Genomic DNA, 111,105 nt, shown 5'->3' with positions numbered 1-111,105 from the left:
ATAGCGGCAGATGCCGCTATGCGCATTCTGTTACAGCGATTTTTTCAAACGTCGAACCGCTTCCTTCAGCTGTTCATCCGTTGGCGTGACAAACGACATACGCAGCGTCGCGCGATCCGGCTCGTTGCAGTAGAAGAACTCACCCGACACGAACACCACCCCGTTGCTCAGGGTTGTTTCCAGCCATTTCGTCGTATTCATACCGTTGTTCATTTTCGCCCACAGGAACATGCCGCCTTTCGGCTTGTGGAACGTCATCACATCGCCCAGCTCCGCCTCCAGTTCGCCGGCAAAGGTCTGGTACTTCTGGCGATAGGCCTCGCGGATCGTCTGAATCTGTCCCGCCAGACGACCGGTTTTCAGGTACTCGTACGTCATCAGCTGCGACAGCGTGCTGGTGTGCAGATCGGTGGTTTGCTTGAGGTTCACCACCGCGCGCTTCAGCCACTCCGGCACCAGCACCCAGCCCACGCGGGTACCCGGGGCAAGGATTTTCGAGAAGGTCGAGGTGTACACCACGTTATCTTCATTGCCGATATCTTTCGCATGGGCAATCAGCGGGCGGAACACGTCGTCGGTGTAATTAATTTCGCTGTAGGGATCGTCTTCGATAATCACAAAATCATAGCGCTTCGATAATTCAACCAGCTGCTTGCGCCGCGCTTCGGAGAGCGTCACCCCGCCAGGGTTACCGAAGGTGGGCACGATATAAACCGCTTTGATGGCTTTCTTTGCCACCAGGGCCTCAAGTTCGTCGACCTTCATACCGTCGCCGTCGGTACCAACGGATTCAAAATTCGCCTGCGCCAGGCCAAATACCTGCAGCGCGGCGAGATAGGTTGGACGCTCGACGACAACGGTATCGCCTGGGTTAATTAACGCACGCGCCAGCACGTCAAGAGACTGCTGTGAGCCGGACGTAATGACCACGTCATCGGCTTTACAGGCAATGCCGCGCCCCTCGCAGATGCGCTGAATTTCTTCGCGCAGCCCCGGTACGCCTTCCGTCAGGCCATACTGGAACGCCTCGCCAAAATGCTGGGATAACACAGCATCCGCGGCGATTTTCAGCCCTTCGCGATCGAACAGATCGGGATTGGGAATACCGCCACCGAGCGAAATCACGCCCGCCATTTTGCTATGCTTTAATAATTCACGGATGGCAGAGGATTGCAGGCCCTGCGCGCTGCTGGCGAGTTTGTTTGCAGACATGCTTTGATTACCTTCTTTTTTTATATTGTGCCCAATCTTAGCAGAATATGAGCAATAAATTCCGTTAGCTTCGGAAGGGGACGCAAATCCTGACGCCACAGTAAATGCACCGGCCTCGGCGCGGGCGTAAACGGCTCCATCACCCGAACCAGCCTGCCGCTTGCCAGCTCCTCCGCCACCAGCACCTCCGGTTGCAGCAGCAGCCCCGCCCCGGCGCGCGCCGCCATGCGTAAGCCGTAGCCGTCGTTGCACCTTAAGACGGCATCGCGCTTCCAGCGCACCTCCCCTTCCACGCCCGGCAGCCGCCATTCATTGCGCGCGGTCCATACCGTGTGGGAAAGGCAGAGATGATCCACCAGATCGGCAGGCGTTTGCGGCGTACCGTGACGCGCCAGATAGTCCGGCGACGCGCAAATCACCATGCTGTAGGGGCACAGGTATTTCGCCACCAGATCGTCATTGCGAATGTCCCCAATGCGAATGGCCAGATCGACCCCCTCCTCCACCAGATCCACCATCCGGTTGGTGAGATCCAGCTCGATGCGCACCGCCGGGTAACGCTGCAGAAACGAGGCGGTCAGGGGCGCGATAACGCAGCCGCCAAACGACGTGGGTGCCGTAACGCGCAGGGTTCCGGCAGGCGTGGCGCGCAGCCGCTCCACGGCGCTTTCGGCAGCCGAGACCTGCTCCAGCACCCGCCTTGCCTCTTCAAAATAGACGCGCCCGGCATCCGTCAGGCTCTGGCGGCGGGTATTTCGCTCCAGCAGCCGCGTGCCGAGCTGCGCTTCCAGCTGCGCAATGTACTTCCCGACCATCACCGCCGACATCTCCAGCCGTGCCGCCGCGCCGGTGAAGCTGCCGCTTTCCACCACCGCGATAAACGTCTCCATGCCGCGAAGCTTATCCATATTCCAAACCTCTGGTTAGCAATCATCTAACTTTAGCCCAGTTTATCTGACTTTTTCTTTAGTAAAGAATGAAGGCTCACACCTAAAAGGAGTCTGCTATGAAAATCGTCATTATTGGAGCCAGCGGTACCGTCGGTCGTGCCGTAACGGAAGCGTTAAGCCTTCGCCACGAGACGATCCGCGTGGGCCGCACGCAGGGCGAGCATCAGGTGGATATCACCTCTCAGGAGAGCGTGCAGGCGCTGTTCGACAGGATCGGCCAGGTGGACGCCATCGTCTCCGCCAGCGGAGGGGTGCACTTCGGCCCGCTCGCGACCATGAAGGGCAGCGATTTCAGTCAGGGATTGCAGGATAAGCTGCTGGGGCAGGTTCGCCTGGCGCTGACCGGACAGCACTATCTGAACGAGGGCGGCTCGATCACGCTGATTAGCGGGATTGTGTCGGACGAGCCGATTGCCCAGGGGGTCAATGCCGCCACGGTAAACGCTGCGCTGGAAGGGTTTGTGCGCGCCGCCGCCTGCGAACTGCCGCGCGGGATCCGCATCAACCTGATAAGCCCGACGGTGCTGACCGAATCCGCCGAAGCGTATGACGGATTCTTCCCGGGCTTTGAAAGCATCCCCGCCGCGAGCGTGGCGCAGGCCTACCGCCGCAGCGTGGAAGGGGTGCAGACCGGGCGGGTGTATAAGGTGGGTTACTGAGCCTTACGGGCGGAGATCAGCACCAGCATCGGACGTTCAGCCTCTTCAGCCAGCGCGGGCCAGGCCTCAATTTGCGCCTGCGTTGGCCCCCACTCGTTGACTTCGCCTATCGTTAATCCCGCCTTAATCAGCGCGTTAAGCGTGGTGCCCAGCGTGCGGTGATACTTGATAACCCCGTCTGCAAGCCAGTTGCTGACGCGCCGGCCCTCGTCCTTATAGTGGTTCACGCCCCAGAAGCGCTCGCCGCTGTCGTCGGTCAGCCAGCCCTGACGGGTGGCGCAGGTATAAATCGGGTGCTCCATGGAGAAGACCAGGCTGCCGCCGGGCTTGAGCGCGCCCTGAACCTTAGCAAAGAGGGTGTCCAGCTCCGGCAGATAGTGCAGCGCCAGAGAGCTATAGACCAGATCGAAGCTGTTTTCGTTGAGCGTCAGCGATTCCAGATCGCTACGCTGATAAACAATCCCGCCATCGTGGGTCAGCCCGGCAGCGCGGGCGAGCATCTTTTCGGAGATATCAACGCCGGTTACCGCAGAAGCACCCAGCTCACGCGCCGCGCGGCAGAACCAGCCGTAGCCACAGCCGAGATCGATGACCGATTTGCCGTGTAAATCCGGCAGCATGTTTTTCAGCGCGGGCCACTCCGGCGCGCCGTCCAGACCCTGCACCGAGCGCGGCAGCTGAGCATAGCCTTCGAAAAATGCCGGATTGTCGTAAATGTTCTGTGCCATGACGGACTCCTTTATCGCAACTGGGGCGAGGGTAAAACACCCCTCACCCGTTGACAACGTATCCGTCTGATAAATCAAAGCCTGCGTCGGATTTTCTCCACCATAGCGGTGGTTGAGATCCCGTAGCGGTCGTGCAGGGTTGGCAGCGCCCCCGCATCAAGGAACGCGTCCGGCAGTGCGACGGTATCGAAATCCACGTTCACGCGGTTGCGCATTAACAGCGACGCGACGGCCTCACACAGCCCGCCAACGCTGCTGTGGTTTTCCGCCACTATCACCAGCCGTCCCGGCTTCGCGGCCTGCGCCAGAATGGTCTCCTCATCCAGCGGCTTAATCGTGGGCGAGTGCAGTACCGCCACGCTGACGTTATCCTTACGCAGCTGCTTCGCCGCCTCCAGCGCGCGCATGGTCATCAGCCCTGAGGCGATGATCAGGACATCGCTCCCCTCTTCCAGCAGCGCGGCTTTACCTATTTTAAACTGGTAGTCGTACCGATCCAGCACCACCGGCACCTTACCGCGCAGCAGGCGCATATAGACCGGGCCATCGTGCGCCGCCATCGCCGGCACCGCCTGCTCGGTGTCTATCGCGTCACAGGGATCGAGAATCGTCATCCCCGGAATACCGCGCATAATCGCAATATCTTCCGTTGCCTGATGGCTCGGGCCGTAGCCGGTGGTCAGCCCCGGCAGCGCCGCGCAGATCTTCACGTTGAGGTGCTCTTCGGCAATCACCTGATGGATAAAGTCGTAGGCGCGGCGGGTGGCGAAGACGGCGTAGGTGGTGGCGAAAGGAATAAAGCCCTCTTTCGCCATGCCGCCCGCCGCCCCCATCAGCAGCTGCTCTGCCATACCCATCTGGAAGAATCGATTTGGGTAGGCCTGGGCAAAGATATGCAGATCGGTGTACTTCGACAGATCCGCCGTCATGCCGACCACCTCCGGGCACTGTTCCGCCAGCTTTACCAGCGCGTGGCCAAACGGCGCGGCGCGCGTCTCCTGGCCTTCTTCCGCGATAGAGGCAATCATGGCCGACGTGGTTAAACGCGGTTTTTTCTCCGTAGTCTGGCTCATTACAGCACTCCTTCAGGTTTGTTGGCATCCAGCACGGCGAGTGCCTTTTGCCACTCGTCAGCTTCCACGCGAATAAAATGGTTCTTGTCACGCTGTTCGAGGAACGGCACGCCCTTGCCCATCAGGGTGTCGCACAAAATGACGCGCGGCTGGTTCTCCGGATAGCGCTTAGCGTTATCGAAGGCCGCAACCAGCGCAGGAACGTCGTTGCCGTTTACCCGCTGCACGTACCAGCCGAACGAGGTCCATTTATCCTCCAGCGGCTCAAAGCCGAGGATCGCGTGCGAATTGCCGTCGGCCTGCTGGCGGTTAATGTCCACCAGCACGATCAGGTTCGACAGGCCATGGTGCGCCGCCGACATCGCCGCTTCCCAGGTTGATCCTTCATCAAGCTCACCGTCCGACATGGAGTTAACGACCCATGCCGCGCTCTGCCTGTGCTTCAGCCCCAGCGCCATGCCGACGCCGATGCTTAGCCCCTGCCCCAGCGAACCGCCAGAGATCTCCATGCCCGGCGTGTAGGTCGCCATGCCGGACATCGGCAGGCGGCTGTCGTCCGAACCGTAGGTTTCGAGTTCCTCTTCCGGAATAATTCCCGCTTCGATCAGCGCGGCATAACAGGCAATAGCGTAGTGGCCATGGGAGAGCAGAAAGCGGTCACGATCCTCCCACTCCGGCTCGTCCGGCCTGAGGTTCATACCGTGGGCAAACGCGGTGGCCAGCACGTCGGCATAGCCCAGCGCCTGCCCGATGTAGCCCTGACCCTGCACTTCGCCCATGCGCAGCGCGTAGCGGCGAATGCGCCAGGCCGCCGCGGCAACCTGCTGAACTGTGGTATCCGTCATCATCGTGTCTCCTTAATGGATCAGCATGCCGCCGTTCACGTCGAGCGTGATGCCGGTGGAGTAAGACGAGAGTTCGCTGCCGAGGAAGAGCGCGGCGCGGGCAATATCCTGCGCGTCGCCGAGGCGGTTAAGCGGAATGCCCGCCAGGATGGACGTTTTCATCTCATCGCTCAGCTTGCCTGCGGTGATGTCCGTCTGGATAAGTCCGGGCGTGATGCAGTTTACGCGCACGTTATCCGGCCCCAGCTCGCGGGCCATCGCTTTCGCCAGGCCCAGCACCCCCGCTTTCGCGGCGCTGTAGTGGGGGCCGCCAAAGATGCCGCCGCCGCGCTGGGCGGACACCGAAGAAATGCAGACAATGCTGCCCGACTTCTGCGCGCGCATGGTGGGGATCACCGCCTGGGACATCAGCAGCGTGCCGCGCAGGCTGACGTCCAACACCGCGTCGTAATTCTCGCGTTTAATATCCATCAGCTTAATCGGCTGAGTAATACCGGCGTTATTCACCAGAATATCGATGCGCCCGTATTTTCCCAGCACCTGCTCAATGGCGGCATTGACCTGTAATTCATTGCTGACGTTCGCCGCAAGGCCCAGATGCTCTTCACCCAGATTCGCCGCCGCTGCCCGACTGGCCTCAGCATCTAAATCGATAATCACTACCTTCGCACCCTGCCCGGCATATAATTTAGCCGTGGCAAAACCCAAACCGCGTACGGAAGCCGCGCCGGTAATGACGGCGACTTTATCTTTCAGTAGCATATATTTACTCCATTCTGACAAGAGGGATTTAATTGCTTATTTCGGCTCTTCCAGCAGCATAATCATAATTAAGCCAATGGCCGCGCAAATACCGAAATAAATAAACACAGAATTAAAGCTGCCTGTTTTATCCAGCAGATAACCTGCCAGCATCGGGGAAACAAATCCGCCGAGATTACCGCCGCTATTGATAATAGACGCGGCAATCGGATAGGTTTTACCGTCCGCGACGGCCATGCCGTAGGCCGTAAAAGCAGGCCAGCCGATATTCAGACAGAGGCCCACAAAAAATAGCCCGACGCAAACCGCAACGGTGCTTTGCGGAATATTCAGCATAATGACCATCATTAAAACGGTGCTGATGGCGGTAAACATCATGGTCGGCTTACGCCGGCGACCGAGCAGTTTGTCGGATACGTAACCGCCAAAAATCGCCCCGATAAAGCCGCCGATGCACGGCATGCTGGCGACCAGCCCCATGCTCATAAACGTAAAACCTTTCTCTTTCACCAGATAGAGCGGGATCCACGTCAGCAGGCCGTAGAGCACGCTCACCATCATGAAATAGGCCAGACAGTCGCCGAGTATATTCTTCGAGGTAAACAGGCCTTTTACCGTGCTCACCGGGGCTAATTCCCGCACGCGAATCAGGCGATCGAGACGCGCAAACCTCGGTGAAATCACGATATTTTCCCGTCTGGCGTCTGTCGTCCCCTGCCCGGCGGTAATGGTCTCCAGCTCCGCTTTAGACACGAATGCGCTCTCGGACGGCCTGGTGCGCACCAGCAGATACCAGACCACGGCAATGACCAGGCCGGGGATCGCGAAGGAGAAAAAGACCCAGCGCCAGCCCCAGGTCATGGCGATCCACACCGCCAGCGGCGGCACGAGGATGGGCGCGAACATGGTGGCCGCGATGTAGACGCCGGTGGCGGTGGCCTTCTCCTTTGGTGGAAACCAGTTATTGATGGTGGAGGCCAGCCCGACGGGGCACGGCCCCTCCGTTAACCCCAGCCCCAGACGAATAAACTTCAGCCCAAGAACCGAGGTTGCCGTGCCCATCAGCCAGGTAAACGCCGAGAAGCCGAATATCGACAGCGCCACCATGCCGCGAATACCCTTTTTGGCGATAAAAAAGCCCGCCGGAATTTGGCTCAGGGCGTATCCCAAAAAGAACATGCTGGCGATGGCACCGGCTTCGAAATTATTAATATGAAATTCATCAATGATAAACGGCAGGACCGCACCAATATTTGTTCGGTCGGCATAGTTAATGGCATAAACAATAAAAATTAATGCCAGCACAACGAAACGGTAATTGGTTTTTTTAGCATTTATGTAGGGGACAGCTTGTTCTATACGAGACATAACTTACCTCATTATTCGAACAACGTGAGTCGTTTTAGTTTTGCGTTCAACGTCAATATATCGGCTCATGAATGAAACACCATTCAATAAACCTCATTTATTGCTGAGATAAATTTGATTCGCGATACAGCTCAAAAAAATAACATCGGCATAAAATTGCCCGCACGTCTTCTCAATGTTATGTTTTTTATCATTAAACATGACAGGAGCAGGCTATGCCCGCGCAGGATCGCCAGACGTTATCGTTGCCCTCGCTCAGAAATTTGCAGGCGTTCATTGCCGTTGCAAACGCATTGAGCATTCATCAGGCGGCGGAGCAGCTCAACGTCACCCCGTCTGCGGTCAGCCATCAGATCGCGTCGCTGGAGTCGTGGATGGGCAAGAAATTGTTCATCCGCAGCGGCAAAGGGGTTCAGCTCACCCCGACGGGAGAAAAATATCTGCGGGAGGTCTCGGCGGCGATGAGCGCCATCGGGCGCGCCACCGACCGGATCGTCAAAGAGAAAGATAACGCCGTGCTTCGCGTGCACTCCTCCCCCACCTTCGGGCTGTCATGGCTGTTGCGCCGCCTGGGCAAGTTCCGCGCCGAATATCCCGATATCACCATCAATCTCACCTGCTCCTATGAAAACCTGCAGTTCGCCAGAGACAATATCGACATTGATATCCGCCACGGCATTCCTGACTGGGATGCTTACCGGGTGATGACCATTAAAAACGACACGCTGGTGGTGCTGGCCTCGCCGGACTACGCGGAGAAACATCCCCTCAGTACGCCCGCCGATCTGCTGCAGCAGTCGCTCATCTCGTCCACCAGTACCTTGGTAAACTGGGAAAAATGGTTTGCCTGGCACAATATCGACAGTCCCTGGCTCAGCTTCAGCCTGAGCTTCGACCGCTCCTATATGAGCTTTGAAGCGGCGCGCATGGGGCTGGGGTTTATTCTGGAGAGCAAAATGATGGCAACCGATCACCTGAAGGATGGCTCGCTGGTGCAGGTGCTGCCGGACGAGATGGGGATCGCCATTAATGCACACCATCTGGTGATGCCGCACATGCATGAACGCGCGTGGAAGATCCAGCAGTTTGTCGAGTGGATTGACCGGGAGCTGCGGCTGTCGGGGTATCACCTGTAGGTCGGGTGGCGGCTTCGCCTTACCCGACCTGCAAAGTGCGGCCTGATGCCCTCACCCCACCCCTCTCCCACAGGGAGAGGGAGAAATGCACGTCAACCCACAACGCCCCAGACAAGGTTGCCCTTATGGAACGTCGCGGTACGCGGTGAAATACGCGCCACGGCCTCGGCGGAACAGGAGGCATCCACCAGCACAAAGCTGGCGTCGTCCTGCGCTTTAGGCCATACGCGCTCGCCTTTATCGTTCAGCGGCAGGACGTCGCCGGTAGCAATACCGAGCGCGCGGGAAAGCGTCTGCTCGTTCGGGCGAACGTAGAGCTGGGCGTACAGATTGGCTTTCTCCAGCATGTCCCCCAGGCCGTACGGCGACCAGTGGTCAATCACGCTGTCGGTGCCGGTCATGACAAACACGCCCTTATCGCGCAGCTGCTTCAGCGGCATGTGCAGGGTGCCAATCGGCACGGTGGAGGCGATAGTCACCTGCTGCGCCGCCATGCGGGTGGCGATCTCATCCACCTGCTGCTCGTTGAGCGTCGCCAGCGCGAAGGCGTGGCTGATGGTCAGCTTGCCCTTCAGTTCCGGCGTTTTCTCCACGGTTTCCACCATGTAATTTACCGCCGCCACGCCCGCCGGGCTGGTTTCGTGCAGGTGAATATCCACCCCTTTGTCGTAGTCCAGCGCAATCTGGAACATCAGGTCGAGGGATTTCTCCATCGCGCCGTCGACGTTCGTCGGATCGAGCCCGCCCACGTAGTGCGCTCCGGCCTGCATCGCGTCGCGCATCAGCTTTTCAGAGTTTGACAGCAGCAGGCCGTGCTGCGGAAACGCCACGATCTCGCAGTCAAACCCGGGCCTGCGGCGCGCCAGCACCGCCTGCAAATTTTCCAGGTTCTTCAGGCCGGAAACCGGCTCAATGTTGCAGTGGCTGCGGGCGACGGTTGAACCTTTCGACTGGATCAGGTCGATAAGCGCCTCCGCACGCTCCTGCGTGTAGGGCTGTAGCTCCGGGAGCAGCTTTTGCTCAAGGCGGATCATGTCCTGAATGGTGGTGCCCGCCGGGCGGTTAAGCGACCGCCACGGGCCGCCGTAGAAGGTTTTATCCAGATGGATGTGCATATCGCGCATCGCCGGGAGCATCAGCTTGCCGCCCGCGTCATAGTGCGGCAGCGCGGCGTCCGCGTGACCGTTGTTATCGCGCAGGGCGACAATTTTTCCGTCCTTAATCTCCAGCGTTTTCAGCTCGGTGCGGGTGCTCGTCGCCACGCCGCCGTCGACGTTAAACCCGGCCTCCAGCAGCACGTTGTCCAGGTAGTAATGTTTCGCGGTGATGTTCATCGGTTTGCCGGTCTCGCAGGCTGGTTTTGCGGAGTCGGCAGCATACGCGACGGAGCCGGTCGCGCCAAACAGCGCGCAGGCGGTGACCATTTTGCCGCTCTGGCTGATAAACTCGCGGCGGCTTTTGTTTTCACTCATCTTATCTTCCTTCGTTAACGATATGGGTACCGGTTTCCCCGCGCAGCGCGGCGGGCAGGCGGTCCGGCGAGGTGATAATCACGCGCCTGCCGCCGTGGTGTAAAAATTCCAGCGAGGCGACGATTTTGGGCAGCATGCTGCCCGCCGGGAAGTGGCCCTCTTCTTTGTAACGCGTCATCTGCGCCACGCTCACCGCGTCCAGCGCCTGCTGGTTCGGCTTGCCGAAGTTGATGCACACTTTTTCAACCCCGGTAGTAATCACCAGCACGTCGGCGCGGATCTCCCGTGCCAGCAGCGCGGTGGAGAGATCTTTATCAATCACCGCGTCAACGCTCCGGTAGTCGCCCTGTTCGCCACGCACCACGGGAATGCCCCCACCGCCCGCGCCGATCACCACAAAGCCTTTTTGCGTGAGGGCCTTGATGGCATCGGCTTCGACAATGCGCAGCGGCTGGGGCGAGGCCACCACGCGGCGATAGCCACGGCCGGAATCCTCGACGAAGCGCCAGTCCGGATGCGCCTGCTGCAGTTCATCGCGCTGCGCCTCGCTGAAGAACGCGCCGATCGGCTTTGTCGGGTGCGTGAAGCCAGGATCGTTTTTGTCCACCTCCACCTGCGTGACGACCGTGACCGCTTTTTGCTCCCCGCGCGCCGCCAGGCGGTTGTTGAGCGCCTGCTGGATCAGGTAGCCAATACCGCCCTGGGTGTCCGCGACGCAGTTCGCCAGCGGGGTCAGCGGCAGCCCTTCCCGCTCGTGGGCGATCTCGGCGCGGCGCAGATCCAGCCCCACCTGCGGGCCGTTGCCGTGGGTGAGCACGATGTCATAGTCCGAGGCCAGCATCTCAAGCACCGACTCTGCCACCGCCTTGACCGCCTGCGCCTGATGTTCAACCGACTGGCTGGCGTTGTCTTTGATAATGCTGTTGCCGCCAATGGCGACGACCATAAGCTCTTTCATACGTTTTCCTTCACCATGGTGCGGTATGTTCCCCTCACCCTAACCCTCTCCCCTTTGGGGAGAGGGCAGGGGTGAGGGGCATTGTTTTAGGATTCAGAAACCGGTGCCGCAGCGCTCGCCGCTTCCCGGCTGTCGAGAAAATGCTTCACCACAAACATGCCGCCCATCATCAGGTAGGCCGTGACGAACATCAGCGAGCTGCCCTGCGCAAAGCCCACCACCGGCGCGTGGATCACGCCAAACAGCGCCAGCAGCGCCCCGCCGGCGGCGGCAACGGCCCCGCGCAGCGGTTTGTTGATAATGGCGAAGATGGCGATACAGCCCCAGAGCATGCTGGCGAGCGGCGCGCCGTTGCCGAGATGCATCAGCCCCTCGTAGTAGATCCCTTTGCTGTGCAGCACGTCGGTGCCGATTTTCGCCGCGCTGGTGCCCGCCGCGCCCATCACGCTGTTCATCATGGTCAGCGCCCAGTTGGCGATCCACGGGAACAGGCAGATGAAGATGACCGGAACCTCCACTTTGGGCGTTTCCCGCACCACCTGGTTGGCGGTGACGACGCCGATAAACACCAGAATCGGCACGATGGCGGTCATCGGAATGATGGCGAGCATAAACGCCCCCAGCCCGAACAGCGGCACGATGAACATGGTCACGCCGGAGGCCAGCGTGTAGCCGATGCTGGCCCCCATCGCTTTCCAGCCGGGATGGCCGACGTAGACCGTGACCGGGAACGGGTTGCCCATCAGGCAGCCGAGCATGGAAGCCAGGCCGTTTGCCAGCATCACCTTGCGGGTCGGGTACTCATCCCCCGCCGCGTGGGCGCTTTCAATGTTCTCAAGGTCAAAGATATAGTTCGCCAGCCCCAGCGGTACGGCGGACGCCAGGTACGGCAGCGCGTGCGGCAGGCCCTGCATAAAGCTGTCCACGTGGACTTCCGGCGGGTTAAAGCCGAAGGATGACATGGACGCTTTAATGGCATCTGGGCTTTGCAGGCCGGAGATCCATGCTAATGCCGTACCGGCAATCAGCAGCAGCAGGCCGGTAGGGATGCGGGCAAAGATTGGCTTTTTACCGAACCAGTTAATGAAGATCAGCAGCAGCACGATGAACGATACGGTGGGCGCCTCGAACGCCTGAAGCATCGGGTTCATCGCCAGCAGCAGCAGGCCAAGCCCGGACAGGCACGACAGCAGCACCGTGCGCGGGATCATCCTGCGGATGGTTTCCCCCAGGAACGAACCGCCCGCGAGGATCATCGCCTCCACGAAGCACCACACCAGGCCTATCTGGATAGCAAAATCCGCATCACCGGTTTGCTGGTAGACGGGCATCAGAACCAGAAAGGTCACGGTAAAAATCGAGGGTGCGCTCGGGCCGGACGGCAGCGCGGTGACGTCCGTTCGTCCGGTGGCGCGCGCCATCTGCAGGCCAAACCACGCGTAGCACACGCTCGCCACCAGCACCGCCAGCCCGAAGGCCGGCGCGATGCGTCCATAAACAATCTCCTTCGGGATGCCGACGACAAAAATGAGCAACCCCATCATGGTCAGCAAATTGGTCAGGTTGTTGGTCATCAACCCGAAATATGCCGCCCAGTCACCTCTTTTCCACTCCAGCTTCATGTTTTTCATGGATGCATGCCTTATAAAAAGTAGCGATCGCGGAAGGTCAACAGCGCCTTTTCAAAACAGCTAAACGGCGGATGCACTATGCCCGCCCCAATCATGCCGATCCCGGCGTCCCTGTGGGCAATGGCGGTGTTGATCACCGGCAGAATGCCGCTCCCCGCCACTCTGGTGATGTCGATGGCGGTCGGAATGCCCATAAACGACAGCAGCGGAATGGTGACGTTCGGGTTTTCACCGAGGGTGATTTCGCGCATCTGGCGGGAGAAGTCGATGGCTTCCTCCACCGTGCCGCCCACCAGCGCAACGATCGCCGGCGCCGTCGCCATCGCGAAGCCGCCGATGCCGTAGGTTTCGGTGATGGCGCTGTCGCCGATGTCCAGACCGGAGTCTTCCGGCCTGTAGCCTGCGAACATGGGCCCAATCACCTGCTGCGCCGGGCCGGTGAACCACTGTCCCGGCAGGCCGGAAACGCGCAGGCCGAACTCGTAGCCGTTGCGCGCCATGGTGGTGACGACGGTGCTGTACTCGATGCCGTGGGCGGCATCCAGCGCGGCCTTACACATCGCCATCCACGTCGGGCCGGAGAAGTAGTCGCTGCTGGCGACAAACTCAAACACCTCGCGCTGCTGCGCCACCGGATAGCCCGCCTGGATCAGCCCCGGCGTCAGCGCCTGGATCAGCAGCGTGGTGCCCGCGTTGTTGCGGTTGTGGCATTCGTCACCCATGTGCAGCGCCTGCGCCAGCATCAGGCGCAGGTCGATTTCGCCGATAATCTTCATCGCGTCGCGCAGCATCGGCCCGAGCACGTCGCGCATCCAGTTCAGACGGTCGATAACGCTCTGGTCGTTGGCGCCCATGCGCAGGATCTTCGCCATCTGCTCGCTGAGGTTGGTGAACGCCCGGTTGCCGTAGGTTTTGTTCTCAACGATGTGCATAAACATCGACGCGGAGGTGACGCCCGCCATGGAGCCCACGCAGTCGTGCTCGTGGCACGGCGAGAAGGTGATGTCGCCTGAAGCCGCCAGCCTTGCGGCGTCCTCCAGATCCGTCGCCAGCCCTTCGAACACCAGCGCGCCGGTAACCGCGCCCTTCATTGCGCCGCACATGTTTTCCCAGGCGACGGGCGGACCGGCGTGTAGGATGGTGGTGCGGGTCATCCCAGGCACAACGTTAATCGCCTGGTCGAAGCCCACCAGCACCGGATGAGACTGGATGATGCGCTCAAGCGCGACCCCGTTAGCGGCGGCAATTTTTTCCGCCAGCGGTTTCTCTGCCAGCTGGTCGAGCGCCCCGACGACCTGCATGTTGCCCTGCCCCGGCGGCGTCCAGTCGAGCTGCGTCACGGGAACGTGCTGCTTTTTGAGATCGTCGCTGAACATTGCAATACCCACGTTAATCACGTTCAGCGGCTGGTTAAATAAGGTCGTCATTATGCTTTCTCCCCTTTGCAGACAAATTCGCGAGCCAGTAATCCGGTATTGGTGCTGCTGCTGGCCCAGATCACGCCGGCATCGGTCAGCATCTGGCACTGCTGCGCCAGCGACTGGGGATCCTGGTCGGTCCCCAGGACGTAGCCGAGGATCGCCAGCGGACGGTTATCGGCCTGTGCGATCGCCTGCGCCTCTTTGATGGCGTCGAGCATTACCCCCACCGGATCCTCATGTGCGCCAAAGCCGAGCACGAAGTCCATCACGATGACGCCCACCTGCGGGTCGCGCGCCTCCTGCAGCAGGCGGCTGATGCGGTTGGTCGGGTCGATCATCGGGTGCGGTTTGCCGTTGGTGAAGTCGTCGTCACCAAAGTCGAGGAAGGTGTGGGCCTGGCTGACGCTGATGTCCTTCAGGCGCCTGGCCGGATCGGGCTGGATGTTGCTCCAGACGTCGTCGAATTTCGCAAGCGCCGCGAACATCGCTTCGTCGCACAGGGTGCCGCCGCAGAACAGGCCGCGAATGTACTTCTGCTGCGGCGTCAGGCGGGCGCGCACCTCTTCAACCAGCGGCCAGTTGAGCGGATGCAGGTCAAGGGACTCTTTTTTGATGCCGGTGAGCAGCACGGCCTTCAGGGCCGCCTCTTTGGTGCCGCGCGCAAACTGCAGGCCGTCTTCGTCGGCGGGCGGTTCGCTGCGCCCGAGGAAGCACACAACCACAGGCTTGCGGCAGGCGCGCGCGCGGGCCAGCACTTTTTCAGCCACCGCCGGAGCTGGCGGCTTGGAGATCAGGGCAATCACTCGCGTGCCCTCGTCCGCCTCCAGCATATCGATGGCGTCGAGCATCATCAGGCCGCCGATCTTCTCGCTGAGGTCGCGCCCGCCGGTGCCGATCAGCTGCGATACGCCGCCGCCGAACTCGTGGATGCGCACGCTCAGCTCCTGGCTGCCGGTGCCCGAGGCGCCGACAATCCCAATCGGCCCGCGGCGCACCGCGTTGGCGAAGCACAGCCCCGCCCCGTTGATAATGGCGGTGCCGCAGTCCGGCCCCATCATCAACAGCCCCTTCTCATGCGCGAGCTGCTTCAGCGCCAGCTCGTCGTCGAGCGAGACGTTATCGGAAAACAGCATCACGTTAAGATCGTTGTCCAGCGCCTGGCGCGCCTCGCGGGCGGCGAAGGTGCCGTTCACTGAAATGACCGCGAGGTTTGCGTCAGGACGGTGGGTTTTGGCGCTGGCCACCGTGGCGTAGCGTGCCTCATGCGAGCCGCCGGACGCTTTGCGGGTAAACAGGGCTTCTATTTCAGCCAGCGTTTCGTCATTCGCCGCCTCACCCTTAATGACGATCATCAGGTCGCCGTTTTTCGCGTCCGCTAATTCCGGCGTTAACAGCCCGAGATTTTTTAATACGCCTTTGTTCATTTCCGTCGCCATGGCCACAAATGCCTGCTCGACGCCCGGCAATTTATTGGCTTTGGTGGAAACCGACATTAAGGAAACCGAATCGAAATACGTATTCTTTTTTATAACGATTTTGGTTGGCATTATTTTCACCTGTTTGAGGATAAAAGGGGGCCGCCGTCGCGCAAAATGCGCGTCGGTTAAAATGCGTTTGTGATGAATGGCCAGCCGGAAAGGGCTGGCCGAGTGCGTTATGCGCCCGCCGCCAGCAGCAGTTCGGCTATCGCATCGAAGCCTTTTTCCCGCGCCAGTTCGAGCGGGGTTTTACCGTATTTATCGGTCATGTGCGGGTTCGCGCCGTGATCCAGCAGCAGCTTCACAATCTCCTGCTGCTTCGCGCCGCCGTCGTTTAGCACAATGGCCTCCAGCAGCGGCGTCCAGCCCACAAAATTGGTGTGGTTGACGTTGATGTCGGTTTTTTCCAACAGCTCACGCACGATTTCAACATGCCCTTTTTCACTGGCAGGCGTAATGCCCACGCCGCCGAAGCGCGTCAGGCGGTCGAGATCCGGATTCGCCGGAAGGACAATGCGCAGCAGGGTTAAATCATTGGTCAGGCAGCTAATCAGGAAGGGGTTAAAACAGGTCTGGTCCTGTTTATCAATATCCGCGCCGGCGGCAATTAAAAACTCCACACAGGCGTAATGCTTTTTAAGGCTGGCAATAATAATGGCGGTTCTTTTCTGGCGGCTGGTGGCGTTAATATCCACGCCATTATCCAGGCAGGCTTTTAGCGCGTCGATATTGCCCTCTTCTGCCGCCAGCAGAAATTCCGTCACCAGTGCGTTTGCAGACATATTCTGACTCCCAATGTTAACCTCTGATGACCTGAGAATAGCAACAGCCTGTTCATAAAAGAATCCGCTTAAAAATGATTCATCGACACGCAATTCATTGTTGAGGTAGATTCAACAGTCCGGCCAAAACGTGCGTCTGTGCAACCTTTTTCTTATGGTTTGCCGCTTTTTAGCGCCGCAGGCTGCAATATCCTTATGGCTAAAAAAGCCTTACATGGCGCGGCCCTGCGCAAATAGTCAGAACTGTGACCGGCTTCAAATGTGATGTAACGGCGTTGTTAAAATATGTTCAAAACTGATGGTAACCGGGAGCCGTAATATGAATTCCATCTTTACCGAAGAGAATCTGCTGGCCTTCACCACCGCGGCTCGTTTTGGCAGCTTTAGCAAAGCCGCCGCCGAGCTTGGCGTGACGACGTCCGCCATCAGTTACACCATTAAACGCATGGAGACCGGGCTGGACGTGGTGCTGTTTGTACGCAACACGCGCAGCATTGAGCTGACAGAATCCGGCTTTTACTTTTACCGTAAGGCCACCGACCTGCTGAATGACTTCCACGCCATCAAGCGCGGGATTGATACCATTTCACAGGGCATTGAGGCGAGAGTGCGCATCTGCATTAATCAGCTTTTGTATACGCCGCGCCATACCGCGAGGCTGCTTCAGGTGCTGAAAAAACAGTTCCCCACCTGCCAGATCACGGTGACGACCGAGGTGTATAACGGCGTCTGGGATTCGATCATTAATAATCAGGCCAATATCGCCATTGGCGCGCCGGATACGCTGCTTGACGGCGGCGGCATCGATTACACCGAGATTGGGGCGATCCGCTGGGTATTTGCCATCGCCCCGACGCATCCGCTGGCCTTCGCCCCGGAGCCGATTTCCGAAAGCCAGCTGCGCCTGTATCCCAACATCATGGTTGAGGATACCGCGCATACCATCAACAAGAAGGTCGGCTGGCTGCTTCACGGGCAGGAGGCAATTCTCGTGCCGGACTTCAACACCAAATGCCAGTGTCAGATCCTGGGGGAAGGGATTGGATTTTTACCGGAGTATATGACGCGTGAGGCGGTGGAAGACGGCCTGCTGGTAACGCGGCGGATTAATAACCCTCGCCAGGATTCCCGCATGCTGCTCGCCACGCAGCATGCGGCGACCGGGCAGGTCACGCGCTGGATCAAACAGCAGTTTGGCCCGGAGGGCGTGCTGACCAGGATCTACGGTGACCTACTCTGGCGTACTTAGCTTTTGGTCTGAACCCAGAACGCGTGGATAAGACCCGGGAAGTAACCCAGAATGGTCAGAAGGATGTTCAGGATAAACGCCCAGCCCAGTCCCTTGCCAAGCAGTACGCCCAGCGGCGGGAGAATAATCGTAAAAACAACACGCCAAAAACCCATAAAGACTCCGTGCAAGCTAACCAATTGAAAATTATAAAAGACACTTCTCTAAGCGTAGCCAGTTTACCCGTCATCGCCATCTTCTTATTACCCTTTTACCCTCTTTTACGCTTTTGACACTGGCTTAACGGACGCCATTAGTTTAGCATTTACTTAATTAAGCAAATACTAAACAACCATGACCGAACTCGAACAACTTCAGGCCAGCGCCGGACAGGCCGCCACGCTACTGAAAGCCATGAGCAACCCGCGCAGGCTGCTGATCCTGTGCACGCTCTGCGGCGCGCCCGGAACCAGCGCGGGCGATCTGGCTCGCGCAACGGGGCTAAGCCCCTCCGCCACCTCTCAGCATCTGGCGCGCATGCGTGAAGAGGGGCTTATCGACAGCACCCGTGAAGCCCAGCGCATCCTGTATTCCATCAAAAACGATGCGGTGCACCAGCTGATAAGCACCCTGAAATCCCTCTATTGTCCGTAAGGAGCTGATATGTCTCTTCCTCTTATTTCGCCGCAGCAGGCAAACGCGCTTATCGCTGAGGGCGCAAGGCTGATTGATATTCGCGACGCCGACGAATATGCCCGCGAGCATATTCCGGCTGCGCGCTCTTTACCGCTGGACTCCCTGTCCGGCAGGCTAAACGCCGCGCCTGGTGAAACGGTAATCTTCCACTGTCAGTCCGGGGCCCGAACGGCTAACCATGCCGCACGGCTTGCGCAGGCGGCGTCGCCCGCTCAGGCCTTCGTGGTTGAGGGGGGTATTCAGGGCTGGAAACAGGCCGGTCTGCTGACCGTTGAAGACAAAACCCAGCCGCTGCCGCTGATGCGTCAGGTGCAGATCGCCGCCGGGCTGCTGATCCTCTGCGGCGTGGTGCTGGGATATGGCATCTCCAGCCTCTTCTTCCTGCTGAGCGGTTTCGTGGGTGCCGGGCTGCTGTTCGCCGGCGTAACGGGCTTCTGCGGCATGGCGCGGCTGCTGAAGGTGATGCCGTGGAACCGTGGTACCTCGTAAGCAGTACCCGACAGATTAGACTGTACCCCGCTTCGGACGTGGGCTATGGTGAAGATCGTTATAACGATGAGGAGGTGCTATGTTTTCTGTCGGCGATTATGTCCAACCGCGTCAGGGTGGTCCGAAACTGAAGGTGCTCGAGGTAAATGGCGAAAGCATTGTGGCCGTGCAGGCCAGCAACGAACAGGGCGAGAAATATAACCTGAAAGCGGCAGACGTTGTTCTGTACACCGAAGAGGGTGACTTTGGCGTCTGCTAGGTCGATAGCCGGGCGGAATATACCGCCCGGATGATACTCAGATCAGGAAATCGTCCAGCGTTTTTCCGTTTGCCAGCGCGTTTGCAATTGGCTTCGGCGTACGCCCCTGACCGGTCCACGTTTTCTCTTCACCGTTAGCGTCAATAAAACGATATTTCGCCGCACGCGCTTTACGTTTTTTAGCCGGTTGACCCGCGTGAGCCAGCTCACCGCCCAGCAGATCGCTCGGAGAAATACCATCAGCTTTCATCAGTTCCAGCAGAGCATTAATTTTATCCTGCTGTTCAGCGCGTTGACGCTCTAATTCAGCCTGCTCGCTGCGTTTTTCTTCAGTGACAATCCGGAATTTTTCCAGCACTTCTTCCAGAACATCCAGGGATAATTCACGCGCCAGCGCCCGGAGGGTGCGGATATTATTAAGATTCTGTAACGTTAAAGCCATAATAATGAGAAACCTTTCTTCGTGTGTATAACATAAATCAGGCAACAGAATAATTGATTTTTGCGCTGATATCTACCCACCCGCGCGTTTTGACATTATTGTAAATGGATTTAAATATCCGGTTAATATAATCCCGAAATATCTGCCCTTTTATTGCGGAATATACCGTTCTCCCTCTGACCGACAGGCCCTGTTTAAACCCGCCTGCAAATTAGCCCATTCGCCACCGTGGCATAGGTTTTTTTACGCTGCCTTAACCATCGTAACTTTCTGTTTTATAAACACAAACAAGCGCAAGGGAAAGAAAATAACGAAGCGCGCAAAAAACAGGCATCTTTAGAGAATTTTGTGGACAAAGCGCCACGAAATAAAGATAAATCACTACTTGTTAGTTAAAAGCCAGAGAGATACGCTATACACTCAAAACAAACCAACCTAAAGCACTAATCGCCGCGGGTAAAATGCCACTTTTTTGTTCTGTTCGAGGAGTTCAGACATGTTCTCACCGCAGTCTCGCCTGCGCCATGCGGTAGCGGATACTTTCGCGATGGTAGTCTACTGTTCCGTCGTGAACATGCTGATTGAAATTTTCCTGTCGGGAATGTCCTTTGAGCAGTCTCTCTCGTCGCGCCTGGTCGCCATCCCGGTAAATATCATGATTGCCTGGCCGTACGGTTTATATCGCGACGCGGTTATGCGTTTCGCCCGGCGTATTAGCCCGGCTGGCTGGATAAAAAACCTGGCCGACGTGCTGGCTTACGTAACGTTCCAGTCCCCGGTGTACGTGGTTATTTTGCTGACGGTAGGCGCAGACTGGCATCAAATCGCCGCCGCGGTGAGTTCAAATATCGTGGTTTCAATGCTGATGGGTGCGGTGTACGGCTACTTTCTTGACTACTGCCGCCGCCTGTTTAAGGTCAGCCCCTACAGCCAGGCGAAAGCGTAAGGTGAGGCGACTGGCTCATGCCAGTCGCAAAATTACTGTACGTCGCCAAACAGTCCTTTCAGGAACCGCTCCAGCGCCATACGCGAGCTGAAACCGTGCGGAATACCATAATGCTCATGCGTCTCGCCGCCTAAATAGAGCGGAAATTGCTGATAATGATCGCAGGTTTTAATATCCGAGGCAGGCTCAGCAAATGACAGGCTTCTGTCTTTCAGTGTCGGGTGAATAATGAGAGCGGTACGCCCCATTCGTGCTTCACGGTTAACGTAAACATAATTCTCGCCACGGCGATATCCGTACGCTTTTGATGTTACCTCATCCATGGTGAAACCTTCTTTTTCAAGAACGCGCGCCACTTCATCGGGTCGTAAATACATATCTCTTCCTCGTTATCATTCCTGCCCGGCAACCTTACAGTATTCAGCATTAGCAGGGCTTTCAGAATATTCCATAAACTGCCCGATAAGCCGTGACTCGCTTCAGATATTACATTTCTGAACTAAACTAAACGGGAACACAAAATTATGGAGGATCGTATGTTTAACAGACCGAACCGAAACGATATTAACGACGACACTCAGGATATTCGTAACGATGTCAGCCAATTAGCGGACACGCTGGAAGCGGTGCTCAAATCCTGGGGCTCTGATGCGAAGGATGAAGCAGATGCCGCGAAACGTAAGGCTCAGTCTCTTCTGCGTGAAACGCGGGCACGGATGAACGGCCGTTCACGCACCACGCAGGCCGCCTGCGACATGGCCAGTTGCGCCACGACCTTTGTGCGTGAGAAACCGCTCTGTACGCTGGGCACGGTCGCGGCGGTGGGTATTTTTGTCGGCGCCCTGCTCAGCCTGCGTAAGTAAGCGTGAGCTATCGGCCCCGGTCGCCCCTGGCGCCGGGGCTTTTCTTTGCCTGAAAGCCTGAAAAACCCGCGCAGCACGCCCTTCCCCGCTGTGCTCATCATTGGGGCAACATCAATCTGATTTTCCCATATCTTGTATGGTTGAATCTTATCTCAACTACATCTAGTATTTCCTTAAGCAAGACACACACGACATGACGCGTTTACTCGCGCCGATTTCTCATTCTAAATGGAAATACGAATCATGAGCATTATTATTTACACTCGTAACAATTGTGTTCAGTGCCACGCCACGAAGCGTGCAATGGAGAGCCGCGGCGTAGCCTTTGAGATGGTCAATCTCGATCAGGTGCCCGATGCGGCCGAGGTCCTGCGGGCGCAGGGCTTCCGTCAGCTTCCGGTCGTGGTTGCCGGTGACACCAGCTGGTCCGGCTTTCGCCCGGACATGATCAATCGCCTGAGCGCTCAGGCCACGCGTGCATGAGCGGGCTGGTCTACTTTTCCAGCAGCTCGGAAAACACGCTTCGGTTTATGGAGCGCCTCGGGCTGCCTGCGGTGCGCATTCCGCTGAACGAGCGGGAGCGTATTCGGGTAGACGAACCTTACATCCTGGTGGTGCCCAGCTACGGCGGCGGCGGCACGGCGGGAGCCGTTCCCCGTCAGGTGATCCGCTTTCTTAACGATCCCCATAACCGACGGCTGATTCGCGGCGTGATCGCGGCGGGCAATCGCAACTTCGGCGAGGCCTTTGCCCGCGCCGGGGATGTCATCTCTCAAAAATGCGGCGTGCCGTATCTCTATCGTTTTGAACTAATGGGGACACAGCAGGACGTAGAGAACGTGCGTAAAGGAGTAAACGAATTTTGGCAACGACAACCGCAGAACGCGTGATTCAGGCGACACCGGATTACCACGCGCTGAACGCGATGCTCAACCTCTATGACCGTGAGGGACGCATTCAGTTTGGTAAAGATCGTGAGGCGGTAGACGCCTTTATCGCCGCCCACGTCCGCCCGAACAGCGTGACCTTCGGCAGCCAGCAGGAGCGTCTCGACTATCTGGTTAAAGAGGGTTATTACGAGGAACGGGTGTTAACCCGCTACGACCGCCCCTTCGTGGTGGCGCTGTTTGAGCGCGCTCACGCCAGCGGCTTTCGCTTCCAGACGTTTCTCGGCGCGTGGAAGTATTACACCAGCTACACCCTGAAAACCTTCGACGGCAAGCGCTATCTGGAAAGCTTTGAAGATCGCGTGGTCATGGTGGCGCTGACGCTGGCGCAGGGCGATGAAGCGCTGGCCGAAAGGCTGACGGAAGAGATGCTCTCCGGCCGCTTCCAGCCCGCCACGCCCACCTTCCTCAACGGCGGTAAAGCCCAGCGCGGTGAGCTGGTCTCCTGCTTCCTGCTGCGTATTGAAGACAATATGGAGTCGATTGGCCGCGCGGTGAACTCGGCGCTGCAGCTTTCCAAGCGCGGCGGCGGCGTGGCGTTTTTGCTTTCGAACCTGCGTGAAGCGGGCGCGCCGATCAAGCGCATCGAAAACCAGTCCTCGGGCGTGATCCCGGTGATGAAGATGCTGGAAGACGCCTTCTCTTATGCCAACCAGCTTGGCGCGCGCCAGGGCGCTGGCGCCGTTTATCTTCACGCCCACCACCCGGACATCCTGCGGTTTCTGGATACCAAACGCGAAAACGCCGACGAAAAAATCCGCATCAAAACCCTGTCGCTTGGCGTAGTAATCCCGGATATCACCTTTACGCTCGCCAAAGAGAATGCCGACATGGCGCTGTTTTCGCCGTATGACGTTGAGCGAATTTACGGCAAAGCGTTTGGCGACGTGGCGATAAGCGAGCTGTACGACGAGCTGGTTGCCGACGATCGCATTCGCAAAAAATACATCAACGCCCGGGATTTCTTCCAGACGCTGGCTGAAATTCAGTTTGAATCCGGCTATCCGTACATCATGTACGAGGACACGGTGAATCGCGCGAATCCGATTGCCGGGCGCATCAACATGAGCAACCTGTGTTCGGAGATTTTGCAGGTCAACAGCGCCTCCACCTATGACGAGAATCTGGACTACGCCGACATCGGCAAAGATATCTCCTGTAACCTCGGGTCGCTGAATATTGCCCACACCATGGATTCTCCCGATTTTGGCCGCACGGTGGAGACCGCCGTTCGCGGGCTGACGGCGGTCTCGGACATGAGCCACATCCGCAGCGTGCCGTCCATTGAGGCAGGCAACGCCGCGTCGCACGCCATCGGCCTCGGGCAGATGAACCTGCACGGCTATCTGGCGCGGGAGGGCATCGCCTACGGCAGCCCGGAAGGGCTCGATTTCACCAACTTCTATTTCTACACCGTCACCTGGTACGCGCTGCACACGTCCATGATGCTGGCGCGCGAGCGCAACCAGCGTTTCGCCGGCTTTGAGCGGTCGCGCTACGCCAGCGGGGCGTATTTCAGCCAGTATCTGGAAGGCGACTGGCAGCCGAAAACCGAAAAGGTGCGCGAGCTGTTCGCGCGTGCGGGGATCGTTCTGCCGACGCGCGACATGTGGCTGCAGCTGCGTGACGACGTGATGCGCTACGGCATCTACAACCAGAACCTGCAGGCGGTGCCGCCGACCGGCTCGATCTCTTACATCAACCACGCCACGTCGAGCATTCACCCGATCGTGTCGAAAATTGAGATCCGTAAGGAAGGCAAAACCGGGCGCGTCTACTACCCCGCCCCGTTTATGACCAATGAGAACCTTGCGCTGTATCAGGACGCGTATGAAATCGGCCCGGAAAAAATCATCGATACCTACGCCGAGGCAACCCGACACGTGGATCAGGGGCTGTCGCTGACGCTGTTCTTCCCGGATACCGCCACCACGCGGGATATCAACAGAGCGCAGATTTACGCCTGGAAGAAAGGCATCAAAACGCTGTACTACATTCGCCTGCGCCAGCTTGCGCTGGAAGGCACCGAAATTGAAGGCTGCGTGTCCTGCGCGCTGTAAGGAGAAAGGATGAAACTGTCACGCGTGAGCGCCGTTAACTGGAACAAGATTCAGGACGACAAAGATCTGGAGGTGTGGAACCGCCTCACCAGCAACTTCTGGCTGCCGGAAAAGGTGCCGCTTTCCAACGATATTGCGGCGTGGCAGACCCTCAGCCACGCCGAGCAGCAGCTGACGATCCGCGTCTTTACCGGCCTGACCCTGCTGGACACCATTCAGAACACCGTGGGCGCGCCCGCGCTGATGAGCGATGCGCTGACGCCGCACGAAGAGGCGGTGATGTCGAATATCAGCTTCATGGAGGCAGTGCACGCCCGATCCTACAGCTCGATTTTCTCGACGCTGTGCCAGACCAGAGATGTTGATGCAGCCTACGCCTGGAGCGAGGAGAGCGCGTCGTTGCAGCGCAAGGCGGAGCTGGTGCTGGAATATTATCGGGCCGACGAGCCGCTGAAGAAGAAGATCGCCAGCGTGTTCCTGGAATCGTTCCTCTTCTATTCTGGCTTCTGGCTGCCAATGTACTGGTCGAGCCGGGGCAAGCTCACCAACACCGCCGATTTGATTCGCCTCATCATCCGGGATGAAGCGGTGCACGGATACTATATCGGCTATAAGTACCAGAAAGGGCTGGAGAAAGTCAGCGACGCGAAGCGCGAGGAGCTGAAGGGCTTTGCCCTTGATTTGCTGATGGATCTGTACGATAACGAGCTGCGCTATACCGACGAACTCTACGCCGGAACCGGCTGGGAAGAGGACGTGAAGGCGTTCCTCTGTTACAACGCCAATAAAGCGCTGATGAACCTCGGCTACGAGGCGCTGTTCCCGCCGGAAATGGCGGAGGTGAACCCGGCGATCCTGGCGGCGCTGTCGCCGAACGCCGACGAAAACCATGACTTCTTCTCCGGGTCCGGGTCGTCGTACGTGATGGGCAAAGCGGTGGAGACGGAAGACGAGGACTGGGATTTTTAATGTAGGCAGTAACGTTCATTAATTAAATATAAATCCCATTATTTCCACACCATTATTTGACCAGGCACTACACTGTAATTTACCCGTCATATTCGCCTGAATCACACCGATTCAGGCGAATTTCCCGATGCAGCAGCAAAAAATTCAGAAAAATTCAAACCTCCCTCAGCCCTTTATTCATGGGAAATTCAGCCGTTTCGCTTGTGGCAAAATTCCGGCCTCAGGCCGGTGCAGGGTTGTCTCAGAATCTGAGTATGTTAGGGTAATGCCAGTTAACTATTTACCATGGTAATCATATCGACATAAACAAATAACAGGACACTCTCTATTGCATGGCAATTAAATTAGAAGTGAAAAATCTTTATAAAATATTTGGCGAGCATCCGCAGCGCGCATTCAAATATATTGAGAAAGGCCTTTCGAAAGAGCAAATTCTGGAAAAAACCGGGCTATCGCTTGGCGTTAAAGACGCCAGTCTGGCCATTGAAGAAGGCGAGATATTTGTCATCATGGGATTATCCGGTTCGGGTAAATCCACTATGGTTCGCCTTCTCAATCGCCTGATTGAACCCACCCGCGGACAGGTGCTGATTGACGGCGTGGATATCGCCAGAATATCAGACGCCGAGCTTCGCGAGGTGCGCAGAAAGAAGATTGCAATGGTGTTTCAGTCATTCGCGCTAATGCCGCATATGACGGTGCTGGATAATACCGCCTTTGGCATGGAATTAGCCGGCACGCCCGCTCAGGAACGTCAGGAAAAAGCCCTTGATGCGCTGCGCCAGGTGGGGCTGGAGAATTATGCGCACGCGTATCCGGATGAACTTTCCGGCGGTATGCGCCAGCGCGTAGGATTAGCCCGCGCATTAGCCATTAATCCGGATATATTATTAATGGATGAAGCCTTCTCGGCTCTCGATCCGTTAATTCGTACCGAGATGCAGGATGAGCTGGTAAAATTACAGGCCAAACATCAGCGCACAATTGTTTTTATTTCTCACGATCTGGATGAAGCCATGCGTATTGGCGACCGTATCGCCATTATGCAAAATGGTGAAGTGGTGCAGGTCGGCACGCCGGATGAAATTCTCAATAACCCGGCGAATGATTATGTGCGCACCTTCTTCCGCGGCGTGGATATTAGCCAGGTATTCAGCGCCAAAGATATTGCCCGCCGAACCCCGAACGGCATTATCCGTAAAACGCCGGGTTTTGGCCCGCGCTCCGCGCTTAAGCTGCTGCAGGACGAAGACCGTGAATACGGCTATCTGGTTGAACGCGGCAATAAATTTGTCGGCGTTGTTTCCATCGACTCTCTGAAAACCGCACTCGGCGAAAACCAGGGAATCGATGCGGCGTTAATTGACGCTCCGCTTGCCGTGGATGCCGAGACGCCGCTCAGCGAGCTGCTCTCTCACGTCGGCCAGGCGCCGTGCGCCGTGCCGGTCGTGGGTGAGGAACAACAGTACGTCGGCATCATCTCAAAACGCATGTTGCTGCAGGCTTTAGATCGCGAGGGGGCAAACAATGACCGATCAATCTAACCCGTGGGGCACCACTGAAGCGGCGGACAGCGCTGCGCAATCCGCCGATGCGTGGGGCTCCACGCCAGCGCCGGCCGATGGCGGCGGCGCGGCAGACTGGCTGAACAGCGCACCCGCGCCTGCGCCAGAACACTTCAACATTATGGATCCGTTCCACAAAACGCTGATCCCGCTGGACAGCTGGGTCACGCAGGGGATCGACTGGGTGGTAACCCACTTCCGCCCGGTATTCCAGGGGATCCGCATCCCGGTGGATTACATCCTGAACGGCTTCCAGCAGCTGATGCTGGGCATGCCTGCACCGGTGGCCATTATCCTGTTCTCGCTTATCGCGTGGCAGTTTGGCAGCGCGGGGATGGGGGTCGCCACGCTGATTTCCCTGATCGCTATCGGCGCGATTGGCGCGTGGTCTCAGGCGATGATAACCCTCGCGCTGGTGCTGACCGCCCTGCTGTTCTGCATCGTCATCGGGCTACCGATGGGGATCTGGCTGGCGCGTAGCCCGCGGGCCGCGAAAATTATCCGTCCGCTGCTGGATGCGATGCAGACCACCCCGGCGTTCGTTTATCTGGTGCCTATCGTGATGCTCTTCGGCATCGGTAACGTGCCGGGCGTGGTGGTGACCATTATCTTCGCCCTGCCGCCGATTATTCGCCTGACCATTCTGGGTATTAACCAGGTCCCGGCGGATCTGATTGAGGCTTCGCGCTCGTTCGGCGCCAGCCCGCGCCAGATGCTGTTTAAGGTTCAGCTTCCGCTGGCGATGCCGACCATTATGGCAGGCGTTAACCAGACGCTGATGCTGGCGCTGTCGATGGTGGTTATCGCCTCGATGATTGCCGTTGGCGGACTGGGCCAGATGGTGCTGCGCGGCATTGGCCGCCTCGACATGGGGCTGGCAACCGTCGGCGGCGTAGGGATTGTGATCCTCGCCATTATTCTTGACCGCCTGACCCAGGCCGTCGGTCGTGATTCACGCAGTCGCGGCAACCGTCGCTGGTATACCACCGGCCCTGTCGGGTTACTCACCCGTCCATTTACAAAATAAGGAACAACGATGCGACAGAGCGTACTTTTTGCTACAGCGATTGCCACCCTTGTCTCCACCAGCACGTTTGCGGCTGAGCTGCCGGGCAAAGGCATTACCGTACAGCCGGTGCAGAGCACCATTTCGGAAGAGAGCTTCCAGACGCAGATCGTCAGCCGCGCGCTGGAGAAGCTGGGCTATACGGTAAATACCGCCAGCGAAGTGGATTATAACGTAGGCTATACCTCGATTGCCTCCGGTGACGCCACCTTTACCGCCGTGAACTGGCAGCCGCTGCACGACGACATGTATGCCGCCGCGGGCGGCGACAAGAAGTTCTATCGGGAAGGCACCTTCGTGACCGGCGCAGCGCAGGGCTATCTGATCGACAAAAAAACCGCCGATAAGTACCACATCACCAACATTGAGCAGCTGAAGGATCCGAAGATCGCCAGACTGTTCGATACCAACGGTGACGGCAAGGCCGACATGATGGGCTGTTCACCGGGCTGGGGCTGTGAAGCGGTGATCAACCACCAGAACAAGGCCTTTGACCTGGCGAAGACCGTCGACGTGAGCCACGGTAACTACTCCGCGATGATGGCCGATACCATTGCTCGTTTTAAAGAGGGCAAACCGGTTATCTATTATACCTGGACCCCGTACTGGGTGAGCGACGTGCTGAAGCCGGGCAAAGACGTGGTGTGGCTGCAGGTACCGTTCTCCTCCCTGCCGGGCGAACAGAAAGATATCGACACCAAACTGCCGAACGGCATGAACTATGGCTTCCCGGTGAACACCATGCATATTGTGGCTAACAAAGCCTGGGCCGAGAAAAACCCGGCGGCGGCGAAGCTGTTCTCCGTGATGAAGCTGCCGCTGGCGGACATCAACGCTCAGAACGCCATGATGCACGCGGGTAAATCCTCCGAAGCGGATATTAAAAACCACGTGGATGGCTGGATCAAAGCCCACCAGGAGCAGTTTGACGGTTGGGTGAAGGAGGCGCTTGAGGCGCAGAAGTAAGTTTTCCCCTCACCCCGGCCCTCTCCCAAGGAAGAGGGTGTTAGCGTTCCCTCTCCCTGTGGGAGAGGGTTAGGGTGAGGGCACCAGACCGCACCATCCCCTAAACCGCACAATCCATCACGTAACAATCCCCCAACATTCACAATCATTAGTTATTATGTTTCCGGAAAAATAATCACCTAACTAACGATTCCTGAAACTAATGACAAAAACAACTCAGGGGCTTAGCCCCGCGCTTATCCTTTTAATGTCCGTGGCAACGGGTCTGGCTGTCGCCAGCAACTATTACGCGCAGCCTCTGCTTGATACCATCGCGCGCGCCTTCGATCTTTCTGCCAGCTCCGCCGGCTTTATCGTCACCGCCGCGCAGCTCGGCTATGCGGCAGGGCTGCTGTTCCTGGTGCCGCTTGGCGATATGTTTGAGCGCCGGATGCTTATTGTCTCCATGACGCTTCTGGCGGCAGGCGGCATGCTGATCACCGCCAGCAGCCAGTCGTTAACGATGATGATTATCGGCACCGCGCTGACGGGGCTGTTCTCCGTGGTGGCGCAAATTCTGGTTCCCCTCGCCGCAACGCTGGCCTCGCCGGAAAAACGCGGCAAAGTGGTCGGCACCATCATGAGCGGCCTGCTGCTGGGCATCCTGCTGGCGCGAACCGTTGCGGGTCTGCTGGCGAGCCTCGGCGGCTGGCGCACCGTTTACTGGGTGGCGAGCGTGCTGATGGTTGTCATGGCGCTGGCGCTGTGGCGCGGCCTGCCGAAAGTGAAGCAGGAGAATCACCTGAACTATGCGCAGCTCCTCGCTTCCGTTTTCAGCCTCTTCACCAGAGATAAGCTCCTGCGCACGCGCGCTATTCTGGGGTGCCTGACCTTCGCCAACTTCAGCATTTTGTGGACGTCGATGGCGTTTCTGCTCGCGGCCCCGCCGTTTAACTATTCGGAAGGGGTCATTGGCCTGTTCGGGCTGGCGGGCGCGGCGGGCGCACTGGGCGCGCGTCCGGCCGGAGGACTGGCCGACAAGGGCAAATCTCACATGACCACCTCCGCAGGGCTGGTGCTGCTCCTGCTCTCATGGGCTGCGATCTGGTACGGGCATACCTCGGTGCTGGCGCTGATTGTCGGTATTCTGGTCCTCGACCTCACCGTGCAGGGCGTGCATATCACCAATCAGACCGTGATTTATCGCGTGAAGCCGGACGCACGTAACCGCCTCACCGCCGGGTACATGACCAGCTACTTTATCGGCGGCGCGGCGGGCTCGCTGATTTCAGCCTCCGCGTGGCAGCATGCGGGCTGGACGGGCGTATGCGCTATCGGCGCTATCGTGGCGGCAGTGAACCTGCTGGTATGGTGGCGCGGGTATCACCGTCAGGACGCAATTCACTAAGATTTACATTGCTTTGGGCCTCCTGGGGTGTAAAGGGGGCCTGCATCTGTTAATGTAACGGTAATCATTTATCCCAGAAATTTTACTGTGGGTGACATATTTACTACCGGCATGAATAGCTCAGACCCCTGTCCTCACGTCCTCTCTTTCGCGGGTACCCACCCCACCCTTTCTGTGCTCACCGGGTCACGGATTTACCCGGCGCTTTCTGACGGTGACATACTTTTGGCGGATATAACCGCACAAATAATTCATTTACATTATTTGTCACCGTCGTTACTATATCGGCTGTAATTAATGAGGTTATGCCCAAAATGGATAGTTCGTTTACGCCCATTGAACAAATGCTTAAGTTCCGCGCGAGTCGTCATGAGGACTTCCCGTATCAGGAAATCCTGCTGACGCGCCTGTGCATGCACATGCAGGGTAAGCTGCTGGAAAACCGTAATAAAATGCTGAAAGCTCAAGGGATTAACGAGACGTTGTTTATGGCGTTGATTACGCTGGAGTCTCAGGAAAATCATAGCATTCAGCCGTCGGAACTGAGCTGCGCGCTGGGTTCATCCCGTACTAATGCAACCCGTATTGCTGACGAGCTGGAAAAGCGCGGCTGGATCGAACGCCGTGAAAGCGATAACGATCGCCGTTGCCTGCATCTGCAGCTGACCGAAAAAGGTCACGAATTCCTGCGCGAAGTGCTGCCGCCGCAGCACAACTGCCTGCACCAGCTCTGGTCTGCCCTCAGCACCGCCGAGCGCGACCAGCTTGAGCACATTACTCGCAAGCTGCTCACCCGTCTGGACCAGATGGATGAAGATGGCACCATTCTCGAGGCGCTGCGCTAACGCGACAATCCGCTCAACATTCCAGATTTCGAAAAGAAAAACTGACAGGCCAGCACGTCAAACTGCTGGCCTTTCTGACAACAGGTCGGCTCAGCCGATGTGAAAATAAAAAGATCGTGGAGAACAACAATGAGCGCAAATGCGGAGAACACTCCCCCGCAGCAACCGGTCAACAAGAAGGGCAAACGTAAGAGCGCCCTTCTTCTGCTGACCTTGCTCTTTATTATTATTGCCGTGGCATATGGGATCTATTGGTTTTTAGTATTGCGTCATGTTGAAGAGACAGACGATGCATACGTGGCAGGGAACCAGGTTCAAATCATGGCGCAGGTGTCGGGCAGCGTGACGAAAGTCTGGGCCGACAATACCGACTTTGTGAAAAAAGGCGATGTGCTGGTCACGCTCGATCCGACCGACGCCCAGCAGGCGTTTGAAAAAGCACAGACGCAGCTGGCCTCCAGCGTTCGTCAGACCCGCCAGCTGATGATCAACAGCAAGCAGCTTCAGGCCAACATCGACGTGCAGAAAACCGCACTGGCGCAGGCGCAGAGCGACCTTAAGCGTCGCGTTCCTCTCGGCACCGCCAACCTGATTGGCCGCGAAGAGCTGCAGCACGCCCGCGATGCGGTTGCCAGCGCTCAGGCGCAGCTGGACGTGGCGATTCAGCAGTACAACGCCAACCAGGCGATGGTGCTGGGCACCTCTCTGGAAAACCAGCCAGCGGTGCAACAGGCAGCGACCGAGGTGCGCAACGCATGGCTTGCCCTGCAGCGTACGAAAATCGTCAGCCCGATGACCGGCTACGTCTCTCGCCGCTCGGTGCAGCCTGGCGCGCAAATTGGCACCACCACCCCGCTGATGGCCGTCGTTCCGGCGAACAATCTGTGGGTGGACGCGAACTTCAAAGAGACCCAGCTTGCGCATATGCGTATCGGCCAGACCGCGACCGTGGTCAGCGACATCTACGGTGATGACGTGAAGTACACCGGGAAAGTGGTCGGTCTGGACATGGGCACCGGCAGCGCGTTCAGCCTGCTGCCCGCGCAGAACGCCACCGGGAACTGGATCAAAGTGGTACAGCGCTTGCCGGTGCGTATCGAGCTGGATCCTAAACAGCTGGCAGACCATCCGCTGCGAATTGGCCTTTCCACGCTGGTAACGGTGGATACCGCCAACCGCGACGGCCAGATCCTCGCAAGCCAGGTGCGCAGCACGCCGGCTTATGAAAGTAACGCCCGTGAAATTAGCCTCGATCCGGTCAATAAGCTGATCGATGACATCGTGAAGGCAAACGCCGGTTAATCCGAAGGTGAGCGTTATGCAACAGCAAAAGCCGCAAAAACCGCTGGAGGGGGCGCAGCTGGTCATTATGACCATTGCGCTGTCGCTGGCGACATTCATGCAGGTGCTGGACTCCACCATCGCAAACGTGGCGATCCCAACCATCGCCGGTAACCTTGGTTCATCCCTGAGCCAGGGGACCTGGGTTATTACCTCGTTCGGGGTGGCGAACGCCATCTCCATTCCGATTACCGGCTGGCTGGCGAAGCGCGTCGGCGAAGTGAAGCTGTTCCTCTGGTCGACGATCCTGTTCGTGCTTGCCTCCTGGGCGTGCGGCATGTCCAGCAGCCTGACGATGCTGATCTTCTTCCGCGTTATTCAGGGGATTGTCGCCGGTCCGCTGATTCCGCTATCGCAAAGCTTACTGCTGAATAACTATCCGCCCGCCAAACGCTCCATCGCGCTCGCGCTGTGGTCGATGACGGTGATTGTCGCGCCAATTTGCGGGCCAATCCTCGGCGGCTATATCAGCGATAACTACCACTGGGGCTGGATCTTCTTCATCAACGTGCCTATCGGTGCGCTGGTGGTGCTGATGACGCTTCAGTCATTGCGCGGCCGCGAAACGCGGACCGAACAGCGGCGGATCGACGGCATCGGGCTGGCGCTGCTGGTTGTCGGCATCGGCAGCCTGCAAATCATGCTCGACCGCGGTAAGGAGCTGGACTGGTTTGCCTCGACGGAAATCATCGTGCTGACGGTGGTCGCCGTGGTTGCCATCAGCTTCCTGATTGTCTGGGAGCTGACGGACGATAACCCGATTGTCGATCTCTCGCTATTTAAGTCGCGAAACTTCACCATCGGCTGCCTCTGTATCAGCCTCGCCTATATGCTCTACTTCGGCGCGATCGTTCTGCTGCCGCAGCTGCTGCAGGAGGTTTACGGCTATACCGCAACCTGGGCGGGGCTGGCGTCCGCGCCGGTAGGGCTAATACCGGTGCTGCTGTCGCCGATTATTGGCCGCTTCGCCCATAAGCTCGATATGCGCAGGCTGGTGACCTTCAGCTTCATCATGTACGCCGTGTGCTTCTACTGGCGCGCGTACACGTTCGAGCCGGGAATGGACTTTGGCGCTTCCGCGTGGCCGCAGTTTATTCAGGGCTTTGCCGTGGCGTGCTTCTTTATGCCGCTCACCACCATTACGCTTTCCGGCCTGCCGCCCGAGCGCATGGCGGCGGCATCGAGCCTGTCGAACTTTACCCGCACGCTGGCGGGCTCCATCGGGACCTCGATCACCACTACCCTGTGGACCAACCGGGAATCGATGCACCATGCCCAGCTGACCGAAGCGGTAAACCCGTTCAACCCGAACGCGCAGCAGATGTATAGCCAGCTTGAGGGGATGGGCATGACGGAGCAGCAGGCGTCCGGCTGGCTTGCCCAGCAGATCACCAACCAGGGGTTAATTATCTCGGCGAACGAAATTTTCTGGATTTCGGCCGGGATCTTTATCGTCCTGCTGGGGCTGGTGTGGTTTGCCAAACCGCCGTTTGGAGCCGGTAGCGGCGGCGGCGGCGCGCATTAATTCGCGTTGTCCAAAACGCGACAGCGATTGTCAGTTCCGATAAAGCAGCGCTCCTGAAATCGATTCACGATAGTGAAAAGACAACAGGAGCGCATCATGCTGAACACGCCCGCCGACAAATACCGGCCTTATCCCCCGCTTTCACTGCCCGACCGCCGCTGGCCGGAGCAACGCATTACGCGCGCGCCGCGCTGGCTCTCCACCGACCTGCGCGACGGTAACCAGGCTCTGGCCGAGCCGATGGACGGCGCGCGCAAGCTGCTGTTCTGGGAGCTGCTGCTGGACTGCGGCTTTAAGGAGATCGAGGTTGCTTTTCCGTCCGCCTCGCAGACGGACTTCAATTTTGTGCGCCAGCTGATTGAAGAAAACCGCATTCCGGATGACGTCACCATTCAGGCGTTAACCCAGGCGCGGGAAGATCTCATCATCCGCACCTTTGCGTCCCTGCGCGGCGCTCAGCAGGCCACCGTACACCTCTATAATGCGACAGCCCCGCTGTTCCGCCGTCTGGTGTTCGGCATGGAGAAGGCGCAGGTAGTCGAACTGGCGACGCGCTCCACGCGGCTTATCCGGCAATTATGCGAAGAAAACCCCGACACCCGCTGGCAGTATGAGTATTCGCCGGAAACCTTCTGCTTTACCGAGCCGGAGTTTGCGCTGGAGATTTGTGAAGCCGTGGCGGATATCTGGCAGCCATGCGGGGCGCGTCCGATGATCGTCAACTTACCGGCCACCGTGGAAGTGAGTACGCCGAACGTCTATGCCGACCAGATCGAGTATTTCTGCCGCCACTTCAGCCGCCGCAGCGACGTCTGCATCAGCGTGCATCCGCATAACGATCGCGGGACAGGCGTCGCCAGCGCGGAGCTGGCGGTGATGGCCGGAGCCGATCGCGTGGAGGGATGCCTGTTTGGCAACGGCGAGCGCACGGGCAACGTCTGCCTGGTGACGCTGGCGATGAATCTCTACAGCCAGGGCGTTAGCCCGAATCTTGACTTCAGCGATATGCACCGGGTGGTAGAAACGGTTGAAACCTGCAACCAGCTTCCCGTCCATCCGCGTCATCCGTGGGCGGGTCGGCTGGCCTACACCGCCTTCTCCGGCTCGCATCAGGATGCCATCAAGAAAGGCTTCGATGCCCGCCGGCCTGGCGAGCGCTGGGAGATGCCGTACCTGCCCGTCGATCCGCAGGATATCGGCTGTACCTATGAAGCGGTCATCCGCGTGAACAGCCAGTCAGGAAAAAGCGGCAGCGCGTGGCTTATCGAGCAAAACCACGGCCTGAAGTTGCCCCGCGCGCTGCAGCAGGATTTTAGCCAGCACGTGCAGCAGGAAACGGATCGCCACGGAAAAGAGATGACGCAGAATGCGCTGTGGCAGCTGTTTCGTACCCGCTACGGGCTGGTAGCGGCCCCGCAGTTTGCCCTGCAGTCCTACAGCAGCGACGGCCAGAAGGACGGCCTGCTGCGGCTGACGGCGATCGTTGCAACGCAGGGAGGAACGCGCCAGCTGGAGGGCCAGGGGAACGGGCTGCTCTCCGCCGCCGCTCACGGCTTAAGCCGCTGGGTCGACGCGCCGTTTGTGATTAAGGATTATCACGAACATACCCTGGGTGAACGCAGCGACAGCCGCTCGGTGGCCTATATCCGCTGCCTGTTCCAGGACGGTACCAGCAGCTGGGGCGTGGGCATTGACGGCGACGTGGCGCGCGCATCGCTTCAGGCGCTGCTTAACGCGGTCAGTCGTTCTTAAAGTAATCGCTGGGTGAGATACCCATCACCCGGCGAAACATTGCCGTGAACGCGCTGTGGCTGCCGTACCCCAGATCCAGCGCCACGCGCAACACCGGCTGGCCCTGCGCCAGCCGCACTAGTGCTTCCAGCAGCCGCGCCCGTCTCACCCATTCGCTGTAGCTTAACCCGGTCTGCTGCTGAAAATGGCGGTTCAGCGTCCGTTCGCTCATGCTCAACAGCTTCGCCGCCTGTGCGCTGCTCCAGCTCTCGCCTGAGGCCTGTCGAATCTGCTGGCAAAGGTGACGTAGCGCCTCGCTTTGCGGTTCAGGCAGGTGAAACGGCAGTATCGGCATGATGCGAATTTCGTCAAGGATCAGCTCATAGATGCGTTCATCGCGGCTTCCGGGGGCGTAAGATTCAGGAAGCGTAAGTGAGGTAAGGATCAGCTCGCGCAACAGCGGGGAGATCTGCACGATCTGACAGGTCGCCGGAAGATCGGCGCGCGCCAGCGGATCGATAAACAGCGTGCGGGCCGCAACGTTGCCGGTGATGCGCAGGGCGTGCTGCGTACCCGCAGGTAGCCACACGCCGCGGCCAGGCGGCACCACCCAGCAGCCGGAGACGGTATCGACGCGCACGACGCCCGTCAGGCTATGCAGGAGCTGCGCGCAGTCGTGCCGATGCCACGGCTCGCTGGCACCGTGAGCATAATCATGTGCGAACGGAACAAGCGGGCGGTGGGTAAAGGAGAAGGTTGTGGTTGTGGTCATGGGCTAAACAACCCTCACCCTACCCTCTCCCTGAAGGAGAGGGAAAAGGTGCACTAGATGTGCAGTTCCTGGAGCTTCTCTTTTGGCAGGGCCAGCTCATCGTTGCTGTTTACGCGAACGTCGCGTTCGATGATATGGCGGGCAATTTCCTGCGCTTCTTCCAGAGAGTGCATCTGGTAGGTGCCGCACTGATACACGTTCAGCTCGGGGATCTGGTTCTGCTCTTTTACCTTCAGCACGTCTTCCATCGCCGCTTTCCACGCATCCGCAACGCGCTTCTCTTCTGGCTGACCAATCAGGCTCATGTAAAAACCGGTGCGGCAGCCCATCGGAGAGATATCGATGATCTCAACGCCGTTGCCGTTCAGGTGGTCGCGCATAAAACCGGCGAACAGGTGCTCCAGGGTGTGAATGCCTTTCTCCGGCATCACTTCCTTATTTGGCACGCAGAAGCGCAGATCGAAAACGGTGATCGTGTCGCCGTGCGGGGTGTTCATGGTCTTCGCCACGCGGACTGCAGGTGCTTCCATACGGGTATGGTCGACAGTAAAGCTATCTAATAACGGCATACGTCACCTCCGATAGTGATTTTTTTTAAAATAAACTGAACTCTTCTACACAATGCGCGTCTGAGTATATGAAAGACGCGCATTTGTTATCATCATCCCTGAATTCAGAGATGTATATTTTGGCCACAGCGATGTGGCCTTTTTCTTTTGGTTCAGGCCTGTTTCGCCAGAAACGCCTCAAACGACTCCGTATCCGCCGCTTCGACCTCTTTCTGACGCACAATGGACGCATCGCGCTCCGCCGCAAAATCTGCTTCGCTCAGGATCTCTAACGGTTCCTGCATCAGCATCTCGCGGTACTCCGCTGAGAGTGAACGCCCCGTGCCACCAATCCCCTGTTCAATCATAGAACGCAGAATACGCGCCGAGAACGTCAGCTCCGGGTTATCAAAGCTTTCGACCAGTTCGTCGCAGACCTTCTGGTAAGCTTCACCGCCGTACACGCTGTCCAGCGTCTGTGCCACGCGCTTCAGGTCCTGGAACAGATCTTTGCCCACCTTCGCGAGCGGGAACTGCGCCGTTTCACAGCCAATGCCTAACGTCAGGCCCGGCTTGCGCCCTTCCAGAATCACGCGATTCCAGTTGGTACGGGTACACAGCAGCTCGTCGGCGCTCATTTCCGGCGCATCCGCCAGCACGCACCAGACCATAAACAGGTCGAGGAAGCGAACCTGCTGCTCGTCAACGCCAATCGGTGAGAACGGGTTGATATCCAGCGAGCGCACTTCAATGTATTCAATACCGCCACGCTGCAGCGCATCCGACGGGGTTTCCCCGCTGCGCGTTACGCGCTTCGGACGAATTGGCGCATACAGCTCGTTCTCAATCTGCAATACGTTGCTGTTGATTTGCAGGCGCTTGCCGTCTTTTTCGAGGCCGATTTTTTCGTACTCTTCCGACGGAGTTTTAATTGCCCGCTTCAAGCCTGCCACATAGTCGTGCAAATCGTTAAACGTAATTCCGAGATTGCTTTGCGATTTATTGGTATAGCCAAGGTCGCTCAGGCGCAGGGAAGTCGCGTACGGCAGGTAATACATTCCGCACTCGGTTTTCTCGAACGGCAGCGTGGTCGGTTTCCCCTGCAGGAACGAGGAGCAAATCGCCGGAGACGCGCCAAACAGATACGGAATAACCCAGCCGAAACGGTAATAGTTGCGGATCAGGCGGAAATAACCCGCAGAGATCGCTTCTTTGTCCGTTTCACCGCATTTCGCCTGCCAGAACGCCATCGGCAGAGAGAAGTTGTAGTGCACGCCAGAGATGGTCTGCATCAGTGCGCCGTAGCGATTTTTCAGGCCTTCACGGTACAGCGTTTTCAGCCGACCAATATTCGAGGTGCCGTACTGCGCCAGCTCGATGTCCTGCCCCTGCTCGATATAGCACGGCATGCTGAGCGGCCACATGCGCTCGTCGCCGAGGTTGCGGGCGGTGAAGCGATGCACATCGCGCATGATCGCCAGCATATGATCGATATCGCCGTCTACCGGCGTAATGAACTCCAGCAGCGCTTCGGCGAAATCGGTTGTGATCCATTTATGTGTCAGCGCCGAGCCTAACGCCTCCGGGTGTCCCGTTGTCGCTAAGCTACCATCCGCATTTACGCGCAGCGTTTCGCGCTCAAGCCCACGCTGAATCCCCTTCAGTGCCTGAGGGTGATTTTCCAGCCAGGCCAGCGCCTGTGATACGTCCGGGATCAATTTGACCTCCCGCCTGTCAAAAAATTGTCACTCAGCATAATTGTAATGGTTGACGATTGAAGGTCGCGAATTCATTCCACCAATTAGTGCCACCACGTCATACCCTGTAGTGTTACCCATGCCAGTAAAACATAGCGTAACGCCTTGCCAAGGCACAAAAAAAAGAGCACCGGTCCCCAGGAGATGCGCATCCATCCCGCCAGCAGACACAGTAAATCGCCTATTACAGGCATCCAGCTTAATAACAGCGTGGCAGCGCCATAGCGTTTTAGCCAGCCCACCGCCTTTTCCTGCCAGCGAGATTTTTCGCGTAGCGGAAAGAAACGTCCAAGAATAACGTTAGTCAGCCCTCCAAGGCTATTACCCATTGTTGCTATTAAGACCAGCAACCAGGGCTGACTCACGCCGGACAACAGCATCGCCACCAGTACCACTTCCGAATTCCCCGGCAAGAGGGTGGAGCTTAAAAAACTGCTGGCGAATAATGAAGCAAGTGACAGCGCGTCACTCACAGTAAGCGAACGTCCACCGCGGCCATGCCTGCATCACGCGCGGCCTGAATACCAAAGTCGGCATCTTCAAACACAACGCATTTTGCAGGCGGGACGCCCATTAATTCTGCACAGAGCAGAAAGGTGTCCGGTGCGGGTTTGTGATTTTTAACATGATCGGCAGCAACGACGGCAGAAAAATAGTGGCGCAGGCCAAGGTGATTGAGCAGCGCTTCAGCAATGGCGCTCTCGCTGCCCGTGCCGACGGACATAGGACGACGTCCGTGCCACGCTTTAACGACCTCAATAAGCGGTAAAGGCTGCACGGTGTCTAACAGTATGGCTTTTACCGCATCGGTTTTTTCACGCGCGAGCTGGTGCGGGTCGAGATCGGCCTGGTTTAGCTCAATTACGGCCTGTGCGATACGCCAGGTGGGAGATCCGTTGAGGGCAATCATCGCCTGTAAATCGAAGCGCATACCGTAACGGCCAAGAACATCGGTCCAGGCCTGGCGATGCGTGGGTTCGGTATCCAGGAGAGTGCCATCCATGTCGAAGATCAAACCGTCATACTGTGCGTACATCGTGCTCTCGCTAAACGATTAACAAAGCATTACTTTATCGTAAAAGGTGGTTTTTGTCGCTGACAGAGAGTGTGATTGCTGACGGAACGTCGAAGGAATAAACAAAAGGGGAGGAGATGGTGCATCCGGGAGGATTACTCGGCTTACGCCTCGCCCTGCGGGCCGTTGCTAAAGCAACGTTATCCTCCCTGGTGCTTGCGATTAACTCGCAGACCTTGAAACAACAGCATCGCTGTTATCTCGGAGAATATGGTGCATCCGGGAGGATTCGAACCTCCGACCGCTCGGTTCGTAGCCGAGTACTCTATCCAGCTGAGCTACGGATGCATCAGGGAAATGCTTTTAGAAACAGTAGATGGTGCATCCGGGAGGATTACTCGGCTGCGCCTCGCCCTTCGGGCCGTTGCTAAAGCAACGTTATCCTCCCTGGTGCTTGCGATTAACTCGCAGACCTTGAAACAACAGCATCGCTGTTATCTTGGAGAATATGGTGCATCCGGGAGGATTCGAACCTCCGACCGCTCGGTTCGTAGCCGAGTACTCTATCCAGCTGAGCTACGGATGCATCAGGGAACTGCTTTCAGAAATAGTAAATGGTGCATCCGGGAGGATTCGAACCTCCGACCGCTCGGTTCGTAGCCGAGTACTCTATCCAGCTGAGCTACGGATGCATCGGGATTTACTACTGTACTACTCGATATTCATATCACTTCGAAAGCAATATGAAGTAATAGATGGTGCATCCGGGAGGATTCGAACCTCCGACCGCTCGGTTCGTAGCCGAGTACTCTATCCAGCTGAGCTACGGATGCAAAATGGCGGTGAGGCGGGGATTCGAACCCCGGATGCAGCTTTTGACCGCATACTCCCTTAGCAGGGGAGCGCCTTCAGCCTCTCGGCCACCTCACCACACAACGCCTCTTTCGAGTGCTTCGAGTAACTCGTTAAGAGCTTCTCGTCGCTGCGTGGCGCATATATTACTTTCTGGGACTTATAAGTCAAACAATTTTCCACATGCTTTTTTCGTTTGCACAATTCGCACGCAATTCGCATGTAAAAGCCGCAAAGAGAGTGTTTTATAAGCGGATTTTGCAGACATCTTCACAGAAATCTCCAGAGAGAAGCGGGTGATTTAGATGAGATAAAGGTATGGGAGTGGTTAAAAACGAAGCGTTTGAAATAGAACGGTAACTTTATGCAGGAAAAATAGCAGGAGGGTTGCGTCTCGCCCGACAGCGAGACGCGACAATATCAGTAACTGGACTGCTGGGATTTTTCAGCCTGGATACGCTGGTAGATCTCTTCACGGTGGACAGATACTTCTTTAGGAGCGTTAACACCAATACGTACCTGGTTACCCTTTACCCCTAAAACTGTCACGGTGACCTCATCCCCAATCATGAGGGTCTCACCAACTCGACGAGTCAGAATCAGCATTCTTTGCTCCTTGAAAGATTAAAAGAGTCGGGTCTCTTGTATCCCGGCATTATCCATCATATAACGCCAAAAAGTAAGCGATGACAAACACGTAAAGTGTAAGCAGTCACGGCATCACATTCTGTTAAACGTAAGTTTAGCCGATATACACAAACTCAACCTGACTTTATCGTTATCGATAGCGCAGTGAGCAAGACGCCATAACGTTACCGCTATGGCGTCTGCTTGTGCTTTGTAGTTATTACAGTTTCGCGCTTACCCAGCTTTCAACGCTGGCTAATGCCGCGGGAAGTGCCGCCGCATCCGTACCACCGGCTTGTGCCATGTCCGGACGACCGCCACCTTTACCACCCACCTGCTGGGCAACCATGCCAATCAGTTCCCCTGCTTTAACGCGGTCAGTTACGTCTTTAGAGACCCCCGCAATCAGAGAAACCTTACCCTCTGCGACCGTCGCCAGCACGATAACCGTTGAACCAAGCTGGTTCTTCAGATCGTCGACCATCGTGCGCAGCATCTTAGGCTCAACGCCCGCCAGATCGCTGACCAGCAGTTTAACGCCCTTAATGTCTACCGCTTTGCTGGAGAGGTTCGCACTCTCCTGCGCCGCAGCCTGCTCTTTAAGCTGCTGAAGCTCTTTTTCCAGCTGACGGGTACGATCCAGCGCAACGCGCACTTTTTCGCTCAGGTTCTGGCTATCGCCCTTCAGCAACTGCGCGATGTCGTGCAGCTGGTCGCTCTGCGCGTGCAGGCTGGCGATTGCGCCTTCGCCGGTCACCGCTTCGATACGACGAACGCCCGCAGCAGTACCCGATTCAGAAACGATGCGGAACAGGCCGATATCGCCGGTGCGCGAGGCGTGAGTACCGCCGCACAGCTCGGTAGAGAAGTCGCCCATGCTCAGTACGCGCACGCGATCGTCATATTTCTCGCCGAACAGCGCCATCGCACCCGCTTTCTTCGCCGCCTCGAGATCCATCACATGGGTTTCGATCGGCAGGTTACGGCGGATCTGCGCGTTCACCAGGTCTTCCACCGCGCGGATTTCAGACGGCTTCATCGCTTCAAAATGCGAGAAGTCGAAGCGCAGCATTTTGTCATTAACCAGAGAACCTTTCTGTGCAACGTGGGTACCCAGCACTTCACGCAGGGCTGCGTGCATCAGGTGGGTTGCAGAGTGGTTCAGACGAATGCGCGCGCGACGGGCTTCATCAACGTTAGCCTGAACGCCCTCACCCACCTTCAGAGAGCCGGAAACCAGTTTGCCCTGGTGACCGATCGCCTGACCGTATTTCTGAGTGTCGCTCACGCTGAAGCTGAAGCCATTGCCTTTCAGTTCACCTTTATCGCCAACCTGACCACCGGATTCCGCATAGAATGGCGTTTTATCCAGAATGACCACGGCGTCCTGACCCGCGCTGATGCTGTCTACGGCCTTGCCGTCAACAAACAGTGCGGTCACGTTGCTGGTCAGCGCCAGCTCTTCGTAGCCTTTAAATTCAGACGCGCTGTCCACGCGGATCATCGCGTTGTAGTCCGCGCCAAAACCGCTGGATTCACGCGCGCGGCGACGCTGCTCTTCCATTGCGGCTTCAAATCCGGCTTCGTCAACCTTGATGTTGCGCTCGCGGCAAACGTCAGCCGTCAGGTCAACCGGGAAGCCGTAGGTGTCGTACAGGCGGAAAGCGGTTTCGCCGTCCAGCGTGTCGCCCTTCAGTTTTGCCAGCTCGTCGTCAAGCAGCGCAAGTCCGCGCTCCAGCGTACGGGCAAACTGCTCTTCTTCGGTTTTCAGAATCTGCTCAACCTGCGCCTGCTGGCGCTTCAGCTCGTCGCCGGCAGAACCCATTACGCCAATCAGTGGCCCAACGAGCTTATAGAAGAAGGTGTCCTTAGCGCCCAGCATGTTGCCGTGACGGATCGCGCGGCGAATGATACGACGCAGCACGTAGCCGCGGTTTTCATTCGACGGGATAACGCCGTCGGCAATCAGGAACGCGCAGGAACGAATATGGTCCGCAATCACGCGCAGAGATTTGTTGTTCAGATCGGTTGCGCCCGTCACGTCGGCAACGGCTTTGATCAGGGTGCTGAACAGGTCAATCTCATAGTTGGAGTTGACGTGTTGCAGAACGGCCGCGATACGCTCCAGGCCCATGCCGGTATCAACGGACGGTTTTGGCAGCGGCTCCATGGTGCCGTCAGCCTGACGGTTGAACTGCATGAAGACGATGTTCCAGATCTCAATGTAGCGATCGCCGTCTTCTTCCGCGCTGCCCGGAGGGCCGCCCCAGATATGGTCGCCGTGATCGTAGAAGATCTCGGTGCACGGGCCGCAGGGACCGGTGTCACCCATCTGCCAGAAGTTGTCGGACGCGTAAGGTGCGCCCTTGTTGTCACCGATACGAATGATACGTTCGCGTGGGATACCAACTTCTTTTTCCCAGATTTCAAACGCTTCGTCATCGGTCTCGTAAACGGTTACCCACAGACGCTCTTTCGGCAGGTTGAACCAGTTTTCACCGGTCAGCAGTTCCCACGCGTATTGAATGGCGTCGTGTTTGAAGTAGTCGCCGAAGCTGAAGTTACCCAGCATTTCGAAGAAGGTGTGGTGGCGCGCGGTGTAACCGACGTTTTCCAGGTCGTTGTGTTTACCGCCCGCACGCACGCAACGCTGTGAGGTTGTGGCGCGGGAATAATTACGCTTGTCGAGACCAAGGAACACATCCTTGAACTGGTTCATCCCGGCGTTGGTAAACAGCAGAGTCGGGTCATTGTTCGGTACCAGGGAGCTGCTGGCAACAACCTGGTGTCCCTTACTATGGAAAAAATCGAGAAACGCCTGACGGATCTCAGCGGTGCTCTTGCTCATAATTATCCTGAAATCAAGCTAACGAAATGTCGCAGCAGATCTGTATCTGAAAACAGTTGGACGGACCAGCTACTGGAAAAAGTGGGAATAAGATAAGTTTTCTTTAGTGGGAAGTAAAATCCCGCATGCGTTCAATCGGTAAAATTACGCCAGATCTCCTGAATATCTTCCATCAGAAAGCCCCGGTAGAGCAAAAAGCGCTGGATTTTAACCTTTTCCGAAAATTCACGCGGCAGCGGCTCGCCGTACTTTCGTACCGCCTGCTCACGCGCCAGTTCGCACCAGTCGATGTCACTTTCACGCATGGCTTTTTCAATGGCTTCACGGGCAACGCCTTTCTGGTTCAGCTCCTGGCGGATACGCGCCGGGCCGTAGCCTTTGCGGCCACGGCTGGCGAGAAAGCGTGAGGCAAAACGGCCGTCATCAAGATATTGATGCTCGTAGCACCAGGCAATCACGCGGTCGTAATCTTCCGCGGTGGCATCAATCGCTTCCGGCCCGTTTTTGCTCATAACGGGCGCTGACAGTTTCCGCCGCAGCTCCTGCTCACTATGGTCGCGCACGGCGAGAATACGCACAGCCCGGTCCAGCAGGCGCGAGTAGGCGGGTCGGCGCGATGTTGGTTCACTCATAAAAAACCTGTCGATTCAGAAATGCAAAAAGGGCCGCATCAGCAGCCCTTCATTTTTATCCGAGAGGATTAAAAGTCTTCGTTGGTTTCTTCAGCATCCGCGCCGTCAACCACGAAATCAGGTTTAGAGTCCTGGTTGTTCAGCAGAAGCTCACGCACCTTCTTCTCGATCTCTTTCGCCGCAGCCGGGTTCTCTTTCAGCCAGGAGATAGCATTCGCTTTACCCTGACCAATCTTGTCGCCGTTGTAGCTGTACCATGCGCCCGCTTTTTCAATCAGCTTCTCTTTCACGCCCAGGTCAACCAGCTCGCCGAGGAAGTTGATGCCTTCGCCGTAGAGGATCTGGAACTCAGCCTGTTTGAACGGTGCTGCGATTTTGTTCTTCACAACCTTCACGCGGGTTTCGCTACCCACCACGTTCTCGCCCTCTTTCACCGCGCCGATACGGCGGATATCCAGACGGACAGAGGCGTAGAATTTCAGTGCGTTACCACCGGTGGTGGTTTCCGGGTTACCGAACATTACACCAATTTTCATACGGATCTGGTTGATGAAGATCAGCAGCGTATTGGACTGCTTCAGGTTACCCGCCAGCTTACGCATCGCCTGGCTCATCATACGTGCCGCGAGGCCCATGTGAGAGTCACCGATTTCACCTTCGATTTCCGCTTTTGGCGTCAGCGCAGCAACGGAGTCGACGATGATCACGTCAACCGCACCTGAGCGCGCCAGCGCGTCACAAATTTCCAGTGCCTGCTCGCCGGTGTCTGGCTGAGAACACAGCAGGTTGTCAATATCAACGCCCAGTTTACGGGCATAGACTGGGTCCAGCGCGTGCTCGGCATCGATAAACGCACAGGTTTTACCTTCACGCTGTGCCGCCGCAACGACCTGCAGCGTCAGGGTCGTTTTACCTGAGGATTCCGGACCGTAGATTTCTACGATACGGCCCATCGGCAAACCGCCAGCGCCCAGTGCGATATCAAGAGAAAGCGAACCGGTGGAGATGGTTTCCACATCCATGGAACGGTCTTCACCCAGGCGCATGATGGAGCCTTTACCGAATTGCTTTTCGATCTGGCCCAGTGCTGCCGCCAACGCTTTCTGTTTGTTTTCGTCGATAGCCATTATTACTCCTGTCATGCCGGGAGAAGCAACTGCGCTTCACCATGGACTTCTGTTCTGTTGAGGCAATTATACTGTATAGTCATACAGTATCAAGTCTTTTGTAGAAAATGTTGCCAGAGCGTTTTTAAAGCATAAACGGTGGCCTGACGACGCACGCTTTCGCGGTCGCCGCTGAAGCATTCCCGGCGGGTGATCCCTTCACCTTGAGAGGTGGCAAAGCCAAACCAGACGGTGCCGACAGGCTTCACGTCGCTGCCGCCGTCTGGCCCCGCGATGCCGCTGATGGAAACCGCGTAATCTGCCCGCGCCGCTTTGAGCGCACCGATAGCCATCTCGATCACCACCGGCTCGCTGACCGCGCCATGCTGTTCAAGCGTGGCTTCACGCACGCCGATCATCTGCGCTTTAGCCTCGTTACTGTAGGTTACAAACCCGCGTTCAAACCAGGCGGAACTGCCGGCAATATCGGTAATCGCCTTCGCCACCCAGCCGCCGGTGCAGGATTCTGCGGTGGTGATGGTCGCGCCACGCTGCTTCAGCGCCAGCCCTACCACTTCGCTAAGCTGCATCAATTCATGGTCAGTCATTATCGCTCCAGGCCGTAGAAAACATGCAGCACAAGATAGCACTTTCTCGTCAGATATGGGGACGCGCTTCAGGTTTTACGAGGGGGCTTCAGAAAATAGCCGGTGCGGGCGCACCGGCTGCGGAGAAGGCCATTACTGACTGAACGGTGACGCCGCCGGCACACGCGCCTGCGATACCGCCAGGCCCAGCTGCCACACGGCCATCGCATAGTGCGTGCTGTGGTTGTAGCGGGTGATGGTGTAGAAGTTCGGCAGGCCGAACCAGTACTGATAACCGGTCCCCACGTCCAGACGCAGCAGGCTCACCTGGTCAACGTTACCCAGCGGCTGCGTCGGCGTTAGGCCTGCCGCTGCCAGCTGCGCAACGCTGTATTTGGTTTTGAATCCGTTTGCCAGACCAAACGCCTCGCCGTTGGCCTGCACCGCCACCTGGCCGCCCGGCGTCCAGCCGTGTGCTTTGAAGTAGTTAGCCACGCTGCCGATGGCATCCTCAGGATCCCACAGGTTAATGTGTCCATCGCCGTTAAAATCAACCGCGTACTGCTTATAGGAAGACGGCATAAACTGGCCGTAGCCCATGGCACCGGCGAACGAGCCTTTCAGATCCAGCGGATCGTCCTGTTCGTCTCGCGCCATCAGCAGGAACGTTTCTAGTTCAGACGAGAAATACTCGGCGCGGCGCGGGTAATTGAAGGAGAGCGTCGCCAGCGCATCAAGAATGCGGGTTTTGCCCATCACGCGTCCCCAGCGGGTTTCCACGCCGATGATCCCGACAATGATTTCCGGCGGCACGCCGTAGACCTGCCACGCGCGGTTGAGCGCATCTTCATACTGGTTCCAGAACGCCACGCCATTCTGCACGTTGTCCGGGGTAATAAACTGTTTACGGTAGCGCAGCCACGCGCCGTTTGGCCCGGTCGGCACCTGGGCCGTCGGTGCCTGGCGGTCCATCAGGCGCAGCACGTAGTCCAGACGCTTCGCCTGGGACAAAATGGCATGCAGCTGCTGGCGGTCAAAACCGTGCTTGCTCACCATTTTATCGATGAACTGTTCGGCCGCAGGGTTATTCGCGAAGTCGCCGCCCATCTGCATCATATTGTGCTGTGGCTCCAGCAGGAACCCGCCAGAAGGCGCGCCCGCCGTTTGCTGAGCGGCTTCGGTCTTAGGTTTGCTACTACAGGCAGACAGGAGAATAAGCGCAGGCAACAGCGCTGCATAACGACGCTTGAACATGTGGCATCCATTTAACGAGTCCGGTAAGAACCCAGTATGGTAAAGCATCCCCGACTCCTCAAGGAAGCGGTACGCACCTTCCCAACGTAAATCAGCGCTTTTTTCTGCCGAAAACAATTCACCGCATCAATAAACTTTCAAAATAATCTATTTTTCTTTCATTGTGAGATCTAAATAACACTTTAAAATCTTTCAAAGTGATTATTATTAGCCCCAGTTATACAAAACAAAAAAGCCTTACAGGAGAGAAGAATGATAGAAACCATCACCCACGGTGCCGAGTGGTTCATCGGGCTGTTCCAGAAAGGGGGCGAAGTGTTCACCGGCATGGTGACCGGGATCCTGCCCCTGTTGATCAGCCTGCTGGTGATCATGAACGCGCTGATTAACTTTATCGGCCAGCAGCGCATTGAACGCTTCGCCCAGCGCTGTGCCGGAAACCCGCTGTCCCGCTACCTGATACTGCCCTTCATCGGCACCTTTGTTTTCTGCAACCCGATGACCTTAAGCCTTGGCCGCTTTATGCCGGAGAAGTACAAGCCGAGCTACTACGCCGCCGCCTCCTACAGCTGCCATTCCATGAACGGCCTGTTTCCGCACATTAACCCCGGCGAGCTGTTTGTTTACCTCGGGATCGCCAGCGGCCTCACCACCCTTGGCCTGCCGCTCGGCCCGCTGGCGGTGAGCTACCTGCTGGTTGGCCTGGTGACTAACTTCTTCCGCGGCTGGGTAACGGACCTGACCACCACCCTTTTCGAGAGAAAAATGGGCATCCAGCTTGAACAAAAAGTTCACCTTTCAGGAGCGACAGCATGAACCGGATCCGCATTGAGAAAGGCACGGGCGGCTGGGGCGGCCCGCTGGAGTTCGACGCCGCCGCAGGCAAAAAGATCGTCTACATTACCGCGGGCACGCGCCCGGCGATCGTTGACAGGCTGCGCGAGCTCACCGGCTGGGAAGCGGTCGACGGCTTCAGGGAGGGCGAGCCGCCGGAAGCGGAAATCGGCGTGGCGGTCATCGACTGCGGCGGCACCCTGCGCTGCGGCATCTACCCAAAGCGCCGCATTCCTACGGTGAATATTCACTCCACCGGAAAATCGGGCCCGCTGGCGCAGTACATCCTTGAAGATATTTATGTCTCGGGCGTGAAGGAGGAAAACATCACTCTGGTGAATGGCACTCCCGCGCCGCAAAAAGCGGCACCGCGCGAGTACGACACCAGCAAGAAGATCACCGAGCAGAGCGACGGCCTGCTGGCGAAGGTCGGGATGGGGATGGGGTCCGCCGTGGCGGTGCTGTTCCAGTCCGGGCGCGACACCATCGACACGGTGCTGAAAACCATTCTGCCGTTTATGGCCTTCGTCTCGGCGCTGATCGGCATCATCATGGCGTCCGGCCTGGGGGACTGGATTGCCCACGGCCTTGCCCCGCTCGCCAGCCACCCGCTCGGGCTGGTGACGCTGGCGCTGATCTGCTCCTTCCCGCTGCTGTCGCCGTTTCTTGGCCCGGGCGCGGTGATTGCCCAGGTCATCGGCGTGCTGATTGGCGTGCAGATTGGCCTGGGCAACATTCCCCCGCACCTCGCCCTGCCCGCCCTGTTTGCCATTAACGCCCAGGCGGCGTGCGACTTTATCCCCGTCGGGCTGTCGCTGGCCGAAGCGCGTCAGGAGACCGTGCGCGTGGGCGTGCCGTCCGTGCTGGTTAGCCGCTTCCTGACGGGCGCGCCGACGGTGCTGATTGCCTGGTTTGTCTCCGGCTTTATTTATCAATAAGAGGTTCCTGCGATGACCGTTATTTACCAGACCACGATTACCCGCATCGGCCAGAGCGCAGCGGATGCGCTCAGCGACCAGATGCTGATCACCTTCCGCGAAGGGGCACCGGCGGATATCGAAGAGTTTTGTTTTATCCACTGCCACGGCGAGCTGAACGGCGAGCTGAAGGCAGGAAGTCAGCTTGAACTGGGCGAGGCGCGCTATGCCGTGACCGCCGTCGGCGACGTGGCCGAGCAGAACCTGCGCGAGCTGGGCCACATCACCCTGCGCTTCGACGGCCAGCCGCAGGCGGAATATCCCGGCACGGTGCACGTTGATGGCCCGGTTCCGCAGGCTGTTACCCCAGGCTGCACGTTAAAATTTGTTGCGTAATTAAGGAGAGTCACATGAGTCAGGTTGCCGTTGTCATTGGTGGGGGACAAACCTTAGGCGAGTTCCTCTGCCGTGGGCTTGCCGCTGAGGGTTACCGCGTGGCGGTAGTGGATATTCAGAGTGAAAAAGCCGCCCGCGTGGCGGACGCCATCAACACCGAGTATGGCGAAGGGATGGCGTACGGGTTTGGCGCAGACGCCACCAGCGAGCAGAGCGTGATGGCCCTCGCCCGCGGCGTGGACGAGATTTTTGGCCGTACCGACCTGCTGGTCTACAGTGCGGGGATAGCGAAAGCGGCGTTCATCAGCGATTTCGAGCTGGGGGACTTTGACCGCTCGCTGCAGGTGAATCTGGTGGGCTATTTCCTCTGCGCCCGCGAGTTTTCCCGCCTGATGATCCGCGACGGCATTCAGGGGCGCATCATTCAGATCAACTCGAAATCCGGGAAAGTGGGCAGCAAGCATAACTCCGGCTACAGCGCGGCGAAGTTTGGCGGCGTGGGGCTGACGCAGTCCCTGGCGCTGGATCTGGCCGAATACGGGATTACCGTTCACTCGCTGATGCTGGGCAACCTGCTGAAGTCGCCGATGTTCCAGTCCCTGCTGCCGCAGTACGCCACCAAGCTCGGAATTAAAGCTGAGGAAGTGGAGCAGTACTACATCGATAAAGTGCCGCTAAAGCGCGGGTGCGACTATCAGGACGTGCTGAACATGCTGCTGTTTTACGCCAGCCCGAAGGCCTCGTACTGCACCGGGCAGTCGATTAACGTCACCGGCGGGCAGGTGATGTTCTGATCGAGCGGTTTGTTTTCCCCTCACCCCGGCCCTCTCCCCATAGGGGAGAGGGTGTGTTTTGTCCCCTCTCCCCTATGGGGAGAGGGTTAGGGTGAGGGGTGAGGAAAAATAAGGAACTAATATGGTAACCGCATTAATCACCGTCGCCGCCCTCGCCTGGCTCTGCCAGATGGCGTTTGGCGGCTGGCAAATTCATCAGTTTAACCGCGCGTTTGACGCCCTGTGTCAGAAGGGCCGCGTGGGCGTCGGGCGCTCCGGCGGCCGCTTCAAACCGCGCGTGGTGGTTGCCGTTGCGCTGGATGAACACGATCGGGTGTGCGACTCCCTCATCATGCGCGGCATGACGGTGTTTGCCCGTCCGGCGAAAATTCAGGCAATCAACGGTATCGCTCTGCATGAATTACAACCTGATGTGATCTTTCCCCATGATTCGCTCTGTCAGAATGCACTATCATTAGCGCTTAATCTGAAACATGGATAATTTCGTTGTGAAAGTTACAGACTTGCGAAATTATCATTTCGCAACGTAAGGAACGAAGCGCCTATGAAACCTCGTCAGCGGCAGGCGGCCATTATTGAGCATCTGCAAAAGCAGGGAAAGTGCTCGGTAGAAGAGCTGGCCCACTACTTTGACACCACCGGCACGACAATACGCAAGGATCTGGTGTTGCTCGAAAACTCCGGCGCCGTCATTCGTACCTACGGCGGCGTGGTGCTTAACAAGGATGAAGCCGACCCGCCTATCGATCACAAAACGCTGATTAACACCCACCAGAAGGCGCTGATTGCCGAAGCGGCGGTGAAATTCATTCACGACGGTGATTCCATCATCCTCGACGCGGGCAGCACCGTCCTGCAGATGATCCCCCTGCTCAGCCGCTTTAACAACATCACGGTGATGACCAACAGCCTGCACATCGTCAACGCCCTGTCGGAGTTCGACAGCGAGCAGACCATCCTGATGCCCGGCGGCACCTTCCGTAAGAAATCGGCGTCGTTTCACGGCCAGCTGGCGGAGAACGCCTTTGACCACTTCAGCTTCGATAAGCTGTTTATGGGCACCGACGGCATCGACCTGAACGCGGGCGTGACCACCTTCAACGAGGTGTTCAGCGTCAGCAAAGCGATGTGTAACGCCGCGCGCGAGGTCATTTTAATGGCGGACTCGTCGAAGTTTGGCCGTAAAAGCCCCAACATTGTCTGTAGTCTTGAAAGCGTCGACAAGCTGATTACCGACGCGGGTATCGACCCGGCGTTTAAAAAAGCGCTGGAAGAGAAAGGCATCGACGTGATCGTAACCGGAGAGAGAGATGAGTGATTTTCTGTTAGAAACGGGCCGCCAGACGCTGATGCTGGAGCTACAGGAGGCCAGCCGCCTGCCGGAACGTCTGGGCGAGGATTTTGTCCGCGCGGCCAACACCATTATCCACTGCGAAGGCAAAGTGATTGTGGCAGGCATTGGTAAATCCGGCCATATCGGCAAGAAGATTGCCGCCACGCTTGCCAGTACCGGCACCCCGGCATTCTTCGTTCACCCTGCCGAAGCGCTGCACGGCGATCTGGGGATGATTGAAAGCCGCGACGTGATGCTGTTTATCTCCTACTCCGGCTCGGCCAAAGAGCTGGATCTCATTATTCCACGTCTGCAGGAAAAATCGGTTGCGCTGCTGGCGATGACCGGAAAATCCCGCTCGCCGCTGGCGCTGGCCGCTAAGGCCACGCTGGATATCTCCGTTGAGCGCGAGGCCTGCCCGATGCATCTGGCACCGACCTCCAGCACCGTCAACACGCTGATGATGGGCGATGCGCTGGCGATGGCGGTGATGCAGGCGCGCGGCTTTAATGAAGAAGACTTTGCCCGTTCGCATCCGGCCGGGGCGCTTGGGGCACGCCTGCTCAACAAGGTTCACCACCTGATGCGCACGGACGATGCCATTCCGCAGGTTAAACTCGACACCAGCGTGATGGACGCGATGCTGGAGCTGAGCCGCACCGGGCTGGGGCTGGTTGCGGTGTGCGATAACGACAGCCTGGTGAAGGGGGTATTCACCGACGGCGACCTGCGTCGCTGGCTGGTGGGCGGCGGCGGTCTTGAGGCGCTGGTCTCAGAGGCGATGACCAGAGGCGGGCTGACGCTGAATGCCGACAGCCGCGCCATTGAAGCCAAAGAGGTGCTGATGAAGCGCAAAATCACCGCCGCGCCGGTAGTGGACGAGCACGGCAGGCTGTGCGGCGCCATCAACCTGCAGGATTTCTACCAGGCGGGGATTATTTAACCCTTCAGCCCAAGACGTTTCGCCAGCCGGTGAAGGTTGGCGACGTCCATCTCCAGCGCCCGCGCGCACGCCGCCCAGCTGCGGTTATTCTGCTCCAGCGCGCGGGTAATCATCTGACGCTGAAATGCTTCCGTCGCCTCGCGCAGGTTTTCGCTGGCGCTTTCAGGTGCAGCCGGCTTCACGATCGGCGCACTTTCCTCATGCAGGGCAAAATGCCGCGCATGAATAACCACCTCATCCCCCGAACGCGTCGCCCGCGCCAGCACGACCGCACGGTGAATCGCATGTTCCAGCTCGCGCACGTTGCCCGGCCAGCCGTAGCTCAGCAGGTGCGACCTCGCGCCGGGGCTGAGCACCACCCGGGAAAGCCCCATTTTGAGCCGACACTGCTCGCAGAAAAAGCCCGCCAGCAGCACCACGTCGTCGCCCCGCTCGCGCAGCGGCGGCACGGAGAGCGGAAACACGCTCAGGCGGTGGAACAGGTCAGCGCGGAAATTGCCCGCCAGCACCTCCTCGCGCAGATCCCGGTTGGTCGCTGCCAGCACGCGCACGTCCACCCGAAGGCTGCGGTCATCGCCCACGCGCTGGATGTCGCCGTACTGCAACACCCGCAGCAGCTTGGCCTGTAGCGAAAGGGAGAGTTCGCCAATTTCGTCCAGGAACAGCGTGCCGTTATCGGCCATTTCAAACTTGCCGCTGCGGTTGCTGATCGCCCCGGTAAATGCCCCTTTGACGTGGCCGAACAGCTCGCTCTCCGCCACGCTTTCAGGCAGGGCCGCGCAGTTGAGGTACACCAGCGGGTTCACCGCCCGCGGCGAAGCCTCATGGATGGCTTTCGCCACCAGCTCTTTACCGGTACCGGTTTCCCCGAAGATCAGCACGTTCAGGTCGGACGCGGCGACTATCTCAATCTCTTTTTTTAGCTGCTCCATGCCCGGCGAAAGGCCGATCATCTCCGTGTGCGCCACCTCGCCGAACGCCGTCGGGCTGCCGGGAAGAATATTCTGGCTCTCCAGCTGCTCTATCAGCAGGGCGTTGTTCAGCGCACCGGCCGCCAGCGCGGCAATGAGGCGCAGCTCTTCGTCGCTGAACGTATCAAACTGGTCCGGCGACATGCCGTCGAGGGTGAGCGCGCCAATCAGGTTCTGCCCGGCGAAAAGCGGCAGGCCGATGCAGGCGTGCACCTTCAGGCTCTCCTGTCCGGGAATAAGCCCGTCGTACGGGTCGGGCAGATCGCTGTCCGCCGGAAACCGCACGACGTCACCCGCGCGGGCGATGGTCTCCAGACGCGGATGGCCTTCCAGCGTAAAGCGTCGCCCGAGCACGTCCTGCGCCAGCCCGTCGATAGCCAGCGGAATAAACTGCCGCCCCTCATAACGCAGCAGCGCTGATGCATCGCACGCCAGCACGTGGCGCAGCGTGGAGATCAGCCGCTGAAAGCGGTCCTGATGCCCGATACCGGTTTGCAGTTCAATGGCGATCTTCGCCAGCACGTCTACGGAAAAGCTCATGTCTGCCTCACAGTCATTTTGACAATACATAGTGTCATATTGACAGCTTTTTAGATAGTCATAATGACTAACCATTAGGGGTCATAAATTTATATTTTCATCATTATCAACAAGTTAAAAAGTTGGCACGCAACTTGATATAGGTACAGCATCTTATTTGAAAACGCTGTATTACGCTGAGGTTGCTATGTCTATTCTGGTTAAAAATAACATTCATTGGGTTGGTCAACGTGACTGGGAAGTACGTGATTTCCACGGTACGGAATATAAAACGCTGCGCGGCAGCAGCTACAACAGCTATCTCATCCGTGAAGGTAAAAACGTCCTCATCGATACCGTCGACCACAAATTCAGCCGCGAGTTCGTGCAAAACCTGCGCAGCGAAATCGACCTGAACGATATCGACTACATCATCATCAACCACGCGGAAGAGGATCACGCCGGGGCGCTGACCGAGCTGATGTCTTACATCCCGGACACCCCGATCTACTGCACCACCAACGCCATTGACTCCATCAACGGCCACCACCACCATCCGGAGTGGAACTTCCACACCGTAAAAACCGGCGACACGCTGGATATCGGCAACGGCAAACAGCTGATCTTCGTGGAAACCCCGATGCTCCACTGGCCGGACAGCATGATGACCTACATGACCGGCGACGCGGTGCTGTTCAGCAACGACGCCTTCGGCCAGCACTACTGCGACGAACGCCTGTTCAACGATGAAGTGGATCAGGCCGAGCTGTTCGAACAGTGCCAGCGCTACTACGCCAACATCCTGACGCCGTTCAGCCGCCTGGTAACGCCAAAAATCACCGAGATCCTCGGCTTCAACCTGCCGGTGGACATGATTGCCACCTCCCACGGGGTGGTGTGGCGTGAAAACCCAACCCAGATCGTTGAGCTGTACCTGAAATGGGCCGCGGATTATCAGGAAGACCGTATCACAATCTTCTACGACACCATGTCCAACAACACCCGCATGATGGCGGACGCGATTGCCCAGGGGATTAACGAAGTTGACCCGAACGTGGCGGTGAAAATCTTCAACGTGGCGCGCAGCGATAAAAACGAAATTCTGACCAACGTCTTCCGCTCTAAAGGCGTGCTGGTGGGAACCTCCACCATGAACAACGTGATGATGCCGAAAATTGCCGGCCTGGTGGAAGAGATGACCGGCCTGCGCTTCCGAAACAAACGCGCCAGCGCCTTTGGTTCTCACGGCTGGAGCGGTGGCGCGGTAGACCGTCTCTCCACCCGTTTACAGGACGCCGGTTTTGAGATGTCCATGAGCCTGAAGGCGAAATGGCGTCCGGATCTCGACGCGCTTGAAGTCTGCCGTCAGCATGGCCGCGACATTGCACGCCAGTGGGCGCTCGTACCGCTTCCTGAGGTTGCAGCCCAGCCCGCCGAACAGCCGCAAGCCTGTGCCGGGGCAGCCAGCGCCGATCTCGGCCCACGCATGCAGTGCAGCGTCTGCCAGTGGATTTACGATCCTGAACTGGGCGAGCCGTTGCAGGATGTCGCACCAGGTACGCCGTGGAGCGAGGTTCCGGACAACTTCCTCTGCCCTGAATGTTCCCTCGGAAAAGACGTCTTTGACGAACTGGCAACGGAGGCAAAATGAGCAACGGTATCGTCATCATCGGCTCGGGCTTTGCCGCCCGCCAGCTGGTGAAAAATATCCGCAAACAGGACGCTAGCGTGCCGCTGACGGTGATCGCCGCCGACAGCATGGACGAATACAACAAGCCCGATCTGAGCCACGTCATCAGCCAGAACCAGCGCGCCGAAGATCTCACCCGCCAGACGGCGGGGGAGTTCGCGGAACAGTATAACCTGCGTCTGTTTCCGTACACCTGGGTGACCGATATCGACGCCGACGCCCGCGTGGTGAAGGCGAAGGATAAAACCTGGCAGTACGACAGGCTGGTGCTGGCGACGGGGGCATCTGGGTTTGTGCCGCCGGTTGAGGGCCGCGAGCTGATGGTCACGCTCAACAGCCAGCAGGAGTATCAGGCCAGCGAAACCCTGCTGCGCGGTGCCGCCAGGGTGATGATTGTCGGCGGCGGGCTGATTGGCACCGAGCTTGCGATGGACTTCTGTCGGGCGGGTAAATCCGTCACCCTGGTTGACCACGCGGCCAGCATTCTGTCGGCGCTGATGCCGGCAGAAGTAAGCAGTCGCTTACAGCATCGTCTGACCGACATGGGCGTCCATCTGCTGCTGAAATCGCAGCTGCAGGGCCTGAGCAAAACCGAAGGCGGTATTCGCGCGACGCTTGACCGCAACCGCAGCGTTGAGGTGGATGTGGTTATTGCGGCGACGGGTCTGCGCCCGGAAACCGCGCTGGCGCATCGCGCCGGGGCCGAAGTAAACCGCGGCGTGAAGGTAGACAGCTACCTGCAAACCACGCAGCCGGACATTTATGCCCTGGGCGACTGCGCGGAAATTAACGGCCAGGTGCTGCCTTTCCTGCAGCCGATTCAGCTAAGCGCCATGTTCCTGGCGAAAAACCTGCTCGGGGGCAGTGCGCCGGTGAAATTACCCGCCATGCTGGTGAAGGTAAAAACGCCGGAGCTACCGCTGCATCTCGCGGGCGAAACGCAGCGTCAGGATCTGAACTGGCAGATCGCCATTGAGCCTCAGGGCATGGTGGCGCGCGGTACGGATGCTGACGGCCAGATGCGCGCCTTTGTCGTCAGCGAAGACAGAATGAAGGAGGCCTTCGCGCTGCTGAAATCGTTACCTGCCTGACCCTCTCTGCCACGCTTACTTAACCTTTGGATTATATTGTCCGCAGCCCCGATGTCCTGGGGCTTTTTTTATGGCACCAGCCTGAGTCAGGAACGCACCACCAGCGCGTCATAGCCGCGCCAGCGGTAGTTGGCCATAGAGATCAGCCAGCAGGCGACAAACAGCCCGACCACCACAAATCCGGCATCGCCAAGGTTGTCGTTTACCGCGCCAATCAGATCCCACGCGCCGCCGCTGAGGCCAAATTTGTCCATCAGCAGACCCAGCGCTTCCAGCCCGCCGATAAACAGCGCCACCACTACCGAGGTGCCGGTGATAGTCATGTTGTAGTACAGCTTGCGCTGCGGCTTGTTGAACGCCCAGCCGTACGCGCCAACCATCAGCAGGTTATCGAGCGTATCCACCAGCGCCATGCCGCTTGCGAAGAGCGCCGGGAAAATCATGATTGACCATACCGACATACCGCTGGAGGCGCTGGCGGCGGAGATCCCCAGCACGCCAATCTCGGTGGCGGTGTCGAATCCGAGGCCAAACAGGAAGCCGACCAGATACATCTGCCAGCTTTTGTTGACGAGGCGGAAGGTTTTGCCAAACAGCCAGTTCATCACGCCACCCTGCGCAGGAAGCGTGATGTCCCCCCGCACCGGCCTGCCGTTTTTCAGCGCCCGGAAACTGCGCCACACGCCGCGCAGGATCACCATATTCACCAGCGCCATCGCCAGCAGGAAGGTGGCGGATACGGCCGTGCCAATCAGGCTGCCGGTTTCGTGAAGCCAGGCCATATTCTTCTGAAACGCCGTGGCGGTGGCGGCAATAGCGATAGACGCCAGCACCACGATGGTGGAATGTCCGAGGGAAAACCACGCGCCCACCCCGGACGGGCGTTTGCCCTGCTGCATCATCTTACGCGTCACGGTATCAATGGCCGCGATGTGGTCAGCATCCACCGCATGGCGCAGCCCGTAACACCAGGCCAGCAGGCTGGCGGCCATCAGCGCCGTACTGCCGCTAAAGGTGCGCCACGCCAGCCCCCATGCCAGCAGATTAGCCATTACCAGAGCCAGCAGCAGGCACGCTGCGCGCGGTTCATTGCGTAGAAGTCGTAACATTTTAAGTCCTTTGTGAACATGACCGGGCGGCAGCAACCACCGCCTGCCCGAAGGCAATCGCGCCGTCACCTGCGGGCAGGCGCGAAGGAAACAGAAGCGTGAAATCAGAAAGGTAATAGCGAAAGCGCGCGCGAAGCAGACGGTTGTGCAGGACGCCCCCGCTGAAGCACACCGCTGAGAGGGAGAGACGGCGGGCATGCGTTGCCGCCAGCTTGCTCAGCCCTTTTGCCAGCGCGTCGTGAAAGGCCCACGCGCGCTCGCAGGGTTCCGCCCGCCAGGCCAGCCACTGCTGCCAGAAACCGGCAAGGTTATCCGCTTCCAGCGTCACCGGATGGTCGACGCCCGCGCACCGGGCGGCCAGCGCCTCCAGCCTGCATGCCGCTTCACCTTCATAGCGCTGTGCGTTTATGCCCAGCGCGCAGGCGACCGCGTCAAACAGGCGACCGCAGGACGACGCCAGCGGCGCGTTGATACCGCGCGTCACGGCCGTTGCCAGCAGCGGCCAGTTCTCACGCTGTACGGCACCGGTTTCCGGGTACTGCTGCCAGTCGGGCACGAACGCCAGGCAGTGGGCGAGTAAATTGCGCCACGGCTGTTTCGCTGCCAGATCGCCGCCCGGCAGCGCGACGGCGGGCAGGCCGCCGAGCCGTTCGCAGTCGAGATAGTTCACCCGCAGGCACTCGCCGCCCCACAGCGCGCCGCTCTCGCCCATGCCGATCCCGTCCAGCGTCAGGGCGATAACGTCCCCGCCGTCAAGCGGCCAGTTATTTTCCGCCATGCACGCCGCGGCGTGGGCGTGATGATGCAGCACGGTTTCAACGGGCAGCGCCTGCTCCTGCGCCCACCGGCGGGCGCGATACCCCGGGTGCGCATCGCACACCACGCGCTCCGGCTGAAAAGCGTAGATTTTTTGCATCAGCGACAGCGCCGTGCGCCACTGGGCGTCGACGCCGTCGTCGCTGAGGTTGCCAAAATGCTGGCTCAGCACCGCGCGATCCCCGCGCACCAGGCAGAAGGTATTTTTCATGTCCGCACCGGTGCAAAGCATGGCAGGGCTCTCGCTGAACCCGGCGGGAAGCGTGATGGCATCCGGCACAAACCCGCGCGCGCGGCGCAGGACTGCGCCCTCCCGATCCATCACCGAATCATCCATCCGCTGCAGAATGTCGCGGTTGTGCAGCAGAACGCCGTCGGCAATATCGCCGAGCGCCTCCAGCGCCTGGCGGTTGGTGATGGCGGGCGGACGGCCGCTGAGGTTAGCGGAGGTCATCACCAGCGGGCGCCCGCAGTCCATCATCAGCAAATGCTGAAGCGGGTTCGCGGGCAGCATCACGCCGATCGTATCCAGCCCCGGCGCAATCTCCTCCGGAAACGCGGGAAGGCAGGCTTTTGGCGTCAACACGATCGGCGCAGCGGCCGAGCGTAACAGCGTCCGTATCGCCTCCGGCAGGCCATCCGCATCGGGGATCATCACCGCCAGCGGCTTCGCCGGGCGCTGCTTGCGTGCCCGCAAGGTCATTATCGCCCTGGGGTTAAGCGCGTCGCAGGCCAGGTGAAACCCACCCAGCCCTTTAACCGCCACGATGCCGCCGTTTTTCAGCCTCTCCACCGCCGCGCTTAACGCCGGTTCGCGGGTGGCAATAGCGTCACCGGCTCGCCACTCCAGCTGCGGCCCACAGTCCGGGCAGGCCACCGGCTGGGCGTGAAAGCGGCGATCGGCCGGGCTGCGGTACTCCGCTTCACACGGCGCGCACAGCGGAAAGCCCGCCATCGCGGTCGCCGGACGGTCATAGGGCATCGCGCTAATGATGGTGTAACGCGGGCCGCAGTGGGTGCAGTTGATAAACGGGTAGCGATAGCGGCGCTCGCGGCGGTCGCGCATCTCCGCCAGGCAGGCGGGACAGGTAGCGGCATCCGGGACGATTTGCGTGTCCATCGTCCCGCCTTCGCTGTGGCGAATGACGAACGAAACCGGCTCCGCTGCCCAGATGAACGGCTGCACGTCGATGCAATCGATGCGGGCCAGCGGTGGGCAGTCCTGGCGCAGCCTCGCGGTAAAGTCACCCCCACTACCCGCGAGACGCACCAGGACACCCTCTCCGTCGTTGCACACGTCGCCTGCCAGCTTCAGCCGGTGCGCCAGCTGCCAGACGAAGGGGCGAAACCCCACGCCCTGCACTTTGCCGCGCACCCGAAGCTGAACGCCGTTAACGCTCATTGCGGCTTAAAACAGCAGCGATGACGAAGTGTCGAAGGCCGCGCGGCGGCGTTTTTCGGCACTCATCTGTTCGAGCTTGTCGCGATCCACGCACACCAGCGCGTGCGTCGGGCAGGCTTCCATACATGCCGGACCGGCGTCGCGGTGATAGCACAGGTCACATTTATTGGCTTCGGCTTTCTCCGCGCGCACGCTCAGCCCGATACCGCTGTTGCGCACCACCGGGCGGACCACCACCTCCATCGCGCCATACGGACACGCCACCACGCAGGTTTTGCACCCGATGCAGCGCTCCTGCATCACGTGCACAAAGCCTTTTTCACGCTTAATTGCCCCGTTCGGACAGACGTTAGCGCAGGGCGCATCTTCACACTGACGGCAAATGGCGGCGGTTGAAATATTCACGCCCTTAATAACGTGAATACGCGGCAGGAACGTGTCGGGGGTCAGAGCGGCGCAGTCCTGCTCTGCCTGATGGGACACCACGCACGCAACCTCACAGGTGCGGCAACCAATGCATTTACTGGCATCGGCCATAATAAAACGGTTCATCTGCTTCTCCGGCATAACGGTTATGCGCGGAGTTATTCATAAAGCGTGCCAGTTTTTAATTCATTGATTTTAAAGCAAAATAAAAGCAAGGCGTGCTGTCATCGTCATTAGTGACGATGACAGATGTCGACGTCAGCGGTGCGGGCCGGCAATAACGGAGTCGCGCAGGATAAGCTCGCCGGAGAAGGTTTGCTGGTATTTAAACTCACCGCCGTCGAGCATGAAAATCAGGCGGCTGATGGTCTCCTGAATCATCTCCGTCACCGGAATACGCACGCTGGAGAGGGACGGCACGATATAGGGCGCGATGGCCACGTCGTCAAAGCCGATGACGGACACCGCGCCCGGCGTGGCGACGCCGCTCTTGTGCAGCTGGCTGATAGCGCCAATCGCCATATCGTCGTTGCTCGCCACCAGCGCGGTAAACGGTTCGCCGCGGGTAAGCAACGCCGTGACCGCCGCCGCGCCGCTGGCCGGATTCCACTTTCCTTCGGCGATCAGCTCGTCACGCAGGGCAATGCCGTGCTGCGCCAGCGCGTCCTTATAGCCGGAAAGACGCTCAACCCCGGTGGGGGAATCCAGTGAACCGGTGATAAACGCAATCTCCCGGTGCCCTTGCGCAATCAGCTTTGATACCGCGTCCTGACACGAGGCCTTATGATCGGACCAGACGCTGTGGCTGCTGTTTTTACGTAAACGGCGGTTGAGCACCACGATCGGCTGCTCGCATTTGTCGACGATCTCGTCCAGCTCGTCCACGCTCAGAAAACGCGGGTAGATAATCACCGCATCACAGCGCATATCCAGCAGATACTGGATCGCCTCGCGCTCCTCTTCGGCGCTGTGCTTGCCATCGGCCAGTATCAGCTGGCGGCCCTTTTCCTCCGTCATGCGCGCGGCGTGGAACAGCAGCTCGCTAAAGTAGACGCCGTGATAAAGGGTGTTCGTCACCACCAGCCCCAGGGTCCGGGTACGTTTGGTCGCCAGGTTTCGCGCCAGCAAATTAGGGCGATAGCCGCTCTCTTCGATTGCCTGAAATACCCGGTCTTTGGTCTCCTGGCTAACGTAGCCGTTACCCGACAACACCCGGGAGACCGTCGCTTTCGAAACGCCTGCCCGCTTCGCCACTTCCAGCATCGTGGTCATATTGTTATTCCATGTGAAACTGATGAGCCGCAGTGTACTGCACCGCGGAAAAATTGTCGCAGCGGCGTTGTCACGCTTCCGACACCCCATTGCGATCTGCATCACGAAACAAAAAAATGTACAAAAAGCGATCTTGTTTCATTCATAGAAACTAATGATGATTATGTGAAACCGGTTTCCTACATTTCTCACAACGATAACAGGATCACATCCGATGGCAAAAAATTACGCTGCGCTGGCGAACGAGGTGGTTAGCGCGCTTGGCGGCAAAGACAACATCGTCGCCGTCACCCACTGCATGACGCGCCTGCGCTTCGTTCTGAAGGACGAAAGCCTCACCGACGCCCCGCGCCTGAAAAGCATCAGCGGCGTGCTCGGCGTGGTGCGCAACGACAACCAGTGCCAGGTGATTATTGGCAACACCGTCTCCCAGGCGTACCGCGAAGTGGTCAACCTGCTGCCGGCTAACCTGCAGCCAGCCGTACCGGAAGGTCCACAGAAGCTGACCCTGCGGCGGATTGGCGCCGGGATCCTCGATGCGCTGATCGGCACCATGTCCCCGCTGATCCCGGCGATCATCGGCGGGTCGATGGTCAAGCTGCTGGCGATGATCCTCGAGATGACCGGCGTGCTGGGTAAAGGCGATCCGACGCTGACGATCCTGACCGTTATCGGCGACGGCGCGTTCTTCTTCCTGCCGCTGATGGTGGCGGCGTCCGCGGCGGTGAAGTTCAAAACCAACATGTCGCTGGCCATTGCCATCGCGGGCGTGCTGGTTCACCCGAGCTTTATCGAGCTGATGGCGAAGGCCGCGCAGGGCGAGCACGTTGAGTTCGCGCTGATTCCGGTGACGGCGGTGAAGTACACCTACACGGTGATCCCGGCGCTGGTCATGACCTGGTGCCTGTCGTATATCGAGCGCTGGGTGGATCGTATTACCCCGGCGGTAACCAAAAACTTCCTGAAGCCGATGCTGATCGTGCTGATTGCCGCCCCGCTCGCCATCGTGCTGATTGGCCCGCTAGGGATCTGGATTGGCAGCGCCATCTCCGCGCTGGTTTACACCATTCACGGCTATCTGGGCTGGCTCTCCGTTGCCATTATGGGCGCGCTCTGGCCGCTGCTGGTAATGACCGGTATGCACCGCGTCTTTACGCCAACCATCATCCAGACCATTGCCGAAACGGGTAAAGAAGGGATGGTGATGCCGTCGGAAATCGGCGCTAACCTGTCCCTCGGCGGCTCGTCGCTGGCGGTGGCGTGGAAAACCAAAAACCCGGAGCTGCGCCAGACGGCGCTGGCGGCGGCGGCCTCCGCCATCATGGCGGGGATCTCTGAACCGGCCCTCTACGGCGTGGCGGTACGCCTGAAGCGTCCGCTGATTGCGAGCCTGATCAGCGGCTTTATCTGCGGCGCGGTGGCCGGCATGGCCGGTCTTGCCAGCCACTCGATGGCGGCACCGGGGCTGTTCACCAGCGTGCAGTTCTTCGACCCGGCTAACCCGATGACCATCGTCTGGGTGTTCGGCGTGATGGGGCTGGCAGTAGTGCTGTCGTTTGTTCTGACCCTGCTCTTAGGGTTTGAGGATATTCCGGTAGAAGACGAAGCCGAAAAAGCGCGCGCCCTGCAAACCGCACCGGTTCAGAACAAAGCAGCAGAAGCATAAATTGAAAGCGAGGTAAGAATGTCTGTTTTTCCACAAGGATTTTTATGGGGCGGCGCGCTTGCCGCCAACCAGAGTGAAGGAGCTTACCGTGAAGGCGGTAAAGGGCTGACAACGGTCGATATGATCCCCCACGGCGCACACCGTCTGGCGGTAAAGGTCGGCAAGGAAAAACGGTTTTCGTTGCGTGACGACGAATTTTACCCGAGCCACGAGGCGATTGATTTTTACCATCGCTACAAGGAAGACATCGCCCTGATGGCGGAGATGGGCTTTACGGTGTTCCGCACCTCGATTGCCTGGAGCCGCCTCTATCCGAACGGGGACGAGCCGCTGCCGAATAAAGAGGGCATCGCCTTCTACCGCGCGGTGTTCGAGGAGTGCAAAAAGTACAACATTGAGCCGCTGGTCACACTCTGCCACTTCGACGTGCCGATGCACCTGGTGACGGAATACGGCTCGTGGCGCAACCGTAAGATGGTGGATTTCTTCGCCCGCTACGCCCGCACCTGCTTTGAAGAATTTAACGGGCTGGTGAAATACTGGCTGACCTTTAACGAAATCAACATCATGCTGCACAGCCCGTTCTCCGGCGCGGGGCTGGTGTTTGAGGACGGTGAAAACGAGGATCAGGTGAAATACCAGGCCGCGCACCACGAGCTGGTGGCGAGCGCGCTGGCGACCAAAATCGCCCACGAGGTGAACCCGGAAAACCATGTCGGCTGCATGCTGGCGGGCGGGAATTTCTACCCCTACTCCTGCAAGCCGGAAGACGTGTGGATGGCGCTGGAGAAGGACCGCGAGAACCTGTTCTTCATCGACGTGCAGGCGCGCGGCAGCTATCCGGCCTACTCCGCCCGCGTGTTCCGCGAAAAAGGGGTAGTGATTGTAAAAGACCCTGGCGACGACGAACTGCTGAAAAACACCGTCGACTTTGTCTCGTTCAGCTATTACGCCTCGCGCTGCGCGTCGGCGGACATGAACGCGGGCAACACCAGCGCGGCGAACATCGTGAAGTCTTTACGCAACCCTCACATTCAGGTGAGCGAGTGGGGCTGGGGCATTGACCCGCTCGGCCTGCGCATCACCATGAACATGATGTACGACCGCTACCAGAAGCCGCTGTTCCTGGTGGAAAACGGCCTCGGCGCAAAGGACGTCATTGATGAAAACGGCGAGATTAACGATGACTACCGCATCAGCTATCTGCGCGAGCACATCCGCGCGATGGGCGACGCCATCGAGGACGGCGTGCCGCTGATGGGTTACACCACCTGGGGCTGCATTGACCTGGTCTCGGCCTCAACCGGGGAGATGAGCAAGCGCTACGGGTTTGTCTACGTTGACCGCGACGACGCCGGTAACGGCACGCTGGACAGAAAGCGCAAGAAATCGTTCTGGTGGTACAAGAAGGTGATTGCGAGTAACGGGGCGGATCTGGCGTAGCCTGTTGCCCTCACCCTAACCCTCTCCCACGGGGAGAGGGGACAAAAAACACCCTCTCCCCTATAGGGAGAGGGATTCAAAACCACCCTTTCCAACCCATCCCGCAAGCCGTGAATAGACCACTTCTACCGCCGCTTTCACCGGCGGCGTCATCGGGTAATAAAACCCGACGGTGTCCGGCTGGATGCCCAAAAACAGCACCTCGCCAACATCCTCTTTAATCTGATCCACCAGATAGTTAAGCGGCATGTTGTGGGTGGTCATCATGAACATCTCCGCGATATCGTCCGGATCGATCAGGCGGATTTCCCCCGGGTTCAGCCCCATATCGGTGGCGTCGACGATTAACAACCTGTCCGGGCGAAGCTCGCGAATGGCAACCACGTCGTTTTCCGGCGCGCTGCCGCCGTCGATCACGACCCAGCTCCCCTGCGGGCTGGCCGCGCACATCTCCGCCAGCAGCGGACCCGCGCCGTCGTCACCCATCATGCTGTTGCCGACACACAGTAAAACGTCAGTCACGTAATCTCCTCACCATCAGGTAGATGGCGCTCTCCTGATGAATATCGTGCAGCATGCCGAGCAGCATTTTGCTCCACGCCTGCTGCGCCGGGGTTTGCACGCTCAGCGCCGCGTCAAAAGCGTTGGCGAGCATCGTGATGTGGTTAGCGTCGATAACGATCTCGCCATATTTCGGCACGCCCTCCATTTTACGCCGCGCCGCACTGCCCTCCTCCAGCGTGGCGATCCACGCCAGGTACTCGGGCCACGGGCAGCTTAACGCCGTTTCAAGGCAGTCGATCACCCCGAGGTGGTGCCCAATCGCCAGGCTGTAATAGACCACCTGCTGCGCCGCAACCGGCGTGGCGTCGTTCTCATCAATAAATTTACGGCTCAGCTGGCTGAACACCACCGTTTCACTCATCGGATACGCGCCTCATCCACTACGCTGTTCAGGTTCGCCACAATCTCATTGAGGCGCGGATCGTTCTCCGCCTCCAGCCAGCGCGCCACCTGATGCTCGCCCTGGCTCAGCAGGCGCAGATAATCGTCGGCAATCTGGCGGCCATAGCGATAGCCCGCCAGCTTCCGCGCCGTGCGGTCGACCTTCACCCGCAGCGGCTGCACCATGTCCGGGTGCAGGAGCATCGCAGGCTGGTTGTCGAGCTCACCCGGTTCGCGGGCATGGATTTTCTGCTCCAGCAGGCCAAGCGCCATCGCAAAGCCGTACAGCGTGGCGGCAGGCGTCGGCGGGCAGCCCGGAATGTAGACGTCCACCGGCACGATTTTGTCGGTACCGCCCCAGACGCAGTAGAGGTCGTGGAAGATACCGCCGCTGTTGCCGCAGGCTCCGTAGGAGATGCAAATTTTCGGATCCGGCGCGGACTGCCAGGCGCGCAGCGCGGGCGATCGCATAGCGCGGGTAACGGCGCCGGTAAACAGCAGGATGTCCGCATGGCGCGGGGACGGCACCACCTTGATGCCGAAGCGTTCGGCGTCAAACAGCGGCGACAGCGTGGCGAAGATCTCGATCTCGCAGCCGTTGCAGCCGCCGCAGTCCACGCGGTAAACGTAGGCCGAGCGTTTGATTTTTTTCAGCAGCGACGCTTTCATGCTGGCGATGGACTCCTCCACCGTCATCGGCACCGGGATGCCGTTATCGTCGCGCGGGCCGAGTAAGTTTTCCATCAGCTGGCCTCTCTCATATGGCGGGTTAAATCGATGCGGTCAGACGGCAGCAGGCATTTCTGCCGCTTGCACTCCGGGCAGGTTTCAAAGCTTTCACGATGGTGCTCCGCGCGGGCGTCGCCGTTGTGCTGCAGCAGGGCAATGGCGTAGTCGATCTCCTTTTGAACGGCGAACGGGCGGTTGCAGACGCGGCAGCTGCACAGGTCAAAGCGCGACTGCTGTAAAAAGTCCTCTTTCTTCCACACCGCCAGCTCGTACTCCTGAGAGAGACGAATGGCGACCGTCGGGCAGACCTCTTCGCAGCGGCCGCAGAAGATGCAGCGCCCGAGGTTAAACTGCCAGGCCAGCTCGCCGGTTTTCAGATCCGTTTCCACCGTTAAGGCATTCGACGGACAGGCGTTGACGCAGGCCGCGCAGCCGATGCACTGCTGCGGGTTGTGCTCCGGCTTGCCGCGAAAGTTTTTATCCACCGGCATCGGCTCCAGCGGATAGCGGCTGGTGGGCGTGCCGGTTTTGATTACTTTTTTGATAAAGGTAAACATTTTTACTCCTGCTTTCGTGCGGTTTTCTCACCCTCACCCTAGCCCTCTCCCTGAAAGGGAGAGGGAACCGTTCGCCCCCTCGCCCCTCTGGGGAGAGGGCCGGGGTGAGGGGTTACAGACCGCACAACATCAACTATTTCAGCGGCGAGTTCTTACGCTCGATGCTGTAGCGCTCAAGCTCTTTGTACGGCACCACCTGGCTTTTCTTCTTGCGCACGTCCACCACGGTCATGCGGTCGGTGCAGGAGTAGCACGGGTCGAGGCTGCCGATGATCAGCGGCGCGTCAGAGACGGTGTTGCCGCGCAGCATGTAGCGCAGGGTTGGCCAGTTGGCGTAGGTGGCCGCGCGGCAGCGCCAGCGGTAGAGCTTCTGGTTGTCGCCGGTCATGCTCCAGTGGATGTCGTCCCCGCGCGGCGCTTCGGCAAAGCCCAACGCAAAGCGGTTCGGAATGTAGGTGAAGCCCTCCACCATCAGCGGGCCGCCCGGCAGGTTATCGAGCCCAAAGTCGATCATGTTCAGCGCGGTGAATACCTCGTTGATACGCACCTTCAGGCGGGAGATGACGTCGCAGCCCTGCTCGCTGTGCACTTCCATCGGCAGCAGGCCGTAGCCGACGAACGGGTGATCGGCACGGGTGTCGCGGGCGTGACCGCTGGCGCGCACCATCGGGCCGACGTTGCTGAAGTCGCGGGCAATTTCCGGGTCAAGACGGCCGATGCCGACGGTGCGCTGCTCGATGTTTGGCGTGCTGAGCAGCATATCCACCAGCTCCTGCACGTCGCGGCGCATCTGCTGGGCAAGCTGGCGGGTCTGGACCATGTCATCCTTCAGCAGGTCGCGGCGGATCCCGCCGATCAGGTTCAGGCCGTAGGTTTTACGCGCCCCGGTGAGGATCTCCGCCATCTTCATTGACGCTTCGCGCACGCGGAAGAACTGCATAAACCCGGAGTCAAAGCCAACGAAATGGCAGGCCAGGCCGAGGTTCAGCAGGTGCGAGTGCAGGCGCTCTACCTCCAGCAGAATGGCGCGGATCATCTGCGCGCGTTCCGGCACCACGATCCCCATGCCGTTTTCCACCGAGGTGGTGTAGGCGGTGCTGTGGGCAAAGCCGCAGATGCCGCACACGCGGTCAGAGAGGAACGTGACCTCGTTGTAGCCCATGCGGGTTTCCGCCAGCTTTTCCATGCCGCGATGGACGTAGAACAGGCGGTAGTCGGCATCGATGATGTTCTCGCCGTCAACGAACAGGCGGAAGTGGCCCGGTTCGTCAGAGGTGACGTGCAGCGGGCCGATCGGCACCACGTTGTTCTTCTTGCTGCCCAGCTCGTTGATGAACTCGTAGGTTTCGCTGTCGGTGGTCGGGGCCGGACGCTGGCGGTAGTCCATGCTGTCCTTGCGCAGCGGGTAGAGCTCGTCCGGCCAGTCGTCCGGCAGCACCAGGCGGCGCTCGTCCGGCAGGCCGACCGGCACCAGGCCGTACATGTCGCGCACTTCGCGCTCGCCCCAGACGGCGGCAGGCACGCGCGGCGTCACGGACTGGTATTCCGGCTTGTTCGGGTCAACCTCAACGCGCACGGTAAGCCAGCACTTCTCGCCCTGCTCCATCGACATCACGTAGTACACCGCATAGCTGCCGCACAGCTGGCGCTCGTCATTGCCGAACAGCACCGACAGCCAGCCGCCCTGCCGGTAGTAAAGAAACTCCACCACTTCCGGCAGATAGTTCACCTTCACGGTGACGGTTACCTGGTCTTTGGTCTGCCAGGACTCCTCCAGCACCACGCCGGGGAAAGCCTGATGCAGCGCGGCGAGATACTGCTGACCTTTCTTTTCTTCAGACATAAATACTCTCTTTAATCACGCCACCAGCAAGGAGACGAACGCTAAAAATGCAAAACCAAAACCGGCCCAGGTGATGCGCGAGGTCGCGACAAAGCGCAGGCGCGCCATGCTGTTTTCAAACAGGGCAATCACCAGCACGCCGATAAGCAGCTTGAGTGCGGCAACCACCACGGCCAGGATCAGGCCGCCTGCGGAAAAATGCGTCATCTGCCCCCACGGGAAAAAGACGCCGAGGAACATCTGCAATACCACCAGCTGCTTGAGGCTGATGCCCCACTTGAGCACCGCAAAGCCGTAGCCGCTGTACTCGGTGAGCGGCCCTTCCTGTAGCTCCTGCTCCGCCTCCGCGAGATCGAACGGCAGCTTGCCCATCTCGATAAAGGTGGCGAACGCGCAGGCGCACAGTGCCAGCACCAGCGGAACGGAGCGGTCCACCGGCCAGTGGTAAACGGTATGGGTGATAAAGCTGATGTGGGTTGAGCCAGCAACCTGCGCGGCGACCCACAGCCCCAATAGCAGGATCGGCTCAACCAGCACGCCGAGCATTGCCTCGCGGCTGGCGCCGATGCCCGTAAACGGGCTCCCGGTGTCCAGGCCCGCAATCGCAAAGAAGAAGCGGGCGATGGCGAAGAGGTAAATCAGCGTAATCAGATCCCCGAGCGCCGGCAGCGGCGAGCCTACCGTGACCACCGGCAGCGCGGTGGCGATGGTCAGCATCACGCCGACCATCACGAACGGCGTCAGGCGGAAGACCCAGCCTGCGGCGTCCGGCGCCACGCTCTGGCGGGAGAGCAGCTTGAAGAGATCGCGGTACTCCTGGAGCACGCCAGGCCCGCGACGGTTGTGCATCCGGGCGCGCGCCACGCGCGTGATGCCGGAAAGCAGCGGCGCAGCGGCGAACAGCACCAGCGCCTGAAGTAATGCCAGTAACAGACTCATGTCAGGCTCCTCGGGAAATCACAATCACCACCAGCACCGCCAGCTCGATCAGCGCCAGACGGCGGAACAGCACGGGTACGGCGGCATTCTGCCAGCCCGGCACCCGGCCCTGCGGGTTAAGCCAGTGGCGCAGCTTCAGAACGGCTGCAAAGTTCTCCTTCACCGGCATGGCGAAACCGTGAGCGGTGATGACCATCGACTGCTCGTGTTCGTAGCCGCAGGCCCACGCCGCGCCGCGCGAGCGGGAGGCGAGACGGTCGCGTTTGAAGAACAGCATCAGGACAAACGGCAGCAGCGGTGCGGCAACCAGCAGCAGCGCCATCATTGGCTGGGAGACGCCGGTATGCGCCGTCGCCAGCGGCAGCGGAATGGCGTGGCCCAGCAGCGGCAGCAGCCACGGCGCGGCAACCCCGCCCGCAATGCAGCACAGCGCCAGCGCCACCACGCTGGTGGCCATCAGCACCGGCGCGCAGCAGGCGTTTTCCGCTTCCCGCGTGCGCGGCGCGCCGAGGAAGGTAACGCCGTAGACCTTCGCCACGCACATCACCGCCAGCGCGCCGGTAATCGCCAGGCCAACCGCCAGCAGCGGCCCCAGCAGGCGGCCGATAAACGCGTCGCTCTGGCCAAGCGCGAAGAACGACTGGTAAATCACCCACTCCCCGGCAAAGCCGTTCAGCGGCGGCAGCGCGGCCATCGACATCAGCCCGACCAGCATCGCAAGCGAAATGACGGGCATTTTTTTGCCGATGCCGCCGAGCTTTTCGATATCGCGATGGCCGGTGCGGAACCAGACGCAGCCCGCCCCGAGGAACAGGGTGCTTTTAAACAGGCTGTGGTTGATGAGGTGATACAGACCGCCGATAAACCCGGCGGCAATCAGCGCCGGCTGGCCGAGCGCCAGCCCGGTGACACCCGCGCCCAGCCCCAGCAGGATGATGCCGATGTTTTCCAGGGTGTGGTACGCCAGCAGGCGCTGGATGTTGTGCTCCATCAGCGCGTACAGCCCGCCGACGAACGCGGTGATCATACCGGCAATCAGCAGCACCACGCCCCACCACAGCGGCGGCAGGCCGCCGGTGAGCGTGATGGTCAGCATGCCGAACAGGCCGACCTTCATCACCACGGTGGAGAACAGCGCCGCGGCCGGCGCAGAGGCGCTGGCGTGCGCCTGCGGCACCCAGCCGTGCAGGGGGATGATCCCGGCGAGCAGGCCGAAGCCCGCCACGCCGAGCAGCCAGACGTCGTTCCCCAGCGGCTGGCCGTTAAGCGCGGCAAAATCCAGGGTGCCGAAACGCTGCCACACCAGCCAGCAGGCCACGGCCAGCAGCAGCGTGCCGAGGCGGCCGAGCGCAAACCACAGCTTGCCGGAGGCGCTGCATCCGGTCAGGAACACGCCGCACAGCGCCATGATCTCCGCCATCACCACCAGCGCGCCGAGGTTGCTGGCGATAACGGTGCAGACCGCCGCCGCCATCAGCAGGTTTACCAGCAGGCCGTTCACTCTGGCGTGCTGATGACGGTGCCAGTCAATATTAAACAGGCTGATAAACAGCCCGCACAGGCCAAAGGTCACCAGCCAGACGGCGTTCAGCGGCGTAAGCTGAACGGCATGGCGAACGAGCGGAATCACGGCTTCGGCGGTCTGACCGCCGAGTAACACCACCGCGCCCGCCGCCAGCGTCATCAGGCTGCCCGCCGCCCCGCCGATACCGGCGATCCAGCCGCTCAGGGTTTTATGGAAAGAGAACAGTAACGCCAGCACCGCAGCAGCGGTGAAGTACGCCACGGCGCTGTTAATCATGAATATCGCGTTCATTTCGCCCCCTCGTTAAGCGCCCGCAGCAGCGACAGATCGCCGACGTCGGTATTAATGGTCAGCTCGCGCTTGCGCCTGCTGGTGCGGGCAATATCGCGAATGTTGACCAGAATGAGCGCCTTCGTCGGGCAGGTCCGCACGCAGGCCGGACCCTGCTCATCGAAGCTGCACAGATCGCACTTCACCGCAACGGCCCGCACGCCCGGGACCCAGTCGAGCAGCGTGCTCACCCGTGCCGGAGCCGGTGGCGCAGGCGGCGCTTTCGGGGTATTGGCGTTCGCCGGAATGTGGAGCGGACGGCTGCCGGAAAATTCAATGGCGCCGAACGGGCAGGCGATGGCGCACAGCTTGCAGCTCACGCACAGGCTTTCGTTCAGCTGCACCGCGCCATCGACGCGGGTAATAGCGTTTACCGGACAGACGCCCGCGCACGGGGCATCTTCACAGTGGTGACAGAGCTGCGGGGCAGACTCTTTCTCATTACGCATGACGCGCAGGCGCGGCATGGACTGCAGCCCGTGCTGGCGGTGCGTTTCCGAACACGCCGCCTCACAGGTTCGACAGCCAATACAGACCGTCGAGTCAGCAATTACAAAACGGTTCACCGGGTCATCCTCTGGTGATGGTCATTTTTGACGAAAAAGCTGTCTTATCGACACTTCTCGACACTCGCTTTTCAGGCCACGTTCGCCGCGGATTTTCCGTCGATCAGCTGTTTCAGGTTGATCGGCAAATCATGCTCAACGGCGTGATAGAGGCCGTTGTAAACCGGCGCGATCTTCTCCAGATAGTGCTCCAGCACCTGCTGGCGATCGCGGTTGCTGACGTGACCGTCCACCATGCCGTCCGCCATCAGCTGCGCCCGGGCGATGCAGTGTCTGTCGCCCTCTTTCGTCTCAACGTAGTACTCAATCGTGTGGCTGTTGAAGATGTCCGCCAGGGTGACGTAAATCGTAAAGTGGCCGAATAACACGAAGCGCATGTCTCCCTGTGCCGCGCAGCTCATGGCGTGGTGCAGATGGGCCTTCGACAGCGTGATCCCCTGGACCAGTGAATTGCAGTACAGGTGCCACTGCTCCTGAAGCTGCTGATGACGTTGCGCGATGTAATCCGCTTTTTCGCTAATTTCCCAAATAGTCATAAAAGGTATCCGGTTAATGGAGATAGCGGCTGTAAAGCAGATTCCGTGCCAGTTTTTATTTAATTGATTTATATGAGTTTTAAATATAAAGGCGCTGCCACTGTCGCCATGTCGACGTGTCATTTCGACAGCGTTGACATCGTCACGCCGTAACGGAAATCAAGCTGGCACCGTTATTGCATTGAACGGGCAATTCATTAAGGAGGCGTCATGCACGAAATCACCCTCTGCCAGCGGGCACTGGAACTTATCGAACAGCAGGCGGTACTGAACCACGCGAAGCGCGTGACCGGCGTCTGGCTGAAGGTCGGCGCGTTTTCCTGCGTTGAGACCAGCGCCCTGACCTTCTGTTTTGAACTGGTGTGCCGCGGCACGCTGGCAGAAGGCTGCGAGCTGCATATCGACGAGCAGCAGGCGGAGTGCTGGTGCGAGCAGTGCCAACAGTACGTCACGCTGCTGTCTTCGAAGGTGCAGCGCTGCCCGCAGTGCCAGAGCGCCGGGCTACGCATCGTGGCGGATGACGGGATGCAGATCCAACGCCTCGAAATCGAGAAGGAGTAATGTATGTGTAGTACCTGCGGTTGCGCCGAAGGCAACCTGTATATAGAAGGGGATGAACATCGTCCTCACTCCGCGTTTCGCTCCGCCCCCTTTTCCCCTGCCCCGCGTCCTGCGGCGGCCCTGACCGGTATTACCTTTGCGCCGCAGCGTTCCGCCGCGGGCGACCTGCACTACGGCCACGGCGAAGCGGGCACTCACGCACCGGGCATGAGCCAGCGCCAGATGCTGGAGGTAGAGATCGACGTGCTGGACAAAAATAACCGGCTCGCCGCCCGCAACCGCGCGCGCTTTGCCGCGCGCAAACAGCTGGTGCTGAACCTGGTCTCCAGCCCCGGCTCCGGTAAAACGACCCTGCTGACCGAAACCCTCAGGCGCCTGAACGAGCGCGTCTCCTGCGCGGTGATTGAAGGCGACCAGCAAACCGTTAACGACGCGGCGCGCATCCGCGAAACCGGCACCCCGGCGATTCAGGTTAACACCGGCAAAGGCTGCCATCTGGACGCGCAGATGATTGCCGACGCCGCCCCGCGCCTGCCGCTGGCGGATAGCGGCATCCTGTTTATTGAAAACGTCGGTAACCTGGTGTGCCCGGCAAGCTTCGATCTCGGCGAACGGCACAAAGTGGCGGTACTCTCCGTTACCGAAGGGGAGGACAAGCCACTGAAGTACCCGCACATGTTCGCCGCCGCCTCCGTCATGCTGCTGAACAAGGTCGACCTGCTGCCGTACCTGAATTTTGACGTGGATACCTGTCTGGCCTACGCGCGGGAGGTAAATCCGGACATTCATATCCTGCTGGTCTCCGCCACGCGCGGCGACGGGATGGACGCCTGGCTGGACTGGCTGGAGAGTGAACGATGTGCATAGGCGTACCCGGACAAATCCATTCCATTGACGGGAATCAGGCCAAAGTGGAGGTCTGCGGCATTCTGCGCGACGTGGATCTGACGCTGGTGGGCAGCCACGATGAAGCGGGGGCCTCGCGCCTCGGCCAGTGGGTGCTGGTGCACGTGGGGTTTGCCATGAGCGTAATTAATGAAGCAGAAGCCCGCGACACGCTGGACGCCCTGCAGAATATGTTCGACGTCGAGCCGGACGTGGGCGCCCTGCTGTACGGCGAGGAGCGCTAGCATATGCGTTACGTTGATGAATACCGCTCGCCGGAGCAGGTGCTACAGCTTATCGAGCGCCTGAAAGCGCGCGCGGCGCTGCTGGACTACACCCAGGAGAGGCCGCTGCGGATCATGGAGGTGTGCGGCGGACATACGCACGCCATCTTTAAATTTGGCCTCGACCAGCTGCTGCCGGAGAATATCGAGTTTATCCACGGCCCCGGCTGCCCGGTGTGCGTTCTGCCGATGGGCCGCATCGACAGCTGTATCGACATCGCCAGCCGGCCCGGCGTGATTTTTTGCACCTTTGGCGACGCCATGCGGGTACCGGGGAAAAATGGCTCGCTGCTCCAGGCGAAGGCGCGCGGCGCGGACGTGCGGATCGTCTACTCGCCGATGGATGCCCTGACGCTTGCCATGAATAACCCCGACCGCAAGGTCGTCTTCTTCGGGCTGGGTTTTGAAACCACCATGCCCGCCACCGCCATCACCCTTCAGCAGGCGAAGGCCCGCCGCGTCACTAACTTTTTCTTTTTCTGTCAGCACATCACCCTCATCCCCACGCTGCGCAGCCTGCTGGAGGCGCCGGATAACGGCATCGACGCGTTTCTGGCCCCGGGCCACGTCAGCATGGTGATTGGCACAGAAGCCTACGGTTTTATCGCCGAACGGTACAATCGTCCGTTAGTGGTGGCTGGTTTCGAACCGCTTGATCTACTGCAAGGCGTGACCATGCTGGTTGAGCAGAAAATAGCAGCCCTGAGCGCGGTAGAAAATCAGTATCGCCGCGTGGTGCCCGATGCGGGAAATATACGGGCGCAGCGGGCAATAGCCGACGCGTTTAGCGTTGAGGGCGACAGCGAGTGGCGCGGGCTGGGGCTGATTGCCAACTCCGGCGTGCGCCTGACGCCCGCGTATCACGCCTTTGATGCCGAAACGCACTTCCGCCCGCGGCCGCAGCAGGTGTGTGACGATCCCCGCGCCCGCTGCGGCGACGTGCTCACCGGCAGGTGCAAACCTCATCACTGCCCGTTATTCGGCAACGCCTGTAACCCGCAAACCGCGTTTGGCGCGCTGATGGTCTCCTCCGAAGGGGCATGCGCCGCGTGGTATCAATATCGCAACCAGGAGCGTGAAGCATGAACACGGTGGAAATGGCGCACGGAAGCGGTGGACAGGCGATGCAGCAGCTGATTAACCGGCTGTTCATGGAAGCCTTTAATAACCCCTGGCTCGCCGAGCAGGAGGATCAGGCGCGCATCGCGCTCTCTACGCTCACCGCCCAGGGCGACCGGCTGGCGTTCTCCACCGACAGCTACGTGATTGATCCGCTCTTCTTCCCGGGCGGCGATATCGGCAAGCTCGCCGTCTGCGGCACGGCCAACGACGTGGCCGTCAGCGGGGCGATCCCCCGCTACCTCTCCTGCGGGTTTATCCTCGAAGAAGGTCTGGCGATGGAGACGCTCGCGGCGGTGGTGAACAGCATGGCGCACACCGCCCGCGAGGCGGGTATCGCCATCGTCACCGGGGATACCAAGGTAGTGCAGCGCGGCGCGGCTGATAAGCTGTTCATCAACACCGCCGGAATGGGGGCGATCCCCGCCGACGTTCACTGGGGCGCGCAACGGCTCAGCGCGGGCGACGTGCTGCTGGTGACCGGCACGCTGGGCTGTCACGGCGCGACGATCCTTAACCTGCGCGAAGGCCTGGGGCTGGACGGCGAGCTGTGCAGCGACTGCGCGGTACTCACGCAGCTGATCCAGACGCTGCGTACCGTTCCCGGCGTGAAAGCGCTGCGCGATGCCACCCGCGGCGGCGTGAATGCCGTGGTGCATGAGTTTGCCGCCAGCAGTGGCTGTGGTATTGAGCTTAACGAGCGCAGCCTGCCCGTCAGGCCTGCCGTTCGCGGCCTGTGCGAACTGCTGGGGCTCGACCCGCTGAACTTTGCCAACGAGGGCAAGCTGCTGATCGGCGTGGAGCGCCAGGCTGCCGAAGCCGTGCTGGAGAAGCTGCGTGCGCATCCTTCAGGGAAAGAGGCCGCCATCATAGGTGAAGTGGTTGAGCGCAAAGGGGTGCGCCTGACCGGGCTTTACGGCGTGAAGCGCACGCTGGATCTGCCGCACGCTGAACCGTTACCCCGTATTTGCTAGACCGCATCAATAGCGGTCAGCGCCGAACGTCTCTTTTTGCCAGTTTCTATTGGAAAGCAACAATGCCGTATACACCGATGAGCGATCTTGGACAGCAGGGCCTGTTTGACATCACGCGCACTCTTTTACAACAGCCCGATCTCGGCGCGCTGAGCGATGCCCTGACGCGGCTGGTCAGGCAATCCGCGCTGGCGGACAGCGCCGCCATTGTGCTCTGGCATAGCGCAACCCACCGCGCGAGCTATTTCTCAACGCGTGATAACGGCAAGGTCTTCGAGTATGAAGATGAAACGTTCCTGGCGCACGGCCCGGTGCGCCGTATCCTCTCCCGTCCAGAAGCCCTGCACTGCAACTTTGACCAGTTCCGCCAGGCGTGGCCTAAGCTTGCAGAGAGCAACCTTTACCACCCGTTCGGCCACTACAGCATGCTGCCGCTGGCGGTGGAGGGGCATATTTTTGGCGGCTGCGAGTTTATCCGCAATACCGACCAGCCCTGGAGCGAGGCGGAGTACGAGCGCCTGCATACCTTTACCCAGATTGTGGCCGTCGTCGCCGAGCAGATCCAAAGCCGCGTCACCAATAACGTGGATTACGACCTGCTGAGCCGCGAGCGCGATAACTTCCGCATTCTGGTGGCGATCACCAATGCCGTTCTGTCGCGGCTCGATATGGATGAGCTGGTCAGCGAGGTCGCCAAAGAGATCCACCACTACTTCAAGATCGACGCCATCAGCATTGCGCTGCGCGGGAACCGTAAAGGCAAGCTCAACATCTACTCCACCCACTACCTCGATGAGGCTAATCCGGCGCACGAGCAGAGCGAGGTGGACGAAGCGGGCACCCTTTCTGAGCGGGTATTTAAAAGCAAAGAGATCCTGCTGCTGAATCTCAGCGAGCAGGATCCGCTGGCGCCGTACGAGCGCATGCTGTTCAACACCTGGGGCAATAAGATCCAGACCCTGTGCCTGCTGCCGCTGATGTCCGGCAACACCATGCTCGGCGTGCTCAAACTGGCGCAGTGCGACGAGGCGGTATTTACCACCGCCAACCTCAAGCTGCTGCGCCAGATTGCCGAGCGTATCTCCATCGCCCTGGATAATGCCCTCGCCTATCAGGAGATCCACCGCCTGAAGGAGCGGCTGGTGGACGAGAACCTGGCGCTGACCGAGCAGCTCAACAACGTGGACAGCGAGTTTGGCGAAATCATCGGGCGCAGCGATGCCATGTACAGCGTGCTCAAGCAGGTGGAGATGGTGGCGCAAAGCGACAGCACGGTGCTGATCCTCGGTGAAACCGGCACCGGGAAAGAGCTGATTGCCCGGGCGATCCACAACCTGAGCAACCGCAACAGCCGCCGGATGGTGAAGATGAACTGCGCGGCGATGCCTGCTGGCTTACTGGAAAGCGACCTGTTCGGCCACGAGCGCGGTGCCTTTACCGGCGCCAGCAGCCAGCGGCTGGGCCGTTTTGAGCTGGCGGATAAAAGCTCTTTGTTCCTCGACGAAGTGGGCGATATGCCGCTGGAGCTCCAGCCCAAGCTGCTGCGCGTGCTGCAGGAGCAGGAGTTTGAGCGTCTGGGCAGCAACAAGCTGATCCAGACCGACGTGCGCCTGATTGCCGCCACCAACCGCGATCTGAAAAAAATGGTCGCAGACCGTGAGTTCAGAAGCGATCTCTACTATCGCCTGAACGTGTTCCCGATCTGCCTGCCGCCGCTGCGCGAGCGCCCGGAAGATATTCCGCTGCTGGTGAAAGCCTTTACCGCGAAGATTGCCCGCCGGATGGGGCGGAATATCGACAGTATCCCTGCCGAAACGCTACGCACCCTCTCGGCGATGGAGTGGCCAGGCAACGTGCGCGAGCTGGAAAACGTCATCGAGCGCGCGGTGCTGCTGACGCGCGGGAACGTGCTTCAGCTGTCCCTGCCGGAGGTTTCTCTTGTGGAAACGACCGTGGCCGCAACCGAGGTTGCGAAGGAGGGAGAGGATGAATATCAGCTCATTTTGCGCGTGCTCAGGGAGACCAACGGCGTGGTGGCCGGGCCGAAAGGCGCGGCGCAACGGCTCGGGCTGAAGCGCACCACCCTGCTCTCGCGCATGAAGCGGCTGGGAATTGATAAAGAGAGCCTCACTTAACCCCTGTCCCGGCGGTGCCTTCCGGCATCGCCTTTTATCACCCTGCGTAATTGTCCCACATTGACACAATATATTTTCCTCTGTATAAAATTCCGCCTTAATAATGCGTTTCATTTGCATCAAACAATTCTTGTGAAGGGTAGCGTTTAATGAAAAAGGTTCTCTGCGCGTTAGGCCTGGCGGTTGCGTCGGTCAGCTCGGCTCTGGCAACGACGTATCCACTGACCATTGAAAACTGCGGCTATAAAGAGACGTTTACCCGCGCGCCCGAGCGCGTCGTGGCCCTGGGGCAGAACACCGTTGAAATTTTGCTGCTGCTGGGTCTGGAAGATAAGGTGAAAGCCAGCGCCTTCTGGCCGACCAAAGTGCTGCCGCAGCTGGCCGGGCAGAACGCCAAAATCAAAACGCTCACCGTTGAAATTCCTACGCTGGAATCCATCCTTGCGCAAAACCCTGACTTTGTACCTGCACAACTACCGCTGCTGCTCGGGCCTGAAAGTAAGGTCGCAAAGCGTGAGGATCTGGCAACCGTTGGGGTAAACAGCTACTTGTCCCCGGGCATGTGCGCCACTAAAAAAGCCGCAGGCGACATGTACGGCAGCCGCCAGAAGCTGTGGGACATGACCTACCTTTATAAAGAGATTGAAGATTTCGCTAAGATTTTCAACGTGGAAGCTCGCGGCCAGGCCGTGATCGCCGACTTTAAAAAGCGTGAGGCGGACCTGCGCCAGGAATTTGGCAAAAACAAAAAAGACCTCTCCTTTGTTTTCTGGTTCTCAAGCTCCTCGCCTTCGGCTGACGCCTATGTAGGCGGTAAAAACAGCGCCTCCGGCTTTATTGCTAACGTGCTGGGCGGCCACAACGCCATTACCTCCGAGACCGAATGGCCGACCGTGGGCTGGGAAAGCATTATTGCCGCTAACCCGGACGTGATTGTGGTTTCAAGCCTCGATCGTAACCGCTGGGCGCTGGACAACGCCGAAGAAAAAATTAAATTCCTGAAAAGCGATCCTGCCGTCAGCCAGCTGGACGCGGTGAAGAAGGGCCACATTGTGGTGATGGACGGCCAGGCCATGAACCCGACGATCCGCACGCTTTACGGCGCCGAGCAGGTCGGTGAACAGCTCAGAAAGCTGGGACTGAACTGATGTCCTCAGCCGTACTCCAGATGCGGCAGGGCGTGCTCCTGACCACATCATGCCTGCTTGCCGTGGCGCTGCTGTTTCTTGTCATCGCCCTTGGCGTCAGCGTCGGTGAGCTCGCTATCCCGCTGAATAACGTGTTTTATGCCATCGGCAATAAGCTGGGGCTGACCGACGTTCCCCTCAACCGCATCTATGAGAGCGTCATCTGGGACTTTCGCCTCAGCCGCGCGCTGGTGGCCGCGTGCTGCGGGGCCGGGTTAGCCATTTGCGGAGCCGTGCTGCAAAGCCTGCTGAAGAACGCGCTGGCGGAGCCTTACGTGCTCGGCGTGTCGGCGGGGGCCTCAACCGGGGCGGTGTCGGTCGTGGTACTGGGTCTTGGCACCGGGGCGGTATCGCTCTCTGCGGGCGCGTTTGCCGGCGCGTTTGCGGCCTTTGCCTTCGTCGCCTTCCTGACGAACGGCGCGCGCGGCGGCAATGAGCGCACCATACTGGCGGGCGTGGCCGCTTCCCAGCTGTTTAACGCCATTACCGCCTATACCATCAGCACCTCTGCCAGCGCGCAGCAGGCGCGCGACGTCATGTTCTGGCTGCTGGGCAGCTTTAGCGGCGTCCGCTGGCCGGAATTCCAGCTGGCGCTGGTGGTCGTGCTGGCGGGTCTTGCCGTCTGCCTTTACTATTCCCGCGCGCTGGACGCCTTTACCTTTGGTGATGATGCCGCCGCCTCGTTGGGCATTGCGGTGCCCTGGGTGCGCCTGGCCTTATTTACCACCACCGCCCTCATCACCGCGACCATCGTCAGCATGGCGGGCTCGATTGGTTTTGTGGGGCTGGTCGTGCCGCACGTCATGCGTTTTCTCTTCGGGCCGCTGCACCGCACGCTGCTGATTGCCAGCGCGCTGGCGGGGGCGATCCTGATGGTGCTGGCCGACATTGCCTCGCGGATGCTGATTGCACCGCAAAGTCTGCCGGTTGGGGTCGTTACCGCGCTGGTTGGCGTACCGTTTTTCGCCGTTATTATCTACCGCTCAAGGAATAAGTAATGAGCATCTGCGCCGACAACATCACCTGGAAGGTAGGTAAAAAGATCATTGTGAATAATGTTTCGCTGACGGTTTCCCGGGGCGAAACGGTGGGTCTGCTTGGTCCTAACGGCTGCGGCAAATCCTCTCTGCTGCGCATTCTGGCGGGCCTGCATCGCCCGGATGTCGGACGCGTCACGCTGGACGGGCAGGACATTGCCCGTATTGCCAAAAAGCAGCTGGCGCGCCGCGTGGCGTTTGTTGAACAGCACGGGATGACCGATGCCAACATGCGCGTGCGTGACGTGGTCAGGCTGGGGCGTATTCCCCACCATTCGCCCTTCTCAAACTGGAGCGCGCAGGATGACGAAACCGTCACTGCCGCCCTGCAACGCGTGGATATGCTGGACCGCAGCGAACAGGGCTGGCTGAGCTTATCCGGCGGCGAGCGTCAGCGGGTGCATATCGCCCGCGCGCTGGCGCAAGCGCCAACCGAAATCCTGCTGGATGAACCGACCAACCACCTGGACATTCATCATCAGATACAGCTTATGCATCTCATCAGCGAGCTGCCGGTGACCAGCATCGTGGCCATTCACGATCTCAACCACGCGTCTATGTTTTGCGATTCGCTGATCGTGATGCAGAAAGGGCAAATCGTGGCGACAGGCACCCCGCAGGAGATCTTATCCGAGGAGCTGCTCTGGGACGTCTTCAGAGTCAAAACCAAAATCGAGATCTCCCCTTTCCACGGGAAAAAACACATCCATTTCATCGTGTAGGGTGAATTAAAATGATACCCCTTCGCACTGCCACCACGCTCTGGCCGCCCGTTCTGCTGGGCAGCCAGTTCGTGTTTAACATTGGCTTTTACGCGGTCGTCCCCTTCCTCGCGATCTTCTTGCGTGACGATATGCTGCTCTCCGGCGGGCTGATTGGGCTGGTGCTTGGTCTGCGCACCTTTTCCCAGCAGGGGATGTTTATTGTTGGCGGCGCGCTTTCAGACCGCTTTGGCGCGAAGAGCGTGATCCTCAGCGGCTGCGTCGTCCGCGTGGTGGGGTATTTGCTGCTGGCCTTTGGGCAATCCCTGTGGCCCATCATTCTGGGGGCCTGTCTGACGGGCGTTGGCGGCGCGCTTTTCTCACCGTCGATAGAGGCCCTGCTGGCTAAAGCGGGAACGCAAAGTGAGGCAAAGGGTAAACGCAGCCGCGCGGAGTGGTTTGCGCTGTTTGCGGTATGCGGGGAACTCGGCGCCGTGCTTGGCCCGGTGATGGGTGCGCTGCTGACGGGGCTGGGTTTCCGCCAGGTTGCGCTCGCGGGGGCGGGAATATTTATCGTTGCGCTCGTGGTGCTCTATTTCTGCCTGCCCGCGGCGCACCGCAGCACGAAGCCGCTGAAAATTCTGCCCTGGTGGACGACGTTCCGCCAGCCGCGTTTCGTCGCCTTTATCATCGCCTACAGTTCGTGGCTGTTAAGCTATAACCAGCTCTATCTGGCGCTGCCGGTGGAGATCCAGCGCGCCGGCGGGAACGAAAAAGATCTGGGGCCGCTGTTTATGCTGGCCTCGGTGCTGATTATTGTTCTGCAGTTGCCCCTTGCCCGTTTCGCCCGAAAAGTCGGCGCGGTCCGGATCTTACCGGTGGGCTTTTTGCTGCTTTCCGCCTCGTTTGCAAGCGTGGCGCTCTTTGCCGCGACGGAGCCGCCGGAGGGCTGGCTGCGCCTGCTGCCCTCTGCAAGCCTTGTCACGCTGCTGACGCTCGGACAAATGCTGCTGGTGCCGTCGGCTAAAGATTTGATCCCGCGCTTTGCCGAGGAGTCAACGCTTGGAGCGCACTATGGCGCACTCTCAACCGCCGGCGGCATCGCGGTGCTGGTGGGGAATTTAGGTTTAGGCAGCCTGCTGGACAAGGCGCTGGTGCCCTCGACGGAGGCCATTTACCCGTGGCTGCTGCTGGCGGTGTTTCCACTGTGCAGCGCGGTCGCGCTGAGCGTGATTTGCCGCCCGCTGCGGCGCTGAAGCGCCTATTTTTTAGGTCGATACTTTTCAGGCAGTTCCGGAACCGGACGGCGATCGTCAATAATGTGGCGCAGAGTCAGAATCGGATGACGCCATAGCATTCGTGGCCCCGCCCAGCGCATCACCTGCTTCATCTCCTCACGCCTGGCGGGCTGATAGCAGTGCACCGGGCACTGTTTGCAGGCGGGTTTTTCCTCACCAAAGACGCATTTATCCAGGCGCTTATCCGCATAGGCATTCAGCGCCTGATAATGGCCCTCATCCTTTACCGCCTGCGGACAGTTTTTTTCATACAGGGCGATCATTTTCGCGATCGTCTCTTTTTCGCGCGCAATGCGTTTCCCCGCCATTTTCATCCCCCATCAATAACACGCATTCAGAATACCATTTTAAGAATGGGATTTCAGTCGTTGCATTCTGTTTTCTGAAGGCGCCTTCCAGTCTTCGCTCTTTCCTGGCGCGTTTTTACTGATATTTTATACAGGCAGTCTGAACACACGTTGCCAACAGTTACCGGAGGATCTATGCAAGGAATGGCTATCACCAAACCGTATCGTCACTTAAAAGTTGGCTACTTCAGAAAAAGGCATGAAGATCGCAAAACCAAAATTCCCAGGCGCTACAGCGTGCATGCCGCGCTGAGCTTAAAAGGTGACTGGCTTGAAGAAGCCGGGTTTTGCACAAACTCCCAGGTTCGGGTAGGGGTCGAGCACGGCAAGATCGTTATTGAACTCATACCGGAAGGTGCCTCGTAAAGTCGTGACATTTTTCTGCGCTGCGCTATTTTTTCATGCGACAATAGGGGTAATTAACGGCCGTTAAGCCGCTCAAAACGTAATACTTTCAAAGAAATGGATATCAGAATTCCATGAGCACAATCGATAATTTTGACGCCCACACGCCAATGATGCAGCAGTACCTGAAGCTGAAAGCGCAGCATCCGGAAATCCTGCTCTTTTACCGCATGGGCGATTTTTACGAGCTGTTTTACGACGATGCGAAACGCGCGTCCCAGCTGCTCGACATTTCCCTGACGAAACGCGGTGCGTCGGCAGGCGAGCCGATTCCCATGGCGGGCATTCCGCATCACGCGGTTGAAAACTACCTGGCGAAGCTGGTGAATCAGGGCGAGTCCGTCGCTATCTGCGAACAAATTGGCGACCCGGCGACCTCGAAAGGGCCGGTTGAGCGCAAAGTGGTGCGCATCGTCACGCCGGGTACCATCAGCGATGAAGCCCTGTTGCAGGAGCGCCAGGATAACCTGCTGGCGGCGCTCTGGCAGGATGGCAAGGGCTTTGGCTACGCCACGCTGGACATCAGCTCCGGTCGTTTTCGCCTTAGTGAACCTGCCGACCGTGAGACCATGGCGGCCGAACTTCAGCGCACCAACCCGGCAGAACTGCTATACGCCGAAGATTTCGCGGAGATGGCTCTGATTGAAGGCCGCCGCGGCCTGCGCCGCCGTCCGCTGTGGGAGTTCGAAATTGATACCGCGCGCCAGCAGCTGAACCTGCAATTCGGCACGCGGGACCTGATTGGCTTCGGCGTGGAAAACGCACCGCGCGGGCTGTGTGCGGCGGGCTGCCTGTTGCAGTATGTCAAAGATACGCAGCGTACCGCCCTGCCCCATATCCGTTCGATTACCATGGAGCGCCAGCAGGACAGCATCATCATGGATGCCGCCACGCGCCGTAACCTTGAGATCACGCAAAACCTCGCTGGCGGCGTTGAAAACACGCTGGCGTCGGTTCTCGACAGCACGGTTACCCCGATGGGCAGCCGTATGCTCAAGCGCTGGCTGCATATGCCGGTTCGCAATACCGAAACGCTTATCAGCCGTCAGCAAACCATCGCCGCTTTACAGGATCGTTATACCGAGCTGCAGCCGGTGCTGCGCCAGGTGGGCGATCTTGAGCGTATCCTGGCGCGCCTGGCCCTGCGCACCGCGCGCCCGCGCGATCTGGCCCGTATGCGCCACGCTTTCCAGCAGCTGCCGGAACTGCGCGCTCAGCTGGGCGAGGTCGACAGCGCGCCGGTGCAGAAGCTTCGCGAGACGATGGGCGAGTTTACCGAGCTTCGCGAACTGCTTGAACGCGCCATCATAGACGCGCCTCCGGTTCTGGTACGCGATGGCGGCGTCATCGCTCCGGGCTACAACGAAGAGCTGGACGAATGGCGCGCGCTGGCCGATGGCGCAACGGACTATCTGGATAAGCTGGAAATCCGCGAGCGTGAGCGTCTGGGGCTCGACACCCTGAAGGTGGGCTATAACGCGGTGCACGGCTACTATATTCAAATCAGTCGCGGGCAGAGCCACCTGGCACCTATTCACTACGTTCGTCGCCAGACGCTGAAAAATGCCGAGCGCTACATTATCCCCGAACTGAAAGAGTACGAGGACAAAGTGCTTACCTCGAAAGGGAAAGCGCTGGCGCTGGAAAAACAGCTGTATGACGAGCTGTTCGACATGCTGATGCCGCACCTGGCGGACCTGCAGCGTAGTGCCGCCGCGCTGGCCGAGCTGGATGTTCTGGTGAACCTGGCCGAACGCGCCGAGACGCTGAATTACGCCTGTCCGAACTTTACCGACAAACCCGGGATTCGCATTACCGAAGGCCGACACCCGGTGGTTGAACAGGTACTGAATGAACCGTTTATTGCCAATCCGCTTAACCTTTCACCGCAGCGAAGAATGCTGATCATTACCGGCCCTAACATGGGCGGTAAAAGTACCTATATGCGCCAGACGGCGCTTATCGCCCTGCTCGCCTATATCGGCAGCTACGTTCCGGCACAGAAGGTGGAGATTGGGCCAATCGATCGTATCTTCACCCGCGTGGGGGCGGCGGACGATCTGGCAAGCGGTCGCTCAACCTTTATGGTAGAGATGACCGAAACCGCCAACATCCTGCATAACGCAACAGAGAACAGCCTGGTGCTGATGGACGAAGTGGGACGCGGTACCTCCACCTATGACGGCCTGTCTCTGGCCTGGGCCTGTGCGGAATGCCTGGCGAATAAGATCAAAGCGTTGACCCTCTTCGCCACCCACTACTTCGAACTGACGCAGCTTCCGGAGAAAATGGAAGGCGTGGCTAACGTCCACCTTGATGCGCTGGAGCACGGCGATACGATTGCCTTTATGCACACGGTGCAGGACGGTGCGGCAAGCAAGAGTTACGGTCTGGCCGTCGCCGCGCTGGCGGGCGTGCCGAAAGAGGTTATTAAACGCGCGCGTCAGAAGCTGCGCGAGCTGGAAAGCTTGTCACCGAATGCGGCAGCAACGCAGATCGATGGCACGCAGATGTCGCTGCTGGCGCAGCCAGAAGAGACCTCTCCGGCCGTTGAAGCGCTTGAGAACCTCGATCCGGATTCACTCACCCCGCGCCAGGCGCTGGAGTGGATTTATCGGTTGAAGAGCCTGGTTTAAGGCTCCGCTGACGCCATTACCCATCCCTCTTCCACGGAAGAGGGTGTAAGCACGAAAACGGCAACGTAAGTTGCCGTTTTGCTTATAACAACGGTGGAACCGTTGGCACCTGCGGCGCCTCGTCAATATCCTTCTGCGTCATGCGGAACGCTTCGGGATAGTGCTCCCGGCTGGTGCGGCGCAGCGGCTCGGTATCGCGCCAGGTATAAAGACAGTGCTGGCACTGGAATACCGTCCAGACACCCTTCACCGGTGATGTTGCCATCACTTCAATATGCTCATCGGCACAACGTGGACAAATCATCTTTTCCTCCTTATTGACGTGCCGCCAGCATCGCGGTCAGCTTCTCGGCCCAGGCTTTGGTTTCAGGGAGATCCTGTACCGGCTGGCTGTAGTGGCCACGGTTGTCTGGGGCAACGGGCGTGGTGGCATCAACGATCAGTTTGTCAGTGATCCCCGCCGGGCTGGATCCGGGGTCAAGCTCCAGCACCGACATGTTCGGCAACTGCACCAGATCCCCTGCCGGGTTCACCTTCGATGACAGCGCCCACATCACCTGCGGTAGGTTGAACGGATCGACATCTTCATCCACCATGATCACCATTTTCACGTAGCCCAGGCCGTGTGGGGTGGTCATGGCGCGTAACCCGACGGCGCGGGCAAACCCGCCGTAACGCTTTTTAGTGGAGATGATCGCCAGCAGCCCGTGGGTGTACATGGCGTTCACCGCCTGCACTTCCGGGAATTCCGCCTTCAGCTGCTGGTAGAGCGGCACGCAGGTGGCCGGCCCCATCAGATAGTCAATCTCGGTCCACGGCATCCCCAGGTAGAGAGATTCGAAAATGGGTTTGGTGCGATAAGAGACTTTATCAATGCGCACGACCGTCATGTTGCGTCCACCAGAATAGTGCCCGGTAAACTCGCCGAACGGCCCTTCAATTTCACGTTTTCTGCTCTCAATCACCCCTTCCAGGATCACTTCCGACCCCCACGGCACGTCGAACCCGGTGAGCGGCGCGGTGGCAATCGGATACGGGCTTTCGCGTAACGCGCCGGCCATTTCGTACTCGGACTGATCGTATTTCAGCGGCGTAGCGCCCATCAGGGTGATGATCGGATCGTTACCCAGCGTAATGGCAATGGGCAGATCTTCGCCCCGTTCTTCCGCCTTGTGCAGATGCAGCGCGATATCGTGCATCGGCACCGGCTGCAGGCCGAGCTTGCGCTTGCCCTTCACTTCCATGCGGTAGATCCCGACGTTCTGCTTGCCGAAGTTATCCGGGTCGAGCGGATCGCGCGAGACAACGCACGCTTTATCGAGATAAAAACCGCCGTCGCCGTCGTTCAGACGGAACAGGGGCAAAATATCGAACAGGTTGATATCTTCACCGTCCACCGTATTTTCCGCCCATGCCGGATTCGCACGCCGCTCAGGCGTAACGGGGAATTTATCCCAGCGCTGGATAAATTCATCGATCTGCTTTTTCACCGGCGTGTTTGGGGGCAGCCCCAGAGAGATGGCGTGGTTTTGCCAGGAGCCGATGGTATTCATCACTACCCGGGCATCGGTGAACCCGCGGATGTTGTCAAACCACAGCGCGGGAGCCCCGTCGCCAATGCGTCCGGTCGCGTTGGCGGCTGCCGCCAGATCCGGCTCGGCGTTCACCTCTTCCTCAATTTTCAGCAGTTGCCCTTGCGCGTCGAGGGCCTGCAGAAAGCTTCTCAAATCATCAAATGCCATCGTGATTCTCCTGTGAAAAATGTTTTGCCTCCCGCAGACCGTTCCAGCGGCGCGCCTTTTTGTGTTCGAGACCAAACTGGTCAAGAACGCGGGTCACGATGTGCTGGGTGATGTCATCAGCGGTTTGCGGGTGGTTGTAATAGGCAGGCATGGGCGGCACCATCGCCACGCCCATGCGGGAAAGCGCGAGCATATTCTCCAGATGAATAGTGCTGAGCGGCGTTTCGCGGGGGACCAGCACCAGCCTGCGTCCCTCTTTCAGCACAACGTCTGCCGCACGGCCTACCAGCCCTTCGGCATAGCCCGCGCGGATCCCCGCCAGCGTTTTCATGCTGCACGGGATAACGATCATGCCGTCGGTGCGAAACGAGCCGGAAGAAATGGTGGCAGCCTGGTCGGCCGGGCTGTGGACAACGTCTGCCAGGGCAGCAACGTCCTGCGCGGTAAACGGCGTTTCCAGCTCAATGGTTGTTTTCGCCCACTTCGACATCACCAGATGGGTTTCGACCTCCGGCATTTCCCGCAGCGCCTGCAGCAACGCCACGCCCAGCGGCGCGCCCGTCGCCCCCGTCATTCCCACTATTAATCGCATTCAGCACCTCAATGAATTTGTTCGTACACGAACATTATCGTTAAAGTACTCCCCCATCGTTTTTCTGACAAGATTGTTCGTACACGATCACACTAATTGCTAAAAATCGCCGCGTTATAATCCAGCGCAATAGGGGCTATCATAGAGGGAGAATTTTTCCACCGGAGCGTTCATGGAACTGAGACAAGAAGCGTTTCACCTGTTACGTCAGCTTTTTCAACAGCATACCGCGCAGTGGCAGCATGCCTTACCGGAGCTGACCAAGCCGCAGTACGCGGTTATGCGCTCAATTGCCGAGCACCCGGGCATTGAACAGGTGGCGTTAACCGAAGTGGCGGTCAGCACGAAAGCGACGCTGGCGGAAATGCTTAGCCGCATGGAGAAGCGTGGGCTGGTAAAACGCGAGCACGATCCCGCGGACAAACGCCGCCGGTTTGTCTTTCTGACCCCTGAAGGCGAGGCGCTGCTTGAACGCTCCCAACCGGTAAGTTACGGCGTGGATGAAGCGTTCCTGGGACGCCTGACGGCTGATGAACGCAAGCAGTTTGCGGCCCTGATCGGCAAAATGATGACGAAGGAGAAACCGTGACCCACTTTGAGAAAGAGATTATCGACGCGCACGTCGCAATAGAAAGCTGGTTAAGCCGCAGCGAAGGGGATTATGACGCCCTGCTTGCCCGTTTCCGGCAGGACTTTTTAATGGTTACGCCTGGCGGTGCTCACCTGGACTACATGGGGCTGGCGGCTTTCTTTACGAGCCAGGGCGGTAGCCGCCCCGGCCTTAAGATCGTGATTGACGAGCTTACCACGCGACAAACCTGGGACAACGGCGCGGTACTCCATTACCGTGAAACGCAGACCCGCCCGGATCAGCCGGTAAACGTGCGCTGGTCAACCGCCGTGCTTAATCAGGAAGGCGCGGTGATAACCTGGCGTCTGCTGCATGAAACGGCGCAGCCGTAGCGCATAAGAAAAAGGCCCGTCTCACGACGGGCCTTTTTTGACGAAAGGGTGCTTATTCGCGGAACAGCGCTTCGATATTCAGACCTTGCCCCTGCAAAATTTCACGCAGGCGACGCAGACCTTCTACCTGAATCTGACGAACACGTTCACGGGTCAGGCCAATTTCGCGGCCGACGTCTTCCAGTGTCGCAGCTTCATACCCCAGTAAACCGAAACGACGTGCCAGCACTTCACGCTGTTTGGCGTTCAGTTCGAACAGCCATTTGACGATGCTCTGTTTCATGTCATCGTCCTGCGTGGTGTCTTCCGGGCCGTTGTCTTTTTCATCGGCCAGGATGTCCAGCAGCGCTTTTTCGGAGTCGCCACCCAGAGGGGTGTCAACTGAGGTAATGCGCTCGTTGAGACGCAGCATGCGGCTTACGTCATCAACCGGTTTGTCGAGTTGCTCTGCAATTTCTTCCGCACTTGGCTCGTGGTCCAGCTTATGGGACAACTCGCGCGCGGTACGCAGATAAACATTCAACTCTTTGACGATGTGAATCGGCAGTCGAATCGTACGGGTCTGGTTCATAATTGCCCGTTCGATGGTCTGACGAATCCACCAGGTCGCGTAGGTTGAGAAACGGAACCCGCGTTCCGGGTCAAACTTCTCAACTGCGCGGATGAGACCTAAGTTGCCCTCTTCAATCAGATCCAGCAGAGCCAGACCACGATTGCCGTAACGGCGGGCAATTTTCACGACCAGTCGCAGGTTACTTTCGATCATGCGACGACGCGAGGCAACATCACCACGCAAAGCACGACGTGCGAAATAGACTTCTTCTTCGGCCGTTAGCAGTGGGGAGTAACCAATCTCCCCAAGGTAAAGCTGAGTCGCGTCCAGCACACGCTGTGTGGCACCCTGCGATAACAGCTCTTCTTCAGCTAAATCGTTATCACTGGGTTCCTCTTCTACTAAGGCTTTTTCGTCAAAAGCCTCTGCTCCGTTCTCATCAAATTCCGCGTCTTCATTTAAATCATGAACTTTCAGCGTATTCTGACTCATAAGGTGGCTCCTACCCGTGATCCCTGAACGAGACACCCTGGCTGGCATGCCCCGTCAATTTATCGCTGCGGTAAATACTGCAGCGGGTTTACGGATTTCCCCTTGTAACGAATTTCAAAATGCAAGCGTGTAGAACTGGTTCCGGTGCTACCCATGGTAGCGATTTTTTGCCCCGCCTTAACTTCTTGTTGTTCCCGGACCAGCATCGTGTCGTTATGGGCGTAGGCACTCAGGTAATCATCATTATGTTTGATGATAATAAGATTACCGTAACCGCGCAGTGCATTACCGGCATAGACAACGCGTCCGTCAGCGGTCGCGATGATTGCCTGTCCTTTACTGCCTGCGATATCGATCCCTTTGTTCCCACCCTCAGAGGTAGCGAAGTTCTCGATAATCTTGCCGTCAGTTGGCCAGCGCCAGGTGTTGATTGACGAGCTGGCATTCTGACTGCTTGCAGTCGGTACAGTAGAGCTAACCACAGGTGCCGTAGTCGGTGCTGTGACAACAGTCGCAGTACCTTTATTATTCGGCAACATTTTGTTAGCAGTCTGATCACCTGAATCCTCAGAATACGTAATTACAGGTTGTGAAGCAACTACCGTGGTGGTTTTTTGTGCAGGAGTAACGCTGTTATTTTGAGCGGTCACGTCGGCTGCCGAAACGGTGTTCCCTGGCGTGAGCGGTGTACCCGTTGCGTTGCCAACCTGAAGCGTTTGCCCGACTTCCAGAGCATACGGGGCCTGGACGTTGTTTCGCTGTGCCAGATCGCGGAAATCGTTCCCGGTGATCCAGGCGATATAGAACAGCGTATCGCCGCGCTTCACGGTATAGGTGCTGCCGCCGGTATAGCTACCTTTCGGAATGTTCCCATACTTGCGGTTATACACTATGCGGCCATTTTCGGTCTGAACAGGCTGTTCCACTGGCTGAATCTGTGTAGGCTGCGTGACCGGACGCTGAACTGGCTGGATCTGTGGTGTTTGCTGCGCCGCCGACGTCCCCATTTTAGGCGGAGGCGTGATCAACATTCCGCTGGACGTGTTACCCGAGCCGCTGGTTCCATTGACGGAACTGACGGGCGCAGGCGCGTTATTCGAACTTGTACAGCCTGCCAGCCAGAGCGAAACCAGTGATAATGCCGCAACACGGCTGATGGTGAATTTTGGGCTTCCCGCGCTCATTTATCCCCCAGGAATGTGTTAACTACCAGTGACTTAAAAATAACCGTGATGGCACGAACCTATCGCGCCACACCATACGCTGAATTAGCCTTAATAACCCTGGAAAAATCCGAGTCTCAGGCCAGTTCGCCCTTAACCAGGGGCACAAAGCGCACGGCTTCTACGGTATCGATAATAAACTCGCCGCCGCGTCGACGAACGCGCTTCAAAAGCTGCTGCTCATCCCCCACGGGCAAAACAAGGATCCCCCCTTCATCCAGCTGCGACAGAAGCGCCACGGGAATTTCAGGCGGGGCAGCCGTTACGATGATGGCATCAAACGGGGCGCGAGCCTGCCAACCTTGCCATCCATCACCGTGACGTGTCGATACATTATGTAAATCAAGCTGTTTCAGGCGACGACGCGCCTGCCACTGCAGGCCTTTAATCCGCTCAACGGAACAGACATGGTGCACAAGATGGGCCAGGATCGCGGTTTGATAGCCTGAACCGGTGCCAATTTCCAGCACGCGGGATTCCGGCGTTAGCTCCAGAAGCTCCGTCATGCGCGCCACCATGTAGGGCTGCGAAATCGTCTGGCCTTGCCCGATGGGCAGCGCCACGTTTTCCCACGCTTTGTGTTCAAACGCCTCATCTACAAACTTCTCACGGGGAACCTGAGCGAGCGCGTTCAGCACCTGCTCATTCGCGATCCCCTGAGCGCGTAGTTGTTCCAGAAGAGTTTGTACACGTTTACTTACCATTGCGCGTTCACTCCGACCCGATCTAACCAGTCCGACACCACATCATGCGCGCTATAGGCGGTTAAATCCACGTGCAGTGGCGTAACGGAAACGTAGCCTTCGTCCACAGCGGCGAAGTCGGTGTCTGGCCCCGCATCGCATTTATCTCCCGGAGGGCCGATCCAGTACAGGGTGTTGCCCCGCGGATCCTGCTGCGGAATGACCTGATCGGCGGGATGGCGGCTGCCGCAGCGCGTGACGCGGATCCCCTTAATTTCATTCAGGGGGAGATCCGGCACGTTGATATTTAGGATGCGTCCGGTACGCAGCGGCTCGCGGCCAAGCGCGCGGAGAATTGAGCAGGTCACCGCGGCGGCGGTGTCATAGTGCGTGTGGCCGTTTAGCGAGACCGCCAGCGCCGGGAACCCCAGGTGACGGCCTTCCATCGCCGCGGCCACGGTACCGGAGTAAATCACATCATCGCCAAGATTTGGCCCGGCATTGATGCCGGAGACCACAACATCCGGTCGCGGGCGCATCAGCGCATTCACGCCCAGAAATACGCAGTCGGTCGGCGTCCCCATCTGCACGGCAATATCGCCATTCTCAAAGGTAAAGGTGCGAAGTGAAGACTCCAGCGTCAATGAGTTAGACGCGCCGCTGCGGTTACGATCGGGAGCCACGACCTGCACGTCCGCAAATTCGCGGAGGTGTTTCGCCAGCGTCTGAATACCTGGCGCGTGGATCCCGTCATCGTTACTCAGCAATATTCGCATAATCACCCGACGTGTTGATAAGTTCCCTGACAACACTGGTGGCAAAGCTACCTGCCGGCAGCCAGAAGCGTAACTCGACGGTTACGTCATCCCACCAGTTCCAGCTCAGCTGTTGCGGATAGAGCAGCATCGCACGGCGTGCCGCCTCAACCTTTTCCCGCACCAGCAAGGATTGTAATTCCGGCGCATCCGCCACCGCTGACTGCTCGGCGGCAAGCGCCTCGCCCTGGGTTCCCCAGTCGCCGGAGCCCGGCAGGGCTGCGGTAATCATCAGCGCTTTAGCGTCCACGCGCGACTGGACATCGGCCCTCTCTTCGGCCGTTGCCACAAACCAGCTTCCGCGTCCCGCTAATTGTAGCGCATCGCCGACAACAACTTGATTCGCGTCCGGTTTTTTCAGCCGTTCGCTCACCATCTGATTAAACAACGCGCTGCGGGCCGCCGACAACCAAAAACTGCGTTTATTCCTGTCGCGCACCGGCGCATCGCTTTGCGCCCAGCGCAGCGCGCCCTGCAAATTGCTGCCACCAATGCCGAAGCGCTGCGCGCCAAAGTAGTTCGGCACGCCGCGTTCACCGATAGCCTTCAGGCGTTTTTCAACGTCTTCGCGGTCGGTTACTTCGCGCAGCACCAGGGTAAACGCGTTGCCTTTCAGGGCGCCCAGGCGCAGCTTGCGCTTGTGGCGGGCGTACTCCAGCACCTTACAGCCCTCAAGCTCAAACTGGCTTAAATCGGGCATCGCGTTACCGGGCACGCGGGCGCAGAGCCACTGTTCGGTGACGGCGTGCTTATCTTTCTGCCCGGCGAAGCTCACCTCGCGAGCATGGATTTTGAGGAATTTTGCCAGCGCATCGGCTACGAATCGGGTGTTGCAGCCGTTTTTCAGGATCCGCACCAGGATGTGCTCGCCTTCGCCGTCTGGCTCAAATCCAAGATCTTCCACCACTACGAAATCTTCCGGGCTGGCCTTCAGCAGGCCATTGCCCTGCGGCTTACCGTGCAGGTACGTCAGATTGTCGAAATCCGTCATTTGGCCGCCTTTACCAGCAGCGCCACGGCTTCACAGGCGATGCCTTCACCGCGGCCGGTAAAGCCCAGCTTCTCCGTGGTGGTCGCTTTAACGTTAACGTCGTCCATATGGCAGCCCAGATCTTCGGCGATAAACACGCGCATCTGCGGAATATGCGGCAGCATTTTCGGCGCCTGGGCGATAATCGTCACGTCAACGTTGCCGAGGGTGTAGCCTTTGGCCTGAATACGGCGCCAGGCTTCGCGCAGCAGTTCGCGGCTGTCCGCGCCCTTAAAAGCGGGATCGGTGTCCGGGAACAGCTTGCCGATGTCGCCCAGCGCGGCGGCGCCCAGCAGCGCGTCGGTGAGCGCATGCAGCGCTACGTCGCCATCAGAATGCGCCAGCAGACCTTTTTCGTAAGGAATGCGCACGCCGCCAATGATAATTGGGCCTTCGCCTCCAAAGGCGTGTACATCAAAACCGTGTCCAATACGCATTATGCCTTCTCCTGATGGGTCGTACGGGTAAGATAAAATTCCGCGAGCCGTAAATCTTCCGGGCGCGTCACTTTTATATTATCAGCGCGCCCTTCAACCAGTTCGGGGTGAAAACCGCAATACTCCAGCGCCGAGGCTTCGTCCGTAATGGTCGCACCTTCTTTAAGCGCGCGCGTTAAGCAGTCGTGGAGTAATTCGCGGGGGAAAAATTGTGGCGTCAGTGCGTGCCATAAATCGACGCGCTCGACGGTATGCGCGATCGCCGGCTTGCCCGGTTCGCCACGCTTCATGGTGTCACGCACCGGGGCCGCCAGAATGCCGCCCACTTTGCTGGTTTCGCTCAGCGCCAGCAGACGCGACAGATCGTCATGATGCAGACAGGGGCGCGCGGCATCGTGAACCAGTACCCACTGCGCGTTTCCGGCAGCCTGAATGCCCGCCAGAACGGAGTCGGCCCGCTCGGTGCCGCCGTCAACAACCGTAATCTGAGGATGGTTTGCCAGCGGAAGCTGCGCAAAACGCGCGTCGCCGGGGCTGATGGCAATAACAACGTGCTTCACCCGAGAATGCGCCAGCAGCGCCGCCACGGCGTGCTCGAGGATCGTTTTATCACCGATTGAGAGGTACTGCTTTGGACATTCTGTCTGCATGCGCCGGCCAAAACCTGCGGCCGGCACCACGGCACAGACGTCCGAAAAAGTTGCTGCCATGTCGTAATCCTGGGCCTGATTATCGATTGTTTTGTGCGGAGCCCTGATTGCGTTTAGACGCATCCGGAACCAGACGATAAAACGTTTCGCCCGGCTTAGTCATACTGAGTTCGTTGCGTGCGCGCTCCTCAATCGCCTCCTGGCCGCCATTGAGGTCATCAATTTCAGCAAAAAGTTGATCGTTACGCGCCTTAAGTTTGGCGTTTGTTGCCTGCTGTGCCGCGACGTCATCGCTTACCCGGCTATAGTCGTGGAGCCCGTTCTTACCGAACCACAGCGAATATTGCAGCCAGACCAGCAAAGCCAGCAACAGCAGCGTTAGTTTACCCATCCTGCCCCCTGAAAAAACGGCATCATCATCCCATAACTTTCCGCTGGACTCTACTGCGGGGTTTTAATTATGTCGTAAGTTAGCCCATCAGCCATAAAAACAGCAGGCCGAAGATGACCACAACGGTGGCGATAGTGATAACCGTACTATACAGGAGCCTGCCGTTAAACAGGGAGTGCAGCGCAACGCCTACCACGACCGCAACGGGCATCAGCGCCAGGAAGAAGGGCCAGGTATAGAGGAAGAAGAAGAGGGTGTTACCACCGTAGAGTAAAAACGGGATGCCCAGCGCCATTAACCACGCCGCGAAGCCGACAATCGCCCCGGGGAAGGACCAGGTCGTCTCGTCGTCGGTGGATAACGGCTCCGACCCGGTGGTAATCATGTAGTTTTCACTGTTGCGCATAGCTAATCCTGTGACCGTGACTCATCGTTCGGGAAGACAGCTCCCGAACGATACCGTCTCAGGATCTGATAATATCGTCCCGTCTGAGCAGGTCTAATAATTGGCTTACTAAATTTGTTACCAATTGTTGACCTTCCAGATGAATCTCAGGGGATTCAGGCGCTTCGTAAACCGAGTCGATGCCGGTGAAGTTTCGCAGTTCCCCCGCGCGGGCTTTTTTGTACAGCCCTTTCGGATCGCGCGCTTCGCAGATCTCCAGCGGCGTATCGACAAACACTTCGATAAAGCGCTCCTGGCCGACGCGCTCGCGCACCATCCGGCGCTCGGCGCGGTGCGGCGAGATAAACGCCGTCAGCACCACCAGGCCGGCATCCGCCATCAGGCTGGCCACCTCCCCTACGCGACGGATATTCTCTTTACGGTCTTGATCGCTGAAGCCCAAATCGCTGCACAGGCCGTGGCGCACGTTGTCGCCATCCAGCAGGTAGGTGCTCACGCCCTGCTGATGCAGCGCCTCTTCCAGCGCGCCCGCCACCGTCGATTTACCGGAGCCGGACAGCCCGGTAAACCACAGCACAACCCCACGGTGGCCGTGGAGCTGTTCGCGCTGGGCGACGGTGACCGGATGAGGATGCCAGACGACGTTCTCATCATGGGCAGCCATTACTTGCCTCCCAGCAGATCGCGTGCGCCCCAGTGCGGGAAGTGCTTACGCACCAGCGCGTTCAGCTCAAGCTCAAAGGCGCTGAACTCAGAGGCCACGGTAGCCTGCGCGTTTGGCTCACGAACCATCCCGGCACCGACGGTGACGTTCGTCAGGCGGTCGATAAAGATCATCCCGCCCGTTACCGGATTCTGCTGATATTGATCCAGCACCAGCGGTTCGTCGAAGGTGAGATCCACCAGCCCAATGCCGTTCAGCGGCAGCTCGGTAACCTCACGCTGGGTCAGGTTGTTGATGTCCACCTGGAACTGAATGCCGTCCACGCGGGCGCGGGTTTTCTTGCCGGCGACTTTGATGTCGTAGCTCTGGCCTGCGGTCAGCGGCTGTTCTGCCATCCATACCACATCCACGGCCGCGCCCTGCACTGCCGCCAGCGTCTCCCGCGCGTCGACCAGCAGATCGCCGCGGCTGATATCAATTTCGTCCTTCAGTACCAGGGTTACCGCTTCGCCTGCCCCGGCCTCTTCCAGATCGCCGTCAAAGGTGACGATACGGGCAATGGCCGATTCCACGCCGGACGGCAGCACCTTCACGCGCTGCCCCACCTTCACCGAGCCGGAGGCAAGGGTGCCCGAGAAGCCGCGGAAATCGAGGTTAGGACGGTTAACGTACTGCACCGGGAAGCGCATCGGCTGAGTATCCACCACGCGCTGGATCTCAACGGTCTCCAGCACTTCCAACAGCGTCGGGCCGCTGTACCAGGGCATGTTTGCGCTCTGGGAGGCAACGTTATCCCCTTCCAGCGCCGACAGCGGCACGAAGCGGATATCCAGGCTGCCCGGCAGCTGTTCGGCAAAGGTCAGGTAGCTCTGGCGGATCTCGTCGAACCGCGCTTCGCTGTAGTCCACCAGATCCATTTTGTTCACCGCCACCACCAGGTGTTTGATCCCCAGCAGCGTGGAGATAAAGCTGTGACGACGGGTTTGATCCAGCACGCCCTTGCGCGCGTCGATCAGCAGGATCGCCAGGTCGCAGGTGGACGCGCCGGTCGCCATGTTGCGGGTGTACTGCTCGTGCCCCGGCGTGTCGGCGATAATAAATTTGCGCTTCTCGGTAGAGAAGTAGCGATAGGCCACATCGATGGTGATGCCCTGCTCGCGCTCCGCCTGCAGGCCGTCCACCAGCAGCGCCAGGTCCAGCTTTTCGCCCTGGGTACCGTGACGCTTGCTGTCGTTGTGCAGGGAAGAGAGCTGATCTTCGTAAATCTGACGCGTGTCGTGCAGCAGGCGGCCAATAAGGGTGCTTTTGCCGTCGTCAACGCTGCCGCAGGTCAGAAAACGCAGCAGGCTTTTGTACTGTTGGGCGTGCAGATAGGCTTCCACGCCGCCTTCATCGGCAATTTGTTGGGCAATAGTCGTATTCATGGCGGCTCCTTAGAAATAACCCTGACGTTTCTTCAGCTCCATGGAGCCGGCCTGGTCGCGGTCAATCACGCGCCCCTGTCGCTCGCTGGTGGTCGACACCAGCATCTCTTCGATAATTTCCGGCAGCGTCTGCGCGCTGGACTCCACCGCGCCGGTCAGCGGCCAGCAGCCGAGGGTACGGAAACGGACCATCTGTTTTTTGATTACCTCGCCCGGCTGTAAATCAATGCGATCGTCGTCGATCATCATCAGCATGCCGTCGCGCTCCAGCACCGGGCGCTCGGCGGCCAGATACAGCGGAACGATCTCAATATTTTCCAGATAGATGTACTGCCAGATATCCAGCTCGGTCCAGTTGGAGAGCGGGAAGACGCGGATGCTTTCGCCCTTGTTGATCTGGCCGTTGTAGTTGTGCCACAGCTCCGGACGCTGGTTTTTCGGATCCCAGCGGTGGAAGCGGTCGCGGAAGGAGTAGATACGCTCTTTCGCACGGGATTTCTCTTCGTCGCGGCGCGCGCCGCCGAAGGCGGCATCAAAACCGTATTTATTCAGCGCCTGCTTCAGCCCTTCGGTTTTCATGATGTCGGTATGCTTGGCGCTGCCGTGCACGAACGGGTTAATGCCCATCGCCACCCCTTCCGGGTTTTTATGCACCAGCAGCTCGCAGCCGTAGGCTTTGGCGGTACGGTCACGGAATTCATACATCTCGCGGAATTTCCAGCCGGTATCAACGTGCAGCAGCGGGAACGGCAGCGTACCCGGGTAAAACGCTTTACGCGCCAGGTGCAGCATGACGCTGGAATCTTTACCGATGGAGTACATCATCACCGGGTTAGAGAACTCGGCGGCCACTTCGCGGATAATATGGATACTTTCCGCTTCGAGCTGCCGCAGGTGAGTAAGTCGTTTTTGGTCCATAACCGTTCCTTAAGCCAAATTTATAACAGAAGAACCAAAGCCTTCCGTATCGGTTGTGTGTTGGAACCAGGCGAGGGTGTCGTGCAGCTGCACCACCTCTCCCACCACGATCAGGGCGGGCATCGGAGCATCTTTCGCCAGGATTGCAAGGTTTTGTAACGTGCCGATGGCGACGTGCTGATCGACGCGCGTGCCGCGAGAGATGACGGCAACCGGCGTCGTCGCTTCGCGACCGTGCTGAATAAGCTGTTCGCTGATATCCGCCGCTTTCATCGTGCCCATATAAATCGCCAGGGTTTGTCGGCTCTGGGCAAGATGCGACCAGTCAAACGGCGTGCTGTCGGCTTTGTAGTGCCCGGTCACAAAGGTGACGCTCTGGGCGTAATCGCGGTGGGTCAGCGGAATACCCGCGTAGGCCGTCACGGCTGACGCCGCCGTGATGCCGGGCACCACCTGGAACGGCACGCCCGCCTCGGCGGCCGCCTGGAGTTCTTCGCCTCCGCGACCGAAAATAAACGGGTCGCCTCCTTTCAGGCGCACCACGGTCTTGCCCGCTTTCGCAGCGGCAATCAGCATCTGGTTGGTATCGTGCTGCGCCACGGAATGCTCCCCGGCGCGTTTGCCGACGCAAATTTGCTCCGCATCCCGGCGGATCAGCTCGCGCACGCCGTCGGTAACCAGGTGGTCGTAAAACACCACGTCCGCATCCTGCAATACCTGCAACCCGCGCAGGGTCAGCAGCCCGGCATCGCCCGGCCCGGCACCTACCAGAACGATCTCCCCGCCGCCGCTGCCGGGGTTATCCAGTTCGTCCTCGAGAATTTGCTGCGCCGCCGTCTCGTTACCGGCATGCATCAGGCTGGCGAAGCGGCCGCGGAACATACGCTCCCAGAAGCGACGGCGCTCCGTCACGCTGGTCAGACGCGTTTTCAGATGCGTGCGCCAGTAGCTGGCTTTCTCCGCCATGCGTCCGAGGCTGGTCGGCAGCAGCGCTTCAATTTTTTCCCGCAGCACCCGCGCCAGCACCGGCGCGGTACCGCCGGAGGAGATCGCCACCAGCAGCGGCGAGCGGTCAACAATCGACGGGAAGATAAACGAGCACAGCGGCTGGTCGTCCACCACGTTCACCAGACGGTGACGGGCCTGTGCGGCACCGGAGATGCGCTGGTTAAGCTCCCGATTTTCGGTAGCCGCAATAACCAGCACCACGCCGTCGATTTGAGACTCGTCAAAGTCCGCCTCTTCAACATTCAGCACCTGCGCCCCGGCACGTTGCAGAAACGCGATTTTGCGATCGGCAATTTCGCCCGTACCGACAACCAGTACCGGTCGGTCTTTCAGGGCGGCAAAAAGGGGGAGATAGTCCACAGGCAACAACTCACTAACAATCAGGAATAAGGGGACTATAGGGGGCGGCTTAGATCGAATGAAATTACGAATTGGAATGAGTAGTTACTCAATGGAATAACGCCGTGAAAAAGCAAATATCAAAAAGTGCTTAACACGCGAAATTTCGGGCATTTAAGAGCAATTCAAATTGTGTCTGCCCGGTCACAGTTTCATACTAAGCGGGTTAAAATTTTGCTCTGTTTTTTTAAGGACTCACTATGTTTTCCGCAATGCGCCACCGATGTGCAGCCCTGGCGCTCGGCGTTTGCTTTATTCTTCCGGCTCAGGCAAAAAATCAGTCTTACGGTGAAATAGCCAGTATGCAGGCGCGGCATATTGCGACGGTCTTTCCGGGCCGCATGACCGGCACGCCTGCCGAAATGCTCTCCGCAGACTATATTCGCCAGCAGTTTGCTCAGATGGGCTATCAGAGCGATATTCGCGCTTTCCATAGCCGCTATATCTATACCTCACGCAATAATACGCAGAACTGGCACAACGTGACCGGCAGCACGGTGATTGCGGCGCACGAAGGGAAAGCGGCTGAGCAGATTATTATAATGGCGCACCTTGATACCTACGCCCCGCTGAGCGATGCCGACAGCGATAATAACCTCGGCGGGCTGACGCTACAGGGGCTGGACGACAATGCGGCGGGGCTGGGCGTGATGCTTGAGCTGGCCGAACGTCTGAAGAATATCCCGACGAAATACGGTATCCGCTTTGTGGCAACCAGCGGCGAAGAAGAGGGCAAACTCGGTGCTGAGAATCTCCTTAAACGCATGAGCGCTGAGGAGAAGAAAAATACGCTGCTGGTGATTAACCTCGATAATCTGATCGTCGGCGATAAGCTCTATTTTAACAGCGGACAGAGCACGCCGAGCAGCGTGCGTAAACTCACCCGCGACCGCGCGCTGGCGCTTGCCCGTGCGCACGGCGTTTATGCCGCGACAAACCCGGGCGGTAATCCGGATTATCCAAAAGGCACTGGCTGCTGTAATGACGGGGAAGTGTTTGATAAAGCCGGTATTCCGGTGCTTTACGTCGAGGCGACTAACTGGGCGCTGGGCAAAAAAGATGGCTATCAGCAGCGCAGCAAATCAAAAGCGTTCCCGGACGGAACCAGCTGGCATGATGTGAGGCTGGATAATCAGCAGCATATAGACAGCGCGCTGCCGCAGCGGATTGAACACCGCAGCCGCGACGTGGTGAAAGTGATGCTGCCGCTGGTGAAGGAGCTGGCGAAAGCGGGGAAAGCGTAGAGCGGTATTTTCCCCTCACCCCTGCCCTCTCCCCAAATGGGCGAGGGAGAAAAGACGGCTCCGGGCGATCCCCTCTCCCCTTTGGGGAGAGGGTTAGGGTGAGGGGGTGGATAAGGAATTACCCTTCGTGCAGCCCGCACTCGCGCTTGAGCCCAAAGAATCGCGTCTCTTCTTCCGCCATCCCCGGTTCCCATTTACGCGTGGTATGGGTATCACCGACCGACAAATAGCCCTGATCCCACAGCGGATGGTATTTCAGACCGTGTTTTTGCAGGTACTGATACACCGTCCGGTTGTCCCAGTCGATAATCGGCAACACTTTAAACACGCCGCGCTGCACCGCCAGCACCGGTAGCGTCGCGCGGCTCCCGGACTGCTCGCGGCGAAGGCCGGCAAACCAGGTCTGGGCGTTCAGCTCTTTCAGCGCGCGGTTCATCGGCTCGACTTTGTTGATCTCATTGTATTTCTCAATGCCCTCGACGCCCTGCTCCCACAGCTTGCCGTAACGCGCCTCCTGCCAGGCCGCGCTTTCCGTCGCGCGGTAGACCTTCAGGTTCAGCCCGAGCCTGTCCGTCAGCTCGTCGATAAACTGGTAGGTTTCCGGGAACAGGTAGCCGGTATCGGTGAGGATCACCGGTATGTCCGGACGGATCTGATTCACCAGATGCAGGCTGACCGCCGCCTGAATGCCAAAGCTCGAGGAGAGCACATAGTCACCCGGCAGGTTTTCCAGCGCCCAGGCCACGCGCCCTTCGGCGTCGAGCTTTTCCAGCCGGGCGTTGGTTTCTGCCAGTGCCAGAATACGTTCGACTTTTGGCAGTTCATTAAGGGCGTTTAGATCGAGTACGGACATAATTACCTCTCGTGGTTACTCCCAGAAATCCCTTGCAGGATCGAGCACCGGGCGAATAATGCCCGCACGCACCGTAAAGTCGCCGAAGCCTTCACCCGCTTCGCGCTCTTTTGCCCAGCGCCCGACAAGCACGTCGATGGAATCGAGAATTTCCGGCTCGGTGATGTTCTCGCGGAACATACGCGGAATACGCGTGCCGATGCGGTTGCCGCCCAGATGCAGGTTGTAGCGACCCGGCGCTTTCCCCACCAGCCCCAGCTCGGCGAGCATCGCGCGCCCGCAGCCGTTCGGACAGCCGGTAACGCGCATAACAATATGCTCGTCCGGAATGCCGTGTTTTTCCAGAATCGCCTCCACCTTATCGGTGAACGACGGCAGGAAACGCTCTGCTTCGGCCATCGCCAGCGGGCAGGTCGGGAACGACACGCAGGCCATCGAGTTTTCACGCTGCGGCTTCACCGCATTCATCAGTCCGTGCTCGAGCGCCAGCGCCTCAATTTTCGCCTTTTCGCTTTCCGGCACGCTGGCCACGATCAGGTTCTGGTTAGCGGTAATGCGGAACTCGCCTTTGTGGATCTTCGCGATTTCCAGCAGGCCGGTTTTCAGCGGACGGCCCGGGTAATCCAGAATACGTCCGTTTTCGATAAACAGCGTCAGGTGCCAGTTATTATCGATGCCTTTCACCCAGCCAATGCGATCGCCGCGACCGGTGAATTCATAAGGGCGGATCGGCTCAAACTTAATCCCCGCGCGACGCTCCACTTCTTCCTTGAAGGTCTCTACGCCCACGCGCTCCAGGGTGTACTTGGTTTTCGCGTTTTTACGGTCGGTACGGTTACCCCAGTCGCGCTGGGTAGTAACCACCGCTTCCGCCACGGCCAGCGTATGCTCCAGCGGCAGGAAGCCGAATTCGCTCGCGGTGCGGGCGTAGGTCTTCTTGTTACCGTGTTCGATGGACAGGCCGCCGCCCACCAGCAGGTTAAAGCCGATGAGCTTGCCGTTTTCGGCAATCGCCACGAAGTTCATGTCGTTGGCGTGCAGATCGATATCGTTCTGCGGCGGGATCACCACCGTAGTTTTAAACTTACGCGGCAGGTAGGTCTGGCCGAGGATCGGCTCTTCGTCCGTGGTCGCGACTTTCTCCTGATCGAGCCAGATCTCCGCATAGGCGCGGGTGCGCGGCAGCAGGTGCTCGGAGATCTTCTTCGCCCACTCATAGGCTTGCGCGTGAATCTCGGACTCGTACGGGTTCGAGGTGCACAGCACGTTACGGTTCATGTCGTTGGCGGTCGCCAGCGCGTCCAGGCCAACGGAGTGCAGCATCTGGTGAACCGGCTTCACGTTCTTCTTCAGAATGCCGTGGAACTGGAAGGTCTGACGGTTGGTCAGACGAATGCTGCCGTAAATGGTGTTTTCACCGGCGAATTTATCAATCGCCTGCCACTGTGTCGTGGTGATGACCCCACCCGGCAGACGGCAGCGCAGCAGCATCGCGTGACGCGGCTCCAGCTTCTGTTCAGCACGTTCGGCGCGGATATCGCGGTCGTCCTGCTGATACATGCCGTGGAAGCGGATCAGCAGGAAGTTGTCGCCTTTAAAGCCGCCGGTCAGACCGTCGTTTAAATCTTCGGCAATGGTACCGCGCAGGTAGTTGCTCTCTACCTTCATGCGCTCGGCATCAGACAGTTTGCCTTCGACCACCAGTGGGCCAGGGTGTTTTTCGCTCATTAGTAGACATCTCGCTGATAACGGCGCTCTACGCGCAGCTCACTTAAAAATTCATCCGCCGCTTCGGCATCCATACCGCCGAATTCGGCAATCACTTCCAGCAACGCCTGCTCGACGTCCTTCGCCATACGACTGGCGTCGCCGCAGACATAAATGTGGGCACCGTCATTGATCCAGCGCCACAGCTCTGCGCCCTGTTCGCGCAGTTTGTCTTGTACGTATACTTTTTCTTTCTGATCGCGGGACCAGGCCAGATCGATGCGGGTCAGCACGCCCTCTTTCACATAGCGCTGCCACTCAACCTGGTAGAGGAAATCTTCCGTAAAGTGCGGGTTGCCGAAGAACAGCCAGTTCTTGCCCGGCGCCTCGTCTGCCGCACGCTGCTGCATGAAGGCGCGGAACGGTGCGATGCCGGTGCCGGGGCCAATCATAATCACGGGGGTTTCCGGGTTCGCCGGCAGGCGGAAGTTATCGTTATGCTCGATAAAGACGCGCACGTCGCCCTCTTCTTCCACGCGGTCGGCCAGGAAGCTCGACGCCCCACCCGCACGCGCGCGGCCTTCGATATCGTAACGCACCACCCCGACGGTGACGTGGACTTCGTTTTCCACTTCAGCCTGCGAGGAGGCGATGGAATAAAGGCGCGGCGTGAGCGGGCGCAGCAGGCCGATCAGCGCGTCGGCGTCCAGCTGTGCCGGAGAGAAACGCACCATGTCGACAATCGGCGTTGTCGCCGCGTAATGCTGCAGCTTCGCCTTATCCCCAACCAGCGGCAGGAGGGACTCGCTGCGGGTTAAGGTGGCGTAGTTTTCTACGATGTTGGCGGTGTTCACCGTCAGTTCAAAATGCCACTGGAGCGCTTCGGAGAGCGGCAGCGTTTTGCCTTCCACCTGAACCGGCTCCGTGCCTTTCAGCCACAGCAGCTCGACCAGCTCTTGCACCAGCGCCGGATCGTTCTGATACCAGACGCCCAGCGCATCGCCGGGCTGGTATTGCAGGCCGGACTCGCCGAGATCGATTTCGATATGGCGCACGTCTTTTTCCGAATCGCGGCCCGTGATTTTCTGGTTCACCGACAGGCTCGCCGTCAGCGGTGCCTCTTTGGTGTATGGGCTGGAGTGGATCGCGTTGACGGTGCCGGCTGCGGTAACGGCGGCCTGCGCCGGGGTCTCTTTCGGCACGCGGGCTTTCAGCACCTCAACGATGCGCGCGCGCCATTCAGCGGCGGCAGCCTGGTATTCCACATCAGCGTCCACGCGGTCCAGCAGGCGTTCAGCGCCCAGCTCCGCCAGCCTGCTGTCGAAGTCTTTACCGGACTGGCAGAAAAATTCATAGGACGTATCGCCGAGGCCAAACACGGCAAACGCGGTGCCTTCAAGCTTTGGCGCTTTTTTCGAGAACAGGAACTTATGCAGCGCGACGGCCTCTTCCGCAGGCTCACCTTCTCCCTGCGTCGAGGCAACCACCACCAGCAGCTTTTCTGACGCGATTTGTTTGAATTTATAATCCCCGGCGTTCACCAGGTTTACGTTCAGCTTCGCGGCGAGCAGGTCATCACGCAGCGCTTCGGCCACGCGGCGGGCATTACCCGTCTGCGAAGCGGAGATCAGCGTGATGGCAGGAATTTCAAGGGCAGCTGGCGGTACGCCAGCCACGGCGCCCGGCTGCTGGTTCAGCATTCCCCAGAAATAGCCGGAGACCCAGGCGAGCTGGGTAGGTGAAAAATCGGATGTCGCGGCCTGTAGGCGCGCCAGCTGCTCCGGGTTCAGGGGAAGCAAATTTGAAGGTGGGGCCTGTGTTGTCATGCGTCGTTATGTTCCAGTAGCAAAGCGGACTTTAAGCGAATAAATCCAAACTGAAGATAAGGTTAACGGCGGGGATAATAACAATTAAAGAAGGGTTGGAAATAATAAATAACCAAATGGACTAACCTGTTTTAGCTATCGTTCTTAACGATAAAAGTGATTAAATAACTGTATGAAATACAACAAAAAACATCCATAAACGTTCTGAATACGGTGCGGGCGGCGTTCAGAGCCGTTTTAGTTAATGATAAAAATTGTACTTTCCGGTACTATGCGGCGGTTTTTTCCGCATTCCTGAGAGCTATGATGTCCACCACACTGTTTAAAGATTTCACCTTCGAAGCCGCACACCACCTTCCGCACGTTCCTGCCGGGCATAAATGTGGCCGCCTGCATGGGCACTCGTTCATGGTGCGTCTTGAGATCACGGGTGAAGTCGATCCCCATACCGGTTGGATCATGGACTTCGCCGAACTGAAAGCCGCGTTTAAGCCAACCTACGATCGTCTTGACCACTTCTATCTGAATGAGATCCCGGGCCTTGAAAATCCGACCAGCGAAGTGCTGGCGAAATGGATTTGGGATCAGATGAAGCCGCTGGTGCCGCTGCTGAGCGCGGTGATGATCAAAGAGACCTGCACCGCAGGCTGCATCTACCGCGGGGAGTGAATCTCCTCCGCGTCGTCTTCACGAGACACGATCGGCGTAAACTCGTAGAGCACCAGCGCATTACTCTCCAGTAATTCAGTCAGCTGCCAGCCGTCATAAAGGCGTTCATCGCGTACGGAAAGCGTTGGACGCGCTTTATGTCCTATCCAGCACCACACCTCTTCGTCAGGGCCGCTTTCGCTGCCGACGCCTTCAAGCAAAGGATAGAGCGCCCCGTTATACCGATCGAAAAGGTGGCATTTAATGCGCCATTTCCCGCGCATTCCCTTCAGGTGTAAATGATACTGCTGGCGAAAACGCTGGATGAAGGCTTCTTCACTGGAAAGCAGCGGATTAAAAACCACCACGTTACGCAGCAACAGCTGGTAGCCATTCAGATGTCGCGTAAGCAGGACTCGCCCGTCATTGACCAGCACCTCGCCCCGCAGGCGCTGCCAGAGCCAGAGCACCCAGTAAACCGGACGCGGCAGGCCGTGGTTATACTGTAGCGCCAGGCTTGATGTATCGATGGTGTTGTTCGCACGGGCTTCCCCCTGAAGACCCGAATTTAGCCAGAATCCCGCCAGCCAGACCAGCTCCGAAAGCCCGAGCAGGTTCTGCATCAGCAGCGCCCCCCGAAAAAACCAGCCGTTTGTCGCCCGCGTGCTTCCGGTGAGGGTATTCCAGGAGAGAAGCCAGACTGGAAGCGAACGTTTGTGCAGGCGAAGGGCGGCGAGGATCTGGCGGATCTTCAGTATCGGGTAATTTTCCGTCGAGGAGAGATCGGCAGGCTCCGGCTGCGCGGGATCGAGAAGCTCGTTGGCATCGGCGGAACAGGCAAGAAAATCGGCCTGCATCAGGATGGCTGAACGGAACAGGGGGTCGTCGCCCACGCCCGCGCTGACGGGGGCAAACCGGTGCCATAAGCCAAACTTTGCCTGCGGAAGAAAGGTTTGTATTACCTCACGCTGCGCCAGCCAGACCTGCTCCCGGGTCTCCTCACTCGCCTGTGATGACCAGTGCATGACGAAGTGCCAGCCCGCGGCGATCTCTGGCGAAAAATGATTGACTGACTGTTGTAAAAAGCGGGTAAGAAGATCGCGACGGGTCGTTACGCCGGTGTGCAGCAGCACCGTCCACCGCTTTTTTGCCAGCCAGGTGAAGAGCTGATGCAGATTGTACCAGCAGGCGTAGCCCGCCATCTGCGGATCATCCCACCCGGTGGCAAACAGACGGCTGCTTAGAAAAGGCTCGGCGATATCAATTCCCTCAATGGGAATGGCCTTATTTATCTCCTCAAGATTATGACGAACGTCCTCACGCAGCAAATCGTCGAGCTCACGCAGGGTAATGACCACCCGCATACGGCGCAGCGAGGTGGAGAGAGGTTTAAGCTGCTCAAGATCCAGCCTCTGCTCCTGCTGCGGATGAACGACGAGCGGCGAGGCTCCCCAGCCGCGCGTCACCGGTTCATTGAGCAGGCTAAACAGCTTATCCACCGCCACCGGATAGCGCTGCTCACGCCCGTCCGCACGTGCGCGCGCGGCCTCCGGGTGCTGGCGTCGGGCCTTACGGAACTCACCCGGGGACATATTGTGAACGCGCCGAAACCGATCGCTCATCATACGCGTGCTGGCGAAACCCTGCTCAAGCGCAATCTGGTGCAGCGGCCGATTCGTCAGACGGAGAGCGTCAGCCGCCTTTTCCAGCCGCAGGGTGGTAATGTACTGCATGAAGCCGATCCCCACCTCCTTTCGAAAGAGACGGGAGAGCCAGGCTTCAGAGACGTATTCACTCGCGGCGATTTCCGCAAGCGTAATACGGCGGGAATAGCTGGCGTTGATTCGCTCTATCACCCGGGCGATGCGCCTGCTGTGCGCTGTGGAACGTTCACGGGGCGGCAAACGGGCGGGCTGCTGAAAGCGGCTGGTCAGCAGCAGTAAAATCTCGCTCAGCCAGCGGTACGCCTCCAGCCGGTAGCGACGCGGATCGTTGATGAGCGTGACCACAAGAAGCTGGCGCAACAGATCGCGAAGCGCATCGCACTGGGGCCAGACGCCTCCGGCTTCAACCGGTACCGCATAATCATGGGCAAAAAAATCATTGCAGAGCTGGACGACCCAGCGCCCGGAAAGGGTTACGCGCAGGGTGATGTTTGCCGTTTCGCTCGTTAACTGCCAGCGCCGGTGACGGTTTATGATGGCAAGGGAATTGGCCTCCAGCACTTCACGTCCCGCATCGGTGCTCAGCTCTGCCCGCCCTTCCAGCACCCAGAGCAGCGTTAGCGTATCGCCTTCATCCACCACGCAGTGGCGAATGTCCTGAATCTCTACCCAAAATTCATCTCCCCGCAGCTCCATCTTATCCCTCACCAAAGACAAATAATGACCTGCTCTTTTTTGTCATAACTGAATTGTATGAAAAACAATCAAAACAAAACCGTCGCTTTACAACAAAAAAGTGCATTTTCAGGCGGTACGATCGTCATAGACTCGAAATTATCACCGTTTGGCAGAAAAAGGATAACAAAAATGACACATCCAATTATTGAAGCCCTGCGTGGCAACGAAGCCAGGTTCACGGAATTACGCCGCTATTTTCATCAGCACCCTGAAACGGGTTTTGAGGAGCATAACACCAGCGATCGCGTTGCGGCGCTGCTCCAGGAATGGGGGTATGAGGTCCATCGCGGCCTGGCGAAAACCGGCGTGGTCGGCACCCTGAAGGTGGGGAACGGGCACGGGCGCCTGGGCCTGCGCGCCGATATGGATGCACTGCCAATGCAGGAAAACAGCGGCAAGGCGTGGAGCAGTACCGTTGAGGGTAAATTCCACGGCTGCGGCCATGACGGCCACACCACTACGCTGCTGTATGCAGCGGAGTACCTGGCACGCACCCGCAATTTTAACGGCACGCTACACCTTATTTTTCAGCCCGCGGAGGAGCTTCTGTATGGTGGACGCGTTATGGTAGAGGACGGTCTGTTTGACCTGTTCCCCTGCGACCATATTTTTGGCCTGCACAATATGCCGTCACAGCCCGTCGGAAAAATTGGTCTGCGCGACGGCGCCATGATGGCCTCTTCCGACACCTTTCATATTGAGGTTAACGGCGTGGGTGGTCACGGTGCGGTGCCGGAACATACGGTTGACGCGACCCTGGTTGCCTGTCATATCACCATCGCTTTGCAGTCAATTGTTTCACGCAATATCACCCCTTTTCAGCCTGCCGTCGTTACCGTAGGCAGCATTCAGGCCGGACACGCGCCCAACATTATCAACGACAAAGTATTGATGAAGCTGACCGTGCGCACGCTGGACGAAAGCGTGCGGCAGACCGTGCTACAGCGCATCCATGATATTGCCGTTGCACAGGCGGAAAGCTTCAATGCGACGGCCACCATCCGTCACGTTAACGGCAGCCCGGTGCTGAAAAACAATCCCCAAGCCAATGAGATGGTGCGCAGCGTCGCCACCGA

General features: G+C 58.7%; 111 protein-coding genes and 5 tRNA genes (1 of these 116 only partly in view). 49 read left to right on the top strand and 67 right to left on the bottom strand.

From position 1 onward, the window contains the following. Positions 1-30: 30 nt before the first annotated feature. Both MOQ06_RS04090 and MOQ06_RS04085 read right to left on the bottom strand, forming a co-directional pair. Positions 31-1,212, bottom strand: a complete 1,182-nt coding sequence (locus MOQ06_RS04090) for a PLP-dependent aminotransferase family protein (RefSeq protein WP_242171318.1) — start codon at positions 1,210-1,212, stop codon at positions 31-33. 20 nt (positions 1,213-1,232) lie between these two features. Next, on the bottom strand, positions 1,233-2,120 hold the full coding sequence (locus MOQ06_RS04085; protein ID WP_242171315.1) for a LysR family transcriptional regulator: 888 nt from the start codon (positions 2,118-2,120) through the stop codon (positions 1,233-1,235). Positions 2,121-2,218: 98 nt separating this feature from the next. Here MOQ06_RS04085 and MOQ06_RS04080 point away from each other — a divergent pair, with 98 nt between their 5' ends. Further along, positions 2,219-2,821 (top strand): short chain dehydrogenase, encoded by a 603-nt coding sequence (locus MOQ06_RS04080; protein WP_242171314.1) that lies wholly within the window; start codon positions 2,219-2,221, stop codon positions 2,819-2,821. Here MOQ06_RS04080 and MOQ06_RS04075 read toward each other — a convergent pair. The 5 genes from MOQ06_RS04075 to MOQ06_RS04055 all read right to left on the bottom strand — a co-directional run bounded on the left by MOQ06_RS04075 (position 2,815) and on the right by MOQ06_RS04055 (position 7,597). Further along, complete coding sequence (locus MOQ06_RS04075; protein WP_242171304.1) at positions 2,815-3,549, bottom strand: class I SAM-dependent methyltransferase; 735 nt, start codon at positions 3,547-3,549, stop codon at positions 2,815-2,817. The genes MOQ06_RS04080 and MOQ06_RS04075 overlap by 7 nt on opposite strands. 74 nt (positions 3,550-3,623) lie before the next feature. Then, the gene (locus MOQ06_RS04070; RefSeq protein ID WP_242171301.1) at positions 3,624-4,622 is read right to left on the bottom strand and encodes a transketolase family protein; all 999 of its coding nucleotides are present in this window, start codon (positions 4,620-4,622) and stop codon (positions 3,624-3,626) included. Further along, on the bottom strand, positions 4,622-5,467 hold the full coding sequence (locus tag MOQ06_RS04065; RefSeq protein WP_242173210.1) for a transketolase: 846 nt from the start codon (positions 5,465-5,467) through the stop codon (positions 4,622-4,624). The genes MOQ06_RS04070 and MOQ06_RS04065 overlap by 1 nt, the downstream gene beginning before the upstream one ends. A gap of 12 nt (positions 5,468-5,479) precedes the next feature. Then, complete coding sequence (locus tag MOQ06_RS04060) at positions 5,480-6,229, bottom strand: glucose 1-dehydrogenase (protein WP_242171291.1); 750 nt, start codon at positions 6,227-6,229, stop codon at positions 5,480-5,482. 36 nt (positions 6,230-6,265) lie between these two features. After that, a complete protein-coding gene (locus MOQ06_RS04055; RefSeq protein ID WP_242171284.1) occupies positions 6,266-7,597 on the bottom strand; it encodes an MFS transporter in 1,332 nt (443 codons plus the stop codon). A gap of 215 nt (positions 7,598-7,812) precedes the next feature. Here MOQ06_RS04055 and MOQ06_RS04050 point away from each other — a divergent pair, with 215 nt between their 5' ends. Continuing rightward, on the top strand, positions 7,813-8,733 hold the full coding sequence (locus MOQ06_RS04050) for a LysR substrate-binding domain-containing protein (protein WP_148421401.1): 921 nt from the start codon (positions 7,813-7,815) through the stop codon (positions 8,731-8,733). 92 nt (positions 8,734-8,825) lie between these two features. Here the strand turns inward: MOQ06_RS04050 and MOQ06_RS04045 are convergent, their stop codons facing one another. The 6 genes from MOQ06_RS04045 to MOQ06_RS04020 all read right to left on the bottom strand — a co-directional run bounded on the left by MOQ06_RS04045 (position 8,826) and on the right by MOQ06_RS04020 (position 16,475). Then, entirely contained in the window at positions 8,826-10,205 is a 1,380-nt protein-coding gene (locus MOQ06_RS04045) for an amidohydrolase family protein (protein WP_242171281.1), read from the bottom strand. Position 10,206: 1 nt separating this feature from the next. After that, a complete protein-coding gene (locus tag MOQ06_RS04040; protein ID WP_242171280.1) occupies positions 10,207-11,163 on the bottom strand; it encodes a carbamate kinase family protein in 957 nt (318 codons plus the stop codon). A gap of 86 nt (positions 11,164-11,249) precedes the next feature. Then, a complete protein-coding gene (locus tag MOQ06_RS04035) occupies positions 11,250-12,794 on the bottom strand; it encodes a xanthine permease (protein WP_193356678.1) in 1,545 nt (514 codons plus the stop codon). An 11-nt stretch (positions 12,795-12,805) separates the two neighbouring features. Further along, entirely contained in the window at positions 12,806-14,221 is a 1,416-nt protein-coding gene (locus tag MOQ06_RS04030) for a DUF1116 domain-containing protein (RefSeq protein WP_242171278.1), read from the bottom strand. After that, positions 14,221-15,762 (bottom strand): acyl-CoA synthetase FdrA, encoded by a 1,542-nt coding sequence (gene fdrA, locus MOQ06_RS04025; RefSeq protein ID WP_176609660.1) that lies wholly within the window; start codon positions 15,760-15,762, stop codon positions 14,221-14,223. Before fdrA ends, MOQ06_RS04030 begins: the two co-directional genes overlap by 1 nt. Before the next feature lie 107 nt (positions 15,763-15,869). Beyond that, complete coding sequence (locus tag MOQ06_RS04020; RefSeq protein ID WP_176609659.1) at positions 15,870-16,475, bottom strand: ankyrin repeat domain-containing protein; 606 nt, start codon at positions 16,473-16,475, stop codon at positions 15,870-15,872. A gap of 319 nt (positions 16,476-16,794) precedes the next feature. Between MOQ06_RS04020 and MOQ06_RS04015 the strand changes: the two genes are divergently transcribed. Beyond that, entirely contained in the window at positions 16,795-17,724 is a 930-nt protein-coding gene (locus MOQ06_RS04015; RefSeq protein WP_176609658.1) for a LysR substrate-binding domain-containing protein, read from the top strand. Here the strand turns inward: MOQ06_RS04015 and MOQ06_RS04010 are convergent. Then, a complete protein-coding gene (locus MOQ06_RS04010; RefSeq protein ID WP_003862203.1) occupies positions 17,721-17,879 on the bottom strand; it encodes a YqaE/Pmp3 family membrane protein in 159 nt (52 codons plus the stop codon). The two genes, MOQ06_RS04015 and MOQ06_RS04010, sit on opposite strands and share 4 nt — an antisense overlap. A gap of 178 nt (positions 17,880-18,057) precedes the next feature. Between MOQ06_RS04010 and MOQ06_RS04005 the strand changes: the two genes are divergently transcribed. The 3 genes from MOQ06_RS04005 (at position 18,058) to MOQ06_RS03995 (ending at position 19,147) form a co-directional block, all read left to right on the top strand. After that, entirely contained in the window at positions 18,058-18,357 is a 300-nt protein-coding gene (locus MOQ06_RS04005; RefSeq protein ID WP_148421387.1) for a metalloregulator ArsR/SmtB family transcription factor, read from the top strand. 9 nt (positions 18,358-18,366) lie between these two features. Continuing rightward, positions 18,367-18,888 carry a rhodanese family protein gene (locus MOQ06_RS04000; RefSeq protein WP_242171276.1) on the top strand — a complete coding sequence of 174 codons (522 nt, stop codon included), beginning with the start codon at positions 18,367-18,369 and terminating at the stop codon, positions 18,886-18,888. Positions 18,889-18,967: 79 nt separating this feature from the next. After that, positions 18,968-19,147 (top strand): hypothetical protein, encoded by a 180-nt coding sequence (locus MOQ06_RS03995; RefSeq protein WP_148421383.1) that lies wholly within the window; start codon positions 18,968-18,970, stop codon positions 19,145-19,147. A gap of 37 nt (positions 19,148-19,184) precedes the next feature. Here MOQ06_RS03995 and stpA read toward each other — a convergent pair whose 3' ends face one another. Beyond that, a complete protein-coding gene (gene stpA, locus MOQ06_RS03990; RefSeq protein WP_193356683.1) occupies positions 19,185-19,589 on the bottom strand; it encodes a DNA-binding protein StpA in 405 nt (134 codons plus the stop codon). Positions 19,590-20,085: 496 nt separating this feature from the next. Between stpA and alaE the strand changes: the two genes are divergently transcribed. Further along, on the top strand, positions 20,086-20,535 hold the full coding sequence (gene alaE, locus MOQ06_RS03985; protein ID WP_148421379.1) for an L-alanine exporter AlaE: 450 nt from the start codon (positions 20,086-20,088) through the stop codon (positions 20,533-20,535). 32 nt (positions 20,536-20,567) lie between these two features. Here the strand turns inward: alaE and MOQ06_RS03980 are convergent, their stop codons facing one another. Beyond that, on the bottom strand, positions 20,568-20,912 hold the full coding sequence (locus tag MOQ06_RS03980) for a DUF2002 family protein (RefSeq protein WP_006811693.1): 345 nt from the start codon (positions 20,910-20,912) through the stop codon (positions 20,568-20,570). Positions 20,913-21,071: 159 nt separating this feature from the next. Here MOQ06_RS03980 and MOQ06_RS03975 point away from each other — a divergent pair, with 159 nt between their 5' ends. From MOQ06_RS03975 to leuA, 13 genes are all read left to right on the top strand, one after another. Continuing rightward, the gene (locus MOQ06_RS03975; protein WP_017382769.1) at positions 21,072-21,398 is read left to right on the top strand and encodes a DUF883 domain-containing protein; all 327 of its coding nucleotides are present in this window, start codon (positions 21,072-21,074) and stop codon (positions 21,396-21,398) included. Between the two features lie 243 nt (positions 21,399-21,641). Continuing rightward, positions 21,642-21,881 carry a glutaredoxin-like protein NrdH gene (gene nrdH / locus MOQ06_RS03970; RefSeq protein WP_242171273.1) on the top strand — a complete coding sequence of 80 codons (240 nt, stop codon included), beginning with the start codon at positions 21,642-21,644 and terminating at the stop codon, positions 21,879-21,881. Further along, positions 21,878-22,288, top strand: a complete 411-nt coding sequence (gene nrdI, locus MOQ06_RS03965) for a class Ib ribonucleoside-diphosphate reductase assembly flavoprotein NrdI (protein ID WP_148421376.1) — start codon at positions 21,878-21,880, stop codon at positions 22,286-22,288. Before nrdH ends, nrdI begins: the two co-directional genes overlap by 4 nt. Continuing rightward, on the top strand, positions 22,261-24,405 hold the full coding sequence (nrdE, locus tag MOQ06_RS03960; RefSeq protein WP_242171271.1) for a class 1b ribonucleoside-diphosphate reductase subunit alpha: 2,145 nt from the start codon (positions 22,261-22,263) through the stop codon (positions 24,403-24,405). The genes nrdI and nrdE overlap by 28 nt, the downstream gene beginning before the upstream one ends. 9 nt (positions 24,406-24,414) lie before the next feature. After that, a complete protein-coding gene (nrdF, locus tag MOQ06_RS03955; protein ID WP_242171254.1) occupies positions 24,415-25,374 on the top strand; it encodes a class 1b ribonucleoside-diphosphate reductase subunit beta in 960 nt (319 codons plus the stop codon). A 332-nt stretch (positions 25,375-25,706) separates the two neighbouring features. Then, complete coding sequence (gene proV, locus MOQ06_RS03950) at positions 25,707-26,918, top strand: glycine betaine/L-proline ABC transporter ATP-binding protein ProV (RefSeq protein WP_148421369.1); 1,212 nt, start codon at positions 25,707-25,709, stop codon at positions 26,916-26,918. Continuing rightward, the gene (gene proW / locus MOQ06_RS03945; protein ID WP_148421367.1) at positions 26,902-27,966 is read left to right on the top strand and encodes a glycine betaine/L-proline ABC transporter permease ProW; all 1,065 of its coding nucleotides are present in this window, start codon (positions 26,902-26,904) and stop codon (positions 27,964-27,966) included. The genes proV and proW overlap by 17 nt, the downstream gene beginning before the upstream one ends. 9 nt (positions 27,967-27,975) lie before the next feature. Continuing rightward, positions 27,976-28,971, top strand: a complete 996-nt coding sequence (gene proX, locus MOQ06_RS03940; RefSeq protein ID WP_242171240.1) for a glycine betaine/L-proline ABC transporter substrate-binding protein ProX — start codon at positions 27,976-27,978, stop codon at positions 28,969-28,971. Positions 28,972-29,173: 202 nt separating this feature from the next. Further along, a complete protein-coding gene (locus MOQ06_RS03935; protein ID WP_176609652.1) occupies positions 29,174-30,358 on the top strand; it encodes an MFS transporter in 1,185 nt (394 codons plus the stop codon). 314 nt (positions 30,359-30,672) lie between these two features. After that, positions 30,673-31,203, top strand: coding sequence for a multidrug efflux transporter EmrAB transcriptional repressor EmrR (emrR, locus tag MOQ06_RS03930; protein WP_176609651.1), 531 nt, complete (start codon positions 30,673-30,675; stop codon positions 31,201-31,203). Between the two features lie 129 nt (positions 31,204-31,332). Next, positions 31,333-32,505: a multidrug efflux MFS transporter periplasmic adaptor subunit EmrA gene (emrA, locus tag MOQ06_RS03925; protein ID WP_176609650.1), complete on the top strand. Its 1,173-nt coding sequence runs from the start codon at positions 31,333-31,335 to the stop codon at positions 32,503-32,505. Between the two features lie 16 nt (positions 32,506-32,521). After that, positions 32,522-34,069: a multidrug efflux MFS transporter permease subunit EmrB gene (emrB, locus tag MOQ06_RS03920; protein ID WP_006811709.1), complete on the top strand. Its 1,548-nt coding sequence runs from the start codon at positions 32,522-32,524 to the stop codon at positions 34,067-34,069. Positions 34,070-34,165: 96 nt separating this feature from the next. Next, positions 34,166-35,821, top strand: a complete 1,656-nt coding sequence (gene leuA / locus MOQ06_RS03915) for a 2-isopropylmalate synthase (RefSeq protein WP_242171231.1) — start codon at positions 34,166-34,168, stop codon at positions 35,819-35,821. Here the strand turns inward: leuA and MOQ06_RS03910 are convergent. The 16 genes from MOQ06_RS03910 to mltB all read right to left on the bottom strand — a co-directional run bounded on the left by MOQ06_RS03910 (position 35,808) and on the right by mltB (position 47,798). Continuing rightward, positions 35,808-36,572, bottom strand: coding sequence for a helix-turn-helix transcriptional regulator (locus tag MOQ06_RS03910; RefSeq protein ID WP_242171227.1), 765 nt, complete (start codon positions 36,570-36,572; stop codon positions 35,808-35,810). The genes leuA and MOQ06_RS03910 overlap by 14 nt on opposite strands. A 53-nt stretch (positions 36,573-36,625) precedes the next feature. Next, on the bottom strand, positions 36,626-37,141 hold the full coding sequence (gene luxS / locus MOQ06_RS03905) for an S-ribosylhomocysteine lyase (protein ID WP_003862180.1): 516 nt from the start codon (positions 37,139-37,141) through the stop codon (positions 36,626-36,628). Positions 37,142-37,293: 152 nt separating this feature from the next. After that, positions 37,294-38,838, bottom strand: coding sequence for a glutamate--cysteine ligase (gene gshA, locus MOQ06_RS03900; RefSeq protein WP_242171224.1), 1,545 nt, complete (start codon positions 38,836-38,838; stop codon positions 37,294-37,296). An 83-nt stretch (positions 38,839-38,921) separates the two neighbouring features. Further along, entirely contained in the window at positions 38,922-39,350 is a 429-nt protein-coding gene (locus MOQ06_RS03895) for a YqaA family protein (protein ID WP_017692791.1), read from the bottom strand. Further along, on the bottom strand, positions 39,347-39,913 hold the full coding sequence (gene yqaB / locus MOQ06_RS03890) for a fructose-1-phosphate/6-phosphogluconate phosphatase (RefSeq protein ID WP_148421353.1): 567 nt from the start codon (positions 39,911-39,913) through the stop codon (positions 39,347-39,349). Before yqaB ends, MOQ06_RS03895 begins: the two co-directional genes overlap by 4 nt. Positions 39,914-40,163: 250 nt before the next feature. Beyond that, a tRNA-Arg gene (locus MOQ06_RS03885) sits at positions 40,164-40,240 on the bottom strand. A gap of 161 nt (positions 40,241-40,401) precedes the next feature. Then, a tRNA-Arg gene (locus MOQ06_RS03880) sits at positions 40,402-40,478 on the bottom strand. Positions 40,479-40,507: 29 nt separating this feature from the next. Beyond that, positions 40,508-40,584: transfer RNA gene (locus MOQ06_RS03875), tRNA-Arg, on the bottom strand. A 64-nt stretch (positions 40,585-40,648) separates the two neighbouring features. Further along, a tRNA-Arg gene (locus MOQ06_RS03870) sits at positions 40,649-40,725 on the bottom strand. A gap of 4 nt (positions 40,726-40,729) precedes the next feature. After that, positions 40,730-40,822: transfer RNA gene (locus MOQ06_RS03865), tRNA-Ser, on the bottom strand. Positions 40,823-41,164: 342 nt separating this feature from the next. After that, the gene (gene csrA / locus MOQ06_RS03860; RefSeq protein ID WP_000906486.1) at positions 41,165-41,350 is read right to left on the bottom strand and encodes a carbon storage regulator CsrA; all 186 of its coding nucleotides are present in this window, start codon (positions 41,348-41,350) and stop codon (positions 41,165-41,167) included. A 241-nt stretch (positions 41,351-41,591) separates the two neighbouring features. Then, complete coding sequence (gene alaS, locus MOQ06_RS03855; protein WP_242171221.1) at positions 41,592-44,219, bottom strand: alanine--tRNA ligase; 2,628 nt, start codon at positions 44,217-44,219, stop codon at positions 41,592-41,594. Positions 44,220-44,350: 131 nt separating this feature from the next. Beyond that, a complete protein-coding gene (gene recX / locus MOQ06_RS03850) occupies positions 44,351-44,851 on the bottom strand; it encodes a recombination regulator RecX (protein WP_176609646.1) in 501 nt (166 codons plus the stop codon). 68 nt (positions 44,852-44,919) lie between these two features. Further along, the gene (recA, locus tag MOQ06_RS03845) at positions 44,920-45,978 is read right to left on the bottom strand and encodes a recombinase RecA (protein WP_176609645.1); all 1,059 of its coding nucleotides are present in this window, start codon (positions 45,976-45,978) and stop codon (positions 44,920-44,922) included. 89 nt (positions 45,979-46,067) lie between these two features. Next, the gene (gene pncC, locus MOQ06_RS03840) at positions 46,068-46,565 is read right to left on the bottom strand and encodes a nicotinamide-nucleotide amidase (RefSeq protein WP_148421345.1); all 498 of its coding nucleotides are present in this window, start codon (positions 46,563-46,565) and stop codon (positions 46,068-46,070) included. A 132-nt stretch (positions 46,566-46,697) separates the two neighbouring features. Beyond that, positions 46,698-47,798: a lytic murein transglycosylase B gene (gene mltB / locus MOQ06_RS03835; RefSeq protein WP_176609643.1), complete on the bottom strand. Its 1,101-nt coding sequence runs from the start codon at positions 47,796-47,798 to the stop codon at positions 46,698-46,700. 252 nt (positions 47,799-48,050) lie between these two features. Between mltB and srlA the strand changes: the two genes are divergently transcribed. The 7 genes from srlA to gutQ all read left to right on the top strand — a co-directional run bounded on the left by srlA (position 48,051) and on the right by gutQ (position 53,015). Continuing rightward, a complete protein-coding gene (gene srlA, locus MOQ06_RS03830; RefSeq protein WP_148421340.1) occupies positions 48,051-48,614 on the top strand; it encodes a PTS glucitol/sorbitol transporter subunit IIC in 564 nt (187 codons plus the stop codon). After that, a complete protein-coding gene (locus MOQ06_RS03825) occupies positions 48,611-49,570 on the top strand; it encodes a PTS glucitol/sorbitol transporter subunit IIB (protein WP_148421338.1) in 960 nt (319 codons plus the stop codon). The genes srlA and MOQ06_RS03825 overlap by 4 nt, the downstream gene beginning before the upstream one ends. Positions 49,571-49,582: 12 nt before the next feature. Then, entirely contained in the window at positions 49,583-49,945 is a 363-nt protein-coding gene (srlB, locus tag MOQ06_RS03820) for a PTS glucitol/sorbitol transporter subunit IIA (RefSeq protein ID WP_148421336.1), read from the top strand. Between the two features lie 14 nt (positions 49,946-49,959). Then, a complete protein-coding gene (gene srlD, locus MOQ06_RS03815; RefSeq protein WP_148421334.1) occupies positions 49,960-50,739 on the top strand; it encodes a sorbitol-6-phosphate dehydrogenase in 780 nt (259 codons plus the stop codon). Positions 50,740-50,860: 121 nt separating this feature from the next. Beyond that, positions 50,861-51,220 carry a transcriptional regulator GutM gene (gene gutM, locus MOQ06_RS03810; protein ID WP_148421322.1) on the top strand — a complete coding sequence of 120 codons (360 nt, stop codon included), beginning with the start codon at positions 50,861-50,863 and terminating at the stop codon, positions 51,218-51,220. 63 nt (positions 51,221-51,283) lie between these two features. Continuing rightward, positions 51,284-52,057: a DNA-binding transcriptional repressor gene (locus MOQ06_RS03805; protein ID WP_242171212.1), complete on the top strand. Its 774-nt coding sequence runs from the start codon at positions 51,284-51,286 to the stop codon at positions 52,055-52,057. Next, positions 52,050-53,015 (top strand): arabinose-5-phosphate isomerase GutQ, encoded by a 966-nt coding sequence (gene gutQ / locus MOQ06_RS03800; protein ID WP_193356060.1) that lies wholly within the window; start codon positions 52,050-52,052, stop codon positions 53,013-53,015. The genes MOQ06_RS03805 and gutQ overlap by 8 nt, the downstream gene beginning before the upstream one ends. On the opposite strand, the gene norR is transcribed toward gutQ, so the two are convergent. Then, a complete protein-coding gene (norR, locus tag MOQ06_RS03795) occupies positions 53,012-54,526 on the bottom strand; it encodes a nitric oxide reductase transcriptional regulator NorR (RefSeq protein ID WP_193356061.1) in 1,515 nt (504 codons plus the stop codon). The genes gutQ and norR overlap by 4 nt on opposite strands. Positions 54,527-54,713: 187 nt before the next feature. On the opposite strand from norR, the gene norV reads away from it, so the two are divergent. Both norV and norW read left to right on the top strand, forming a co-directional pair. Continuing rightward, positions 54,714-56,156 carry an anaerobic nitric oxide reductase flavorubredoxin gene (norV, locus tag MOQ06_RS03790; protein WP_242171210.1) on the top strand — a complete coding sequence of 481 codons (1,443 nt, stop codon included), beginning with the start codon at positions 54,714-54,716 and terminating at the stop codon, positions 56,154-56,156. Further along, complete coding sequence (gene norW, locus MOQ06_RS03785) at positions 56,153-57,286, top strand: NADH:flavorubredoxin reductase NorW (RefSeq protein WP_242171208.1); 1,134 nt, start codon at positions 56,153-56,155, stop codon at positions 57,284-57,286. The genes norV and norW overlap by 4 nt, the downstream gene beginning before the upstream one ends. 86 nt (positions 57,287-57,372) lie before the next feature. On the opposite strand, the gene MOQ06_RS03780 is transcribed toward norW, so the two are convergent. From MOQ06_RS03780 to MOQ06_RS03765, 4 genes are all read right to left on the bottom strand, one after another. After that, positions 57,373-58,395: a HoxN/HupN/NixA family nickel/cobalt transporter gene (locus MOQ06_RS03780; RefSeq protein WP_242171206.1), complete on the bottom strand. Its 1,023-nt coding sequence runs from the start codon at positions 58,393-58,395 to the stop codon at positions 57,373-57,375. 1 nt (position 58,396) lies between these two features. Further along, the gene (gene hypF / locus MOQ06_RS03775; RefSeq protein WP_242171204.1) at positions 58,397-60,613 is read right to left on the bottom strand and encodes a carbamoyltransferase HypF; all 2,217 of its coding nucleotides are present in this window, start codon (positions 60,611-60,613) and stop codon (positions 58,397-58,399) included. Positions 60,614-60,619: 6 nt separating this feature from the next. Continuing rightward, positions 60,620-61,165 carry an electron transport protein HydN gene (gene hydN, locus MOQ06_RS03770; RefSeq protein ID WP_063869411.1) on the bottom strand — a complete coding sequence of 182 codons (546 nt, stop codon included), beginning with the start codon at positions 61,163-61,165 and terminating at the stop codon, positions 60,620-60,622. A gap of 132 nt (positions 61,166-61,297) precedes the next feature. Continuing rightward, a complete protein-coding gene (locus MOQ06_RS03765) occupies positions 61,298-62,311 on the bottom strand; it encodes a LacI family DNA-binding transcriptional regulator (RefSeq protein ID WP_242171201.1) in 1,014 nt (337 codons plus the stop codon). 214 nt (positions 62,312-62,525) lie between these two features. Here MOQ06_RS03765 and ascF point away from each other — a divergent pair, with 214 nt between their 5' ends. Continuing rightward, complete coding sequence (gene ascF, locus MOQ06_RS03760; protein ID WP_193356067.1) at positions 62,526-63,977, top strand: PTS cellobiose/arbutin/salicin transporter subunit IIBC; 1,452 nt, start codon at positions 62,526-62,528, stop codon at positions 63,975-63,977. 18 nt (positions 63,978-63,995) lie between these two features. Beyond that, positions 63,996-65,420, top strand: coding sequence for a 6-phospho-beta-glucosidase (locus tag MOQ06_RS03755; RefSeq protein WP_242171186.1), 1,425 nt, complete (start codon positions 63,996-63,998; stop codon positions 65,418-65,420). A 60-nt stretch (positions 65,421-65,480) separates the two neighbouring features. Here the strand turns inward: MOQ06_RS03755 and hycI are convergent, their stop codons facing one another. The 9 genes from hycI to hycA all read right to left on the bottom strand — a co-directional run bounded on the left by hycI (position 65,481) and on the right by hycA (position 73,390). After that, a complete protein-coding gene (gene hycI, locus MOQ06_RS03750; protein WP_242171184.1) occupies positions 65,481-65,942 on the bottom strand; it encodes a hydrogenase maturation peptidase HycI in 462 nt (153 codons plus the stop codon). After that, positions 65,935-66,345, bottom strand: a complete 411-nt coding sequence (locus MOQ06_RS03745; RefSeq protein ID WP_176609631.1) for a formate hydrogenlyase maturation HycH family protein — start codon at positions 66,343-66,345, stop codon at positions 65,935-65,937. Before MOQ06_RS03745 ends, hycI begins: the two co-directional genes overlap by 8 nt. Beyond that, the gene (locus MOQ06_RS03740; RefSeq protein WP_148421297.1) at positions 66,342-67,109 is read right to left on the bottom strand and encodes an NADH-quinone oxidoreductase subunit B family protein; all 768 of its coding nucleotides are present in this window, start codon (positions 67,107-67,109) and stop codon (positions 66,342-66,344) included. Before MOQ06_RS03740 ends, MOQ06_RS03745 begins: the two co-directional genes overlap by 4 nt. Further along, positions 67,109-67,651, bottom strand: a complete 543-nt coding sequence (locus MOQ06_RS03735; RefSeq protein WP_242171173.1) for a formate hydrogenlyase complex iron-sulfur subunit — start codon at positions 67,649-67,651, stop codon at positions 67,109-67,111. The genes MOQ06_RS03740 and MOQ06_RS03735 overlap by 1 nt, the downstream gene beginning before the upstream one ends. A gap of 133 nt (positions 67,652-67,784) precedes the next feature. Continuing rightward, the gene (gene hycE, locus MOQ06_RS03730) at positions 67,785-69,494 is read right to left on the bottom strand and encodes a formate hydrogenlyase subunit HycE (RefSeq protein WP_242171171.1); all 1,710 of its coding nucleotides are present in this window, start codon (positions 69,492-69,494) and stop codon (positions 67,785-67,787) included. A 15-nt stretch (positions 69,495-69,509) separates the two neighbouring features. Next, the gene (locus tag MOQ06_RS03725; RefSeq protein WP_242171169.1) at positions 69,510-70,433 is read right to left on the bottom strand and encodes a respiratory chain complex I subunit 1 family protein; all 924 of its coding nucleotides are present in this window, start codon (positions 70,431-70,433) and stop codon (positions 69,510-69,512) included. Between the two features lies 1 nt (position 70,434). Then, positions 70,435-72,249, bottom strand: a complete 1,815-nt coding sequence (gene hycC, locus MOQ06_RS03720; protein ID WP_242171166.1) for a formate hydrogenlyase subunit 3 — start codon at positions 72,247-72,249, stop codon at positions 70,435-70,437. Next, positions 72,246-72,854: a 4Fe-4S dicluster domain-containing protein gene (locus tag MOQ06_RS03715; protein ID WP_242171163.1), complete on the bottom strand. Its 609-nt coding sequence runs from the start codon at positions 72,852-72,854 to the stop codon at positions 72,246-72,248. The genes hycC and MOQ06_RS03715 overlap by 4 nt, the downstream gene beginning before the upstream one ends. 71 nt (positions 72,855-72,925) lie before the next feature. Continuing rightward, entirely contained in the window at positions 72,926-73,390 is a 465-nt protein-coding gene (hycA, locus tag MOQ06_RS03710; protein ID WP_148421286.1) for a formate hydrogenlyase regulator HycA, read from the bottom strand. Positions 73,391-73,600: 210 nt separating this feature from the next. Between hycA and hypA the strand changes: the two genes are divergently transcribed. From hypA to MOQ06_RS03660, 10 genes are all read left to right on the top strand, one after another. Further along, the gene (hypA, locus tag MOQ06_RS03705) at positions 73,601-73,951 is read left to right on the top strand and encodes a hydrogenase maturation nickel metallochaperone HypA (RefSeq protein WP_193356075.1); all 351 of its coding nucleotides are present in this window, start codon (positions 73,601-73,603) and stop codon (positions 73,949-73,951) included. A gap of 3 nt (positions 73,952-73,954) precedes the next feature. Further along, positions 73,955-74,818, top strand: a complete 864-nt coding sequence (gene hypB / locus MOQ06_RS03700) for a hydrogenase nickel incorporation protein HypB (RefSeq protein WP_242171160.1) — start codon at positions 73,955-73,957, stop codon at positions 74,816-74,818. Further along, positions 74,809-75,081 carry a HypC/HybG/HupF family hydrogenase formation chaperone gene (locus MOQ06_RS03695; RefSeq protein WP_148421280.1) on the top strand — a complete coding sequence of 91 codons (273 nt, stop codon included), beginning with the start codon at positions 74,809-74,811 and terminating at the stop codon, positions 75,079-75,081. The genes hypB and MOQ06_RS03695 overlap by 10 nt, the downstream gene beginning before the upstream one ends. Before the next feature lie 3 nt (positions 75,082-75,084). Continuing rightward, positions 75,085-76,206 carry a hydrogenase formation protein HypD gene (gene hypD, locus MOQ06_RS03690; RefSeq protein ID WP_242171158.1) on the top strand — a complete coding sequence of 374 codons (1,122 nt, stop codon included), beginning with the start codon at positions 75,085-75,087 and terminating at the stop codon, positions 76,204-76,206. Further along, entirely contained in the window at positions 76,203-77,213 is a 1,011-nt protein-coding gene (gene hypE, locus MOQ06_RS03685) for a hydrogenase expression/formation protein HypE (protein ID WP_242171156.1), read from the top strand. The genes hypD and hypE overlap by 4 nt, the downstream gene beginning before the upstream one ends. Before the next feature lie 62 nt (positions 77,214-77,275). Next, positions 77,276-79,348: a formate hydrogenlyase transcriptional activator FlhA gene (gene flhA / locus MOQ06_RS03680; RefSeq protein ID WP_242171154.1), complete on the top strand. Its 2,073-nt coding sequence runs from the start codon at positions 77,276-77,278 to the stop codon at positions 79,346-79,348. Positions 79,349-79,497: 149 nt separating this feature from the next. Then, complete coding sequence (locus tag MOQ06_RS03675) at positions 79,498-80,496, top strand: ABC transporter substrate-binding protein (RefSeq protein ID WP_242171152.1); 999 nt, start codon at positions 79,498-79,500, stop codon at positions 80,494-80,496. Beyond that, on the top strand, positions 80,496-81,533 hold the full coding sequence (locus MOQ06_RS03670) for an iron chelate uptake ABC transporter family permease subunit (RefSeq protein ID WP_148421270.1): 1,038 nt from the start codon (positions 80,496-80,498) through the stop codon (positions 81,531-81,533). The genes MOQ06_RS03675 and MOQ06_RS03670 overlap by 1 nt, the downstream gene beginning before the upstream one ends. After that, a complete protein-coding gene (locus MOQ06_RS03665) occupies positions 81,533-82,294 on the top strand; it encodes an ABC transporter ATP-binding protein (RefSeq protein ID WP_242171149.1) in 762 nt (253 codons plus the stop codon). Before MOQ06_RS03670 ends, MOQ06_RS03665 begins: the two co-directional genes overlap by 1 nt. A 5-nt stretch (positions 82,295-82,299) precedes the next feature. Next, positions 82,300-83,529, top strand: coding sequence for an MFS transporter (locus MOQ06_RS03660; protein WP_242173208.1), 1,230 nt, complete (start codon positions 82,300-82,302; stop codon positions 83,527-83,529). Between the two features lie 5 nt (positions 83,530-83,534). Here MOQ06_RS03660 and MOQ06_RS03655 read toward each other — a convergent pair whose 3' ends face one another. Next, on the bottom strand, positions 83,535-83,879 hold the full coding sequence (locus MOQ06_RS03655; protein ID WP_242171146.1) for a nitrous oxide-stimulated promoter family protein: 345 nt from the start codon (positions 83,877-83,879) through the stop codon (positions 83,535-83,537). A gap of 174 nt (positions 83,880-84,053) precedes the next feature. Here MOQ06_RS03655 and MOQ06_RS03650 point away from each other — a divergent pair, with 174 nt between their 5' ends. Both MOQ06_RS03650 and mutS read left to right on the top strand, forming a co-directional pair. Next, the gene (locus MOQ06_RS03650; protein WP_242171143.1) at positions 84,054-84,284 is read left to right on the top strand and encodes a SymE family type I addiction module toxin; all 231 of its coding nucleotides are present in this window, start codon (positions 84,054-84,056) and stop codon (positions 84,282-84,284) included. Between the two features lie 113 nt (positions 84,285-84,397). Further along, positions 84,398-86,959, top strand: coding sequence for a DNA mismatch repair protein MutS (gene mutS, locus MOQ06_RS03645; RefSeq protein ID WP_242171141.1), 2,562 nt, complete (start codon positions 84,398-84,400; stop codon positions 86,957-86,959). A gap of 82 nt (positions 86,960-87,041) precedes the next feature. Here the strand turns inward: mutS and MOQ06_RS03640 are convergent, their stop codons facing one another. The 3 genes from MOQ06_RS03640 to MOQ06_RS03630 are packed head-to-tail and all read right to left on the bottom strand — an operon-like array spanning position 87,042 to position 89,293. Continuing rightward, entirely contained in the window at positions 87,042-87,263 is a 222-nt protein-coding gene (locus MOQ06_RS03640) for a non-oxidative hydroxyarylic acid decarboxylases subunit D (RefSeq protein ID WP_242171129.1), read from the bottom strand. A gap of 10 nt (positions 87,264-87,273) precedes the next feature. Then, positions 87,274-88,701 (bottom strand): non-oxidative hydroxyarylic acid decarboxylases subunit C, encoded by a 1,428-nt coding sequence (locus MOQ06_RS03635; protein WP_148421242.1) that lies wholly within the window; start codon positions 88,699-88,701, stop codon positions 87,274-87,276. Next, a complete protein-coding gene (locus MOQ06_RS03630) occupies positions 88,691-89,293 on the bottom strand; it encodes a non-oxidative hydroxyarylic acid decarboxylases subunit B (RefSeq protein WP_148421240.1) in 603 nt (200 codons plus the stop codon). Before MOQ06_RS03630 ends, MOQ06_RS03635 begins: the two co-directional genes overlap by 11 nt. Before the next feature lie 172 nt (positions 89,294-89,465). On the opposite strand from MOQ06_RS03630, the gene MOQ06_RS03625 reads away from it, so the two are divergent. Further along, the gene (locus MOQ06_RS03625) at positions 89,466-89,882 is read left to right on the top strand and encodes a MarR family transcriptional regulator (protein ID WP_148421238.1); all 417 of its coding nucleotides are present in this window, start codon (positions 89,466-89,468) and stop codon (positions 89,880-89,882) included. Then, the gene (locus MOQ06_RS03620; RefSeq protein WP_242171126.1) at positions 89,879-90,256 is read left to right on the top strand and encodes a DUF4440 domain-containing protein; all 378 of its coding nucleotides are present in this window, start codon (positions 89,879-89,881) and stop codon (positions 90,254-90,256) included. Before MOQ06_RS03625 ends, MOQ06_RS03620 begins: the two co-directional genes overlap by 4 nt. 52 nt (positions 90,257-90,308) lie before the next feature. On the opposite strand, the gene rpoS is transcribed toward MOQ06_RS03620, so the two are convergent. Together rpoS and nlpD are read right to left on the bottom strand one after the other, a co-directional pair. Beyond that, positions 90,309-91,301, bottom strand: coding sequence for an RNA polymerase sigma factor RpoS (gene rpoS, locus MOQ06_RS03615; RefSeq protein WP_013098493.1), 993 nt, complete (start codon positions 91,299-91,301; stop codon positions 90,309-90,311). 59 nt (positions 91,302-91,360) lie between these two features. Further along, entirely contained in the window at positions 91,361-92,434 is a 1,074-nt protein-coding gene (gene nlpD / locus MOQ06_RS03610; RefSeq protein WP_242173206.1) for a murein hydrolase activator NlpD, read from the bottom strand. Here nlpD and MOQ06_RS03605 point away from each other — a divergent pair. Beyond that, complete coding sequence (locus tag MOQ06_RS03605) at positions 92,367-92,507, top strand: peptidase (protein ID WP_227009712.1); 141 nt, start codon at positions 92,367-92,369, stop codon at positions 92,505-92,507. The two genes, nlpD and MOQ06_RS03605, sit on opposite strands and share 68 nt — an antisense overlap. Before the next feature lie 94 nt (positions 92,508-92,601). Here the strand turns inward: MOQ06_RS03605 and MOQ06_RS03600 are convergent, their stop codons facing one another. The 11 genes from MOQ06_RS03600 to cysG all read right to left on the bottom strand — a co-directional run bounded on the left by MOQ06_RS03600 (position 92,602) and on the right by cysG (position 101,310). After that, positions 92,602-93,228 carry a protein-L-isoaspartate(D-aspartate) O-methyltransferase gene (locus MOQ06_RS03600; protein ID WP_148421232.1) on the bottom strand — a complete coding sequence of 209 codons (627 nt, stop codon included), beginning with the start codon at positions 93,226-93,228 and terminating at the stop codon, positions 92,602-92,604. Further along, a complete protein-coding gene (surE, locus tag MOQ06_RS03595; RefSeq protein WP_242171119.1) occupies positions 93,222-93,983 on the bottom strand; it encodes a 5'/3'-nucleotidase SurE in 762 nt (253 codons plus the stop codon). The genes MOQ06_RS03600 and surE overlap by 7 nt, the downstream gene beginning before the upstream one ends. Then, complete coding sequence (gene truD, locus MOQ06_RS03590; RefSeq protein WP_242171116.1) at positions 93,964-95,013, bottom strand: tRNA pseudouridine(13) synthase TruD; 1,050 nt, start codon at positions 95,011-95,013, stop codon at positions 93,964-93,966. Before truD ends, surE begins: the two co-directional genes overlap by 20 nt. Further along, positions 95,010-95,489, bottom strand: coding sequence for a 2-C-methyl-D-erythritol 2,4-cyclodiphosphate synthase (gene ispF, locus MOQ06_RS03585; protein ID WP_006811766.1), 480 nt, complete (start codon positions 95,487-95,489; stop codon positions 95,010-95,012). The genes truD and ispF overlap by 4 nt, the downstream gene beginning before the upstream one ends. Further along, complete coding sequence (ispD, locus tag MOQ06_RS03580; protein WP_148421225.1) at positions 95,489-96,199, bottom strand: 2-C-methyl-D-erythritol 4-phosphate cytidylyltransferase; 711 nt, start codon at positions 96,197-96,199, stop codon at positions 95,489-95,491. Before ispD ends, ispF begins: the two co-directional genes overlap by 1 nt. 19 nt (positions 96,200-96,218) lie before the next feature. Beyond that, positions 96,219-96,530, bottom strand: coding sequence for a cell division protein FtsB (gene ftsB, locus MOQ06_RS03575; protein WP_003862095.1), 312 nt, complete (start codon positions 96,528-96,530; stop codon positions 96,219-96,221). A 79-nt stretch (positions 96,531-96,609) separates the two neighbouring features. After that, positions 96,610-96,936: a DUF3561 family protein gene (locus MOQ06_RS03570; RefSeq protein WP_242171112.1), complete on the bottom strand. Its 327-nt coding sequence runs from the start codon at positions 96,934-96,936 to the stop codon at positions 96,610-96,612. A 58-nt stretch (positions 96,937-96,994) separates the two neighbouring features. Then, entirely contained in the window at positions 96,995-97,600 is a 606-nt protein-coding gene (cysC, locus tag MOQ06_RS03565; protein WP_193356088.1) for an adenylyl-sulfate kinase, read from the bottom strand. Beyond that, entirely contained in the window at positions 97,600-99,024 is a 1,425-nt protein-coding gene (gene cysN / locus MOQ06_RS03560) for a sulfate adenylyltransferase subunit CysN (RefSeq protein WP_242171097.1), read from the bottom strand. Before cysN ends, cysC begins: the two co-directional genes overlap by 1 nt. A gap of 9 nt (positions 99,025-99,033) precedes the next feature. Continuing rightward, entirely contained in the window at positions 99,034-99,942 is a 909-nt protein-coding gene (gene cysD / locus MOQ06_RS03555) for a sulfate adenylyltransferase subunit CysD (protein ID WP_006811770.1), read from the bottom strand. Positions 99,943-99,951: 9 nt separating this feature from the next. Further along, on the bottom strand, positions 99,952-101,310 hold the full coding sequence (gene cysG / locus MOQ06_RS03550) for a siroheme synthase CysG (protein ID WP_242171094.1): 1,359 nt from the start codon (positions 101,308-101,310) through the stop codon (positions 99,952-99,954). Between the two features lie 239 nt (positions 101,311-101,549). Between cysG and MOQ06_RS03545 the strand changes: the two genes are divergently transcribed. Continuing rightward, positions 101,550-102,593: an aminopeptidase gene (locus tag MOQ06_RS03545; RefSeq protein ID WP_193356089.1), complete on the top strand. Its 1,044-nt coding sequence runs from the start codon at positions 101,550-101,552 to the stop codon at positions 102,591-102,593. A 118-nt stretch (positions 102,594-102,711) separates the two neighbouring features. On the opposite strand, the gene cysH is transcribed toward MOQ06_RS03545, so the two are convergent. Genes cysH through cysJ form a run of 3 tightly spaced genes read right to left on the bottom strand, consistent with a single transcriptional unit; the run spans position 102,712 to position 106,979 of the window. Beyond that, positions 102,712-103,446, bottom strand: a complete 735-nt coding sequence (cysH, locus tag MOQ06_RS03540; protein ID WP_176609605.1) for a phosphoadenosine phosphosulfate reductase — start codon at positions 103,444-103,446, stop codon at positions 102,712-102,714. A 15-nt stretch (positions 103,447-103,461) separates the two neighbouring features. Continuing rightward, positions 103,462-105,174 carry an assimilatory sulfite reductase (NADPH) hemoprotein subunit gene (gene cysI / locus MOQ06_RS03535; protein WP_242171091.1) on the bottom strand — a complete coding sequence of 571 codons (1,713 nt, stop codon included), beginning with the start codon at positions 105,172-105,174 and terminating at the stop codon, positions 103,462-103,464. Then, the gene (gene cysJ / locus MOQ06_RS03530; RefSeq protein WP_242171081.1) at positions 105,174-106,979 is read right to left on the bottom strand and encodes an NADPH-dependent assimilatory sulfite reductase flavoprotein subunit; all 1,806 of its coding nucleotides are present in this window, start codon (positions 106,977-106,979) and stop codon (positions 105,174-105,176) included. The genes cysI and cysJ overlap by 1 nt, the downstream gene beginning before the upstream one ends. A 303-nt stretch (positions 106,980-107,282) precedes the next feature. On the opposite strand from cysJ, the gene queD reads away from it, so the two are divergent. Then, entirely contained in the window at positions 107,283-107,648 is a 366-nt protein-coding gene (gene queD, locus MOQ06_RS03525) for a 6-carboxytetrahydropterin synthase QueD (protein WP_148421211.1), read from the top strand. On the opposite strand, the gene MOQ06_RS03520 is transcribed toward queD, so the two are convergent. Then, entirely contained in the window at positions 107,633-109,987 is a 2,355-nt protein-coding gene (locus MOQ06_RS03520) for a helix-turn-helix domain-containing protein (protein ID WP_242171078.1), read from the bottom strand. The genes queD and MOQ06_RS03520 overlap by 16 nt on opposite strands. A gap of 171 nt (positions 109,988-110,158) precedes the next feature. Between MOQ06_RS03520 and MOQ06_RS03515 the strand changes: the two genes are divergently transcribed. Continuing rightward, positions 110,159-111,105, top strand: the 5' portion of a protein-coding gene (locus MOQ06_RS03515; protein ID WP_242171075.1) for a M20 aminoacylase family protein. Its footprint extends 223 nt past the window's final position; 947 of the gene's 1,170 nt are visible here — the first part of the coding sequence; it begins with the start codon at positions 110,159-110,161; its stop codon lies beyond the right edge, outside the window.

The organism is Enterobacter sp. I4, assembly GCF_022669095.1.
Lineage (GTDB): Bacteria > Pseudomonadota > Gammaproteobacteria > Enterobacterales > Enterobacteriaceae > Enterobacter > Enterobacter pasteurii.
This window is presented reverse-complemented; position numbering and strand designations above follow the sequence as displayed.

Excerpts from the sequence above, each read along its gene's own strand:
- MOQ06_RS04090 (WP_242171318.1), bottom strand. The coding sequence starts at position 1,212 with ATGTCTGCAAACAAACTCGCCAGCAGCGCGCAGGGCCTGCAATCCTCT.
- MOQ06_RS04085 (WP_242171315.1), bottom strand. The coding sequence starts at position 2,120 with ATGGATAAGCTTCGCGGCATGGAGACGTTTATCGCGGTGGTGGAAAGC.
- MOQ06_RS04080 (WP_242171314.1), top strand. The coding sequence starts at position 2,219 with ATGAAAATCGTCATTATTGGAGCCAGCGGTACCGTCGGTCGTGCCGTA.
- MOQ06_RS04075 (WP_242171304.1), bottom strand. The coding sequence starts at position 3,549 with ATGGCACAGAACATTTACGACAATCCGGCATTTTTCGAAGGCTATGCT.
- MOQ06_RS04070 (WP_242171301.1), bottom strand. The coding sequence starts at position 4,622 with ATGAGCCAGACTACGGAGAAAAAACCGCGTTTAACCACGTCGGCCATG.
- MOQ06_RS04065 (WP_242173210.1), bottom strand. The coding sequence starts at position 5,467 with ATGACGGATACCACAGTTCAGCAGGTTGCCGCGGCGGCCTGGCGCATT.
- MOQ06_RS04060 (WP_242171291.1), bottom strand. The coding sequence starts at position 6,229 with ATGCTACTGAAAGATAAAGTCGCCGTCATTACCGGCGCGGCTTCCGTA.
- MOQ06_RS04055 (WP_242171284.1), bottom strand. The coding sequence starts at position 7,597 with ATGTCTCGTATAGAACAAGCTGTCCCCTACATAAATGCTAAAAAAACC.
- MOQ06_RS04050 (WP_148421401.1), top strand. The coding sequence starts at position 7,813 with ATGCCCGCGCAGGATCGCCAGACGTTATCGTTGCCCTCGCTCAGAAAT.
- MOQ06_RS04045 (WP_242171281.1), bottom strand. The coding sequence starts at position 10,205 with ATGAGTGAAAACAAAAGCCGCCGCGAGTTTATCAGCCAGAGCGGCAAA.
- MOQ06_RS04040 (WP_242171280.1), bottom strand. The coding sequence starts at position 11,163 with ATGAAAGAGCTTATGGTCGTCGCCATTGGCGGCAACAGCATTATCAAA.
- MOQ06_RS04035 (WP_193356678.1), bottom strand. The coding sequence starts at position 12,794 with ATGAAAAACATGAAGCTGGAGTGGAAAAGAGGTGACTGGGCGGCATAT.
- MOQ06_RS04030 (WP_242171278.1), bottom strand. The coding sequence starts at position 14,221 with ATGACGACCTTATTTAACCAGCCGCTGAACGTGATTAACGTGGGTATT.
- fdrA (WP_176609660.1), bottom strand. The coding sequence starts at position 15,762 with ATGCCAACCAAAATCGTTATAAAAAAGAATACGTATTTCGATTCGGTT.
- MOQ06_RS04020 (WP_176609659.1), bottom strand. The coding sequence starts at position 16,475 with ATGTCTGCAAACGCACTGGTGACGGAATTTCTGCTGGCGGCAGAAGAG.
- MOQ06_RS04015 (WP_176609658.1), top strand. The coding sequence starts at position 16,795 with ATGAATTCCATCTTTACCGAAGAGAATCTGCTGGCCTTCACCACCGCG.
- MOQ06_RS04010 (WP_003862203.1), bottom strand. The coding sequence starts at position 17,879 with ATGGGTTTTTGGCGTGTTGTTTTTACGATTATTCTCCCGCCGCTGGGC.
- MOQ06_RS04005 (WP_148421387.1), top strand. The coding sequence starts at position 18,058 with ATGACCGAACTCGAACAACTTCAGGCCAGCGCCGGACAGGCCGCCACG.
- MOQ06_RS04000 (WP_242171276.1), top strand. The coding sequence starts at position 18,367 with ATGTCTCTTCCTCTTATTTCGCCGCAGCAGGCAAACGCGCTTATCGCT.
- MOQ06_RS03995 (WP_148421383.1), top strand. The coding sequence starts at position 18,968 with ATGTTTTCTGTCGGCGATTATGTCCAACCGCGTCAGGGTGGTCCGAAA.
- stpA (WP_193356683.1), bottom strand. The coding sequence starts at position 19,589 with ATGGCTTTAACGTTACAGAATCTTAATAATATCCGCACCCTCCGGGCG.
- alaE (WP_148421379.1), top strand. The coding sequence starts at position 20,086 with ATGTTCTCACCGCAGTCTCGCCTGCGCCATGCGGTAGCGGATACTTTC.
- MOQ06_RS03980 (WP_006811693.1), bottom strand. The coding sequence starts at position 20,912 with ATGTATTTACGACCCGATGAAGTGGCGCGCGTTCTTGAAAAAGAAGGT.
- MOQ06_RS03975 (WP_017382769.1), top strand. The coding sequence starts at position 21,072 with ATGTTTAACAGACCGAACCGAAACGATATTAACGACGACACTCAGGAT.
- nrdH (WP_242171273.1), top strand. The coding sequence starts at position 21,642 with ATGAGCATTATTATTTACACTCGTAACAATTGTGTTCAGTGCCACGCC.
- nrdI (WP_148421376.1), top strand. The coding sequence starts at position 21,878 with ATGAGCGGGCTGGTCTACTTTTCCAGCAGCTCGGAAAACACGCTTCGG.
- nrdF (WP_242171254.1), top strand. The coding sequence starts at position 24,415 with ATGAAACTGTCACGCGTGAGCGCCGTTAACTGGAACAAGATTCAGGAC.
- proV (WP_148421369.1), top strand. The coding sequence starts at position 25,707 with ATGGCAATTAAATTAGAAGTGAAAAATCTTTATAAAATATTTGGCGAG.
- proW (WP_148421367.1), top strand. The coding sequence starts at position 26,902 with ATGACCGATCAATCTAACCCGTGGGGCACCACTGAAGCGGCGGACAGC.
- proX (WP_242171240.1), top strand. The coding sequence starts at position 27,976 with ATGCGACAGAGCGTACTTTTTGCTACAGCGATTGCCACCCTTGTCTCC.
- MOQ06_RS03935 (WP_176609652.1), top strand. The coding sequence starts at position 29,174 with ATGACAAAAACAACTCAGGGGCTTAGCCCCGCGCTTATCCTTTTAATG.
- emrR (WP_176609651.1), top strand. The coding sequence starts at position 30,673 with ATGGATAGTTCGTTTACGCCCATTGAACAAATGCTTAAGTTCCGCGCG.
- emrA (WP_176609650.1), top strand. The coding sequence starts at position 31,333 with ATGAGCGCAAATGCGGAGAACACTCCCCCGCAGCAACCGGTCAACAAG.
- emrB (WP_006811709.1), top strand. The coding sequence starts at position 32,522 with ATGCAACAGCAAAAGCCGCAAAAACCGCTGGAGGGGGCGCAGCTGGTC.
- leuA (WP_242171231.1), top strand. The coding sequence starts at position 34,166 with ATGCTGAACACGCCCGCCGACAAATACCGGCCTTATCCCCCGCTTTCA.
- MOQ06_RS03910 (WP_242171227.1), bottom strand. The coding sequence starts at position 36,572 with ATGACCACAACCACAACCTTCTCCTTTACCCACCGCCCGCTTGTTCCG.
- luxS (WP_003862180.1), bottom strand. The coding sequence starts at position 37,141 with ATGCCGTTATTAGATAGCTTTACTGTCGACCATACCCGTATGGAAGCA.
- yqaB (WP_148421353.1), bottom strand. The coding sequence starts at position 39,913 with ATGTACGCACAGTATGACGGTTTGATCTTCGACATGGATGGCACTCTC.
- csrA (WP_000906486.1), bottom strand. The coding sequence starts at position 41,350 with ATGCTGATTCTGACTCGTCGAGTTGGTGAGACCCTCATGATTGGGGAT.
- alaS (WP_242171221.1), bottom strand. The coding sequence starts at position 44,219 with ATGAGCAAGAGCACCGCTGAGATCCGTCAGGCGTTTCTCGATTTTTTC.
- recX (WP_176609646.1), bottom strand. The coding sequence starts at position 44,851 with ATGAGTGAACCAACATCGCGCCGACCCGCCTACTCGCGCCTGCTGGAC.
- recA (WP_176609645.1), bottom strand. The coding sequence starts at position 45,978 with ATGGCTATCGACGAAAACAAACAGAAAGCGTTGGCGGCAGCACTGGGC.
- pncC (WP_148421345.1), bottom strand. The coding sequence starts at position 46,565 with ATGACTGACCATGAATTGATGCAGCTTAGCGAAGTGGTAGGGCTGGCG.
- mltB (WP_176609643.1), bottom strand. The coding sequence starts at position 47,798 with ATGTTCAAGCGTCGTTATGCAGCGCTGTTGCCTGCGCTTATTCTCCTG.
- srlA (WP_148421340.1), top strand. The coding sequence starts at position 48,051 with ATGATAGAAACCATCACCCACGGTGCCGAGTGGTTCATCGGGCTGTTC.
- MOQ06_RS03825 (WP_148421338.1), top strand. The coding sequence starts at position 48,611 with ATGAACCGGATCCGCATTGAGAAAGGCACGGGCGGCTGGGGCGGCCCG.
- srlB (WP_148421336.1), top strand. The coding sequence starts at position 49,583 with ATGACCGTTATTTACCAGACCACGATTACCCGCATCGGCCAGAGCGCA.
- srlD (WP_148421334.1), top strand. The coding sequence starts at position 49,960 with ATGAGTCAGGTTGCCGTTGTCATTGGTGGGGGACAAACCTTAGGCGAG.
- gutM (WP_148421322.1), top strand. The coding sequence starts at position 50,861 with ATGGTAACCGCATTAATCACCGTCGCCGCCCTCGCCTGGCTCTGCCAG.
- MOQ06_RS03805 (WP_242171212.1), top strand. The coding sequence starts at position 51,284 with ATGAAACCTCGTCAGCGGCAGGCGGCCATTATTGAGCATCTGCAAAAG.
- gutQ (WP_193356060.1), top strand. The coding sequence starts at position 52,050 with ATGAGTGATTTTCTGTTAGAAACGGGCCGCCAGACGCTGATGCTGGAG.
- norR (WP_193356061.1), bottom strand. The coding sequence starts at position 54,526 with ATGAGCTTTTCCGTAGACGTGCTGGCGAAGATCGCCATTGAACTGCAA.
- norV (WP_242171210.1), top strand. The coding sequence starts at position 54,714 with ATGTCTATTCTGGTTAAAAATAACATTCATTGGGTTGGTCAACGTGAC.
- norW (WP_242171208.1), top strand. The coding sequence starts at position 56,153 with ATGAGCAACGGTATCGTCATCATCGGCTCGGGCTTTGCCGCCCGCCAG.
- MOQ06_RS03780 (WP_242171206.1), bottom strand. The coding sequence starts at position 58,395 with ATGTTACGACTTCTACGCAATGAACCGCGCGCAGCGTGCCTGCTGCTG.
- hypF (WP_242171204.1), bottom strand. The coding sequence starts at position 60,613 with ATGAGCGTTAACGGCGTTCAGCTTCGGGTGCGCGGCAAAGTGCAGGGC.
- hydN (WP_063869411.1), bottom strand. The coding sequence starts at position 61,165 with ATGAACCGTTTTATTATGGCCGATGCCAGTAAATGCATTGGTTGCCGC.
- MOQ06_RS03765 (WP_242171201.1), bottom strand. The coding sequence starts at position 62,311 with ATGACCACGATGCTGGAAGTGGCGAAGCGGGCAGGCGTTTCGAAAGCG.
- ascF (WP_193356067.1), top strand. The coding sequence starts at position 62,526 with ATGGCAAAAAATTACGCTGCGCTGGCGAACGAGGTGGTTAGCGCGCTT.
- MOQ06_RS03755 (WP_242171186.1), top strand. The coding sequence starts at position 63,996 with ATGTCTGTTTTTCCACAAGGATTTTTATGGGGCGGCGCGCTTGCCGCC.
- MOQ06_RS03745 (WP_176609631.1), bottom strand. The coding sequence starts at position 66,345 with ATGAGTGAAACGGTGGTGTTCAGCCAGCTGAGCCGTAAATTTATTGAT.
- MOQ06_RS03740 (WP_148421297.1), bottom strand. The coding sequence starts at position 67,109 with ATGGAAAACTTACTCGGCCCGCGCGACGATAACGGCATCCCGGTGCCG.
- MOQ06_RS03735 (WP_242171173.1), bottom strand. The coding sequence starts at position 67,651 with ATGTTTACCTTTATCAAAAAAGTAATCAAAACCGGCACGCCCACCAGC.
- hycE (WP_242171171.1), bottom strand. The coding sequence starts at position 69,494 with ATGTCTGAAGAAAAGAAAGGTCAGCAGTATCTCGCCGCGCTGCATCAG.
- MOQ06_RS03725 (WP_242171169.1), bottom strand. The coding sequence starts at position 70,433 with ATGAGTCTGTTACTGGCATTACTTCAGGCGCTGGTGCTGTTCGCCGCT.
- hycC (WP_242171166.1), bottom strand. The coding sequence starts at position 72,249 with ATGAACGCGATATTCATGATTAACAGCGCCGTGGCGTACTTCACCGCT.
- hycA (WP_148421286.1), bottom strand. The coding sequence starts at position 73,390 with ATGACTATTTGGGAAATTAGCGAAAAAGCGGATTACATCGCGCAACGT.
- hypA (WP_193356075.1), top strand. The coding sequence starts at position 73,601 with ATGCACGAAATCACCCTCTGCCAGCGGGCACTGGAACTTATCGAACAG.
- hypB (WP_242171160.1), top strand. The coding sequence starts at position 73,955 with ATGTGTAGTACCTGCGGTTGCGCCGAAGGCAACCTGTATATAGAAGGG.
- MOQ06_RS03695 (WP_148421280.1), top strand. The coding sequence starts at position 74,809 with ATGTGCATAGGCGTACCCGGACAAATCCATTCCATTGACGGGAATCAG.
- hypD (WP_242171158.1), top strand. The coding sequence starts at position 75,085 with ATGCGTTACGTTGATGAATACCGCTCGCCGGAGCAGGTGCTACAGCTT.
- hypE (WP_242171156.1), top strand. The coding sequence starts at position 76,203 with ATGAACACGGTGGAAATGGCGCACGGAAGCGGTGGACAGGCGATGCAG.
- flhA (WP_242171154.1), top strand. The coding sequence starts at position 77,276 with ATGCCGTATACACCGATGAGCGATCTTGGACAGCAGGGCCTGTTTGAC.
- MOQ06_RS03675 (WP_242171152.1), top strand. The coding sequence starts at position 79,498 with ATGAAAAAGGTTCTCTGCGCGTTAGGCCTGGCGGTTGCGTCGGTCAGC.
- MOQ06_RS03670 (WP_148421270.1), top strand. The coding sequence starts at position 80,496 with ATGTCCTCAGCCGTACTCCAGATGCGGCAGGGCGTGCTCCTGACCACA.
- MOQ06_RS03665 (WP_242171149.1), top strand. The coding sequence starts at position 81,533 with ATGAGCATCTGCGCCGACAACATCACCTGGAAGGTAGGTAAAAAGATC.
- MOQ06_RS03655 (WP_242171146.1), bottom strand. The coding sequence starts at position 83,879 with ATGGCGGGGAAACGCATTGCGCGCGAAAAAGAGACGATCGCGAAAATG.
- MOQ06_RS03650 (WP_242171143.1), top strand. The coding sequence starts at position 84,054 with ATGCAAGGAATGGCTATCACCAAACCGTATCGTCACTTAAAAGTTGGC.
- mutS (WP_242171141.1), top strand. The coding sequence starts at position 84,398 with ATGAGCACAATCGATAATTTTGACGCCCACACGCCAATGATGCAGCAG.
- MOQ06_RS03640 (WP_242171129.1), bottom strand. The coding sequence starts at position 87,263 with ATGATTTGTCCACGTTGTGCCGATGAGCATATTGAAGTGATGGCAACA.
- MOQ06_RS03635 (WP_148421242.1), bottom strand. The coding sequence starts at position 88,701 with ATGGCATTTGATGATTTGAGAAGCTTTCTGCAGGCCCTCGACGCGCAA.
- MOQ06_RS03630 (WP_148421240.1), bottom strand. The coding sequence starts at position 89,293 with ATGCGATTAATAGTGGGAATGACGGGGGCGACGGGCGCGCCGCTGGGC.
- MOQ06_RS03625 (WP_148421238.1), top strand. The coding sequence starts at position 89,466 with ATGGAACTGAGACAAGAAGCGTTTCACCTGTTACGTCAGCTTTTTCAA.
- rpoS (WP_013098493.1), bottom strand. The coding sequence starts at position 91,301 with ATGAGTCAGAATACGCTGAAAGTTCATGATTTAAATGAAGACGCGGAA.
- MOQ06_RS03600 (WP_148421232.1), bottom strand. The coding sequence starts at position 93,228 with ATGGTAAGTAAACGTGTACAAACTCTTCTGGAACAACTACGCGCTCAG.
- surE (WP_242171119.1), bottom strand. The coding sequence starts at position 93,983 with ATGCGAATATTGCTGAGTAACGATGACGGGATCCACGCGCCAGGTATT.
- truD (WP_242171116.1), bottom strand. The coding sequence starts at position 95,013 with ATGACGGATTTCGACAATCTGACGTACCTGCACGGTAAGCCGCAGGGC.
- ispF (WP_006811766.1), bottom strand. The coding sequence starts at position 95,489 with ATGCGTATTGGACACGGTTTTGATGTACACGCCTTTGGAGGCGAAGGC.
- ispD (WP_148421225.1), bottom strand. The coding sequence starts at position 96,199 with ATGGCAGCAACTTTTTCGGACGTCTGTGCCGTGGTGCCGGCCGCAGGT.
- ftsB (WP_003862095.1), bottom strand. The coding sequence starts at position 96,530 with ATGGGTAAACTAACGCTGCTGTTGCTGGCTTTGCTGGTCTGGCTGCAA.
- MOQ06_RS03570 (WP_242171112.1), bottom strand. The coding sequence starts at position 96,936 with ATGCGCAACAGTGAAAACTACATGATTACCACCGGGTCGGAGCCGTTA.
- cysC (WP_193356088.1), bottom strand. The coding sequence starts at position 97,600 with ATGGCTGCCCATGATGAGAACGTCGTCTGGCATCCTCATCCGGTCACC.
- cysN (WP_242171097.1), bottom strand. The coding sequence starts at position 99,024 with ATGAATACGACTATTGCCCAACAAATTGCCGATGAAGGCGGCGTGGAA.
- cysD (WP_006811770.1), bottom strand. The coding sequence starts at position 99,942 with ATGGACCAAAAACGACTTACTCACCTGCGGCAGCTCGAAGCGGAAAGT.
- MOQ06_RS03545 (WP_193356089.1), top strand. The coding sequence starts at position 101,550 with ATGTTTTCCGCAATGCGCCACCGATGTGCAGCCCTGGCGCTCGGCGTT.
- cysH (WP_176609605.1), bottom strand. The coding sequence starts at position 103,446 with ATGTCCGTACTCGATCTAAACGCCCTTAATGAACTGCCAAAAGTCGAA.
- cysI (WP_242171091.1), bottom strand. The coding sequence starts at position 105,174 with ATGAGCGAAAAACACCCTGGCCCACTGGTGGTCGAAGGCAAACTGTCT.
- cysJ (WP_242171081.1), bottom strand. The coding sequence starts at position 106,979 with ATGACAACACAGGCCCCACCTTCAAATTTGCTTCCCCTGAACCCGGAG.
- queD (WP_148421211.1), top strand. The coding sequence starts at position 107,283 with ATGATGTCCACCACACTGTTTAAAGATTTCACCTTCGAAGCCGCACAC.
- MOQ06_RS03520 (WP_242171078.1), bottom strand. The coding sequence starts at position 109,987 with ATGGAGCTGCGGGGAGATGAATTTTGGGTAGAGATTCAGGACATTCGC.